General features: G+C 49.0%; 106 protein-coding genes, 1 tRNA gene and 1 pseudogene. 60 read left to right on the forward strand and 48 right to left on the reverse strand.

Going from position 1 to position 105,990, the window contains the following annotated elements; genetic code table 11:
- Nucleotides 1-623 precede the first annotated feature (623 nt).
- Together RIF25_RS10320 and RIF25_RS10325 are read left to right on the forward strand one after the other, a co-directional pair.
- On the forward strand, nucleotides 624-1,916 hold the full coding sequence (locus RIF25_RS10320) for a branched-chain amino acid ABC transporter permease (protein WP_322878459.1): 1,293 nt from the start codon (nucleotides 624-626) through the stop codon (nucleotides 1,914-1,916).
- A gap of 37 nt (nucleotides 1,917-1,953) precedes the next feature.
- Nucleotides 1,954-2,721, forward strand: a complete 768-nt coding sequence (locus RIF25_RS10325) for an ABC transporter ATP-binding protein (protein WP_407682393.1) — start codon at nucleotides 1,954-1,956, stop codon at nucleotides 2,719-2,721.
- Nucleotides 2,722-2,799: 78 nt separating this feature from the next.
- Here the strand turns inward: RIF25_RS10325 and RIF25_RS10330 are convergent, their stop codons facing one another.
- The 3 genes from RIF25_RS10330 to proB all read right to left on the reverse strand — a co-directional run bounded on the left by RIF25_RS10330 (nucleotide 2,800) and on the right by proB (nucleotide 5,878).
- On the reverse strand, nucleotides 2,800-3,021 hold the full coding sequence (locus tag RIF25_RS10330) for a hypothetical protein (RefSeq protein WP_322878461.1): 222 nt from the start codon (nucleotides 3,019-3,021) through the stop codon (nucleotides 2,800-2,802).
- 371 nt (nucleotides 3,022-3,392) lie between these two features.
- A complete protein-coding gene (gene acsF / locus RIF25_RS10335) occupies nucleotides 3,393-4,547 on the reverse strand; it encodes a magnesium-protoporphyrin IX monomethyl ester (oxidative) cyclase (protein ID WP_322878462.1) in 1,155 nt (384 codons plus the stop codon).
- 212 nt (nucleotides 4,548-4,759) lie between these two features.
- Nucleotides 4,760-5,878: a glutamate 5-kinase gene (proB, locus tag RIF25_RS10340; RefSeq protein WP_322878463.1), complete on the reverse strand. Its 1,119-nt coding sequence runs from the start codon at nucleotides 5,876-5,878 to the stop codon at nucleotides 4,760-4,762.
- Nucleotides 5,879-6,216: 338 nt separating this feature from the next.
- On the opposite strand from proB, the gene RIF25_RS10345 reads away from it, so the two are divergent.
- Together RIF25_RS10345 and RIF25_RS10350 are read left to right on the forward strand one after the other, a co-directional pair.
- On the forward strand, nucleotides 6,217-6,627 hold the full coding sequence (locus RIF25_RS10345) for an acyl-CoA thioesterase (RefSeq protein ID WP_322878464.1): 411 nt from the start codon (nucleotides 6,217-6,219) through the stop codon (nucleotides 6,625-6,627).
- Nucleotides 6,628-6,761: 134 nt separating this feature from the next.
- Entirely contained in the window at nucleotides 6,762-6,971 is a 210-nt protein-coding gene (locus RIF25_RS10350; RefSeq protein ID WP_322878557.1) for a primosomal protein N' family DNA-binding protein, read from the forward strand.
- Between the two features lie 70 nt (nucleotides 6,972-7,041).
- Here the strand turns inward: RIF25_RS10350 and RIF25_RS10355 are convergent, their stop codons facing one another.
- Nucleotides 7,042-7,347 (reverse strand): hypothetical protein, encoded by a 306-nt coding sequence (locus tag RIF25_RS10355; protein WP_322878465.1) that lies wholly within the window; start codon nucleotides 7,345-7,347, stop codon nucleotides 7,042-7,044.
- Here RIF25_RS10355 and RIF25_RS10360 point away from each other — a divergent pair.
- The 13 genes from RIF25_RS10360 (at nucleotide 7,328) to RIF25_RS10420 (ending at nucleotide 24,404) form a co-directional block, all read left to right on the forward strand.
- Nucleotides 7,328-7,513: a hypothetical protein gene (locus tag RIF25_RS10360; protein WP_322878466.1), complete on the forward strand. Its 186-nt coding sequence runs from the start codon at nucleotides 7,328-7,330 to the stop codon at nucleotides 7,511-7,513. The two genes, RIF25_RS10355 and RIF25_RS10360, sit on opposite strands and share 20 nt — an antisense overlap.
- A gap of 113 nt (nucleotides 7,514-7,626) precedes the next feature.
- Nucleotides 7,627-9,972 (forward strand): primosomal protein N', encoded by a 2,346-nt coding sequence (gene priA / locus RIF25_RS10365; RefSeq protein WP_322878558.1) that lies wholly within the window; start codon nucleotides 7,627-7,629, stop codon nucleotides 9,970-9,972.
- A 224-nt stretch (nucleotides 9,973-10,196) separates the two neighbouring features.
- Nucleotides 10,197-10,466: a transcriptional coactivator PipX gene (pipX, locus tag RIF25_RS10370; RefSeq protein WP_015125130.1), complete on the forward strand. Its 270-nt coding sequence runs from the start codon at nucleotides 10,197-10,199 to the stop codon at nucleotides 10,464-10,466.
- Between the two features lie 131 nt (nucleotides 10,467-10,597).
- Nucleotides 10,598-11,287, forward strand: coding sequence for a YggS family pyridoxal phosphate-dependent enzyme (locus RIF25_RS10375; RefSeq protein WP_322878467.1), 690 nt, complete (start codon nucleotides 10,598-10,600; stop codon nucleotides 11,285-11,287).
- 477 nt (nucleotides 11,288-11,764) lie between these two features.
- Nucleotides 11,765-12,373, forward strand: a complete 609-nt coding sequence (locus RIF25_RS10380) for a cell division protein SepF (protein WP_322878468.1) — start codon at nucleotides 11,765-11,767, stop codon at nucleotides 12,371-12,373.
- 35 nt (nucleotides 12,374-12,408) lie between these two features.
- Nucleotides 12,409-13,239, forward strand: a complete 831-nt coding sequence (gene proC / locus RIF25_RS10385) for a pyrroline-5-carboxylate reductase (RefSeq protein ID WP_322878469.1) — start codon at nucleotides 12,409-12,411, stop codon at nucleotides 13,237-13,239.
- Nucleotides 13,240-13,347: 108 nt separating this feature from the next.
- On the forward strand, nucleotides 13,348-13,803 hold the full coding sequence (locus tag RIF25_RS10390; RefSeq protein WP_322878470.1) for a hypothetical protein: 456 nt from the start codon (nucleotides 13,348-13,350) through the stop codon (nucleotides 13,801-13,803).
- Nucleotides 13,796-14,017 carry a hypothetical protein gene (locus RIF25_RS10395; RefSeq protein ID WP_322878471.1) on the forward strand — a complete coding sequence of 74 codons (222 nt, stop codon included), beginning with the start codon at nucleotides 13,796-13,798 and terminating at the stop codon, nucleotides 14,015-14,017. Before RIF25_RS10390 ends, RIF25_RS10395 begins: the two co-directional genes overlap by 8 nt.
- A gap of 64 nt (nucleotides 14,018-14,081) precedes the next feature.
- Nucleotides 14,082-15,839, forward strand: coding sequence for an arginine--tRNA ligase (gene argS / locus RIF25_RS10400; RefSeq protein WP_322878472.1), 1,758 nt, complete (start codon nucleotides 14,082-14,084; stop codon nucleotides 15,837-15,839).
- Between the two features lie 190 nt (nucleotides 15,840-16,029).
- Entirely contained in the window at nucleotides 16,030-17,784 is a 1,755-nt protein-coding gene (locus RIF25_RS10405; protein ID WP_322878473.1) for a DUF3370 domain-containing protein, read from the forward strand.
- Nucleotides 17,785-17,794: 10 nt separating this feature from the next.
- Nucleotides 17,795-18,526, forward strand: a complete 732-nt coding sequence (locus tag RIF25_RS10410) for a metallophosphoesterase family protein (RefSeq protein ID WP_322878474.1) — start codon at nucleotides 17,795-17,797, stop codon at nucleotides 18,524-18,526.
- A gap of 342 nt (nucleotides 18,527-18,868) precedes the next feature.
- A complete protein-coding gene (locus RIF25_RS10415; protein WP_322878475.1) occupies nucleotides 18,869-23,080 on the forward strand; it encodes a sensor domain-containing protein in 4,212 nt (1,403 codons plus the stop codon).
- 67 nt (nucleotides 23,081-23,147) lie between these two features.
- Nucleotides 23,148-24,404 (forward strand): ABC transporter substrate-binding protein, encoded by a 1,257-nt coding sequence (locus RIF25_RS10420; RefSeq protein ID WP_322878476.1) that lies wholly within the window; start codon nucleotides 23,148-23,150, stop codon nucleotides 24,402-24,404.
- Here the strand turns inward: RIF25_RS10420 and RIF25_RS10425 are convergent.
- The 7 genes from RIF25_RS10425 to ndhL form a co-directional block, all read right to left on the reverse strand.
- The gene (locus RIF25_RS10425; RefSeq protein ID WP_322878477.1) at nucleotides 24,390-24,710 is read right to left on the reverse strand and encodes a helix-turn-helix domain-containing protein; all 321 of its coding nucleotides are present in this window, start codon (nucleotides 24,708-24,710) and stop codon (nucleotides 24,390-24,392) included. The two genes, RIF25_RS10420 and RIF25_RS10425, sit on opposite strands and share 15 nt — an antisense overlap.
- Before the next feature lie 218 nt (nucleotides 24,711-24,928).
- Nucleotides 24,929-25,150: a DUF4327 family protein gene (locus RIF25_RS10430; RefSeq protein WP_322878478.1), complete on the reverse strand. Its 222-nt coding sequence runs from the start codon at nucleotides 25,148-25,150 to the stop codon at nucleotides 24,929-24,931.
- Nucleotides 25,151-25,406: 256 nt separating this feature from the next.
- On the reverse strand, nucleotides 25,407-26,228 hold the full coding sequence (locus tag RIF25_RS10435; RefSeq protein WP_322878479.1) for a LolA-like protein: 822 nt from the start codon (nucleotides 26,226-26,228) through the stop codon (nucleotides 25,407-25,409).
- A 1-nt stretch (nucleotide 26,229) separates the two neighbouring features.
- Nucleotides 26,230-29,430 carry an efflux RND transporter permease subunit gene (locus RIF25_RS10440; RefSeq protein ID WP_322878480.1) on the reverse strand — a complete coding sequence of 1,067 codons (3,201 nt, stop codon included), beginning with the start codon at nucleotides 29,428-29,430 and terminating at the stop codon, nucleotides 26,230-26,232.
- 11 nt (nucleotides 29,431-29,441) lie between these two features.
- The gene (locus RIF25_RS10445; RefSeq protein ID WP_322878481.1) at nucleotides 29,442-30,650 is read right to left on the reverse strand and encodes an efflux RND transporter periplasmic adaptor subunit; all 1,209 of its coding nucleotides are present in this window, start codon (nucleotides 30,648-30,650) and stop codon (nucleotides 29,442-29,444) included.
- 192 nt (nucleotides 30,651-30,842) lie between these two features.
- Entirely contained in the window at nucleotides 30,843-31,151 is a 309-nt protein-coding gene (locus RIF25_RS10450; RefSeq protein ID WP_322878482.1) for a DUF3007 family protein, read from the reverse strand.
- Between the two features lies 1 nt (nucleotide 31,152).
- Nucleotides 31,153-31,380: an NAD(P)H-quinone oxidoreductase subunit L gene (gene ndhL / locus RIF25_RS10455; RefSeq protein ID WP_015125140.1), complete on the reverse strand. Its 228-nt coding sequence runs from the start codon at nucleotides 31,378-31,380 to the stop codon at nucleotides 31,153-31,155.
- Nucleotides 31,381-32,056: 676 nt separating this feature from the next.
- Between ndhL and RIF25_RS10460 the strand changes: the two genes are divergently transcribed.
- The 7 genes from RIF25_RS10460 to RIF25_RS10490 all read left to right on the forward strand — a co-directional run bounded on the left by RIF25_RS10460 (nucleotide 32,057) and on the right by RIF25_RS10490 (nucleotide 38,513).
- A complete protein-coding gene (locus tag RIF25_RS10460) occupies nucleotides 32,057-32,992 on the forward strand; it encodes a tyrosine-type recombinase/integrase (RefSeq protein WP_322878483.1) in 936 nt (311 codons plus the stop codon).
- The gene (locus tag RIF25_RS10465) at nucleotides 32,985-33,248 is read left to right on the forward strand and encodes a tyrosine-type recombinase/integrase (RefSeq protein ID WP_322878484.1); all 264 of its coding nucleotides are present in this window, start codon (nucleotides 32,985-32,987) and stop codon (nucleotides 33,246-33,248) included. The genes RIF25_RS10460 and RIF25_RS10465 overlap by 8 nt, the downstream gene beginning before the upstream one ends.
- Nucleotides 33,248-33,787 carry a hypothetical protein gene (locus tag RIF25_RS10470; protein ID WP_322878485.1) on the forward strand — a complete coding sequence of 180 codons (540 nt, stop codon included), beginning with the start codon at nucleotides 33,248-33,250 and terminating at the stop codon, nucleotides 33,785-33,787. Before RIF25_RS10465 ends, RIF25_RS10470 begins: the two co-directional genes overlap by 1 nt.
- 130 nt (nucleotides 33,788-33,917) lie before the next feature.
- Nucleotides 33,918-34,130, forward strand: a complete 213-nt coding sequence (locus RIF25_RS10475; RefSeq protein ID WP_322878486.1) for a helix-turn-helix transcriptional regulator — start codon at nucleotides 33,918-33,920, stop codon at nucleotides 34,128-34,130.
- Nucleotides 34,131-34,325: 195 nt separating this feature from the next.
- Nucleotides 34,326-36,776 carry a hypothetical protein gene (locus RIF25_RS10480; protein WP_322878487.1) on the forward strand — a complete coding sequence of 817 codons (2,451 nt, stop codon included), beginning with the start codon at nucleotides 34,326-34,328 and terminating at the stop codon, nucleotides 36,774-36,776.
- A gap of 260 nt (nucleotides 36,777-37,036) precedes the next feature.
- Nucleotides 37,037-37,783, forward strand: coding sequence for a DEAD/DEAH box helicase (locus tag RIF25_RS10485; RefSeq protein ID WP_322878488.1), 747 nt, complete (start codon nucleotides 37,037-37,039; stop codon nucleotides 37,781-37,783).
- Nucleotides 37,728-38,513, forward strand: coding sequence for a DEAD/DEAH box helicase (locus tag RIF25_RS10490; RefSeq protein WP_322878489.1), 786 nt, complete (start codon nucleotides 37,728-37,730; stop codon nucleotides 38,511-38,513). Before RIF25_RS10485 ends, RIF25_RS10490 begins: the two co-directional genes overlap by 56 nt.
- Nucleotides 38,514-38,801: 288 nt before the next feature.
- On the opposite strand, the gene RIF25_RS10495 is transcribed toward RIF25_RS10490, so the two are convergent.
- On the reverse strand, nucleotides 38,802-39,017 hold the full coding sequence (locus tag RIF25_RS10495; RefSeq protein WP_322878490.1) for a hypothetical protein: 216 nt from the start codon (nucleotides 39,015-39,017) through the stop codon (nucleotides 38,802-38,804).
- A gap of 216 nt (nucleotides 39,018-39,233) precedes the next feature.
- Here RIF25_RS10495 and RIF25_RS10500 point away from each other — a divergent pair, with 216 nt between their 5' ends.
- The 3 genes from RIF25_RS10500 (at nucleotide 39,234) to RIF25_RS10510 (ending at nucleotide 40,306) form a co-directional block, all read left to right on the forward strand.
- The gene (locus RIF25_RS10500) at nucleotides 39,234-39,695 is read left to right on the forward strand and encodes a hypothetical protein (protein ID WP_322878491.1); all 462 of its coding nucleotides are present in this window, start codon (nucleotides 39,234-39,236) and stop codon (nucleotides 39,693-39,695) included.
- 76 nt (nucleotides 39,696-39,771) lie between these two features.
- Nucleotides 39,772-39,948 carry a hypothetical protein gene (locus RIF25_RS10505; protein ID WP_322878492.1) on the forward strand — a complete coding sequence of 59 codons (177 nt, stop codon included), beginning with the start codon at nucleotides 39,772-39,774 and terminating at the stop codon, nucleotides 39,946-39,948.
- Nucleotides 39,949-40,039: 91 nt separating this feature from the next.
- Nucleotides 40,040-40,306, forward strand: coding sequence for a hypothetical protein (locus RIF25_RS10510; RefSeq protein ID WP_322878493.1), 267 nt, complete (start codon nucleotides 40,040-40,042; stop codon nucleotides 40,304-40,306).
- Nucleotides 40,307-40,435: 129 nt separating this feature from the next.
- On the opposite strand, the gene RIF25_RS10515 is transcribed toward RIF25_RS10510, so the two are convergent.
- The 3 genes from RIF25_RS10515 to RIF25_RS10525 all read right to left on the reverse strand — a co-directional run bounded on the left by RIF25_RS10515 (nucleotide 40,436) and on the right by RIF25_RS10525 (nucleotide 43,277).
- Nucleotides 40,436-41,107, reverse strand: a complete 672-nt coding sequence (locus tag RIF25_RS10515) for a hypothetical protein (protein ID WP_322878494.1) — start codon at nucleotides 41,105-41,107, stop codon at nucleotides 40,436-40,438.
- 471 nt (nucleotides 41,108-41,578) lie between these two features.
- Nucleotides 41,579-42,904 (reverse strand): phage holin family protein, encoded by a 1,326-nt coding sequence (locus RIF25_RS10520; RefSeq protein WP_322878495.1) that lies wholly within the window; start codon nucleotides 42,902-42,904, stop codon nucleotides 41,579-41,581.
- Nucleotides 42,905-42,938: 34 nt separating this feature from the next.
- Nucleotides 42,939-43,277, reverse strand: coding sequence for a hypothetical protein (locus RIF25_RS10525; protein ID WP_322878496.1), 339 nt, complete (start codon nucleotides 43,275-43,277; stop codon nucleotides 42,939-42,941).
- A gap of 376 nt (nucleotides 43,278-43,653) precedes the next feature.
- Here RIF25_RS10525 and RIF25_RS10530 point away from each other — a divergent pair, with 376 nt between their 5' ends.
- Complete coding sequence (locus RIF25_RS10530) at nucleotides 43,654-44,388, forward strand: lecithin retinol acyltransferase family protein (RefSeq protein ID WP_322878497.1); 735 nt, start codon at nucleotides 43,654-43,656, stop codon at nucleotides 44,386-44,388.
- A 31-nt stretch (nucleotides 44,389-44,419) separates the two neighbouring features.
- On the opposite strand, the gene RIF25_RS10535 is transcribed toward RIF25_RS10530, so the two are convergent.
- From RIF25_RS10535 to RIF25_RS10545, 3 genes are all read right to left on the reverse strand, one after another.
- A complete protein-coding gene (locus tag RIF25_RS10535) occupies nucleotides 44,420-44,713 on the reverse strand; it encodes a HigA family addiction module antitoxin (RefSeq protein WP_322878498.1) in 294 nt (97 codons plus the stop codon).
- Nucleotides 44,713-44,991, reverse strand: a complete 279-nt coding sequence (locus RIF25_RS10540) for a type II toxin-antitoxin system RelE/ParE family toxin (RefSeq protein ID WP_322878499.1) — start codon at nucleotides 44,989-44,991, stop codon at nucleotides 44,713-44,715. Before RIF25_RS10540 ends, RIF25_RS10535 begins: the two co-directional genes overlap by 1 nt.
- Before the next feature lie 450 nt (nucleotides 44,992-45,441).
- Nucleotides 45,442-46,401, reverse strand: a complete 960-nt coding sequence (locus tag RIF25_RS10545; protein ID WP_322878500.1) for a DUF362 domain-containing protein — start codon at nucleotides 46,399-46,401, stop codon at nucleotides 45,442-45,444.
- 179 nt (nucleotides 46,402-46,580) lie between these two features.
- On the opposite strand from RIF25_RS10545, the gene RIF25_RS10550 reads away from it, so the two are divergent.
- Both RIF25_RS10550 and RIF25_RS10555 read left to right on the forward strand, forming a co-directional pair.
- Complete coding sequence (locus RIF25_RS10550; protein WP_322878501.1) at nucleotides 46,581-47,924, forward strand: four-carbon acid sugar kinase family protein; 1,344 nt, start codon at nucleotides 46,581-46,583, stop codon at nucleotides 47,922-47,924.
- 168 nt (nucleotides 47,925-48,092) lie between these two features.
- Nucleotides 48,093-48,188: a hypothetical protein gene (locus RIF25_RS10555; protein WP_322878502.1), complete on the forward strand. Its 96-nt coding sequence runs from the start codon at nucleotides 48,093-48,095 to the stop codon at nucleotides 48,186-48,188.
- A gap of 148 nt (nucleotides 48,189-48,336) precedes the next feature.
- Here RIF25_RS10555 and RIF25_RS10560 read toward each other — a convergent pair whose 3' ends face one another.
- The 11 genes from RIF25_RS10560 to RIF25_RS10610 form a co-directional block, all read right to left on the reverse strand.
- Nucleotides 48,337-49,092 carry a phycobilisome rod-core linker polypeptide gene (locus RIF25_RS10560; protein WP_322878503.1) on the reverse strand — a complete coding sequence of 252 codons (756 nt, stop codon included), beginning with the start codon at nucleotides 49,090-49,092 and terminating at the stop codon, nucleotides 48,337-48,339.
- 42 nt (nucleotides 49,093-49,134) lie between these two features.
- Nucleotides 49,135-49,875 carry a phycobilisome rod-core linker polypeptide gene (locus RIF25_RS10565; protein ID WP_322878504.1) on the reverse strand — a complete coding sequence of 247 codons (741 nt, stop codon included), beginning with the start codon at nucleotides 49,873-49,875 and terminating at the stop codon, nucleotides 49,135-49,137.
- Nucleotides 49,876-49,877: 2 nt separating this feature from the next.
- On the reverse strand, nucleotides 49,878-50,711 hold the full coding sequence (locus RIF25_RS10570; RefSeq protein WP_322878505.1) for a phycobilisome rod-core linker polypeptide: 834 nt from the start codon (nucleotides 50,709-50,711) through the stop codon (nucleotides 49,878-49,880).
- Between the two features lie 57 nt (nucleotides 50,712-50,768).
- Nucleotides 50,769-51,446, reverse strand: a complete 678-nt coding sequence (locus RIF25_RS10575; RefSeq protein WP_322878506.1) for a HEAT repeat domain-containing protein — start codon at nucleotides 51,444-51,446, stop codon at nucleotides 50,769-50,771.
- A gap of 2 nt (nucleotides 51,447-51,448) precedes the next feature.
- Nucleotides 51,449-52,336: a HEAT repeat domain-containing protein gene (locus RIF25_RS10580; RefSeq protein ID WP_322878507.1), complete on the reverse strand. Its 888-nt coding sequence runs from the start codon at nucleotides 52,334-52,336 to the stop codon at nucleotides 51,449-51,451.
- Between the two features lie 12 nt (nucleotides 52,337-52,348).
- Entirely contained in the window at nucleotides 52,349-52,588 is a 240-nt protein-coding gene (locus RIF25_RS10585) for a phycobilisome linker polypeptide (RefSeq protein ID WP_015125149.1), read from the reverse strand.
- A 47-nt stretch (nucleotides 52,589-52,635) separates the two neighbouring features.
- Nucleotides 52,636-53,499, reverse strand: coding sequence for a phycobilisome linker polypeptide (locus RIF25_RS10590; protein WP_322878508.1), 864 nt, complete (start codon nucleotides 53,497-53,499; stop codon nucleotides 52,636-52,638).
- A gap of 140 nt (nucleotides 53,500-53,639) precedes the next feature.
- On the reverse strand, nucleotides 53,640-54,128 hold the full coding sequence (gene cpcA, locus RIF25_RS10595; protein ID WP_015125151.1) for a phycocyanin subunit alpha: 489 nt from the start codon (nucleotides 54,126-54,128) through the stop codon (nucleotides 53,640-53,642).
- 79 nt (nucleotides 54,129-54,207) lie between these two features.
- Nucleotides 54,208-54,726: a phycocyanin subunit beta gene (locus RIF25_RS10600; RefSeq protein ID WP_322878559.1), complete on the reverse strand. Its 519-nt coding sequence runs from the start codon at nucleotides 54,724-54,726 to the stop codon at nucleotides 54,208-54,210.
- A gap of 677 nt (nucleotides 54,727-55,403) precedes the next feature.
- Nucleotides 55,404-56,405, reverse strand: coding sequence for a GntR family transcriptional regulator (locus tag RIF25_RS10605; RefSeq protein WP_322878509.1), 1,002 nt, complete (start codon nucleotides 56,403-56,405; stop codon nucleotides 55,404-55,406).
- Nucleotides 56,406-56,536: 131 nt separating this feature from the next.
- Complete coding sequence (locus RIF25_RS10610) at nucleotides 56,537-57,661, reverse strand: CobW family GTP-binding protein (protein WP_322878510.1); 1,125 nt, start codon at nucleotides 57,659-57,661, stop codon at nucleotides 56,537-56,539.
- A gap of 463 nt (nucleotides 57,662-58,124) precedes the next feature.
- Here RIF25_RS10610 and RIF25_RS10615 point away from each other — a divergent pair.
- Nucleotides 58,125-58,198: transfer RNA gene (locus tag RIF25_RS10615), tRNA-Met, on the forward strand.
- Between the two features lie 11 nt (nucleotides 58,199-58,209).
- Here the strand turns inward: RIF25_RS10615 and RIF25_RS10620 are convergent.
- The 4 genes from RIF25_RS10620 to RIF25_RS10635 form a co-directional block, all read right to left on the reverse strand.
- The gene (locus RIF25_RS10620; RefSeq protein WP_322878511.1) at nucleotides 58,210-58,908 is read right to left on the reverse strand and encodes a DUF1995 family protein; all 699 of its coding nucleotides are present in this window, start codon (nucleotides 58,906-58,908) and stop codon (nucleotides 58,210-58,212) included.
- Between the two features lie 11 nt (nucleotides 58,909-58,919).
- On the reverse strand, nucleotides 58,920-59,255 hold the full coding sequence (locus tag RIF25_RS10625; protein WP_322878512.1) for an Hpt domain-containing protein: 336 nt from the start codon (nucleotides 59,253-59,255) through the stop codon (nucleotides 58,920-58,922).
- Between the two features lie 36 nt (nucleotides 59,256-59,291).
- The gene (gene murA, locus RIF25_RS10630; protein ID WP_322878513.1) at nucleotides 59,292-60,605 is read right to left on the reverse strand and encodes a UDP-N-acetylglucosamine 1-carboxyvinyltransferase; all 1,314 of its coding nucleotides are present in this window, start codon (nucleotides 60,603-60,605) and stop codon (nucleotides 59,292-59,294) included.
- Between the two features lie 88 nt (nucleotides 60,606-60,693).
- Complete coding sequence (locus RIF25_RS10635) at nucleotides 60,694-61,104, reverse strand: hypothetical protein (protein WP_322878514.1); 411 nt, start codon at nucleotides 61,102-61,104, stop codon at nucleotides 60,694-60,696.
- 200 nt (nucleotides 61,105-61,304) lie between these two features.
- Between RIF25_RS10635 and RIF25_RS10640 the strand changes: the two genes are divergently transcribed.
- Together RIF25_RS10640 and RIF25_RS10645 are read left to right on the forward strand one after the other, a co-directional pair.
- Nucleotides 61,305-62,336, forward strand: a complete 1,032-nt coding sequence (locus RIF25_RS10640; RefSeq protein WP_322878515.1) for a hypothetical protein — start codon at nucleotides 61,305-61,307, stop codon at nucleotides 62,334-62,336.
- A 2-nt stretch (nucleotides 62,337-62,338) separates the two neighbouring features.
- Complete coding sequence (locus tag RIF25_RS10645; RefSeq protein ID WP_322878516.1) at nucleotides 62,339-63,682, forward strand: aminopeptidase P family protein; 1,344 nt, start codon at nucleotides 62,339-62,341, stop codon at nucleotides 63,680-63,682.
- Between the two features lie 12 nt (nucleotides 63,683-63,694).
- Here the strand turns inward: RIF25_RS10645 and RIF25_RS10650 are convergent, their stop codons facing one another.
- Nucleotides 63,695-63,943: a DUF4351 domain-containing protein gene (locus RIF25_RS10650; protein WP_322878517.1), complete on the reverse strand. Its 249-nt coding sequence runs from the start codon at nucleotides 63,941-63,943 to the stop codon at nucleotides 63,695-63,697.
- Nucleotides 63,944-64,244: 301 nt separating this feature from the next.
- On the opposite strand from RIF25_RS10650, the gene RIF25_RS10655 reads away from it, so the two are divergent.
- Entirely contained in the window at nucleotides 64,245-65,138 is an 894-nt protein-coding gene (locus tag RIF25_RS10655) for an alpha/beta fold hydrolase (RefSeq protein ID WP_322878518.1), read from the forward strand.
- Between the two features lie 11 nt (nucleotides 65,139-65,149).
- Here the strand turns inward: RIF25_RS10655 and RIF25_RS10660 are convergent, their stop codons facing one another.
- Both RIF25_RS10660 and purD read right to left on the reverse strand, forming a co-directional pair.
- Nucleotides 65,150-66,286 (reverse strand): citrate synthase, encoded by a 1,137-nt coding sequence (locus RIF25_RS10660; protein ID WP_322878519.1) that lies wholly within the window; start codon nucleotides 66,284-66,286, stop codon nucleotides 65,150-65,152.
- An 80-nt stretch (nucleotides 66,287-66,366) separates the two neighbouring features.
- Nucleotides 66,367-67,656: a phosphoribosylamine--glycine ligase gene (purD, locus tag RIF25_RS10665; RefSeq protein ID WP_322878520.1), complete on the reverse strand. Its 1,290-nt coding sequence runs from the start codon at nucleotides 67,654-67,656 to the stop codon at nucleotides 66,367-66,369.
- Between the two features lie 209 nt (nucleotides 67,657-67,865).
- Between purD and RIF25_RS10670 the strand changes: the two genes are divergently transcribed.
- The gene (locus tag RIF25_RS10670; RefSeq protein ID WP_322878521.1) at nucleotides 67,866-69,245 is read left to right on the forward strand and encodes an AAA family ATPase; all 1,380 of its coding nucleotides are present in this window, start codon (nucleotides 67,866-67,868) and stop codon (nucleotides 69,243-69,245) included.
- Nucleotides 69,246-69,361: 116 nt separating this feature from the next.
- The gene (locus tag RIF25_RS10675) at nucleotides 69,362-69,682 is read left to right on the forward strand and encodes a hypothetical protein (protein ID WP_322878522.1); all 321 of its coding nucleotides are present in this window, start codon (nucleotides 69,362-69,364) and stop codon (nucleotides 69,680-69,682) included.
- Between the two features lie 4 nt (nucleotides 69,683-69,686).
- Here RIF25_RS10675 and RIF25_RS10680 read toward each other — a convergent pair whose 3' ends face one another.
- Nucleotides 69,687-72,209, reverse strand: coding sequence for a mannose-1-phosphate guanyltransferase (locus tag RIF25_RS10680; RefSeq protein WP_322878523.1), 2,523 nt, complete (start codon nucleotides 72,207-72,209; stop codon nucleotides 69,687-69,689).
- Between the two features lie 203 nt (nucleotides 72,210-72,412).
- On the opposite strand from RIF25_RS10680, the gene RIF25_RS10685 reads away from it, so the two are divergent.
- Nucleotides 72,413-73,252: a prohibitin family protein gene (locus tag RIF25_RS10685; RefSeq protein WP_322878524.1), complete on the forward strand. Its 840-nt coding sequence runs from the start codon at nucleotides 72,413-72,415 to the stop codon at nucleotides 73,250-73,252.
- A gap of 22 nt (nucleotides 73,253-73,274) precedes the next feature.
- Here RIF25_RS10685 and RIF25_RS10690 read toward each other — a convergent pair whose 3' ends face one another.
- A complete protein-coding gene (locus tag RIF25_RS10690; protein WP_322878525.1) occupies nucleotides 73,275-75,335 on the reverse strand; it encodes a recombinase family protein in 2,061 nt (686 codons plus the stop codon).
- 204 nt (nucleotides 75,336-75,539) lie between these two features.
- Here RIF25_RS10690 and RIF25_RS10695 point away from each other — a divergent pair, with 204 nt between their 5' ends.
- The 5 genes from RIF25_RS10695 (at nucleotide 75,540) to glmS (ending at nucleotide 80,891) form a co-directional block, all read left to right on the forward strand.
- Nucleotides 75,540-76,499 carry a J domain-containing protein gene (locus RIF25_RS10695; protein WP_322878526.1) on the forward strand — a complete coding sequence of 320 codons (960 nt, stop codon included), beginning with the start codon at nucleotides 75,540-75,542 and terminating at the stop codon, nucleotides 76,497-76,499.
- Nucleotides 76,500-76,514: 15 nt separating this feature from the next.
- Nucleotides 76,515-77,738, forward strand: coding sequence for an ATP phosphoribosyltransferase regulatory subunit (locus RIF25_RS10700; RefSeq protein ID WP_322878527.1), 1,224 nt, complete (start codon nucleotides 76,515-76,517; stop codon nucleotides 77,736-77,738).
- The gene (gene hisG / locus RIF25_RS10705; RefSeq protein ID WP_322878528.1) at nucleotides 77,732-78,391 is read left to right on the forward strand and encodes an ATP phosphoribosyltransferase; all 660 of its coding nucleotides are present in this window, start codon (nucleotides 77,732-77,734) and stop codon (nucleotides 78,389-78,391) included. Before RIF25_RS10700 ends, hisG begins: the two co-directional genes overlap by 7 nt.
- Before the next feature lie 151 nt (nucleotides 78,392-78,542).
- The gene (locus tag RIF25_RS10710; RefSeq protein ID WP_322878529.1) at nucleotides 78,543-78,971 is read left to right on the forward strand and encodes a hypothetical protein; all 429 of its coding nucleotides are present in this window, start codon (nucleotides 78,543-78,545) and stop codon (nucleotides 78,969-78,971) included.
- A gap of 24 nt (nucleotides 78,972-78,995) precedes the next feature.
- Nucleotides 78,996-80,891: a glutamine--fructose-6-phosphate transaminase (isomerizing) gene (gene glmS, locus RIF25_RS10715; RefSeq protein ID WP_322878530.1), complete on the forward strand. Its 1,896-nt coding sequence runs from the start codon at nucleotides 78,996-78,998 to the stop codon at nucleotides 80,889-80,891.
- A gap of 9 nt (nucleotides 80,892-80,900) precedes the next feature.
- Here the strand turns inward: glmS and RIF25_RS10720 are convergent, their stop codons facing one another.
- From RIF25_RS10720 to RIF25_RS10735, 4 genes are all read right to left on the reverse strand, one after another.
- Nucleotides 80,901-81,761, reverse strand: coding sequence for a hypothetical protein (locus RIF25_RS10720; RefSeq protein ID WP_322878531.1), 861 nt, complete (start codon nucleotides 81,759-81,761; stop codon nucleotides 80,901-80,903).
- Nucleotides 81,762-82,273: 512 nt separating this feature from the next.
- Entirely contained in the window at nucleotides 82,274-82,813 is a 540-nt protein-coding gene (locus RIF25_RS10725; protein WP_322878532.1) for a hypothetical protein, read from the reverse strand.
- 53 nt (nucleotides 82,814-82,866) lie between these two features.
- Nucleotides 82,867-83,619, reverse strand: coding sequence for a type 1 glutamine amidotransferase (locus RIF25_RS10730; protein ID WP_322878533.1), 753 nt, complete (start codon nucleotides 83,617-83,619; stop codon nucleotides 82,867-82,869).
- Nucleotides 83,616-83,966, reverse strand: coding sequence for a TMEM165/GDT1 family protein (locus RIF25_RS10735; RefSeq protein WP_322878534.1), 351 nt, complete (start codon nucleotides 83,964-83,966; stop codon nucleotides 83,616-83,618). The genes RIF25_RS10730 and RIF25_RS10735 overlap by 4 nt, the downstream gene beginning before the upstream one ends.
- Before the next feature lie 155 nt (nucleotides 83,967-84,121).
- On the opposite strand from RIF25_RS10735, the gene RIF25_RS10740 reads away from it, so the two are divergent.
- The 5 genes from RIF25_RS10740 to nuoK all read left to right on the forward strand — a co-directional run bounded on the left by RIF25_RS10740 (nucleotide 84,122) and on the right by nuoK (nucleotide 87,787).
- Nucleotides 84,122-84,844, forward strand: coding sequence for a Uma2 family endonuclease (locus tag RIF25_RS10740; protein ID WP_407682394.1), 723 nt, complete (start codon nucleotides 84,122-84,124; stop codon nucleotides 84,842-84,844).
- Nucleotides 84,845-85,058: 214 nt separating this feature from the next.
- A complete protein-coding gene (gene nuoH / locus RIF25_RS10745) occupies nucleotides 85,059-86,177 on the forward strand; it encodes an NADH-quinone oxidoreductase subunit NuoH (RefSeq protein ID WP_322878536.1) in 1,119 nt (372 codons plus the stop codon).
- A gap of 54 nt (nucleotides 86,178-86,231) precedes the next feature.
- Complete coding sequence (ndhI, locus tag RIF25_RS10750; protein WP_322878537.1) at nucleotides 86,232-86,831, forward strand: NAD(P)H-quinone oxidoreductase subunit I; 600 nt, start codon at nucleotides 86,232-86,234, stop codon at nucleotides 86,829-86,831.
- An 11-nt stretch (nucleotides 86,832-86,842) separates the two neighbouring features.
- Nucleotides 86,843-87,448, forward strand: a complete 606-nt coding sequence (locus RIF25_RS10755) for an NADH-quinone oxidoreductase subunit J (RefSeq protein ID WP_322878538.1) — start codon at nucleotides 86,843-86,845, stop codon at nucleotides 87,446-87,448.
- 33 nt (nucleotides 87,449-87,481) lie between these two features.
- Nucleotides 87,482-87,787 carry an NADH-quinone oxidoreductase subunit NuoK gene (nuoK, locus tag RIF25_RS10760; RefSeq protein WP_015125180.1) on the forward strand — a complete coding sequence of 102 codons (306 nt, stop codon included), beginning with the start codon at nucleotides 87,482-87,484 and terminating at the stop codon, nucleotides 87,785-87,787.
- Between the two features lie 140 nt (nucleotides 87,788-87,927).
- Here nuoK and RIF25_RS10765 read toward each other — a convergent pair whose 3' ends face one another.
- Entirely contained in the window at nucleotides 87,928-91,632 is a 3,705-nt protein-coding gene (locus tag RIF25_RS10765; protein WP_322878539.1) for a beta strand repeat-containing protein, read from the reverse strand.
- A 209-nt stretch (nucleotides 91,633-91,841) separates the two neighbouring features.
- Between RIF25_RS10765 and RIF25_RS10770 the strand changes: the two genes are divergently transcribed.
- The 8 genes from RIF25_RS10770 (at nucleotide 91,842) to RIF25_RS10805 (ending at nucleotide 98,089) form a co-directional block, all read left to right on the forward strand.
- Nucleotides 91,842-92,216 (forward strand): DUF1823 family protein, encoded by a 375-nt coding sequence (locus RIF25_RS10770; protein ID WP_407682392.1) that lies wholly within the window; start codon nucleotides 91,842-91,844, stop codon nucleotides 92,214-92,216.
- Nucleotides 92,217-93,389: an 8-amino-7-oxononanoate synthase gene (gene bioF / locus RIF25_RS10775; protein WP_322878541.1), complete on the forward strand. Its 1,173-nt coding sequence runs from the start codon at nucleotides 92,217-92,219 to the stop codon at nucleotides 93,387-93,389. It abuts the gene before it with no gap.
- A gap of 580 nt (nucleotides 93,390-93,969) precedes the next feature.
- On the forward strand, nucleotides 93,970-94,701 hold the full coding sequence (locus RIF25_RS10780; protein ID WP_322878542.1) for a V4R domain-containing protein: 732 nt from the start codon (nucleotides 93,970-93,972) through the stop codon (nucleotides 94,699-94,701).
- The gene (locus tag RIF25_RS10785; RefSeq protein ID WP_322878543.1) at nucleotides 94,685-95,269 is read left to right on the forward strand and encodes a hypothetical protein; all 585 of its coding nucleotides are present in this window, start codon (nucleotides 94,685-94,687) and stop codon (nucleotides 95,267-95,269) included. Before RIF25_RS10780 ends, RIF25_RS10785 begins: the two co-directional genes overlap by 17 nt.
- 76 nt (nucleotides 95,270-95,345) lie before the next feature.
- A complete protein-coding gene (locus RIF25_RS10790) occupies nucleotides 95,346-95,828 on the forward strand; it encodes a globin family protein (RefSeq protein WP_322878544.1) in 483 nt (160 codons plus the stop codon).
- A 51-nt stretch (nucleotides 95,829-95,879) separates the two neighbouring features.
- Entirely contained in the window at nucleotides 95,880-96,557 is a 678-nt protein-coding gene (locus RIF25_RS10795) for a V4R domain-containing protein (RefSeq protein ID WP_322878545.1), read from the forward strand.
- 96 nt (nucleotides 96,558-96,653) lie between these two features.
- Nucleotides 96,654-97,136 carry a 2Fe-2S iron-sulfur cluster-binding protein gene (locus tag RIF25_RS10800; RefSeq protein ID WP_322878546.1) on the forward strand — a complete coding sequence of 161 codons (483 nt, stop codon included), beginning with the start codon at nucleotides 96,654-96,656 and terminating at the stop codon, nucleotides 97,134-97,136.
- Between the two features lie 74 nt (nucleotides 97,137-97,210).
- Complete coding sequence (locus RIF25_RS10805; RefSeq protein WP_322878547.1) at nucleotides 97,211-98,089, forward strand: tetratricopeptide repeat protein; 879 nt, start codon at nucleotides 97,211-97,213, stop codon at nucleotides 98,087-98,089.
- Nucleotides 98,090-98,123: 34 nt separating this feature from the next.
- Here RIF25_RS10805 and purE read toward each other — a convergent pair whose 3' ends face one another.
- Nucleotides 98,124-98,663 (reverse strand): 5-(carboxyamino)imidazole ribonucleotide mutase, encoded by a 540-nt coding sequence (gene purE / locus RIF25_RS10810; RefSeq protein WP_322878548.1) that lies wholly within the window; start codon nucleotides 98,661-98,663, stop codon nucleotides 98,124-98,126.
- Between the two features lie 304 nt (nucleotides 98,664-98,967).
- Here purE and RIF25_RS10815 point away from each other — a divergent pair, with 304 nt between their 5' ends.
- Both RIF25_RS10815 and nagA read left to right on the forward strand, forming a co-directional pair.
- Complete coding sequence (locus tag RIF25_RS10815; RefSeq protein WP_322878549.1) at nucleotides 98,968-99,276, forward strand: hypothetical protein; 309 nt, start codon at nucleotides 98,968-98,970, stop codon at nucleotides 99,274-99,276.
- 13 nt (nucleotides 99,277-99,289) lie between these two features.
- The gene (gene nagA, locus RIF25_RS10820) at nucleotides 99,290-100,576 is read left to right on the forward strand and encodes an N-acetylglucosamine-6-phosphate deacetylase (RefSeq protein WP_322878550.1); all 1,287 of its coding nucleotides are present in this window, start codon (nucleotides 99,290-99,292) and stop codon (nucleotides 100,574-100,576) included.
- A 21-nt stretch (nucleotides 100,577-100,597) separates the two neighbouring features.
- Here nagA and RIF25_RS10825 read toward each other — a convergent pair whose 3' ends face one another.
- The 4 genes from RIF25_RS10825 to RIF25_RS10840 form a co-directional block, all read right to left on the reverse strand.
- On the reverse strand, nucleotides 100,598-101,251 hold the full coding sequence (locus tag RIF25_RS10825; protein WP_322878551.1) for a DUF1361 domain-containing protein: 654 nt from the start codon (nucleotides 101,249-101,251) through the stop codon (nucleotides 100,598-100,600).
- 42 nt (nucleotides 101,252-101,293) lie between these two features.
- Complete coding sequence (locus RIF25_RS10830; protein WP_322878552.1) at nucleotides 101,294-101,908, reverse strand: anthranilate synthase component II; 615 nt, start codon at nucleotides 101,906-101,908, stop codon at nucleotides 101,294-101,296.
- Between the two features lie 115 nt (nucleotides 101,909-102,023).
- The gene (locus RIF25_RS10835) at nucleotides 102,024-102,479 is read right to left on the reverse strand and encodes a diacylglycerol kinase family protein (protein WP_322878553.1); all 456 of its coding nucleotides are present in this window, start codon (nucleotides 102,477-102,479) and stop codon (nucleotides 102,024-102,026) included.
- A 353-nt stretch (nucleotides 102,480-102,832) separates the two neighbouring features.
- Nucleotides 102,833-103,549 carry a pyridoxine 5'-phosphate synthase gene (locus RIF25_RS10840; RefSeq protein ID WP_322878554.1) on the reverse strand — a complete coding sequence of 239 codons (717 nt, stop codon included), beginning with the start codon at nucleotides 103,547-103,549 and terminating at the stop codon, nucleotides 102,833-102,835.
- Between the two features lie 487 nt (nucleotides 103,550-104,036).
- On the opposite strand from RIF25_RS10840, the pseudogene RIF25_RS10845 reads away from it, so the two are divergent.
- The 3 genes and pseudogenes from RIF25_RS10845 to RIF25_RS10850 all read left to right on the forward strand — a co-directional run.
- A pseudogene (locus tag RIF25_RS10845) lies at nucleotides 104,037-104,972 on the forward strand (ribonuclease Z); the annotation flags it as partial.
- A gap of 123 nt (nucleotides 104,973-105,095) precedes the next feature.
- On the forward strand, nucleotides 105,096-105,404 hold the full coding sequence (locus RIF25_RS17285; protein ID WP_407682395.1) for a helix-turn-helix domain-containing protein: 309 nt from the start codon (nucleotides 105,096-105,098) through the stop codon (nucleotides 105,402-105,404).
- Nucleotides 105,405-105,428: 24 nt separating this feature from the next.
- Nucleotides 105,429-105,977 carry a DUF3122 domain-containing protein gene (locus tag RIF25_RS10850; RefSeq protein ID WP_322878556.1) on the forward strand — a complete coding sequence of 183 codons (549 nt, stop codon included), beginning with the start codon at nucleotides 105,429-105,431 and terminating at the stop codon, nucleotides 105,975-105,977.
- The last annotated feature ends 13 nt before the right edge of the window (nucleotides 105,978-105,990 follow it).

Genomic DNA, 105,990 nt, shown 5'->3' on the forward strand with positions numbered 1-105,990 from the left:
GCTTAAGCCAGTCGTCGAGGATGTCGAACCACCCCCGCTCTGCTGGTGCGCGCCCTATTGCTATGGTCATGGAATTAAACCCTCTTGCAGATATTAAGTTTCCCTAGCAAGGATGCTCAAAGTGCTGTTACCTATCTTCACCCAGTTTGGTGGGCCAAGACGGACACAAATTTACACTTCAAGACGAGATTTATATCAAGATAAAAAGACCTGTGAAGAATTTCAACCACCGCAGTAGTCCGTTGATCCGGCAATCAGCGAGCTTGGCCACAGGCTAATGCAACCCAAATCCCTAGGGCAGGGTGGACGTGCATATTAACGTGATAGCGGAATTCTTACGAAATATCAAGTTTGATGGCGATGCTCTCATAAAACATAAACCCTAGGTAGGGTAAGCATTTTTACTTAGTTTACTCTCCTAAAATCTGCCAACCCTTAAGAAAGCCCCCAGTCTTGCCTGGAAATTTATCCTGATCCTAGGCCCGAAAACCAGCACCAGGGATGACTCAGAAATGAACCCCTGAATTCGGCCACCAAAATGGCGTAGTATCCTTAGGTCAATCCTGAATAAATTTGGAAACTTTTTTAACGGTTTACCTTTCCTTCACGGACATTTTGCCCCTATGGTTGGATATTTAGTTTCCTTAGGAATTTTTACTGCCACCTTTGCCCTCTTTAGTTTGGGATTAAGTTTGCATTGGGGCTTTACGGGACTGATTAATTTTGGCCATGTGGGCTTTTTGGCAGTGGGAGCCTATACAACAGTGCTCCTAAGCTTGGCGAACGTTCCCCTCGTTTTGGCTGTGTTGGCTGGAATGTTGCTCTCAGCCCTTTTGGGGGTAATTATGGGCTTTTCTACCTTGCGTCTGCGGGAAGACTATTTAGCCATTGTCACCATTGGGACTGCTGAAATCATTCGCCTGATTGCTCTGAATGAGGAATGGCTAACCCGTGGAGCGCGGGGGGTCTATGGCTATCCCTTACCTTTAGAGGGCTGGGAACCACAGCGATTTTGGGTAGTTGGGATGATCCTTGTTTTAACTGGGATTACAAGCTTGGGGGGCTGGCGCTGGTGGCAATGGTTAGGGGGCATGATTGATCTGCCTTTGCGGGTTAATCAACCTAGACGAGGGGCGGGCATTTTAGGGGCCTATTTGCTGACCTTAGTTGGCCTGGAGTGGAGCGTTTGGAGTTTAATTGATCAACTATTGGCCGGCCGGGGAGTTCAGGTTTTGTGGCTGCTGATTGCTCTGCTCTGCTGGGCTGTCGGGGTTGGGCTTTTATCCCTACGCTATGTTAATCCTAGACACTGGCGTAGTCTTCGGCGAGAATGGCTCTGGCTTTGGGGTGTCAATACCTTGGTGGCTGGCCTGGTGGGGATGTTGTACCGAGCCTTTGTCACCGGCCTATGGGAGTTTACCTATAAAGCGGTTTTGCTGTGGCTGTTGTTGGTTGTCTTAGGGATTGTCTTTTGGCAGTTGGAAACCTGGGTGCGTTCTCCTTGGGGGCGGGTACTTAAGGCGATTCGGGAAGATGAAGAAGTGGCTAAAGCTTTGGGCAAAAATGTCTTTTCCTATAAGTTGCAGTCTTTAATGTTAGGGGGAGCGATTGCCGGTCTAGCGGGGTCATTTTATGCCTGGCAGTTGACCTTTATTAACCCTGATGGGTTTATCTCATTGCTCACGTTCCAGGCCTGGACAATTGTAGTTCTGGGGGGGGCGGGGAGCAATGTTGGTGTTTTGATTGGTGCAACCCTATTTTGGGCTTACAGTACCCTGACCCGATTTTTACCCTTAGACGGCGGCCAATTAGATGCCTTGCGGGTGATGATTATCGGACTGTTACTGATCATCTTGATGATGTGGCGGCCCCAAGGTATTTTGGGCAAAAAAGAGGAACTGACCCTTGGACGCTAGTGATTTAACCCGACCGGCTCAATCTGGTACGGCAACCTTGGCTCCCCAGGCCCCGTTGTTAACCGCGACGGATATTTGCAAAAGCTTTGGCGGGATTAAGGCCGTAGAGCGGGCGAGTATTTCTGTCCAGGCCGGGAGCATTACTGGGTTAATTGGGCCGAATGGTGCGGGTAAAACAACCCTCTTTAATTTGCTCTGTAATTTTTTACCCCTCGATAGCGGTCGCGTGATTTTTGATGGTGAACCGATTAATCAACTCCAGCCCCACCAGGTTGCCCTCCAAGGTCTGTTACGCACCTTTCAAGTCGCCCGCGTCCTCTCCCGTTTATCGGTGATGGAAAATATGCTCCTCGCTGCTCCTCATCAGTCTGGTGAAAAACTCTGGAATGGTTGGTTACAGCCCCAGCGAATTCGCCAAGAAGAACAGGACTTACAACAACGGGCCTGGGAAATTTTGGCCTGTGTCGGATTAGCCACCAAAGCCCATGATTATGCCGGTTGCTTATCAGGGGGACAACGAAAACTCCTGGAATTAGCCCGCGTCATGATGCACCGCCCCCGACTTGTTTTACTTGACGAACCTGCTGCTGGGGTCAATCCGACCTTAATCCAACAAATTTGTGAGCATATTCAATGTTGGAATCAAGAGGGTGTAACTTTTTTGATTATTGAACATAATATGGATGTGATTATGTCCCTGTGTGACAACGTCTGGGTCTTGGCAGAAGGAAAAAATCTCGCCGCAGGCCCTCCCCAGGAGATCCAACAGCATCCTGATGTGTTAGCAGCTTATTTAGGTCAATAGTGGGGCTAAGTTTTTAATAAATTCTTAAAATCAAAACAGCAGCGGTAAGGCAGGATTTAAGGTCATTGCGATTTGGGGCTATTTGGGTTCGGGGAGAGTCGAAATCCTGGCCTGAGGCAGAATGGAGACCGGGAATGGCTTGGGGCCATCGGCTGTAAATGCGGCCATTGCTAGAGGACAGGCGCGCCAATATCCCTTGACTGGAACCCCCAATTGCCGACATTCACCCCCACGCCGACCCTGGGGATCATAGTGAGAGCAAAATCGACAAGTTGAGACATTTATCGAAGCGTGTTCCATTGGGGATCAACTCCGTAGTAAAAAGATACCTCTATCTCCATCCTAGGGAAGGGTTCAGGAGGGATTTTCAGTTGATCACAGCTTCAAGGGGTTATCAAGAGGGCAGTTGAGGATTTACAGGCCTGGAAAACAACTTTTAGAATCTTTTCAGAATGTCGTTACATTTTGCAATCAAAAATTTATTATTCTTATGCTCATAATTTTCTTAAACTGAGGATTAGAGTCGTCAGATCAGCAATGTTCTTCGATTGACTGAGGATTTGATTGATCCCAAATTACTTATCATAGTTTCAGCCCAATAAAAAATAGCCAAAAAAACGCCCATGACCAAATCACGAGCGTTACATAAAGCGATTTATCGCTACAGTTCGTTACTTTACAGAGCCTACGGCAACCTCTTGCGGGGGTAACAGGAAGAGTTTGAGTAGTTGCCCCATGTTGGCTGCATAGAGGGGGAGCTTGCGGAAGAACTTGACCAGGCCGGGTTGTTGGCTATTGGCAATCTCGCTCAGCTTGACATTGTTTTCCACACAGGCCTCGAGACGGGGATAAAACTCAGGATGATCCACATCTAAGACAATTGGAAAGACCCGCCCGGCGGTGGCATTGGTTTCTTTAATCACTTCCTTGTCAAATTCCCGCGCATCCAGGCCAATGGCAGCATAGAATTTCGACCGCTGGAGGTCATTCAGGTACATGGTGGCAAAAACAGACAAGAGGAAGAACCGACACCAGAGTTTGGGGGGAACCCAGGAGACCATCAAATAGCGACTCCAGGCCTTGCCAGAAAAGGAGCGAGGAATTTCTTTCAGCTTTTGCCACAGCGACCGAGGCCGATCCAGCATTTTCGGTTGGGCCCGCATCACCGCATCGAAGAAGTCCCCATGACGGTTTTCATCTTGGCACCAGTTTTCAAAGAACTTAAAGATGGGGTAAATCCGATCCTCTGGGTGCGCTTCTAAATGTCGGTAGATTTTGATGTACCGCCAATAGCCAATTTTCTCTGATAGATAGGTTGCGTAGAAAATAAACTCTGGTTCAAAGTAGGTGTAGCTGCGCACCTGAGTTAAAAAGCCTAAATCCAGGGACAAATTAAAGTCGGACATGGCCTTATTTAAGAAGCCAGCATGACGGGCCTCATCCCGAGACATGAGGGAAAAGCCCTCGGCCAAAATCGGATTTTTTCCCTTCAGTTTGCGACTCAGTTCCTTATAGAGAAGAAATCCAGAAAATTCAGCCGTGCAGGAGCGTTCTAAAAACTCCACAAACATCTGCCGGGTTTCCCCATCAATATGCTCCCAGGACTGCTCAAAGTCTTCATCCCGGACAAAGTGGTGGCGATTATAGTCCGTGCGAAACTCAGCTAAAATCGCTTCTAGCTCGGCCTGATTTTCCGTGACATCAAGCTGGGCCATTGCCTCAAAATCGGTGGTATAGAACCGGGGAGTGAGAATCGTTTCTTGGGCCGGTGCTTTCACCCCAGGCCGGACTTCATCAAACTCAGGCTTAGTTAAAGTATTAACCATGGTTGTATCGCTGTCGTTCCAGATATGCGGACACTCATTTAAGCATCGTAGCGAACCTCCCCTCTGAGTTGGCAATTGTTTACAGAAGCGTTACATTTCTCCATCTTGACCCAGAATCTGATTAACCCGTGCTACAGGGGAAAGTGCCCAAGCCTGGGGGACAATGGATTTCCATATTAATGTCAAGGGAACCCCTAACCCGACTGCGGCCCTTAAAAAATGACTAAATTATCTCGATGAATGACGGTGTCGGGGCCGGCGTAACCCAAAATTTTGGGAATGTCTTCGGAATGTTGGCCACAGATCAGGGCTAATTCGCTGCTGTTGTAATTAACTAATCCCCGAGCTATCTCAGTGCCGCTTAAGTCGCATACTTGCACCGCGTCCTCGGCCTGGAAGACTCCGGCAATCCCTTTGATACCCGCAGCTAATAAAGATCGCCCCTCCCCTTGAATCGCCCGAATTGCCCCCCCATCTAAATGGAGTTGTCCTTGGGGAATCAGGGCCCTAGCAATCCAACGTTTACGGGCATTTACTGGTTTGGCCTGGGGCATAAATTGGGTTCCCAAAGCTTCCCCACCGAGGATTTTTAAGATGTTTTCCGGTTGCTGCCCATCGGTAATCACTGTCCGCACCCCAGCCTCGGTGGCAATTTCTGCGGCTGATATTTTAGTGGCCATGCCGCCGGTTCCCCAGGCCGAGCCTCGCCCCCCAATCTCTACGGATAAAGCGGCCAATTCATCGAGATGATGGACAATGGAAATGGGTTGGGCCGCTGGAGTCCGCCGGGGATCAGCCGAATAGAGGCGATCGACATCTGTGAGCAAAAATAACCAATCTGCCTCAATTAAACTAGCCACCAGGGCCGAGAGGGTATCGTTATCCCCAAACTTAAGCTCTTCTACGGCCACCGTGTCGTTTTCATTGACAATCGGGATGATCCCCAATTCGAGTAATGCTTGGAAGGTATTGTAAGCGTTGATATACCCTTGACGATGAATTAAATCTTGACGGGTTAAGAGTAGCTGGGCAATGGGTTGCTCCAAAACGGAGAAAAAATCATCATAGAAGTGAATCAGTCGCCCCTGTCCCACCGCCGCAACGGCCTGTTTGAGTGCTAAATTCTGGGGGCGGGCCTTTAATCCCAACCGGGCTGCCCCAACTCCCACGGCCCCAGAAGAGACTAAGACCACCTGGTTGCCCCCCTGGCGCAATTGACAGAGGACTTCCACTAAACGGGCAACCGTGGCCAGGGCCAGATGTCCCGATGCTGGCTGTGTCAGACTTGAAGTCCCAATTTTGATGACAATCTTGTTACCCTGGGACTCCATAGCCACCTCTCTGTGCCCACAATTCAATCAACAGTTTTGGCAGAGGCTATTATCCCACTTCCCAGATGCGCCCGGCTCAATCCTTACCTTTGGGGCTGTGACCAGGCCTGGCCTGTAAATTAGAGGAAAAATTAGGGATCAAGGCTTTCCATAAACAAAATGCTGATCCCCAGGTAGGAAACCAGCATTTCGTCAAAGTATTTAGAGTTGATTTATGGTTAAGGTCTTTATGGGCTGACCTCATTTCAATTAACTTAATAATTGCAAAAGTTAAGGGGGGAGTCACTGAAATTTACAATTTCTTTAGATTTCCATGATTATTTGGATACTTGATCACTATGACCTATGGGCGAATTGTCCGCTTTGCTGATACGGATGCAGCAGGGGTTGTTTATTTTGCCAATGTCTTAAATTTTTGCCATGAGGCCTATGAGGATTCCCTTTTGCATCAGGGAATTGTCTTGCCCCAGATGGCCAATTTTCCCCGCTTAGCCTTACCGATTACCCATGCTGAGGTCAATTTCAAGTTACCCCTAGTCTGCGGGGATCATCTAAATATTGGCATCAAACCAGAGCAAATTGATTCTTTCAGCTATGAAATTAATTTCCAGGTCATCCGACTTCGAGATGAAAAACTTGCGGCCCAGGCCCGGACTCGCCATGTTTGCCTCGACATTCAAACTCGCCACCGCTGTGAACTGCCCTCCATCCTCCAGGCCTGGTTAAGCGCCTATGCTGGACATGACTAGCTCCCCAGAAATCTTGATTAACTCACTTCTCTTCCCTCTTTCCTTCTTTTATGTCTTCCCCACCTTGGCTGAATGTATTACTCGACTGTCCAGGGAATACCGGAGTTTTTACCTATGCTTAACCCCCAGATCTGATTGTGCAGCCGGGTGATTTAGTGACCGTTCCCTTTGGGCCTGGGCAAGTAGGGGGCATTGTGATAGGACTACTGGATCAACCTCCCCCAGACCTATCCCCTGAGCAGATTCGCCCCATTACGGAAGTTATCCAGCCCCGCTTTTTTAGTCCCTCCTATTGGCAACTGCTGGAACGCACCGCTGCTTACTGCTACACCGCCCTCATCTAAGTCCTAAGAACGGCTCTACCCCCAGGCCAGTGGGACAGAACAAAGATAGACCCCAACAAATGCAGCAACCCTAAAACGAGATCGTTACCCCGGAACGACTTTGGGGATAAATATACTGCACGGGTGGCCGGGCATAACGGGCCCGGTTGTGTTTAGACCGAGCTGAGGAATGGTGAAAATAGGGCTGGGGAGGCACATATTGAATTTGTGGCTGGGGCGGAATCAGATAAATTGGCTGAGGTTGGGCACCGGGGAGATTCACATTCACATTTAACTGGGCATTGGCGGGAACAACACGAGTGGTTAAGGTTAAGCCCAGCGAAGTTGTTAGTAGGGCTAGGGTTTTCATCGTGTTCATGGCGTGTTTTTTAAACATCATCGTCTCCTCCGACCCTGAGATAAATGCTTTGGTTCCCCAGGCCCGGACTCGCCATATTTACCCCGACATTCAAACTCGCCACCACTGTGAACTACCCCCAATCCTCCAGGCCTGGTTAAGTGCCTATGCTGGACATGACTGGCTCCCCAGAAATCTTGATTAACTCACTTCTCTTCCCTCTTTCCTTCTTTTATGTCTTCCCCACCTTGGCTGAATGTATTACTCGACTGTCCAGGGAATACCGGAGTTTTTACCTATGCTTAACCCCCAGATCTGATTGTGCAGCCGGGTGATTTAGTGACCGTTCCCTTTGGGCCTGGGCAAGTAGGGGGCATTGTGATAGGACTACTGGATCAACCTCCCCCAGACCTATCCCCTGAGCAGATTCGCCCCATTACGGAAGTTATCCAGCCCCGCTTTTTTAGTCCCTCCTATTGGCAACTGCTGGAGCGCACTGCGGCCTACTATTACACCCCCCTCGTCCAAGTCCTGAGAACGGCCCTACCCCCAGGCCTGTTGCAACGTTCCCAACGCCGGATTTGCCTCAGACTACCGCTGCCCAGCCAGACTATCGCTCTGTCCCCCAAGGCCCAACAACTCTTAACTCTTTTACAGGCCAGCCCCACGGGTGACTACAGTTGGCGGTATATTCAGCAGAAAATTCCCCGCGCCCAGGCCCCATTGGCAGAACTTTTGAAACAGGGTCTTGTCAACAGTTATTTGCGCCCCCCCAGTCCACCCCAGGCCAAGGAACAACAAGCGGTGATTCTCATTCAAGCCTCAGGGGAGCAGCTTACGTCCCGGCAGCAGGAGATTCTCAGCTATCTGCAACAATCTGGGGGGGAACTCTGGCTCCAAGACTTCCTCCAGGCCTGTCAAACCTCGAAAGCCACCTTAAATACCCTGCAACAAAAGGGCTATGTCACCATCACGCTGCGGCAAAAACTACGTCTGGAACAGGGCCTGGCGACAGCAGCAATGATCCCTAAAACCCTCACGTCTGACCAGTCCCAAGCCCTAGGGCAAATCAACGCAACCACAGAATCCCAAACCTTTTTGCTACATGGAGTTACCGGATCTGGCAAAACCGAAGTTTATATCCAAGCTATTCGGCCTCGCCTTGCCGAGGGTCAATCTGCCCTAGTTTTAGTCCCCGAAATTGGTTTAACACCGCAAATGCTGGATCGGTTTCAGGCCATCTTTGGCGAACAGGTTTTGGTTTATCACAGTGCATTAAGCGAGGGAGAACGCTATGACACTTGGCGGCAACTATTACTGGAAGAACCCCGCCTCGTCATTGGCACCCGTTCAGCAATTTTTCTCCCCCTGCACAACCTCGGCATCTTGGTCTTAGATGAAGAACATGACAGTGGTTACAAACAAGAGCAGCCTCCCCCCTGCTACCATGCCCGCACCCTGGCCCAATGGCGCTCGGAGTTAGAAAATTGTCCGTTGATTTTAGGCAGTGCCACCCCCAGCCTGGCCACCTGGCAGCAAAGACTAGAGGATAAACTAACCTATCTCCCCCTCCCCCAGCGCATCCAAGCCCGCCCATTACCCCCGATTGAAATTGTTGATCTTCGGGATGAACTCCACCAGGGCAATCGCTCCATGTTTAGCCGAACCTTATTTTCTGCCCTAGAAAACTTACCCACCTCTAGCCAGGCCCTATTATTTATCCATCGACGCGGTCACAGCACCTTTGTCTCCTGCCGCAGTTGTGGAACTGCCTTGGAATGTCCCCATTGCAGTGTCTCCCTGACCTACCATTGGCCCGATCCCCAACAAGCCCCCGTGCTTCGCTGCCATTACTGTAACTTCAGCCGTCCCCAGCCTCAACAATGTCCCAGTTGTCAATCCCCTTACCTCAAACCCTTTGGGGGTGGCACCCAACGAGCCGTCCAAGAGCTTAACGAACGACTGCCCGACCTGAAGGTGATTCGTTTTGACAGCGACACAACCCAACGCAAAGGATCCCACCGCCAGTTACTGGAGGCCTTCACTCGTCAAGAAGCCCAAGTCATGATTGGGACGCAAATGTTAACCAAGGGCATGGATATCGCGAATGTCAATTTAGTCGGGATTCTCACCGCCGATGGGTTACTCCATTTTGCCGATTTTCAGGCCGGGGAGCGCACCTTTCAAACCTTGACCCAAGTGGCGGGGCGGGCTGGTCGCGGGGATAAACCCGGCCGGGTCATCCTCCAAACCTACACCCCTGAACATCCAGTGATTCAGGCTGTGCAAGCCTATGCCTATGGGGATTTTGCTGCGGACGAACTCCAACAGCGCCAGGCCCTCAACTATCCCCCCTATGGCCAACTCCTCTTAATTCGCCTCAGTAGCCCTGATCCCCAAGCCGTGGCCCTGGCCGCCCAAACCGTCAGTACCCATTGCCAGCAACTCAATGGTTTAGATAGTTCTGAGGTGGACATTCTCGGCCCTGCCCCCGCCCCCATCCTCAAAGTAGCTCAACGTTACCGCTGGCAGATTCTTCTCAAGTTTAATCACCGCCAATCCGGGCAATGCCCACCCTTTCCTTTAGATGTCAACGCACTCCGGCAACTCTGTCCAGGACATGTACGATTGGGTTTGGATGTTGATCCCCAAAACTTTTTCTAAAGGTTTTTGAAAAAGGCTGGAATCGTTCCGAGTTGAGTGCAGGACTTCTGTATAATCTGAACAGTTTCAGCAAATTTTAATTTAATTGCTTGGGTTTACCTTCCATCGACTAATCATTCCAGAAAATCCATATTGCCCCATCCTCTCCTCTCGCTTGACGGCCCAATTTCGTTTTTGTTTCCATTCTTGAATAACTTTGCGGGAGTATTTTGGCTCAATCGTCAATGTCCAACGAAACCTACCTTAGTCACCCCAATTTTGGCCTGTTATATAGTGTCTGTCCGGTGGAGAGTGGACGTGAACTTTACACCACACTTTATGCTCAACGCCTCTTTTTTGTTGTGAGTCACAGCCCGGATGGCCTGGAGTTTGAGCCTGTGGGCCGCAGCGATGCCCGGATGATGGTGGAAGCCCGCTTACGTTTATTGCGTCGATTAGGGCGAGGGGCTGAGTATGATCAACTCCAAAAAGTCCATAAACAAACCTTTCTTTAGTTCTCGTTACTTTTTCTAAATCCTAGTGTCGAAGTTACCCCAAACGATGCTTAAATCTCGGACTCTTCCAGCAATACGTTCTAGCTTTCCCCTAACTGGAGCCTGCTTGACTCTATATCGGTAATGCTATCGTGGTTGATTGTAATTCTGGGGCCAGTATCGCCCAGCGCATTGCTACCCTCCGCCAAAGGGTTCCGGCCTCTGTCCGCCTGATTGCCGTCAGTAAATATATCTCTCCAGAGATGATGCGCCAGGCCTATGCAGCGGGAATCCGTGATTTTGGGGAAAATCGGATTCAAGAGGCCCAAGCCAAGCGGGGAGAACTGGCGGATCTGACAGATATCACGTGGCATTTTATCGGACACCTCCAGGCCAATAAAGTTCGTGCAGCCCTCGAAACCTTTGACTGGATTCATACCGTGGATAGTTTGAAATTGGCCCAGCGCCTCCAGGCCTTGATCCCCGCAGTCCAAAACTCCCCCAAACTCCTCCTCCAAGTCAAACTCCGGCCTGATCCCCAAAAGTATGGGTGGACGATTTCTGAATTAACTGCGGCCCTGCCCGAGCTAGATCAGTTAACTGAGCTAAACATTCAGGGTCTGATGACAATCCTGCCCCTGGGGTTAACACCTGCTGAACAATTACTGGTATTTCAGGAACTCCATAACCTAGCAGAAACATGGCAACACCAGGCCTGGCAGCACCTTAGTTTTCAGGAGCTTTCTATGGGGATGTCCAGTGATTATCCCTTCGCCCTCCAAGCCCAGACAACCATGATTCGCTTGGGTCAGGTGATTTTTGGCCCACGCAGTATCCCTTAAAAACGCCAGAGCATGACCTGACCTGTTGAGGACTGTCAAGCAGCAAATTTAGAAAATCTTCATTAGGCAATATCTGGGTAATTATTTATTTGGATAAATATTAGCAATCTTCATTTCTCCTCTGAAAACCGCAAATGCTTCCTATGGAGCCATCTGCAAAGCAGAGACTTGGGCTATAACTTAACAAAATATTAAAGATTAATGAAAAGACACCTGACATTTAGGTAAACATGATGTAATATCGCCAACAGCCGAAGTAAAATTTTTCTATGAACCCGCTGAGCCACAAATTTGCGGTTCTATGAGATGAATGAACGAGTCGGAAACTCCGAACCTACTGAAAGATTGGATTCTTGATCAGTTTCCCTGACTTCAGATACTGGACTTGAGGATTTCCCTGCTACCATATTCCTCATAGATTTTTGAAGCCAAGGGTTATCAACCGTCTCATCGCCAGGGAGTATGCAATAAGTCGCTATGTTTAACAAGCTTAAGGAATTGATTGGCTTAGATTCATCCACATATTACGAGGACGATGTCCAAGAGACCTCACCCGTCTCTAGTCAAACTGGTGGCGCGAGTGTTGGTACTAGTCCCTACAGTTCCCTCGGAGAAACCCTTAACTCCGGTCAAGCTTATTCTCACCCTGAGGTTGATCCAACTTCGACTTATCAAGCTCCCACCACTGCCTCAACCGCAGCTAACTCCATAAATAATCCGGCCAACAATGTTGTGGGGATGCCAGGAAATCGCTGGTGGGGTGCTGTGGCAGAAGTTGTCGTCATGGAGCCGCGCAACTTTGACGAAATGCCCCAGGTGATCCAATCCCTCAAAGATCGTAAATCTGTAGTCCTGAACCTAACGATGATGGATGCTGAACAGGCCCAGCGGGCGGTGGACTTTGTTGCTGGTGCTACCTTTACCATTGATGGCCATCAAGAGCGCATTGGTGAGAGCATTTTTCTATTTACGCCCAGTTGTGTCCAAGTGAGTACCCAGGCCGGTCTTGTCCGGGAAGTCCCCCACCCCCAAAGCCAGCCCCTCTCATCTCCGGCTCCAGCTTGGAATACTGCGGTGGCCATGTAACCGCAATCTATCTTGTTAGATTTGATGAACGTCCTATGACAACCCTGCCCCAACTGGGGATTCTTGGCTGTGGTGTGATGGCCGAAGCTATTCTCAGTCGCCTCTTGGCTCAGGGATATTATCAGCCGGATCAGGTCATAGTCACCGCATTATCGGGGCAACGCCAGGCCTGGTTAGGGGAAACCTATGGGGTGAAAATTGCTCCTACCAATCGCGATTTACTCCAGGCCCCGACTCTCCTCCTCAGTATTAAGCCGCAAGTTTTCCCAGATATTCTCCAAGAACTGGATCCCCCCATCGTGAGTTCCGGTTTATTACTATCTATCGTGACGGGGATCAATCTTGGCAGTCTCGAACAAGCCTTTCCAGGCCGGGGGATCATTCGGGCCGTTCCCAATACCCCTGTCTTAGTTGGAGCCGGAATCACAGCCATCGCCGGATTGCCAACCTTAACCGCCCAAGAACTCCAACAGGCCGAAACTTTTTTCAAAGTCATTGGGGAAGTGATCACCGTTCCCGAAAAACTGCTGAATAGTGTTACTGCTCTTGCCGGATCGGGGCCTGCCTTTGCTGCCTTGATTTTGGAAGCCCTAACCGATGGCGGGGTTTTGGTAGGATTACCGCGAGCGACTGCCCAGAAATTAGTCCTAGCGACAATGTCCGGCACAATCAAATTATTGCAAGAAAAAAATCTTCACCCAGGCCAGTTGAAGGATCAAGTCACCAGTCCGGGAGGAACCACAATCACAGGTTTAAGTGTGCTTGAATCTGCCGGAGTCCGAGGAGCCTTAATCAAAACTATCCAAGCTGCCCAGGCCAGAGCCATTGAACTTGGAAACGCTCTTGAGTCAAATAAGCAAACCTAGTCATTTCTGATTGAAGCTATTAGCGGGTAGCCAAGGAGTTGGTAAAGTCTTTCCCCAAAACTTGAGTCAGGGATCATGACAAAAATCAGACTAATAGCTGTCTAAAAAATGATCATGACCGAGGCAGAAGCAGAATGTTATACAAGTGGTAGCTACTACTTTGGCCAACGTTTCTATCACGGCACGGATTGGCTAGATGCTGAAAAAATTCTCACAGAGGGTGTTGAGATTGAACGAAATGAATCTGCAAACTACGGCAAAGGCTTTTATTTATCCAAGGATCGTTTAATTGCGCAGGAAGTGGCTCGATATCGTTCACGCCCAGTAATTCTTGAAGCCCGGCTCAAAATGAACAAGCCCAAGGCCTTTGCTACCAACCAAGAAGCCTTACTGTTTATGGATGATAATGGGATTGACCCCTATGGAGACAACAGTGGCAGCCTCTTGACAACGTTATTGCAGAACCAAGGGTTTGATGGCGTGGAAATTGTTGATTTAAAGTATGTTGTCGCCTTTCACCCCGAGCAGGTTGCCCCATATCGCATTGGAGGGTTAGATGAGTAATTACTTTGGTTGTCGGGTCTGTCGGCATTTTAATCTTGATGGCTCATGTCCAGCATTTGCACCTAGGCCCATTCCTTTATCTATTATCTCCGGGGAAATAAAGCATCTCACACCCTTACCCGGTCAAGCTAACGATATTGTCTATGAGCACATCTCAGAACTGGAAGCAAAGGAACGACTGGAGCAACTAAGAGCTTTGCGAGTGACGGTATGATCCAAAATGCTGACTCAGGATTTCCTTGGGATCAGACTTCAAGCTCTATTGAACGGGTTAGACCATGACAACTCCGCTGCAACAACTTCAGTCACGGTTTCACCTTGCCCTTGAGAATGTTCTGGGGGATCAGGTTGAGTTACCGGAAATTCTGGTCGCCCCCGCCAGCCAACCACAATTTGGAGATTATCAGTCGAATATCTGTCTGGTTCTCGCCAAAGCCGTCAAGCAAAACCCGCGTCAACTGGCCCAGGCCTTGGTATCAAAGTTAGAGATTCAGGATATTTGTCAGGAACCAGAAATTGCCGGGCCGGGGTTTATCAATTTGCGATTATTACCCAGTTATCTCGCAGCGGCCTTGACAGCAAAACTTGGGGATCAACGTTTAGGGATTGCACCGACTCCGGCTCCATTGCGGGTGGTTGTGGATTTTTCCAGTCCTAACATTGCCAAAGAAATGCACGTGGGTCATCTGCGCTCCACGATTATTGGGGATGCCATTGCCCGGATTTTAGAATTTCAAGGCCATGATGTTTTGCGGCTGAACCATGTCGGGGATTGGGGCACACAGTTTGGGATGTTGATTACCCATTTACGCACCGCCTATCCTTATGCCTTAACCACTCCTGATGCATTGGACTTGGGAGATTTAGTCTCTTTTTATAAACAGGCCAAGCAGCGTTTTGACTTGGAACCAGACTTTCAAACTGCATCCCGTGCCGAAGTGGTGAAATTGCAACAGGGAGATCCGGAAAGTCGCCAGGCCTGGGAATTACTCTGCCAACAATCGCGGCGGGAGTTTCAGAAAATCTATGATCTGTTGGATATTCACCTGACGGAACGGGGCGAGTCTTTCTATAATCCAATGTTGTCCGCGGTTGTCTCTGATCTGCTGACTATGGGCCTGCTTGTGGAAGATCAAGGAGCAAAGTGTGTTTTCCTAGAGGGCTTCACCAATAAAGACGGCGATCCGCAACCCTTAATTATTCAAAAATCCGATGGCGGGTTTAACTATGCCACAACCGATCTCGCGGCGATTCGTTACCGTGTCACTCAAGACCAGGCCCAGTGGTTGATTTATGTCACCGATGCTGGCCAGTCCAGCCATTTTGCCCAAGTCTTTCAAGTGGCTCGCCGGGCTGGGTGGTTACCCGAACACATAAAAGTGGAGCACGTTCCCTTTGGCCTGGTCTTAGGGGCCGAGGGTAAACGCCTGAAAACCCGCTCTGGAGATACGATCCGCCTCCAGGAACTCTTAGATGAAGCGATTGATCGGGCCAGGGCTGATTTACAAACCCGCTTAGAGCAAGAAGGCCGTCATGAATCCCCAGACTTTATTGAAACGGTGGCCAAAACGATCGGCATTGGGGCCGTAAAATATGCGGATCTCAGCCAAAATCGACACAGCAACTATGTCTTCAGCTTTGACAAAATGCTCTCGCTCCAGGGCAACACGGCTCCCTACTTGATCTATGCCTATGTCCGTATCCAAGGAATCACGCGCAAAGGAGAGATTGACGTTACTGGCTTGGCGACCGCTTCCCACCTTTGCCTAGGGGATGAAACCGAGTTAGCCTTGGCTAAGCACTTATTACAGTTTGCTGATTTTTTAGCCCTTGTCACCCAGGAACTCCTCCCCAGTCGCCTGTGCCAATATCTATTTGAGTTAAGCCAGAAATTTAACCAGTTCTATGATCGGTGTCCTGTCCTAAATTCCCCTGAACCAGAACGCACCTCTCGTCTTGCCCTCTGTCAACTGACGGCCCAAACCTTAGAACTGGGACTAGGTTTACTGGGACTAAAAATTCTTGACCGGATGTAAATCAGGTATGGTCATCGGGAGTCGCAGGGCTGGGTAACAGAATCTTGATTTACGGTGGTCGCGGTGATTTGATGCAAAATAAAAATTTAGAATGGGAAGTCCTAGGCTATACTTTTGGAAGCTAAATTCTCCCTCATGATTGGGGGTGAAGATTTGGTGATTTTGCTGCCGTAGATTGAATGGTTAGGTTATGTTTCTTCCTGTTGTTTTGGCCCAGGCCACGCCCAACTTACCTCCTCAGCAAATTCCTGGACTGGAGCGCCAGCAGTTCCCGGCCCCACGCCTTTCTGTTACCCCTACCCGCTCAACAGCCACTAGCTCTACCCCTGTTGCTCAGTTTGTTCAGCCGAATCCCGCCCCACTGCCGACAACCCTGACCTCTAACTCCATCAATCGCGCTGACTCTCCAGTTGCCGCCCCCTTACCTGTCCCTTCTGTCCCAGTCCCGGCCGTTCCCTCCATTCCCAATGGGATTGCCTTTATTCCCCAACAGGTACGGCCGCTACCCGGACAACTTGATGATGTGCCGGTGTTTAACAGTAACAGCCCAGAAATGGTTCGTAGTGAAGGAATACTGCTGTCAACATTCCCGAATCAAGGCAAAGCAGACCCCCGGGCCCACTTAAACTATCCCTTGCAAGGGCGATTCGATGTCTTTGCCCACCATGTCACCCAATCCAATTCAGCGGCCTATGTCCCGTCCCTATACCTGGGCCTGCTAGCCACTAATCCCACCAGTCAAACCATTACGGTGCGCTATCTCCAGGCCGCCAGTTTCCTCAGCACCCCCGATGCTCCGTTCCGTTCATTACCTGCCATTGCCGATAATCCCATTGGTTATGTCTTTTCGGGGCCTGGCAGTCGAGCCACAAATCAAATTCTCCGGGGAGTGCGCCAAACCTTCTGGCCAACCCAAGTGATCATCCCGCCGGGGGAAAGCCGAATGCTCACCAATTTGATTTTGCCCTTGCCTAAAAGTAACCCTCGGGCAGCCGCGTTGCGGGCCCAACAGGAGTTTAGAGTCAATGAGCAGGGCTATGTGGATCCCAAAGCTCCCCTGATTGCCGATGTCAGTCCCTTTGGCGCTGTTTCATCTTCCAATGGCCGCACCACCTTGATGTATCTCGACAGTGACGGCCCCCTTTACTTAGCCCATATGGCCATGTATGCCCGCACCAACCCCGATGGGAGTGAACGTGCGCCCACCCTAGACGAGTGGCAAGGGATGCTCTACCATGGTCGGCTCGTGAGTCCGCGGGATATTACCCCCACTCCTCCGACTCAAACCTATGGAGCTCGCTTTTTCTACGGCCGAGTTGCGGGGGTCAGTCGAGGTTCTCAATGGTTGGCAAAACTGACGGACGATGGGCGCAACTATCTACAAATTCCCAACCCCGGCCAGGCCATCTCCTACGGAATTAGTACCCTCCAGCGGGGCACCTTGGGAACTGGACAAATCCAAAGCGCGCCGATGTTAGTCCGGTATCCCGATACAGCCTACTACTCCCACGGTAACTATGGGGTGCATTACAGTGTGACTATTCCCCTCCATAACCCGACTCAGCAAACTCGTTCCGTCAACTTAACTCTGCAAACCCCTCTCAAGGATGACTTTAATCCCAATGGCCTCCAGTTTATGAATCCGCCAGCCCCACAGGTGTTTTTCCGGGGGACGGTACGGGTCGTTTACCTTGATGATCTCGGCCAAGAACAGGTGCGGTTTGTCCATTTAGTCCAACGGCGGGGACAGTTAGGTGATTCCTTGGCAATCTTAAATTTACGCCCGGGGGAAACTCGTATGGCCCAGATTGATTTTCTTTATCCGCCCGATGCCACTCCCCCCCAAGTCCTGACGGTGAATACCCTCCCTAATGTGAATTATGAGAACACCGTTAAAGTTCCCTCCCGAGAGCCGCTCACATCCTTAGCCCCATCTCCCCAATAGTTGTTTGGCAATGGAACCGCGCAGAATTTTTATTGGTGATGTCCATGGACACTATTTGGGTCTCACCAACCTTTTGGCGTTCATTGCCCCTGAACCATCAGATCAAATCTTTTTTCTGGGGGACTTAGTGGATCGCGGCCCCAATAGTTCGGCGGTGGTGGAGTTGGTGAAAAGTCGGGGCTATGTCTGCCTTTTGGGGAACCATGAAGACATGATGTTGGCGGCCCTGGCTAGTGATAGTGATCCGAGTAGCCTGCTGGCCTGGTCATCCTGTGGTGGGGAAGAAACTCTGAATAGTTACCGCAGTAATGCCCAATTGGAAGAACATCTGGCCTGGATGGCAGAACTCCCCCTCTACCTAGATCTGGGGGATGTTTGGCTCGTGCATGCTGGCGTGGATCCCCATCTTCCTCTGGATGTGCAAGGTCATTACCAGTTTTGCTGGGTACGGCGGGAGTTTCATGCCAGTCAAACGCCTTATTTTCCAGAAAAAGTAATTGTCGTGGGCCATACGATTACCTTTACGCTCCCAGGTATTGCCCCAGGCCAGGTGGCTGCTGGTGCTGGTTGGATTGATATTGATACCGGAGCCTATCATCGCCGCAGTGGTTGGTTAACGGCCTTGGATTGGACAGAACAGCAAATCTATCAATGCCATGTGTTTAGTGGAGAAACTCGGTCGTTGCCATTGCGGGACATTATTGCTCCGATTGATATGGATGCCATTAGTGTTAGGCGGTAGAAAGACTTAAGCGGTCACAACTGACGGGAGAAAGCTTGAAGCCAAGTGGTTGCCTAGAGTCCGCGATCAATAACACCCTATTCAACGTTAAGACTTTTATCAGTTAAGCCCTGGCCTGTAGTTTTTTGCGTATGGTTTCGTATATGAGTAGTATAGCTCACACTATTAAAAAAATCAATATATACGATAAAAAATTTCAATATGTGTTCTCTAAGTTGTTTCTATCCTAACTTTTCCGGTGTTGGCCCCTCCAGTTCCATAGGCCTACCATAGACATATATAAATAGTTCTATCACTTTAATATCTTAAATATTTTTGGAATATTAGATGGTATCAACTTGAATGTTTACAGACCTAATTGGAGATTTCGCCCAACTTTTAGCCTTGCATACCGATGACTTAATCTGTGTGCATGAGCCGGATGGCAGCTATTTATATTTAACGCCGTCCTGTAAAGATTTATTGGGCTATGACCCGGAAGAGTTAGTGGGTAGTACCCCCTATTTTCTGTTTCATCCCGATGATGTTGAAGCCATTCGTGCCGGCCCCCATGCCTTAGCCTTAGAGGGTGTGACTAATGTTTGCATTACTTACCGGATGCGGAAAAAATCTGGGGGCTACATTTGGCTAGAAACCTTAAGTCGGCCGATTCTCGATGAAGCGGGGAATGTCCTGCTCATTATTACCACCTCCCGCGATGTTACCCAACGCCGTTTAGTTGAAAAGCAACTCAATGCCAATGAACAACTCTTAGAAACGTTTTTTAGTCAATCCTTAGATGCTTGTTTCTTCAAACTATTACCCAGACCCCTGAATTGGCAACATGAACCCAATCGGGAAGCCGCGATTGAATATGCCCTGTTTAATCTGCGAATTACGAAAGTTAATGATGCCACTTGTACGATGTATCGGGCTGGACGCGAGCAACTCTTAGGTCTGTGTTTTGGTGACTTCTTCCGAGACAATTTGGATACGGGGCGGCGGGTCTTAAAGGCTCTGTTTAATCTGGGACGATTTCAAACTGAACTGCATTTACAACGCCTAGATGGTTCTTGGATGTGGCTGGATTGTAATTTTGTTTGTCTTTACGATGAACGGGGGTGGATTCGGGGTTGCTTTGATGTCAAGAAGGATATTACCGAACAAAAAGAGGCGCGCCTGAAACTCGAAGAAGCCTATGCCACCGTGACTCAGGTTTTGGAAAGTACGACTGATGGCTTTTTTAGCGTGGATCAAGACTGGAGTATCACCTACGTCAACCAGAACTTTGAAGAAATACTTGGCATCAAGCGCGCTGAAATTTTAGGGAAAAACCTATGGGAGCAATTTACGGATGTTCAGGGGACACTGTTTGAGACTGAGTATCGGCGGGCCATGACGGAAAAGGTTCCCGTAGAATTTGAAGAATTTTATCCAGGGACGAATCATTGGTATGCGGTACGGGCCTATCCAACAGCATCAGGCCTCTCGACTTATTTTCAGAATATTACTGAGCGGAAGTTGGCCGAGATGCAGCTTTCCAAAATCAATAATCAATTAACAACAGTTCTAGAAAGTACAACCGATGGCTTCTTTAACCTCAGTTCTGATGAGAAAATTACCTACTGCAACTCAAAGTTTGTAGAAACTGTTAACATCAGCAAGGAGCAACTCATTGGTCGTAATATCTGGGAATTATTTAGCGATGCCCTGGGAACGCCCTTTGAAATTAAATTTAAACAGGCCCTCTCTGAACAGATTCCCGTAGAGTTAGAAGAGTTTTATCCAGGCCTGGGGCGGTGGTTTTATGTCAAAGCCTATCCGGTTGATTTTGGGTTAGCCGTTTATTTCCAAGATGTTACGAATCGCCGGATTGCCGAAGCCAAATTAGCTGAAGTCAACCAGGAATTAAGCTCAGTTTTGGAAAGTACAACTGATGCTTTTATTTCCGTGGATCACCAAGGCCTGCTCACCTATGTCAATCGTAACTTCGAGCACAGAACAGGCCTAACGCGGGCACAATTGCTGGGTCATACCCCTTGGGATGTCTTTCCAGACCTGCAGCATACGGCTTTTTTCCAGGCCATCGAGCAAGCCCAGGGTAACCATCAGCCCCAAAAAGTGGAATACTTTTGTCCCTATACCCAAACCTGGTTTTTGGCCAATATTTACCCAACTCCAGGGGGCTTCTCGATTTACTTACAGGATGTCACGGCCCAGAAAAAACAGGAAGCCGAACGTCAACGCCAAAGTGACCTAACTGAATTACTGTTACGTTTAAGTATTCAGGTACGCGAGTCCTTAGAAGTGCCCAAAATTCTCCAAACAACCGTGGATGAGGTGCGCCAATTCCTGGATGTGAATCGGGTCATTGTCTATCAATTCCTCCCCGATTGGTCTGGGAAAATTGTCGCTGAGGCGGTCGATAATCCTGATTATGCCTTGCTCAACCAAATCATTTACGATCCCTGTTTTGGGGCATCCCAGGTCGGGCCTTATCGCTTGGGACGGATTTCCCAGGTCATGAACATCCACGACTCGGCTATGAATCCCTGTTATGTGGAGTTTTTAGCCCAATTTCAAGTCCAGGCCAACCTTGTTGTACCCATCATTTATCAAGATCAGTTATTAGGTCTCTTGATTGCTCAGGACTGTCAACAGCCGCGGGCCTGGCAGGAGGATGAAGTCAACCTATTAAAGCAATTGGCTACCCAAGTGGGGATTGCTGTCAGTCGCGCCAAATTAGTAACGGCCTTAAAAGAACAGGAAGCGCGCTATCGGGCCATTGTTGAGGATCAAACCGAACTCATTTATCGCTGTAGCCCCGATGGGGTTTTAACCTTTGCTAATGCTGCGTTTTGTCGCTATCTCCACCTGATCGAACCTGGGGACGTGAAAGCTGATCATTGTTATTTTGACCAGGCCGTGCGCCATCCTTTTAATGAAGTGGAAACAGCCCGGTTTGCCCAACAACTGGCGGCTCTAACTCCAGCCCATCCCGTGAGTTCGATTGAATGTTATGTGGATTTACCCAATGGCGACCAGGCCTGGTATGAGTGGACAATGCGCGCCCTCTATGACAGCACCAATCAATTACGTGAATATCAGTGCCTTGGCCGTGAAATTACCCGCCGCAAAAAAGTTGAGTTTCAGCTCATTCATGATGCTCTCTATGATTCTCTGACTGGCCTGCCCAATCGGGTGTTGTTGTTAGAGCGTCTGAACCAGGCCTGGAACCGTTACCGCCGCCATCCCGATTGCCCCTTTGTTTTGCTGTTTATTGACGTGGATCGGTTTAAGCGGATTAACGATAGTTTGGGACACCAGGCCGGTGATCAAATCCTCATGACCTTGGCCGAACGTTTGCAAATGGTCTTAAGAGCCACCGATACCCTAGCCCGCCTCAGTGGGGATGAATTTGTGCTCTTGGCTGAAGATATTAATCCTGGAACAGACTTAGACCATTTGATTGGGCGACTCCAACAAACAGCGGAACAACCAATCACGATCTATGACAATCTGATCAAACTCACCTTGAGTATTGGCGTGGCCTGGAGTTCAGCAGCCTATAGTCAACCTGATGAGTTACTCCGGGATGCTGATATTGCCATGTACCAGGCCAAGCTGCGGGGGCGGCATCAGTGTTTGACCTTTACTCCAGAAATGCACCTGGAAGCCCAATTTACCCTGAGTTTAGAAAGTGAACTCCGCAGTGCCATCCTGACAGCCCAGGCCAGTGATCCCCTCCTCAGCTTTGCCTATGATTCGGCCCCAGCCCAACCCGCCCTGCAAGTGTTCTATCAACCCATCGTCAATCTGGCAACCCGGAAAGTCATTGGACTGGAAGCTCTTTGCCGCTGGTTTCATCCAATTCGTGGAGTCATTTCCCCGGCTGAGTTTATTCCCCTAGCTGAAGAAACCGGCCTGATTTTACCCCTGGGCCAATGGGTCTTAAAAACCGCCGCCGCCCAGTTTAGTCAGTGGTATCAAGCCTTAGGGCCTGGGAATGTCCCAAAACTCAGCGTTAATTTAGCTCCCCAGCAATTTCTCCAGAGTAATCTTGTCAATGATGTGGCCGATATTCTTGAAACCTATAATGTACCGCCCCAATACCTCCATCTGGAAATTACTGAAACTGCGATGATGACGAGCCTCGATGTGGTGGTACGGGTGGCCCAACAACTGCAAAATTTAGGGGTCTTTTTGAACATTGATGATTTTGGTACAGGTTACTCGTCTCTCAGTCGGCTGCATCAATTACCCATCCAGGCCTTGAAAATAGATCGTTCGTTTGTGCAGCGTTTAGACCCAAATGTGTTTCCACTTTGGGATTTTGAAGAACCAATCCCCTCCCAAGCCAGTTGTGACATTATCCAAGCCATGTTGAGTTTAGGCCAGAGCTTAGAAATGGATGTGATTGCCGAAGGAGTCGAAACCGAAACCCAGGCCCAGGCCTTACGGGAACTTGGTTGTCACTATGCCCAAGGCTTTCTTTTCTACGCCCCGTTAAGTGTCCACCAAACTGCAACCCTCCTCCACGACCAGGCCAGGACAAACAGCAACATCACGGCCTAAGCGGGCCAACACCGAAAGTTATATTATTGGGAAGCTTTAACTTAGTCACGCGATCCCTCCAGTTCCTATGGTCAAAATCGGCTTAATTCCCAACCTCACCCGTACTGTCCAGCACCTATCCTGTTTGGTTTTATTGGGAACCACCCTCTGGGGATGTAGCCAAAGCCAAGGAACAAGCAGCGCTGGCAATAGTGCCTCAGAGTTACCCATTGGAGTAGCCTTAGCCTTAACGGGCAATGCCTCCCTCTATGGGCAAGAGTCTCTCAATGGCATCAAGGTGGCAGAAACCCGATTTAATGCCCAAAAACTGACAACTCCCCCAATTCGGATGGTCATTCAAGATACGGGCAGCGATGAGGCTGGGGCGGTCAATGCCTTTCAAACCTTGATTAACCAGGCCAATGTTTTGGGAATTATCGGCCCAACTCTGTCCCAGCAGGCCTTTAGTGCGGATCCGATTGCGGAGCGGGCGGGTGTACCGGTGGTGGCTCCTTCCAATACGGCAGTGGGTATTCCTGAAATCGGCCTGTTTATCAGTCGGGTTTCTGCGCCTGTCTCGGTGGTGGCCCCTGCAGCGATCAAAGCAGCCTTAAAGCTGAATCCGCAACTTAAACGGGTGGCTGTTTTTTATGCTCAAGATGATGCCTTTAGCCGTTCCGAAACCGAAATTTTCCAGAAAACCTTAAAAGCGCAAGGCCTGGAGATTGTCACGGTACAAAAGGGGCAAACCACCGATACGGATTTTCAGTCCCAAGTTAGTAATGCCCTGCGCCTAAACCCTGATTTGGTCGTGATCTCCGGCCTGGCTGCCGATGGTGGCAATTTAATTCGCCAATTACGAGAACTAAACTACAAAGGCTTAATTATTGGTGGGAATGGGGTGAATACCGTTAACTTATTTCCAGTTTGTCGGGCTGCTTGTGATGGTGTTCTGGTGGCCCAGGCCTACAGCCCCGAAAATCCAAGCCCCACCAATCAAACCTTTCGGCAAGCCTTTGAAGCTCAGTTGCAACAAGTCCCATCCCAATTCAGTGCCCAGGCCTACACCGCCGCCCAAGTCTTAGTTGAATCTCTCAATGCTCTGGGTAAAACCAATGATCTAGCCACCATGCCCCGCGGCGAATTGCGCCAAAAGCTCAATCAGCAACTCCTCCAAGGCACCTATGACACACCTCTGGGGGAAATTAAGTTCACCCCCAATGGGGATGTCATTCAGCGGCAGTTCTATGTCGGGCAAATCCAAATGAATCCTGATGGTAACAGTGGTAAATTTGCCCTACTCCAAGTCACGGAAACAGAACCGAGCCACTCAGTCAATCCCTAAGTCAACTGTTACGGCAATATCCATCCCGGTTCGCTCTAGCCACTCCTGGCAATATTCTGACAAGGTGTAGTCTGGATGTTCCACCACCATCGCCATTCCTTCTGCTTCTTTCCCGACTAGGGGACTAGGTTTGCCACCATTCGGGCGTTTGGGTGCAAGTTGTCCCGTCTCCCGTTTCAAAATAATTAGCTTGTGGACAGTGGTTTTACTTACTTGGAACCGCTCAGCTAGTTTGCGGATGGAGGTTGTTCCTTCTTCATAGGACTTCACGATTCGCTCCCGCAAATCCAGGGATAAGGCTGGCATTAGAGACTCCCCGACTCACATTAATCTCGGGAATCGTACCATAAAGTTCTAGAATACGCTGTATCGGAATTGTTCTGACTCATGAAAATCTTACCAGTTGGATGCTTTTAACTGCCCCCGATTCAGTTCTCAATGGGTGACATCATGACTCAAAAATTTCCCCCACCACTTCTCCCCTCAGCACCGAATTAGGACAGGCTGGCGGAGTGCATGATTAATTAATCATTTTCCCAACATTCACCCCCCAACAGATCACCAATGCGATCTCGGAGCATAAAGTCACATCGCTCAAGCTCAACTTCAATCAAGGGCCATTCCCGCACGGGGACGTACTGACAGAGCGTATAGATAGGTTGTTGCCGACTCACGACCCCTTTTTCAACTAAGCAACGGGCTTCTTCCTGAACAAGCTGGAGGGAGTATTGTAATGTTTGAACCATGACATCCTCTTTGGGCATTAAACCGCCACAGGTGGATTGAGGGTTAATTTCTAGAGATTTGTAGTCTCTAATACTGAAATTATTTCAATTTTCCAATGTGAACGCACGCCCTAATCATAACAAATGTTTCGGAAGTCAGGGGGTCTTGACATGGCTGACATTTTTGGCATTGGCGGGAGATGCCAGAGTCCTCACACGTTCATGCAGTCCTAACCCCAATATTTTAATTTATTCTCAGGATTTATTTTGTCTACACCTAAAACGGACTAATCTCAACCTTCTTGACCTGCTGACTGCCCGGTGGGGATAGAAACTTAAACTGACTGTTGGGAATGGATGCCTGACAATCCCGTTGCTGGATTATCTCCTGGATTTGAATTTTAATTCCCTGGCTTTCGGTTTCAAAATCAATCGCTTTTAGCCGGCCCTGGGGCGGCAGCAGATAAATACTGGCGACTAAATTATCAGTTTTGTTATTTAAGCTAAATTTAACGGTTTCCTGACCCGCAAGTTTGGCCTTACTTTCGCTCAGGTCAAGGGCTTGAAGTTCCTGCAAAATCGTCTGAAACAGAGTTTCACTGGAGGCAGTCCCGGCCTGGAACAGTGCTGGAGTCTCTGGGGGCATGGACAAGAACAGAAGCGTGGAAAATCCCACCCAAAAATTATTATCAGAGCCTTGGAAATCCTTTGCGGGGGACTGCATGTATTGGTTTAAGTCGGGGCGAAAGGCGGTAAAGGTTTCCCCATCGGACACCAAGACGACCCGCTGACTTTGGCCGGTATCTTGGGGGGCAAATTCCACCTCTACCCGAAATTGATTCGGAAGTTGACTCAGGGCCTGGAGATTTGCTTTACCAGTAAATGAAACCCCTGTGCTGGAACCATTGATGGTCAAAGTGGATTGGGTCACACAGGCCGGTGTTTGCCAAAAGGTTTTAATCCCCGCTTTTAATAGGCTCAGATCAACCGGACTACGACTGAGGTAAACCGGAGTGGCCTTTGCGACAGGGGCAAGGAGGGGAATGGCGATCCCACAACAAAATAGGCATAGGGCGGTGGAGAAACGGTGCGAGAACAACCTAGCTTTCCTCCAGGGGCTTTTTAGCAGGCTTGCTGAGACGCTCTTCAAGGGATTTAATCACGATATAAATCACCGGCACAATGAAGAAACTCAAGAGGGTGGAAGCAATCATGCCCCCTAAAACTGCTGTTCCCAAGGAATGCCGGGCATTGGAACCGGAACCTGAGGCAAAGACCAGGGGCAAAATCCCCAAAATGAAGGAAATGGCTGTCATTAAAATCGGCCGTAACCGCTCTTCCGCTGCTTTGATCACGGCTTTAGTGGCGGAAACCCCCTCCGATTCCTTGATTTGATTGGCAAATTCAACAATTAGAATGGCGTTTTTACTTGCTAAACCAATCAGCATCACCAAGCCAATCTGACAGAACAAGTCATTGGCGAGACCCCGCATTTCCTGAGCTAGTAAGGCTCCCAAAACCGCTAAGGGTACAGACAGAAGAATAATCAGGGGGTCAATATAGCTTTCATATTGGGCTGAGAGAATCAGGAAGACAAAGATTAAGCCAAGGGCAAAAATAAATGGGGCCTGGCCGCCGGAACGGGTGGATTCCAGAGATAGACCTGTCCAGGCAAAGTTAATGCCCCTAGGCAAGATTTTCTCAGCGAGGGTGCTAATGATATTCATGGCCTGGCCATCACTGAGACCATTCACCCCTGACCCCGTAACTTCCGCTGACCGAAATAGGTTGTGATGATAGACAATCGGCGGGGCCGTAATCTGCTTCACCGTGACTAGGTTGCTCAAGGGAATCATGTTGCCATCTACGGAACGGACATAGAGCTTGTTAATGTCATCGGGGTTAGAGCGAAACTGTTGATCGGCCTGGATAATGACTTGATAACTGCGGGCAAACAGGTTGAACTGGTTAACATAGGCCGAACCGAGATAAACCTGCATCGTATTAAAGACATCGTTTAGATTCACATTTAAGGCTAAGGCCCTTGTCCGATCCACATCCACCGACAACAAGGGCGCATTATCAGCAAAGGGCGTGTTCACCCCTAACAGGCCTGGTCGCCCACCCGCTGGCCGATGTTCCGAAGCCGCTGTGCGAACTAGCTCAGAAACCGCAGCATTCAAGGCCGAAAAGCCCAAATTTTGTTGATCCATTACTTGGACATCAAAGCCACCCAGGCCACTACCACCCAAATTAACGGCAGGAACATTGGTAACAAAGATGATTGCGCCCGTAAGCCCCCCTAACTTTTGTTGGACTTCCGGAAGAATTTGATCTAAAGATCGCCGCTTTGACCAAGGTTGCATCGAGGTATAAATCACCCCTTTATCCGGCCCATTGCCAAAGAAGTTATTCCCTGTGATGGCAAAGGTGTGACCCCGTTGGTCTGGGGGTAAGTCTGGGCCAATGATTTCGTCAAAACCAGAGATAATTTTTGCCGCTTCTCTGACAATATTGTTCGTGTATTCGATGGAAACCCCTTGAGGCGATTGAATTAGGGTGACAAAATAGCCTTGATCTTCTTCTGGAATAAAGCCCGGCGGGACAACATTGAATAGCCAGTAGGTTAGGCCCAAAAGTACGACAAAGCCAATCAGAACAACGCCCTTAAACTTGGTGACAACAACTGTTAAGTTATGCTCATAGCCGCTCCGGAGCCAGTCGAGAAAGACATTAATTGGCCGATAGATAAAATTAGTCAGCAGGCGATCAACCGGATTGTTTACTGGGGGTTTTTCCCGCCGCAGTAATAACGCGCTCATGGGGGGACTTAGGGTAAGGGCGTTAAAGGTGGAAAAGGCAATGGAGAAGACAATGGTTAAGGCAAACTGTTGATAGAGTTGCCCTGTTACGCCTGGGAAAAAAGCCACCGGAATAAACACAGCCATTAAGACCAAGGAAGTGGCAATAATCGCCCCAGACACTTCCCGCATAGACTCAATCGCCGCTTCCATTGGGGTCATGTTCCGCTCTTGCATCAACCGCGTGACATTCTCCACCACGATAATCGCATCGTCCACCACCAACCCAGTCGCCAACACCAGGCCAAACATGGTCAAACTATTTAAGGAAAACTGAAACACCACCATGAAGGCAAACGTGCCAATCAAGGAAACCGGGATCGTAATTAAGGGGATCAGGGTAGAACGCCAGTCTTGGAGAAAGAGGAAAATCACCAGAACGACGAGGATGATCGCAACGTAAAGGGTCTCGACCACTTCTTTTTGGGATTCTTCCACAGCATTGGTGGTACTAAACCCAAAGGCCCATTCCAATCCGGGGGGAAAAGATTTGGCCAGTTCCGTCATTTCCTTATCAACCAGAGCATAGATATCGAGAGCATTGGCCTGGTTTAACTGATAAATCCCGACCCCAACCGCGTCTTTGCCATCAAAGTTAAAGTCGGTGGTGTAACTTTGGGCCCCAAGCTCGGTTCGTCCCACATCCCGGACTCGAATTAAGGAGCCATCCTCACCCCGTTGAATGACAATATCGCCAAATTCCTCCTCGCTGGCTAGACGACTCTGGGCCTGGATTGAAATTTGAAATTCTTGCCCGGAAGGAGCCGGTGGTGCGCCAATAATCCCTGCCCCCACTTGGATGTTTTGATCCGCTAGGGCATTGGTCACATCCGTTGCTGTTAAGCCGCGGGCTGCGAGTCGGGCTGGATCCAACCACAGACGCATCGCATAGGTTCGTTGGCCAAAAATCTGCACCTGACCCACCCCCGATAATCGCTGCAACGGCTGGGTAATGTAGAGGGAGGCGTAGTTACTGATGAACAGCGAGTCATAGCGATCATCGGGGGAGTATAGCCCAATCGCAGTGACAATTTGGGGCGAGGCTTTGGTGACGGTTACTCCCGTGGCCTGGACGGATTGAGGTAATTGGGCCAGCACCGATGCAACATCGTTGTTCACATCCACCGCGGCAATATCCTGACTGTATCCCGAGGTAAAGGTAATGGTCAGATTACTGTTGCCAAAGTTATCGCTGGTGGAGTCAATATAATCCATCCCTTCTACGCCGTTAATGGCTGTTTCCAAGATGGTGGTGACATTGGTTTCTACGGTTTCGGCACTGGCACCGGCAAAGTTAGAGGCCACCTGAATCGTGGGCGGGGTGACGTTGGGATAGTACTCAATGGGCAATGTCGGTAAGGCAACGGTTCCCACCAGAATAATCAGTAGGGAGCAAACGGTGGCAAAAACAGGTCGTTTAATAAAGAATTCTGACAGCATGGGAGACCGGCCTAGGATTCAGGAGTAATGGGTTCACCGTCACGGACACGCTGGATACCCGAAGTGATGATCCTGGCGTTGGTTTGTAATCCTTTCAGGACTTGGTAATTATTACCTTGGATCCGCCCCAGTTGGATTGCCGTTTGTCGGGCCACAGTTTTCCCATCTTGACTAGGTTCGGCCACAAAGACAAAGTTTTGTCCCGCCAAATTGGAAACGGCTGTTGTTGGCACCAGAACTCCGGGCTTTTGATCCCAAGTCACTCGGGCCTGGACTTGTTGGTTAGCGCGGAGTCGGTTATCCCGATTTTCGTAGAGGGCTTTAACCAAAATTGTCTGGGTATTGTTGTTAGTGGTGGTGTCAATAAAGAAGACCTGACTGGTGGCAATGTTTTTTCCGCTCGTGTCAATCAGTTCCACGGGGAGGCCAATCCGTAAATCTGCGGCCCGTTCAATGGGGATGTTGATATAAATTTCTAGGGGTTGATTTTCGGTCAAGGTCAGGAGGTTGGTTTGGGGTGTAACGTAATCTCCCACTCTCGGGCCAATGTTGCCAATGTTGCCCGCGAAAGGGGCATTGACGGTGTACCAGTTCAGGAGGACGGCCTGTTGTTGAGTATTGGCCCGAGCCTGTTGTAAAACCTTTTCATTTTCAATAATGGTGGCCTGCTGGGCCCGAATATCGGCATCGGTGGATTGGAGCGTGGCCTGGGCGGTGCGATAGGCCAAAATAAAGGACTGAGCTTGTTCCTTGGAAACAGCCCCCTGCTCGAATAGGGCCGTATATCGTTCGGCCTGAAGACGATTAAATTCCAGGGTAGCCAAGTCAGATCGACGTTGGGCTTCTAAGGCGCGCAATTCAGAACGGGAGGTTTCAACAGTGGCCTGGGCTGCCTGGAGGGCCGCAAATTGACTGGCAACGGCGGCGGACTGTTCTGAAGGATCAATTTGAATCAGCGGCGCGCCTTGGGGAACATTCACCCCTGAGCGAACTAAAATTTGGGCAATTCGTCCAGAGACCTGTGGGCTGAGGTTGATGGCCCGGCGAGATTGGAGTTGGGTGTTGTAGGTTCCCGTGTCAACTAACATCCCCGCTTGGACGGTAGCGACTTTGACTGTAGGAGGAGGGGGAGCCCCAGCTTGTTCACTCGCGCAACTTCCCAGGCCTGTTAGTAAAGTACCCCCCACCACTAGCGAGGCGAACCAATGACGTTGTAACATCCGCAACCCCTAATCCATCTCCTACACCATCATTCCCAGGCCTGGATGAGGACAAATACCGGAAAATTTGCCTGCCTAGACAAACTGATTCCTAGTCAACCCCAGATGGGATGCCCTGATTTTAGCTTGCAGTTAGGATGTTGTAACCTATTTTTTCTAATGAAGTCCGAAAAACTAGTCTGAGAGTTGGGGTCAAGCATCGGATGAGTCGGCTTCTATCTCGGCTTGTAGTTGGGCTAGCTCTTCGGGTGTGAGGGACTCCAGCCGTTTTTCCAGGACAGCATCTTCGTAGTCTTTAAGCTGTTGGTTATAGGTCATTTGCTTGGTAAAAACCCGAAAAAAATAGGTTGATAACCAGGCCAGTAAGCCGATGACAAAGATGGCCTGACTCCAAACTCCGGCGGTCTGGGCATCCAAACCAAACAGTTGCAAAACTCCATAGATGACTGCCCCCATAATTACAGCAGCCAGACCTAGGGCAATGGCATCAATTCGCCGCACTCTAAGACTCCAACGTCCGCGGTTGGGGGCGAATGTTCAAAAAGGGCGCTAAAACAATCATGCCGGGAAAAAAGAACATCACCAAAAAGTACATGAACCCCCGCTCAAAAGAGCTAGCCACATACCAGCGTTTTTGGAGATAGAGATAGGTCAAAAAAGGCAGGACTAAGAGATAAGCCCCGGCCAGCCCCCCGTAGGTTGCGACCACTGCCAAATCTATTGTGCTCATTGATATGTTCCCCAGTCAGTGTATATGTTGCATTAGAAATACAGACATCTTAAGAGATTGCCGGCCTGGGTTCAATCTTAGTCGTGGTGATGGAGCCGATGAGGATTTTTAATCAGGTTGTGCCAAAATTTAATCATCCTATCCCCATAGCTCCCTAGCCTGCGGTATGATAAGGCTTACTTAAGGGGGCGTGGCGGAATGGTAGACGCTGCGGACTTAAGTAATTTGAGCCTTAGTGGGGAAACTTGCTAAGTGACTGCTCTCAAATTCAGGGAAACCTAAGTCTGATGTCTGTTTTCAGCATTTGAGATAGGGCAATCCTGAGCCAAGCCGTTTTTTATCACGGGAACGGAAGGTGCAGAGACTCGACGGGAGCTACCCAACCATGATTCGTCAAAGGGGGTAAAGAGAGAGTCCAATTCTCAACACTTGCGGGTGGCTGTGAAAGCAGCAGGAGAATGAAAATCCGTTGACCTTATAAGTCGTGAGGGTTCAAGTCCCTCCGCCCCCACTAATCAATAATCTGAGACTGTCCAAGAAAGTCTTTGCAGCAAGCGTTTTAGAGCATTTTAGGCTATTCTTCAGTCTCAGTTAGTCTCACAAAATCCACTGCAATCCAGGGGTAAGTAGGGGTAAACTCAGGGGTAATCGCTCTTGAGACTCACAGCTTACCCCTATGGCACTTACAGTCCTGACCATTAGCAATGCCAAGCCTAAAGACAAAGTACAGAAACTTTTTGACAGTTGTGGTTTATTCCTGGAAATTACTCCGAAAGGCAGTAAACGTTGGCGGCATAAATATTATTACCAAGGCAAAGAAAAGCTACTCAGTTTAGGGCTTTACCAAGATGTCAGTTTAGCTGAAGCACGAGAAATCCTCAGTGAGCAGAAAAAACAACTGGCAAAAGGGATTGATCCTTCAGCCGCACGACAAGCGATTGAGTCGGCACGAGTCGCTACTGCGCTGAACCAGTTCGAGGTCGTAGCAAGAGAGTGGTTTGCCAACAAGCAACCAAGCTGGGCAGCAAGTCATGCCAAGGTTAATCTGCAAAGACTTGAGCGGGACGTATTTCCGTTAATAGGAGATAGAGGAATTGCCGATATTACAGCCCCAGAGATATTGTCTCTACTCCAAGGCATTATCAAGCGTGGTTCCATTGAAACCGCCCATCGAGTCAAAAGTATAATCTCTCAGGTGATGCGTTATGGCATTGCAACTAATCGAGTAGATCATGATGTCACCCCAGGATTAACTGGAGCGTTACCGCCATCTCCAGAGAATCATCTAGCTGCAATTACAGACCCAAAACGATTAGGGCAAGTCTTAAAGATGTTTGATGCTTATCCTGGTGGGCTGGTAGTGCGCTGTGCTTTGCAGCTAACTCCTTTATTGTTTGTGCGTCCGGGTGAGTTACGTGCAATGAAATGGGCAGAAGTTGACCTTAACACTAAAGAATGGCTATCCACTCTCAGCAAGACCAATCAACCGCATATCGTACCGTTGGCTACTCAGTCAGCCGCAATTCTGCGTGAAATACAACCTTTTACACGGACAGGTGAGTTTGTGTTTCCGAGTCCCCGAACATCAAACCGGCCAATGGCCAATGAGTAATGCAGCGATTACGGCGGCTCTCAGGGCAATGGGGATTGATGGCAGTGAGCAAACGGCGCATGGTTTCCGAGCGACTGCCAGAACGCTGCTGGATGAAGTCTTAGGCATTCGACCAGATTACATCGAGCATCAGCTAGGACATACCGTAAAAGACCCGCTCGGACGAGCCTACAACCGAACTACGCACCTAAAGGAGCGGCGGGAGATGATGCAAGTCTGGGCAGATTATTTGGACACATTAAAGGAGCAAGTCTAATGTCAGCATCCTACAAAGACATGGAGCATTTCGACTTTTTGGTAGCGGCTTGCCTTCTATTCAACTTAGACCCTATCGAGAAGAACCAGAAACTACCGGAGGTCAGAGCAAGAGTAACGGACTTAAGGAAATGGGTTGAGGCAAGAGCAAACCGCATAAATGATAAGACAATTCCACCCTTTATGAGAGGTTCCAAATCTGCCGAGCAGTATGAGCAAGACCCTCCTCCAGAAAACATTAGTCGAGAATTGTTGATCGAATATGCAGGGACAAGAGGACTTAAGCCTAGCTTTCTATTTCCTGATGAAGCCGAGGAATCTGACGACGAGTTAGACCACAATAGACGGTTATCTTACTTAAAGCTGATCTTGGCTTTATTTAAACAGCAAAAGATCGGGATAAGTGACAAGGATATTGTCAGTAAAGTTGAACTGATAACCACGACAACCCTTGAGAAGAGCATGGATAGAAAGACAATCAATAAGATCATCAATGAGATACGAACTCACTCTAGCCTTAAAGCTAGTCGCCAAAAATGAGAAACGCTATAACCTATATTTGGCAAAGCTTTCCGATGGGAAAATGCCATTATCCCATTTTGTTTTTCATTATCCGTCCCATGCAATGAAATCTTTGCTAGACTCAAAGAGTCCCTGTAGAGCTAACATAATGCAGCAACATTTAGAATTACCCACCACTGGTTTCTTACGTCTAAATCAAATTTTGCAGATTATCCCAATTGGAAAATCTACGTGGTGGGCTGGCGTGAAAAGCGGACGTTTTCCCAAGGGAGTCAAACTCTCTGTTCGCACGACTGTTTGGAAGGTAGAGGATATTCGCAGTTTAATTAAAACAGCAGGAGGTGAAGCGATTAGCTACTAAAAAATTTCCCCCTTTAGCTTGGAACTAAAGAGGGCAGAACTTCTTTCAGAGAGAAAGAAAGAATAGAAAAGGTTTTCTTATTTATACGGCTATTTTATCACAAATGCAAGCCCTGCAAGGGTTTTAGGGGATTATACTATCCCGCTTTCTTTCTCTCCAACGGTTTAAACCCTAAAAAAAGTTGGAGAAATATACATGATTGATACAAAAATTAGAACCTTTTTGAAAGGTCGTGGCATTCCAGAAATGGATGCTGCAAGGCTTGGTATTCGCTACGTCACCTACAAAGAGGCTACTACTCAGCTTGGTTTCGGCACTTGTTCTACGAGTCCTGATGGTGTCATTTTCTTTCCCTTTGCGCCAGGCAGTAAATTTGGGGCTGCCCGAAATTGGTATAACTCCAAAGAGGCTGAAGCGCATCACCTCGCTCAACTTAATGAGTGGCAGACCTCTCAAGGAAAAAAGCAATTTAAGCACGTTCCCAAATACCTGCTTCCATCAGGTACGAAGGCAGGGGTTCTTTATGATCCCTACACTATTCTGCGCCCTGAAACTCAGCAACCCATAATTCTTGGGACTGAGGATGTAATCGGGGCAGAGAAGGCAGCTATTCGAGGGATACGGGTTATATCCACATTTGGAGTTTGGCTGGGACTTAAGGCAGATGTGGAAGCAAGTAAAGACCCTGATTGGCGGCACAGCCTGGAGGGTAAGTTCCCCGCCTATCTCGCAGACAGTGACGCTATTCATAAGCCTTCTGTTGCAGCGGCGTTAATTCGTACTGGCATTTTGATTAAGTGCCGAATTGGTTGTTTTCCGGCGCAGGGTAAAGACAAAGTTGGCTTTGATGAATGGTTGGACGCTAACCCTACGGCTACGGCGGAAACCTTGCAGGCACTTGTCTCAGAAAATGCGATGGGCGTGTTTGAATGGCTCGCAACCTTGCTTCCTTCTCATGTCAACTGGTTACAGGAGCGGGGCTATGTTGACACCGAAGCAACCTTAATTGCTGGCAAGGTCAAAGCTGCTATTCTCTCTGAGTTATTCAAACACTATGAAATTGCTGATCTCCGGGCTAATGGGTTTTATGACAAAGTGCTTAAACCGATTGGCACAAACTTAGAGATACTCAAAAACTATCAACTACAGTCCCAACTGGAAGCTGAAGAGCCTAAATCCCAACCTCTTGCGGAATTGGTTGTTAACCTGTGTACGCAAGAATGTGAGCTTTATCACGATGCAGAAAAAGAGGTTTACGCCGATGTGATTGTTGATGGTTGCCGTCACACATATCGGTTACGTTCAGTCGAGTTTAAGCGGTGGGTTGCTCGGCGGCTGCATGAAAATTTTGGGCGTTGCCTTAACTCCGATGCCTTTACCGCAGCCCGAACCACGCTAGAAGCTGTGGCGACTTACGAAGGCAAAGAGACTAAAGTATGGCTCCGAGTTGGAGACTATAACGGCAAAATCTATCTGGATTTGTGTAACGAAAAATGGCAAGCAGTCGAAATTGATACGCAAGGATGGCGGATTGTTGACTGTCCTCCAGTACGATTTTGGCGGCCTAATTCAATGCTTCCGTTGCCAACTCCTGTTGAAGGTGGAAACTTAGAGGACTTCAAAAAACTAATGGGGCTGGACGCTGACACTCCAGAAGCCAAACGGACTTGGTTTATCCTCGTTACCTTCTGGATTTATTGTCTAACACCCTTTGGTGATTATCCTATTTTGCTGCTGGCAGCGTGTCGGGGCAGTGGTAAAACAACCATTACGGAAGCTATGAAAGGTACGATTGACCCCGGCAAAGCTCCCTTGATTCATATTTCCGGTGATGCCCATAAAGTCGGTGTCGCTGGCTCCCGGCGATGGCTTATGGCTTACGATAACGTGAGCTATATTTCTGAAGCTGAGAGCGATATTCTTTGTCGAGTTGCCACTGGATTCGGACACAGTACCCGCACGTTATTTGAGACCGAAGGGGAAACTAACTTCGACTTTTCCAGGCCCCAAGTGATCACTGCAATTGACCATGTTGTAACTCGTGATGACTTGGCAGATCGGCTCTTGATGGCGCAGTTACCAGAAATTGATAAGTCTAAGCGACTCTCTAAGCAGCATCTCAAAGCCAAGTTAGAGGCAATGAAACCGGGCATATTAGGGGCTTTATTGACCCTACTCTCTCAGGCTCTAGCGATTCGGGAAACCTTAGAGGACAAGGATTTACCTCGGCTGGCAGACTACGGCAAATTGGCGATTGCGGCAGAGCGGGCTTTAGGGATTGACGCTGATACCGAAGAAGGCTTTGTCAAGATTTTCGAGGCAAACCGTGAAATGTCCCGACAGGTGGTTCTGGAATCTTCGCCAGTTGCAGGAGCAATTATGGGACTAGTTTCAGACCTTCAATCTCATGGGGGCTATGAAGGGACGGCTACTGACCTTTTGAGCGTACTGGAAACCCGTGTTCAGCATGGCGCAACTAGCCTAAAGTCTTGGACCAAGGCTCCAAACTCCCTAGTTCGGCAACTGAACCGCCTTAAACCCGACCTCAAGGCTTGCGGTATCGAAATCCAGTTCGGGCGCAACATGAAGACCAACGAGAAGACTATCCATCTTCAAAAATTACTTCCAGAAAGCCGGGAGCAGTAAGACAGGTAAAAATATCGGAAATATCGTTAATACCGTTAGTAAATCCCTGAAAGCCTTGCACCATAAGGGTTTCATTCCTAACGGTATTATCGTCAGTCTTAACGATATTGGTTTAAGTATCGTAAGTTCTGAAAGCTTTGCGGCATATAGTTTCTACGCTTAGTGCATAGCGTTCTAACGATATTAACGATATTTTCACCTGCTTTACTGCTTGGCAGATTGGCGAACTAACTCGCCTACTTATGCGGATTTGAACAGACGTGGTTTTTCTTATTCATTCAATTCAAGGAAAACCAAGAATAAAACTACGTTCTTATCAAGAGAAAATCATCAATGAAGTCCACGCTTCGCAATCACGCCGCATTGTGATTTATGCGCCGACAGGTGCGGGGAAAACGGTTATTGCTTGCCGCCTCATCCGAGACCTGTTATCTCAAGGTTTACGCATATTGGTCTTGGTGGATCAAGTGACACTAATTGACCAAACTAGCGAAAAGTTGAAGGCATGGAATATTCTGCACGGGTTCATCAAATCTGGAAAACCGGAAAATTCTGCGCCTCAAATACAGGTGGCAAGTACGCAAACCCTGTCCAGGCGGCACAAGTGGAAAGTACAACCCTTTGATGTGGTGATTTTAGATGAGTGCCACACGACTGCATTTAGTCGGGCAGCTAAAACTCTCCGTTCACTGATGCCCAATGCACGTCACATTGGACTGACTGCAACTCCTTGGCGATCTGCAAAGCACGAAGGCTTAGGGGATGTTTTTGATGAGTTAATTAAAGCCCCCCTCCCTTCTGACCTGATAAATATGGGCTTTCTAGTGCAGCCTGTATACTACCAGTTAGCTGAGGTCAATTTGAAGGGGGTCAAGGTTAAGTGTGGTGACTATGACCTAAACAGACTTGCGGTTGTATGCAATACCCCAGAGCAGGTGAAACTGGCTATCAGTGAGTATCAGAGACTCGCCTTTAACCGACCTGCAATATTTCGCTGTCAATATTGAACACGCTGAAGCACTTGCAGAGGAAGCTAGACGGCAAGGGATAAAAGCACAGGCAATTACAAGCCTAACTGCGCCTAAAGATAGGGAGAAATTTCTAGGTGACTATGCTTCTGGTCATCTCACATTTCTAGCTAGTTGTGGCTGTCTCAGTGTTGGTTTTGATGCACCTCATGCCTCTGTAGTGTTGATGTGCCGCCCAACAAAATCCCTGATTGTGTACTTACAGCAGCTAGGACGAGTTCTGCGTCCATCGCTAGGGAAAAAAGATGCTCTGGTGTTGGATTTTGCTGGGAATGTGTTTGCACACGGTCGTGTGGAAGATATTAAAGATATTGCGCTAGATCATGGGGGAGTTGCCCCTAAAGGTACTGGAAAACCACCAATTAAGCTTTGCCCGACTAGCCAAAAAGATCGGGACGGTAAAGTTGGTTGCAGTGCTCTCGTTCCTCTGTTTAGTTCTCAGTGCCGACATTGTGGTTATCTTTTTGGGAAACAAAAGGCAACTCCAACGGGACAGCTTCAGCAAGCTACCAACAATAAGGCAGCTATTAGGCAGTTTTTTGCGGTCGCCAAACAGCAGGGAAAAGATAAGCGATGGCTTTATGCCAAGTTGCACAGCCTCTCAAACCTTACTCAATCTGATTTTGAGTTGTACGGAACCTTGAGGGGTTACAAGAAGCCAAAGGGATGGGCATACTACCAGATGCAGGAGTTAAAACAGAGAGCTTAGGAGTGTTTTTATAACTGAGTAGGTACTGGTTTTGTGCCTACTTGGTATGAACACCCTTAATGTATTTAGTCCATGCAAAAAAGTAAATCAGCGTGGACTTTCGTTTTACAGCACTTTCGGCATCTATTTGGTACATTCAAGCCTTGAATCTAATTCAAAACAGGGGTGTAGCACCTTAAGCTGTACCAGTCCAATATCGAATCCGCTGTATCTCTGCGCTGTAAGACACGAAATTGAATGTGACGCACATACTCCCTAAACTTGAAGTTGAGTGATAAGTATAAATACTTACTCTTTGTTTTGTGCAGCTAGTTCCCGATCAACTGCTTCTTTTAGAACTTTCCGCAACCAAGTCAGTCTTTCGGCGGTTGGTAGCGAATAGACATAATTGCCTACAGATTGACCGACACGCACACTAATCGGTTTGGGATACCAAGACTCATCAGGTTTTGCGCCTGGCGTATAACGTGGCTTGAGATTGCGGTTTTGTGGTCTATCTGACATGACATTCATTAGTTCAACAACTTCACTCTACACTAGAACTCAATGTTACATAGAGATAAGCTGTGGTTATCCATTCTCGTATGTTACATAGAAAATGCTAATATTCAAATCATTAATTCTCTATGTCACATAGTAGATAATAAGGATATAAACAAAGAGAGCGCAAGTCGCCAAACTAGAACGCTCTCTCTACCCCAAGTAAGAGGTCTTTATATTATGTCTGCTAATTTCTCTGGTATTCAAGTCGCTAAATCTGCACAGGATTTGATCTACTCCGTATCTAATGCCATTCGTATCTTGGGACGCAAATATAACGCTCTCAAGGTTCAAGTCTGGTTCAACTGCGTTTATGTCTGGGCTAAGGGTCAAGTTTCCCGCCTTGTCAGCAAGTCTAAATTTCGGCATCAGTTTGTAGATTTCCGCAAAGCTGGCAGCAAGGTTTTGGAAGTTACTAAGGACTTATTTGAACCGAACACTTACCACGTTTACAACCCTGTTAAAGATTCTCGTCACCACGTCACTATTGAGCGTTCCCATAAGTCACCGCTGCAATGTACCTGTGAGGACTATAACAGCCAACTTCAGGTCTTGGGTAAGGGTGTCTGTAAGCATGGCTACGCTATTTTATCTGAGCTTGGGTACTCATCCCTTGCGGACTATTTAGGCGTAACAAGCTAAAGCAATTCAGACAGTCAGGGGATGCTGCTAAATCCCCATCGCTACACCCACCTAGTTTTTTAAGGATTAAACGATCATGACTTATTCGCAATATCTGGATCGGCTTCGTGAACAGCAAGATGAGGATCGGGCTAAGGCTGAGATGGATCAAGATTTTGATTGGCTTTGTGAAAATAAACCGATTGATGACCCTGACCCGATTCTGCACCCTGATTTATTCGATGAGAACGGCAATTTGATTGATGAGTGGTAACTAACTGTAGAGCTTTGCTCGTGCATAGCTGCCTCTGGGGATGGGCTTAAATCCCCGCCTAAATTGCCCTACAACTACTGGAGAATCACCAATGAACGCAACATTACCTAATGTCAATCCTGAAGCCTTAGAACCGCCTATAATGCCTGGAGAATGGTCACTGAAACAAATTGAATCTGCGCTGAGTCGTCCACTGCCTCAATGTCTGTTAGCGCAGCGCAAACAAGGTGGCACGACGTTAACCTATATCCCCTGGCATACTGCCAATAAAATCCTGTCGAAATACTGCCCAGGTTGGACGTGGCAGATTACACAGATTCAGTTATCTGACAGTCGCTTGTTTATGGTCGAGCAGTGATGGGTTAATTGTCCGGTCTGCTACGGGGACTGAGAGCTTAGATTGTAGTTCCTATGGTGATCCATCTAGCAACGCTGAATCTATGGCATTTAGGAGGGCTTGCGCTCGGTTTGGCTTAGGGCTGTATCTTTACGACAAGTAATCACTTCGGGCCTGGGTAAGCCTAAAAACTGCCGATGTTGTTTGTTGAGGGTTGAATCTAAAATTAGAAGACGAAGTAGGTTTATTTCTAAATGCAAACCACCATACTCCAAAGATACTAACAACTATAATAAGTGAGAGAATAGTTATTAATTTAATATTATTAAAATTTTCTAATCCTTCTTCAAAATAATTACTCAACTCCTCTGATAATCTAGCAATACAACTTTCCATTACATCTACCACATGATCTTTTGCTTGCATAAATCTCTTGCGGTATAACTCAAGTTGCTTGTCGTTCCTTGTGTAATTGGTAAATTCAACTCCAGTATTTTGAAATTTAACACAACTATTCCAGAGTTTTTCACGTTCTTCCTTCAATAATTTCCTAAGCCATCCAATCTTTAATTTTTTTCGAAAAAGAACTGATATAAAGAATTTAAAAGCACCATCTCCATAAAAATCATTTATAATTTTCTCGCAATCTATAATCGCTTTGTCAAATACAAAGACTACAGAATATGGACTAAATTGATCAATAACACATTTCAATTCGCTTTCACCATAATCTCCTTGCACTTTTTCGTACAAGAAAAACTTAGAAAAATCGTCACCTAATTTCGTAACAACATCCGCAATGTCGTCTGCTAATTTGTTCATTAGTACTTACTTCTCAATGAAAGTCTCTCTACTTAAACATATATCTATTTTTTTCGAAATCTAGCATGGTTCTCTAGCTGATCTTTTTATTATTTGGTTTTACTTAATTATTCATTTGTACTTCTTAACTATCTAATGCACACCTTTCAGACTAGAGTTACAGATGCCTTTTTCTAAAAATGTGAGTGTCTGTGCAATTTATAGTATGCAGCCTCTACTAGCGGTAATGAGTCGGTGTCATAGTTTAGTGCTGCGGCATAGTTTGGACACTCTCGTTTATAAAGCCTGTTTGATTGTATGGCACAAATAAGATAATTGCTATGCACAATAGGGTAATAGAATTGGCATTGATTAGGCTCAAATATCTTTTATAACTTGCCAATTAAATGAATTCCCCTAGTTCTACCTATGGATAAACCAAAAGCAAAATTACATGAAGCTCTCCAAAATTCTCATTACCGCTGAAAATGCTTAGAGTTTAGTAAATTGAATACCATGATCACCTGGGTAATGACTTTGGTGCAAGTTACGTCCAAACCAAATTTCGTCTGGTATGCGTTCGGGAAAAGCAGTACAAGCTCTATAGGGGTTATTAGAGTCTGATTCGGATAGATGTAAACAATTTGAACAAACTGGACTAAATCTGTACTGTTCTACATCTAAGTTCTTTCCAGCAGGTAATTGAGGAGGTGCAGAATAAATTTGTCTATAAGTGCCTGTGTATTCTAGAAGTATTGATGCGCCAAAACTGGAGCTTCCATACAAGTTAGAATTTTCAGCTAAAAAGTCTTGAATAACTTTTATCGTTTTTCTTAGGTATTCGATGGATTTTTCTAAATTCTCCTTTTCTTTTCTCCTTGCGTCATTTAAATCACCTGAAAGATACTCACTTTCGATTTTCTCTTCTAGTTGATGAATTGACTTTCTCAGGCCAGAATTAATTGCTTTTCCTAACTCATAGGCAAGCTTACGATTATGCACATGAACTTCACGCACCGTTGCAACGAGCTTGGCTCCCTGTAAGACAACCAAATCAGGAGCATCTTTGAGTAATGTGCCTAAAACTCCTCCGGTGACTCCTCCTATAAGAGCACCCCCTCCAATAATGACTGCTACCCCACCAGCCATTCCAAAGCCACCTACTGCAATAGCACCCCCACCTAATGCAGCTAAAACAGAACTTGTAGCGGCAGCCCCATAGAGTCCAGCAGGAGCCAACAAGCCCACTACAGCAGGTATTGCAAAAGGAGCTAAAAGCGCAAAAAGTGCCGCACCAACAAGCAACCACCAAAAAAGATTTCCACCTCCTTTTATTCCTTTAATTGCTTCTTCAAAGAAGTCTTTTAGGCGCAGACATGAAACAGGATCAAGGCAAAGATATTCAGAAATGTATTTGATTTCTTCTATCCAGCAATCATCTGTAAAGAAGTTTCCACGATCAGCCTTGAGATTTTCATACTCTTTATTGTTGCAATCATCCTTTTCAAAAATAAAATAAGGGTTAAATACGATCAATTCAATAAGAATTGTGATTCTATCAATGAGCCTTGATTGATGCTTTAGTAATTCATTTGAATAATCGAATAAATGTTCTTCATCTAATGAATTTACTTTCTTGTTGGCAAGGCTAGCTAGAAATTCTTCAATATAATTCTTCCAATTTTTTGCCCAAGTTTTTTTAAGCCTTCTTATGTTTATGTTTTCTTCTCTTTCTACATCCTGTAGAGTTAGATAATACTGATAACTAGACATTACTAGGTATTCTTGCCAATCCAACTTAAATAGGTTACTGTCCATGTTTTAATTTCCTCGCCAATTATCTGCTTACTTTCTAAATCCTTGGAGTTACGAGTACCCCAAATGCTCTAATCATTGCTGACTCACCACCCCAAGCCCTTCTCACGTTTTCAGGGTCAAGTATTCGATAATTTCCAAATACATTGTTGCGTTGTAGTCTCCAGCCATGAATATTCCCTAAATCAGTCCAAAATACATAGCCTCCCATTGTAGGCATTGGAATATTGGGTAGTTCTCCTAAGCTCTCAAGTAGTCTTCCTATGGCTTGCGGGTCTTCCGCTAATCGAGTCAAAGCCTGTAAAGCTATAAGCTGTGTCATTTTATACATTTTTTGCTGCAATGATTTAAGTGAGGTTCTCAAAACTACAATCATCCTAGATAAGTTATTTGGGTAGCATGGTAGTTCATTAAACAAAATCAACTTAAATATTTTTAAGAATTTAGTAGTTTTATTAAGGATTTTGGTGTTTCTTTGCGCTTAAAAGATGTCTATAGGATGTACATCTTTGTCAAGCAGTGGAATTTCGGTAGTTATACGGTATGTGGTCTCTTGCCGCTTAGTTCATACTTCACAGCAAACCTCTAGTAACGGTTATAAGAATTATGTCCTCCTATACTCCTAAGCTTGGCGATCATCTTTTTTATGGCTGTGGAGCCCTACGCTCATCATGGAATTTACTGCGGTGATGTCCTGCGGAATGGTCGAAAATACGTTGATGTGGTGATTCACTACGAAGGTAAGGTCAAAGGTGGACAAATCCGGGGGATTAGTTATTCCAAAATTTGCCCAAGACAATAATGTTCAATGTGTCAGATATGCTGACAATGCTTCTTCTGCGCCAAATATAGTTGTTGAGAGGGCAGTCAGTCGGCTCGGTGAGTCAGGGTATAGCTTACTGTCCAATAACTGCGAACATTTTGCGGCGTGGTGTAAGACAGGTAAACATCAAAGTGAGCAAGTTAAGAATGGAGTTGCAGTTGGTGCAGGTGCGCCATTAGCTGGAGCCGCTGTTGCTGGTAGTTTAGGCGTAGTTAGTGGAGTAGGCGCAGCAGCCGGATTAAGTGGGGCGGGAATTATGTCCGGTCTAGCAACAGTTGGCGGTGCTATCGGAGGTGGTGCTGTTGCTGGAGTTGGCGCATTGGGTGCGGCCCCTGCTTTTGTTACTACTCTCGCAATGAACCAAGTCCTCAAAGATGATGAAACTTTACCCCAAGAAGAACGAGATGCAAGAGGAGCAGGACGACTAGCAACAAAAGTCGGTGCAGTGGGGGGTAGTGCCATAGCTTTGGGAGCGATTGCTGGTGCTGGAACTACTGGAGTTAGCGCAGTGGGAATAACTACTGGTTTAGCAACTATTGGCGGCACAGTTGGGGGAGGCATGGCGGCTGGGGTAGCTCTCACTGTTGCGGCTCCGGCTGTTGCGGCGGCGGCATTAGGCTTTGGCATTTACAAGGCAGTGCAGTGGTTCAGTAGCGAGAGTTAAACCCTTAAATGACTTCCCCTAGGTTTACTGTTCATGCAGCATCAAACTCTACTTTTTGAACAGCATCGAGGTTAACTGACTGCCTGGCCTGCCAAAGATCGTAGTTATCCTGCATAGAAAGCCAACTTTCCGGGGAACGTCCTAGAGCTATAGATAAGCGCAATGCCATTTCTGAGCTAATCCCACTTTTGCCGCTAAGGATGCGATTCAGCGTAGAGGGAGAGACACCTAGCTTTTCGGACAACTTGCGCCCAGAAATGTTGAAGGGTTCCAGGTAAACATCTCGAATAAATTCTCCAGGGTGAGGTGGATTGTGCATTGTCATTAGTGGTAATCCTCATAGTCCAGTACATACACATGACCGCCATGAAACTCAAAGGTGATCCGCCAATTGCCATTAACCCAAATTGACCAGCGTTCTTTCGCTGCACCCTTGAGCCGATGTAACTTAAATCCTGGGATATTCATGTCCTCGATAGTAGTAGCAGTGTCCAAGGCTGTAAGTTGCATTCTTAGGCGTTTGGCGTGAGTAGGCTGTATTCCTGACGTACTACCTGTTTCATAAAACTTTTTTAGCCCCTTATGCCGAAATGACTGGATCATGGGCTGATCATAGCGTGGTGCGCTTCGTGCAACAACTATTTTGAGTTTGTACTTGTCACAGGGGATGCGAACAGTGCTTTACAAAAGTTATTCAAGCTAAATAAGTTCTGTGCGAAGGCTGGGTGCGCTGTGTATAGTTTCTAATCATTGTCGGTGCTTCAAGGTTCAAGCACTATATGGATAGGGGTAATTTTAGGGGTAATTGCTTTTTTGAGACAAGTGAGAACGCTTTTCTGGAAAGTCTTTTAGAGGTTATTTCGATGGACTCCGCCCCCATCAAACATCTATCTGAGACAGTCTGATGTACATTAACAAATTATGTACATTAACAAATTATTTGAAGTCGTTAACAAATTAGTGTCGTCATAACAACAGTCTGTCATTCTCACCCTGGCACCAGGAGAACCCATCAACTGGGCATACTGACCAAAGCAAAGCCTCCATCTGGCCTTAAACCCGGCCGTAAGTTGAGAGGGGTTCTTTGATCCAGCGCACGTATAAGTGCTTAAAGGTAGATTTCAAAACCCGAGGCGCGCCAAAATCAATCGGAACTAGTTGGGACGGAAATTGCCAATCATCAATTTGCAAGTCTTGGGGCTTGAGGAGAGGAAATTCCGCTTGCGCTAAATCCACGGACAGACCCAGTTCTGCGGTGGCCTTGAGGGTCGGGACTTGGTCAAAGTCGGCCTGGAGAATCGTGGCAATGGCTTGGTCAAGAGCAAAAACATTGGTAGAAGCTCCTAAAAGATTGAGGGGACGGGGTTCGCCACCACTGGGGCCGTTCCCTTCATGTCCAATAATCCCATCCATAATCGTTAAATCCGGCTGAATCGCCCTGGCAGTTTCCACTAGCATCCGTCCAAACCGATCTCGGTCTTTGCCCGCTTCCATGTGCCACCAGGCCTTCATTTTTCCCGGTACACAACCAAACAGGTTTTTCACCCCCATTGTCAGGGTCAGTTGGACATGGGATTTAACTTTGGGCAGGTTAATGATCACATCGGCGGACATCGCTTCTTTGGAAAGACGGAGATGATTAAATTCCTGGCTAACGGTTTCGTATCGCTCTCCATGAAATTCAATCACAGGCAGTTGCAAATCTTGAATCACCGGTAAATAGCCATTAGCGCGAGCTACACCCAAGGCAGTTCCAAAGGCCGGGCCATCCCCCAAAAACGGCTGACCACCCACTGCTCGGATCATCTGCGTCAGGCAATAGACAATTTCGGGACGGGTGACACATTCTTTCGTGGGTCTGGCTCCGGTTAGCAAGTTGGGTTTTAAGAGAACCCGATCCCCTGGTTTGACAATTGCGGCCAGGCCACCCAAGGGGGCTAATAATTCTGTTAACTTGGCTGCTAACTCCTGATAGTCATAATTTGTGTGTTGCACTAGACTAATCACGGTCATTGCCACATCCCCAATTCTTTCTGACTTTACTGTACCGACTCCCGCCAATTTTTCCCAGGCCTGGATTCCCTATGAATTGAATTGATTGGCTAGGTGGAAAGCAATAAATTTTGACACGATTCAGAGCCAGAAAAATTAGAGAATAGGGTATTGCTTCTCCCACGTAAGGAGTTGATACCGTGACCCTGGCCCCCGCCCAACCCAAAATTATTGTTCTCGATGACGACCCCACTGGCTCCCAAACCGTTCACAGTTGTCTGTTATTAACTCGCTGGGATACTGAGACCTTGCGCCTGGGTCTGGAAGATGCTGCGCCAATTTTCTTTATTTTGACCAATACCCGCGCCCTGCCCCCTGACCAGGCCCAAACCATTACCACCGAAGTCTGCCAAACTCTGAAAATAGCCTTAGTCGAAACTGGAATTAGCGATTTTCTCGTGGTTAGTCGGTCGGACTCTACTCTGCGGGGCCACTACCCAATCGAAACCGATGCCATTGCGGCAATCCTTGGCCCCTTTGATGCTCATTTTCTAGTGCCAGCCTTTTTTGAAGGGGGCCGCTTCACACAAGACAGTATCCATTACCTGATCATTAATGGCGTTCCCACCCCAGTTCACGAAACGGAATTTGCCCAAGACTCAGTGTTTGCCTATCACCATAGCTATCTGCCCGATTATGTAGCCGAAAAAACCCAGGGTAGAATCCCGGCGGATCAGGTGGTGCGGTTTTTAGAAGCTGATATTCAACAGGGTGTCCAGGCCCAACTCCAAGCCCTCCATGACAATCAATGTGTGGTGGTAGATGCGGTCAACCAGGCCCAGATGAATCAATTTGCTGAGGATAGTCTTGCGGTTGCGGCCAGCGGTAAACGTTTTCTCTTTCGCAGTGCGGCTAGTTTACTCACCGGACTGGCCCAACTCCCTCCCCAACCGATTCCCGCCACTGAGATGGGACAATTGCGCCGTAACTCCCGGCCGGGGGCGATTATTGTCGGTTCCCATGTCCGCAAAACCACAGAACAGTTAATGGCCTTACTTAAGGAACCCGGCCTGGTTGGCATCGAACTGGATCTTGAACCCCTTGCCAGCAATCAAGCCGCCGCCTCAACTCTCTTAGAAACAACCTTGGCTGAGATTTATGAGGCTTTTCAGGCTAACCTAACTCCAGTAATTTACACTAGCCGCCAAGAATTAAGCTTTCCCGATACTGCCACCCGTCTAGCCTTTGGCCTGGTTGTGTCCCAACTGTTGATGGATATTGTCCAGGCCTTACCAACAGACATGAGCTTCCTGATTAGCAAAGGGGGAATTACCTCCAATGATGTCTTAAGCACGGGTCTAAACCTGCCCACGGCTCGCCTCCTCGGACAAATTTTGCCAGGTTGTTCTGTGATTCAAACCCCCGCTGACCATCCCAAATTTCCCAAGCTCCCCGTGGTCTTATTCCCTGGCAATGTCGGCGATCAACAAGCGCTAGCAACTATTTATCAGCGATTTTCTACAGCAACCCCTTCTCTTGCTTAACTATAGCATTACTCATTTAGGGTGAGATGGGGACAAGTCAGAAAATGCTTTATGAGCAGTCTTTTTGACATTTCTACTCTCTCAGAACAGTCTGCGTAACGCTATAGATCCAGAAGTCCTCAAACTGTAGGCAACTCACCAACCGCCATTGAGGAGTAAGTTAGGTCTTTGACTGCTCAAAAGTTAGAATCATTGGGTAAGACGTTGCTCGAGTTGGAAGATATTTCAGAGTTCCAGGCCTGGTTAAAAACCTTCAATAACTAACAACTCTGGTGGCAAAGTTAATGTTTCTTCAATAACGATGGTCAAAGGATACTGAACAGGGCCTGGGGGATAGCCAGTCAATAAAAAAGAGAGAGCTATATTATTAACCCTCTCTTCTTGGAAATTATTAGTGCTCGATCAGCCCAAATTATTTCCGTTTCGGCACTTTGTTCATGTAATCAATTTCAAAGGAAGACAGCCGTTGGGCATAGCGGGGTGTAGGCGCAATTGCGTTCGCCATACTCCGGAATTTACGGGGATCTCCTTCCCGAAGTTGGCGCATTTCGTACTTGCGGCTGTAGAACTGCTCAAGGGCAAACCGCCAATCGGTCGTTGTTGTGCCCACTTTATCCCGATACTCATAACCGTAACGAGGCATAACCAAATTAAACGGCCGACCTTCCATCCGTTTCCGTTGATAAGGAACGGTATAGTCCCCAAAAGCCGCCGTATATTCCTCAGAATCAATCAACACATCTAGAAAGCCATGAAACCCCAGAGTCCCAATCTTGATAGACCAAGCAATCTTCTCGGCTTCGTTGTAGGCTGCCCGGCCCAAAAAGCGCTTCAGGCAAATATCTACCAGCCGATAGTTATCATTGACGGCCACGACGGTGTTGTAGAACCGCTCAGATTTAGCCAGGCCCCGGATAAAGTCCCGCACTGAAATCGCCCGATTGCTCACCTGAGACTCCAGGGTGACTTGGCGATTAAACTTGAGAGTTGCATGCTCACTAAACACTTGCCGGTAGGCAGCCCAAATGACCTGTTGCATTTCCCCAGGCGAGCCAGCGTCCTCAATCCGATAAATGTAAGGGGTATCCTCATCTAAATCAGCAGGGCCAAAACTGGCAACCCGATGATTTTGAGTAGTCGGTTTATAAGCCAATAGCGGTAAACTCATGCAGATCTCCCAAATAAAAGCAGAAATTTATAGCGGTCAAGGTCAACGTAACGGAAAGGATGCGGTCGAGTTAATCGAGGCTAGGGCAGTCCCAGAACCATCCCGACTCATATCTGGAATCTTAATATTGTCCGTCTTGACAGAATTATAGCGGAGGGGTGTAACCTGGACGGTGCGGGCCATCGCCAAAAAGTTCTTAATGTCACCCCATTTATACCGCCCATCTTCCAATTTATTGCGCCAATAGTCAGCATAGCGAGGCGTGACTAAATTGAATGGCCGATCTTGATAGCGGCGACGTTGGTACGGAACCGTGTTGTCACCGAAGTTTTGGCTATATTCGTCACTGTCCACCAGCGCATCGACAAAACCATCCCAGCCTTCGGTGGCAATCCGAATTGACCAGGCCAGTTCTTCATCTTTGTTATAGGGGGAACGTCCCAAAATCCGTTTTAGGCCCACTTCAACCAAGCGGTAATTAGAATTAGTTTCCACCAAAAGACGACGCAGCACTTCAGACTTAGCCAGGCCCCGGATAAAGTCTCGGACAGAGATGGCCCGGTTACGCAATTGTGACTCTAGGTTTCCCTGGCGATAGCTTTGCAACAAAACGTGCTCACTAAACACCTGTCGGTAGGCCGCCCAAATCAATTCATCGAGATCACTAGCCTCGGGAGCATCCACCAAGGAATAAAGCCGGGGCGTATCTTCATTAGCTACTTCAAAACCAGTTACCCGCTGATTCTGAGAACTGGGGCTATAGGCAAGTAAAGGAATAGACATGGTTACACCTGGGGATTACGAGGAAGATAACGGTAGGGCAAAGCAGTTGGGGCTGGTTTAATCGCCACTCGATCCGTCCGGCCAGAGACAGTGGAATTGGGAACTTTCACTAAGCTAGAGGTTGCCCGAGCCACATGGCGTTGAGTATCTTGGGTGGGGGTGAGAACACCGCGAGCCATGGAGAGAAAGTTACCAGGAATGGCCTGGCGAATCACCCGCCTGTCCAGGGGGCCAACGCTATAGTCCCGCACGCGATAGTAGGACAGACCACTGACTTTGAGTTCTTGATTGCGCCAATAGTCGCCATAACGGGGATTTACCAGGTTAAAGGGACGGGTCATCCGCCGCCGCCGTTGATAGGGGACAATATCGTTGCCAAAGTTTTCTTGATATTCGTCACTGTCCACAATCGCATCAATTAAGCCATTGAGACCTTTGGTGGCGGCAATAATAGACCAAGCAATTTGCTCCCCTTGATCATAGGTGGGACGACCCAGAAAGCGTTTGAAGCTAATATCCACCAGCCGATAGTTGGAATTGGTATCCGCCACCAATTGTCGATAAACTTCGGATTTCCCCAGGCCGCGGATAAACTCTTGCACAGAAATGGCCCGGTTCCGCAGTTGGGACTCCAAGAAAGGTTGCCGATAGCTTTCCAGGATTAAATGCTCACTAAAAATCTGCCGATAGGCCGCCCAGATTAAGGCATCCACATCGGTATTGGAGGTGGCATCTGTAAGCCGATAGAGGACTGGATCATCATCCGCAGCCACTTCATAACTGGCAACCCGTTGGTCTTGGGTACGGGGATGGATGGGGAGGAGGGGCAAAGCCATAGGTTTGTTCCTTTGCGGGATAACGATAAATTGAGAGAATTAAAGCAACACGGAAAGTTAAGGGGCAGCACTGAAAGCAGGCAACATTGGGTCACAATCTCTGAGGGCAGAAGAACGGGCAAATAGCTGTATCCGGGCCCGCACTGCTACATCCGAATCACACTGGGCTAAGGTTTGCAGCAAAGTTAAAAGCCGCTCTCCCAAAGACTCATCCCTAACTTGGGGTAACAGATGAGTCGCCGCGACAACAGCCGCATAGCGCAATGCCCAATCACTCTCTAGAACTAGTTGTTCCAAAGCCACAATTACTCGGGCCTGGGCAGACAGAACTTGGACATCAGCAACTAAGTGCCAATCTAAGCCTCCTAACCCCTTCGTTGCAGCTCGCCGAACACTCGGTGCAAAATCACTGAGGGCGGCTTGCAGCAGAATCTCCAAGGCATCGGGATGGGCAATCATCGCTAAGGCCCGAATCGCATAGGCCCGCGCCCCATAGTTGTAGCTGTCCAGGCCAGTGAGTAGGGGTTGAACTGCGGCATGACCCAACCGCACTAAGCCATTCATCGCCACGAGGGCTGCCCCAGGATTGTTATAGCCTAGGACTGCCATTAGTGGAGGAATCGCTTCCAGAGAGCCGGTTGCAGCCAAAGCTTCCACAGACTGGATTAAGCCTGCTGGGGTTTCCGCTTGTTCAACCGCTTGGATGAGGGACATGAGGGATGTTGCAGTAGCCATAATTAAAGCAACCCATCCATCAACATCAGTAATTCAGTTAACTCAGGAGGAAAATCGGACTGGGACAAATCAACAACACGCATCGCCCCCTGCACTAGGCCCCGAAGCGCGATCAGCTTAAAGCTGTTTTCTACCGCTGCTCCGGCAATGGCACTGGCGGCTGGTAAATATCCGGTTGCCCCCAAATCCAATAGGGCCGAACGTCTTAATTGCACATCCGGTGAATTGAGGGCTTGGATCAACAGTTCTGCCGCCGCGGCATCTCCAGTAAGCTGGCAGAGGGCCCGCGCTGCTGCAAACTTGACCCGATCCATCGAGTGATTCAGGAAGGGACGAATTTCAGGAACAGCATCCTTGGCCTGGAGTTGACCCAAACTTTCCAATACCGCTTCATAGGGCTGGATCAGGTGGGGGCGACCGGGGACAAATTGGGCTGCAGCAACACCACCAGCTAAAAGTTCCAATAACGGAGGAATCGCCACCAAATCACCTAACTGACCCAAGGCCTGGGCTGCTGCCTCTCGAACATAGAAATCCTCACAGGCCAGGCAAGCAATCAAAGGACTCACAGCCCGTAAATCCCCAAGCTTGCCCAAGGCCCGAGCAGCATTGCGCCGGAGCGGATAGCCGCCCAATTCTGTCCGATCTGCTTGATCCGCCAAGGCCTCAATCAAGGCCGAAACCGCTTGGGCGCGCAACTCTGGGGTAACTTGAGCTTGGCGACCAAACTTCCCCAACCACCAGGCCGCATAGTAGCGCAGACTTGTATCCGCATGACTCAATTGAGCCACCATCTGTAAAAAGATAGTCGCAGAATCAGCCTCACCACTGGGCACCCGGGGAGGATTGAGAGCAGGACTAGAAAAGGCGGACAAGAGGGAAGTCGTCATCACCCAGCCGTCCTAACCCTCAGCAACTAAAGGAGTAATGCTGACGATTTTGCCGCCCAATCGGGAAATCCGCTGCATTTCTTCATTCATCCGGCCATAGGGAACCGTGACAAAGGTGCTGCCACTGCGGCGAATCGGGAAGCCTTGTTTATCAGCCTCTTCGTTCTGCCGTAACCCAACGACTTCATAACGAAACACCCGTCCAGAGGAAGGACTACTCGCGGTGCTGCTGGTAGCAGTTTGACCAAACATGTAAAAACTCCCAACAATGGTGAACTGAGATTGAAGAGACCCTGACCCTAAGCAGGATTAACGCTGACAATACGCCCGCCGGTGCGATGAATCTGCTGCATTTTCGGCAACAGTTGCTCAAAGGGGACAAGATAAGCGGTGCTGCTGCGGCGAACCCCAGGATAGCCAGCCCCCCGAATACCAGCAACCTCTAACCGATAAATCCGACCGCTTTCACCATAGGAACCCCCTAAGCAGTTTTTCGGCGGGACATCATCGGTAGCAGCATAGAAGGCAAAGCTCCCATCGCTACTGGAAGGAGGCATGATTGTGGAGGCATTATTGCTGGCCAAATCCCGAGCTAAACGAGAGTGGGTACCGCCAGACTGGGAATTATCACTACTGGCATAGCCCCGATAAAGCTGGAACATCCGGGTAAAGCCAACCGTGCGGCCGCCAGTTTGGACATCAAAACCCCGATAGTAGGGCACCACAGCATCCCCAAAGTTATCGGTATATTCTTGGGAATCAATGTAGGAATCAATATCGGCATCAAATCCCTGCTCTTGATACAAATCCAAGTGATAGATCACCTCTGATTCGTCATAGGGAGGCCGCCCCAACAAATGCTTGTAGTTGAGTTCAATAACTCGGGTTTGGAAACTGTTATAGAGAAACTTGTTTTTATATAGGTCTGACTTGGCCACAGCCCGGACAAATTCCCGGACTGTGATCTTGCCATTGCGCAAAAGAGATTCAGCAGAAGCCAAACGCTCCGACTGCATCAAATAATCATTGCCTAAAACTTGACGATACACGGCCTGGATAACCGCCTCGACATCATCATCACTCCAGCTAGACCGTAACTCAACCGGGGCCGCATTGCTATAGGCGGACGTTCCCAGACGAGAAGCTGCTGCGGTAATCGCCACGACGCATTCTCCTGCTAAAGATCAAAGTGGACAGGTGGACTAAAAACAGGCCCGGCGCAGTCAACAAAGGATTAGAGTTACCCCCAAAATCATCTGCTAACCACCCCGGGCACAACCAAACTAGAACTTAGGAACTAGCTCTAGCTGAGGGCGTTAATGGCATAGTCAAGGTAAGCATTGGCTTCGACAGCAGCTTGTCCGCTCAAACCATGGCTGGCTTTGATGCTTTTGAGGGCTTCTACATACCAGCTAGGAGATAGATCAAAGGTGCTGTTGATTTCAGCCAAACCAGCCACCAAGTACTCATCCAAAGGACCAGTTCCACCAGCCACTAAGGAGTAGGTAACAATCCGCAGGTAGTAGCCGATATCTCGGGCACATTTGGCCTTGCCTTCAGGAGTTGAAGCGTATTGAGATCCTTGCAAAGAGGTGGTGTAAGGAAACTTTTGATACACGGCAGAAGCAGCACCATCAATCAAGCTTTGAGCATTGCTGGTCAAGGCGCGAGCGGCTTCTAAGCTGGCAGCAGCCCGTTTGAACCGACCATCAGCGGCTTGGAGTTCGGTATTGCTGAGGAAACGACCTTGGGTATCAGCGGCGGCAATCGCTTCAGTAATCGGGGTCTTCATAGTCTTGAGATTTCTCCCTTAATAAGTTTCGTGTCTTAGAAAGCGGTCAGGAAAATTTTGGTGTATTCATCCAAGGGGACTAGGCTACAGCAGCAGCAGCCCGATCAAAGTAGCCAGCGACTTCAGAGATCAAAGAGCTGCAATCGCCAGGGACAATACCGTTGGGATCGTTAGCTACAGCAATTGCTGCATCCTTCATTTTAGAGACACCGGTGGCAACAGAAGAACCAGGAACGCCCAAAGCTTGGTAGGTTTCCCGCAGGCCGTTTAAGCAACGATCATCCAACACACTGGAGTCGCCAGCCAAGGTAGCGTAGGTGACATAGCGCAAGATGATTTCCATGTCGCGTAAGCAGGCAGCCATACGACGGTTGGTATAGGCGTTTCCACCGGGCTGAATTAATTGAGGTTGTTCGGCAAAGAGGCTCCGAGCAGCATTGGCAACAATCGTGGAAGCGTTGCTGGTGATACGGTTAACAACATCCAAGCGCTTATTCCCTTCCTTCACCAAGTTGGACAGGGCATCGAATTGGGCACTGGTGAGGAATTCACCCCGGGCATCGGCCTGAGCTACAACTTTGGCAAATGCGTCTAGCATGGATAAAATCTCCTTAAAAAGAAGTCTGGACTTCGTGAGCAATTTATAGAGAGTTAAGGCAACTGCCGAAGCAGCACAAAAGGTTTGTTTCTTAAAGAACTGTTTGATCCACAGGAATCGCCACAATTTAGAAAGGAACCAGGCCTGGGCAATAAACTCTTCTCGCCAAGATAGATTAAGCTGAAATGCTTCAAACTCCAATCTATGTTGCGGTCAGATAATTGCGTACCCTATGTTCGCCATCTGGCCAATTCGGGATTCAAGACAGCCTGTTCAACAGACCCTTCAGGTATTTCTTATACAATGCTGCGGGAATCAGTTTTATCAGAAGTTATCAATTCGTAAAACTTACACAGAAATTTAAATTATTTTCCAACTCTAGCCACGGGTAATCAGCAAAAATGGCTACTTAATGTAAAGTTATGTTTCCTTTCTTAAACTTAGTTCAACTTCCTCTGAGGATTTATGGGTCTAAACTGTAACGAGCAGTCCCTTGGGCGTTTAAGGATAGGCCTGAATTGATGAGACAAATATACTGATGAGAGCATAAAAATCTGGCTCTGGGCCGGGGTAATGAATCTCTCCCCTCAGCAAATTAAGCCGCAGAGACTATGGGGGAGAAAAAAGACCAGAACTCTCAACCTTAAGATCGTGATGTGACCCTTACCAGGCCTGGGCTACGAAGCCTTAATTTCCTCCAAAAAATCCGTTAACCCCAATTCCCGCTTGAGGATATCCACGGAATTAATATCAATGTAGCTCTCACAGCAAATTAAGCGAGGTGGGCGAATTAAGTTTTCCCGGACAGAGGCAATGGTCGCTTTGACATGATCGGAACTGGCACGGTCGCTAATAATTGTGTGGGCCCGGTGAACTAAAGCATTGAGTTTATAGGCATCATTTACCTGGGCAGTCACCAAGAGCAGATCGTCCCCCCGCAAACTGTGGATCATCACCTCCGCCACCCCTAAGGTTCCGGAACTCAGGCTGACCAGGCCCAAGCAACAGCCCGGGGGCAATTTTTGAATGACCTCCAATTCCCGTTGATAGTTATAAATATCAATAAAAAATAACCTGACCCCCTTGGCTCGAGCAATCGCTTCTGTCATGCTGGCAAAGTAACGCACAGTCACCAAGGTCGCCGCACTATCCGGTTGTAGAAGTGTTTCGATCTCTTCGAGATAGATTAACTCCACAGGGACAGGTAGGAGTTGCTGGAGTTCCTGGGTAATTAACTCACCTGCCCCCTGATCATGTTGGGGTACCGTCACAATCACCCGGACTCCTGCTTTTTGCCGAGCTTCAATTTCCGCTAAGAATAATTCCCGGATTTGCCCTAAGGAGTAGCCCATCCCCAGCAAGGTATCTAAACTATCTTGGACAAGGCGATGAACGGGGACTACCGTGGGGCGGGCCCGTCGCGGCATACTATCCTCTTGACCAAGGGCCCGGACATAAATACCTGACCCCACCTGTGCCTTGACCAGGCCTGCCGCCTCTAGGCGTTCATAGACTTTGCTAATGGTATTGCGGTGCAGGCCCGTTTGCATGGCCAATTGGCGGGTACTGGGCAGTCGGTATCCAGGCGGAAACTGGCGCGCCGCAATCGCAAAACTAATTTGGTTAAAGAGTTGGGTGGAGGCCGGAATCTCACTCTCTGGCTGAATGTGAAACTGCACCGCTTGCCCCTCATGCTATCTAAACTGTTCAGTGAATCCTTACGGCTAGAGATTTCTGCCTATGCCAAAGCGATAAAATTACCATCTTAGCCGATGAATTGCCGCCCAAGACTGCATAATTGGCCCAAAATTTACGCAAAGCCCTTGCCCTTAGTCATTGACGGAGTTGGGGCAACACAGGCCTGGAGTTGAGCCTTAATTTTAGCCTCGTCTAACCCCTGACCAATTAAGACCAGTTGGTTCTTCGGTGCGCCTGTCCAATCTTGATCGTCTAAGGTGAACCGCTTGCCACTCAGATGAAAGACATGACGGCGGGGGCTTTCCTCAAACCAGAGAATCCCTTTAGCCCGAAACACAGCATCTGGCATCTGGTTATCGAGAAAATTCTGGAATTTCCGAATCGCAAAGGGCCGCTCGCTCTGGAAGGACACTGAGATAAAGCCATCCATTTCCAAGTGATCCGAGTGGTGATGGTGATGCCCGTGATCGTGATGGTCGTGGCCGCAGGTGTCATCGCAAACATGATCATGGTGATCGGCGTGATCGTGGTGGTCATGGTGATCGTGATGTTCTGCTTTTTGTGATTCAGGTTCGGGACTAAAGTAGCGATCACTTTCAAACAGGCCCACGCTCAAAATTAGGGGCAGCGGCACTTGGGATTTGACTGTCCGAATAATTCTGGCCCCGGCCCGGGATTCCTGGAGACGTTTTTCTAATTCTTGGACGCGGGTTTCTGGGACGAGATCCGTTTTATTGAGGAGAATCACATCCCCGTAGGCAATTTGGCTTTGGGCGGCGGTGCTGTTAAACAAGTCCAGGCTAAAGTTCTCGGCATCAACAACCGTCACAATGGAGTCTAAGCGAGTTAAGTCCCGTAGATCAGTCCCCAAAAAGGTCAAGGCAACGGGGAGAGGATCCGCCAGGCCAGTGGTTTCTACCACCAAATAGTCCACCTTGTCCGGTCGCTCCAGGACACGATAAACAGCATTGACCAAATCATTATTAATTGTGCAACAGATGCAACCATTGTTTAACTCCACCATGTCGTCGTCGGTTTTAACCAGTAACTCCTGATCAATCCCAATCTCCCCAAATTCATTGACGAGGACGGCCGTTTTCAGACCGTCTTGGTTCGTCAGAATATGGTTCAGGAGGGTAGTTTTGCCGCTGCCCAAAAAGCCAGTAATGATCGTCACAGGCAATCCATGCTTAGGCACATTCATGACGGGAGGAACAGCAGTAGAGGAGATAGGCATATAACGTTAGCTCGGACAGTAACAATGATTAACCCCAACTAACAGGATCAGTATGTCCCAGGCCCCGGCGGTCTGTTTGACCCCGATCTACTATTGGGTAGGTTAATTCTAGCTTAGGGACGCAACTGGGTTGAGTGAAGACTCTACATTCCAACCAAGAGAGACAGTATTTCTTGGGCATTGGCTATAGCGTTACTCATTTAAGACTCTTATTTAGACAAGTCAGAAAATGCTTCATGGGCAGTCTTTTTAAGATTTATACTCTCTCAGGACAGTCTGCGTAACGCTATAGGTCTGTATCTTAATTCCCCCTGGGAGCTTGGATAGGGGCGAGTTGAAAATGATCTTGCTGATGGGGGTTCTGAGTTATTTTCGAGCCAGAACAGCCCGCCTAACTCACCCTACTTTTAAAGCACTGTTGTTGAAGTCCCTTGCTGCGTTATGATTAAAAATGCGAATTTTCGGCTCTGTAGCTCAGTTGGTTAGAGCAGGGGACTCATAAGCCCAAGGTCATGTGTTCAAGTCACATCAGAGCCATATATTCAAACCTATTGCTGTAATGCCTTGAGAAATCGCTGCATACTGGCGAAAACCCCCCCCCCCCCAGGAGTTTCTGCCTGCTCCCCATAGAGGATTTTATCAATCTGCTCACCACTCGGCTTGGCTGGAGTTGCTCCGAGACGTTGATATTCACCGTTCACATCGCGCCAAATTTCCCAATCCCCCGGATAGGCCCGTAACAAGGCTGTGGTGTCATCTAGGGGGCGGATGTAATAAGCGGTGTCCAGGGTGTTTAGGAATCGCTCCCGCAACTGTCGTCCTGCATAGCCAATCCCAACAATGGCCACGTCTTGGAGTTTGGGATTCAGCAAAATAAAGGGGCGATTTCCGGCAGCATTACACATTTGTTCGATGTAGGACACCTCAACAGGGGAGGGAGTAATGCAGACAAAGGCCTGATCTTGCTCTTGGACAGGCTCAAGCAATTCATTCACGCCTCGAACCGAGAAAATCGGATTTTGCCAATCCCGTCGGGCTAGGGCCGCTGCCCCTGCATCCGCAAAAAAGACCTTTAGGTGCACTCCTAAATCTTGAAATAGTTCCAGATAGCTCCAGGCCAGGGGCATCATTTGTAAATCTGGCAAAAGTATTTCAATCTGAATCCGGTTAATCCCAGCATCTAGGGCGGCCTGGGTAGCAGCTTTGGCCTGGTTAATGACTTCATCAAGGCTAGTGGGTACGGTCATGGGCTTAGACTTTAACTCCCAATTTGTTGCCCAAGGGCTGTACAGATGGCCTGCATTTCACTAATTAGTTTTGGGGCATTGTCTAGGCTACCTTGTTTAGCTTCGGATTCGAGTTGCGCCGCTAAGGTTTGGATGCCATGGGCCCCAACATTACCACTAGAACCTTTTAAATGATGGGCCTCGCGCATCATTGCGTCTAAGTCCTGGCGAGTGACCGCTGCTTGGGCGGCCCCTAGATGACTTTTAGCATCTTCCACAAAGGTCAGGAGTAACTCTTGCTCAAACTCCCGATCCCCCCCCGATAATTCCGCTAGATAGTCCCAATCAATGAATGGAGACAACTCCATATCCAAAACCTCGACTTCAAGGACAATAGTTCTACCTTAAAGTACGGCCGTGGCCTGGGGTACCCCATTCACCCGCTCAAGTTTGGCTCCCAGTTGCTGGAGCTTAGCCTCAATGGCCTCATAGCCTCGATCTAAGTGGGTTAAACCATAAACTTGGGTTTCTCCTTGGGCAGCCAGTCCGGCTACCACCAAAGCGGCTGTGGCTCGCAGATCTGTCCCCATCACCGGCGCACCGGATAAAAAGGGAACGCCGCGAATCACCGCATGGTTGCCTTTGATCCGAATATCTGCCCCCATCCGATTCAATTCCGGGACATGGCCAAAACGATTTTCAAATACCGTTTCGCTAAAAATACTATTTCCCTCGGCAATGGTCATGAGGGCCATAAAGAGGGATTGCATATCGGTGGGAAATCCTGGATAGGGTAGGGTCTCGATATCGGTGCTAGTATAAGTCTCCGCCGGGATAAAGCGCAGGGTTTTGGGGGTTTCCTGGACAATTTGCGCCCCCATTTCTTCCAATTTGGCAATGATTGGGGTGAGGTGATCTGGGAAAACAGGAGCCAGGGTAATCTCAGAACGAGTAATAGCCGCGGCGGTCAGAAACGTCCCCGTTTCGATCCGGTCGGGAATGATCTCGTAATCTGTCCCGTGGAGTTTCTGTACCCCAACAATCGTAATGGTGTTTGTCCCGGCCCCGCGAATTTTTGCCCCCATCGAGCGACAGAAATTGGCCAAATCCACCACTTCCGGTTCCTGGGCGGCATTTTCAATAATGGTTTCCCCATCCGCCAAGGTTGCGGCCATCATCAACGTTTCCGTGGCCCCCACACTGGGATAGTCAAGATAGATTTTTGCCCCTTTCAGTTTGCGGGCGTAGGCCTGGACAATGCCATGTTCAATATGGACTTCTGCTCCCATGGCTTGTAACCCCCGCACATGGAGTTCAACGGGGCGGGCCCCAATGGCACAGCCACCCGGTAAGGGCACACGGGCCGTTCCCAGGCGAGCTAAGAGGGGGCCAATGGCAAAGAAACTAGCCCGTAACTGACTGACCAGTTCATAGGGAGCATGGGCTGAGGTTAGGTGGCGAGAGTCGAGGGAGAGGCCGCCTTTAGAGGGGAAAAGCTTTACGCCCAGGGCCTGGAGAATTTCCCCCATCCGGTTAATGTCAGCCAAGGCAGGAACGTTGTGAAAATGACAGGTATCTTCCGCTAACAAGGCTCCAGTCATCAACACCAAGGCCGAATTTTTGGCTCCACTGATCTTGACGTGACCACTCAGTTGTCGTCCGCCGTAAATCCGCAGATAGGGCTGATCCTGAGAAATGGTGTTAATCAGTGGGGGCATATAGTTTTCGTAAAAAGTAATGTAAAGTTCCCCCAAATTGTAGCGGAAAGACTGCCTAATTATGCATTTTTTATGATGTGAAGCCTGTCTAAATCGGGGGTGATTCTTGATGTTGGGCGGTAAAGATGGCTCGACGCAGGCCTTGGTTATTGAGTTTGTAGCTATACAGCCCCAGTTGTTTGGCCAAGGCAATTAGTTGTGATCGTTCCAGGCCCTCTAGTTCCAGCCAAGATAGATTGCCAAGGAGGGGCACTTCCGGGTTGAGGGCGGTTTCGAGTTCTTTTTTCAGATCATTCAGTTCAGTTTCTAAAGCATTCAGGCGTTGCAAGACAGTTGGACAAGTTGGGGTAGTGGGCTGGAAATACTCTTGAAGAATTTGTCGGAGGGCCTGGGCGGTGGAGGGAAGATGGTGCTGACGTTGCCATTGTTGAAGTTGGGCATAGAGGGCTGGATCAAGAGTAACCGTTACTTTTTGGGAAAAAGAGGATGCCGCAGCCATAGGTACGAGGATGTGAATGAGGACTCAAAAAAAACCGACAAACTAGATTAAGTCTGCCGGCTCGTTGTGTGTTCCCTGTTGATGACTCGGATAGTACTGAGTCAATTCTGATTATGCCTGATTCCTTGGGGGTATTATTGTGATCCAAATCACTGATGCTTGGGAACTCCCCTGATCTGTGACTAAAATTAATTTTGACTATGGAAGATGTTGATGGCTACCTGCTTAAATGTACCCAGGCCCCGGCAATCGGGCGCAGGCGTTTGCTGTTGCATATCAACGGCGTAACCAGTGATCAAGATAGACAATATCGAGACCTAAAGCAACTGGCCCAATTAACTCAGGCCAACCCCCTCGATATGTACGGCATTCATAATCAGACCCATGGGTTTGAAGCCGATTTACTAGAAAGCTTATTGGGAAAAGCGGAACTCTATCGCTACTGGCCTGGGGAAATGACTCCCGAAGCAGCGCAGCGACTCCAGGCCTATGGGCAATTACTCAATGCGCTTTGTGTGCAGGACTTAGCTCCAGATGCTGATATGGTAGGCATCGCGAAAACCCTATTACCAGGAAAACTAACCTTGCCCCTGAGTGAACAAAACCTATCGAGTTTGCAGGCTGTGTTGCAGTTGCCGTTTATTCAGAAAATGGGTTGGTTGGAGTTTGCCAATTATATTTACGGGACATTACCACCGGGTGCACCGCGACCGACATTACGGTTAGCCTATGAGATTTTGCGGGGTATCCAGGCCGGTGCGGAAATTTTTATTGTCGCCCACAGTCAAGGGTTAATTATTACGGCATTGGCTTGTCGGATGGTGGAGATAGTGCTGAAGGGTTCCCCCAAGTGGGCGGAAATGCTGCGGATTGTTGGCTATGGGCCGGTGATTTTATGGGCGGATTTACCAGCAGTTTTACATCAACAAACGGTTTTGATTCAGCATCGCCAAGATCTGGTGGCCGAGTCCTTAAGTAATATGCGGCAAATGGGGGTGTGGAATAATGTCCAGGCCCAGCTACAAAATTTGTTGAATAATTCTGATGGCCTGTTTAAGGCGATGGAACGAGATAGCCATCATGCCGCTAGTAACTATTTAGGGTTACAGGATAATTTGACTAGTCAACGGAGCAGCAAGTTAATTCAACTTTTACTCACGGAAAACTGGCAAACCAGTCCTTGGATTTCTGGTCTGGCGGGGAACCGGATTATTTTAGAAGCAGAGGTTTAAGGGTGAATGATTTCCTAGCACGGCGACGGGGTCTGGCGAAAAACTGTTCACATCCGGTATTACTCTGGGCGGGGAGTCGGGTTAGTCGTAATTTTGCTGCCAATACTTATCCATTTCGAGCCAGTAGTCATTTTCTCTATTTCACTGGGTTGAACTTAGCCGAGACCGTAATTTATCTCGAAGCTGGTAATTTAATTCTCTTTTGGGACGAACTACCGGAATCTGCTGCTCTTTGGCATGGCGATAGTCCAACCCGCGACCAATTAGCCGATCAACTCCAGGCCCAGGCCAGTTATCCCCTTGCTAAACTTGCTCAATTCACTGCCAACGCCGCCACCATTCCCCTAGTTAACCCCCATGACCGTCAACACCAGGCCCAGATTTTGAACCGCCCCGTTGAATTTCCCCTAGTTGCTGAGGATTTGGCACTGGCCCAGGCTTTGATTGATCTACGCCTTACCCAGGATGCCGCCGCCCGATCCGAAATTTCCCAGGCCATTGCAGTCACGATCCGGGCCCAGCAAGCGGGGATGAAAATTACTCAAAATGCCAAAACCGAAGCTAAAGTCCGGGCCTGGATGGAACAAGTCGTTGCCGCCCATCAGTTTAATCTCGCCTACACCAGTATCGTCACCACCCAAGGCCAGGTTTTACATCAAGAACATTCACCTCATACCCTCAAACCCGGCGATCTGCTGCTGGTAGATTTAGGAGCCGAAACTCCCGGCGGTTGGGCTGCGGACATCACTCGAACTTGGCCCGTTTCTGGGAAATTCAGTGCTACACAAAGAGAAATTTATGAAGTGGTCTTAGCCGCCCAAACCCAGGCCATTGCTGCCATTAAACCCGGCGTTGAATTTTGGGAGATTCATAGGATTGCCTTGCAAGTAATTACAGAAGGGCTATTCGGGTTAGGAATTCTTCAAGGTTCACTCAGGGATTTATTGGCATTGGAGATTGGGACAACATTCTTTCCTCACGGAATTGGGCATTTACTTGGTCTGGATGTCCATGACATGGAGGATTTAGGGGATTTAGCGGGTTATGGGCCTGGTCGCAATCGTAGTCCCAAACCTGGATGGCGGTATTTACGGTTACATCGGCCGCTCCAAGAACATATGGTGGTGACAATTGAACCGGGCTTTTACCAAATTCCCCAACTCTTGAACCAGGCCCGGCTTGATCCCAACCTCGGCCAATGGATTAACTGGGTAGTCCTGACCAAATTTGCCGATGTCAAAGGAATTCGGATTGAGGATGATGTTTTAGTCACAGCGAATGGGGCTGAGGTGTTGAGTCAGGGCCTGGTCAAAAAAACCGATGATCTGGAATCTTTGTGGCTGTAAACCTGTTTGCAATTAATCGGGGTTGCTTAACCAGGCCTGGAACTCAGAAATATCTTTCAACCCAAGCAAAGCCTCACTCAAGGCCTCTAATCTCTCAGTCGTTAATGACCGAACCTGAGCCGCAATTGCTGGATCAATTTGAATCCCTAACATCTTGCCAACTCCCTCCAGGCCAGCCTTAGGAAACCTACTCACTAATATAGTTTCGATCCCATCCAACCATTGGTTGTAATCCGGGGCGGTGGTAATTGAACTCAACAATCTTGGGGTAGCAGGATCTGACTTTCTCTCTCTTTCCCCACGGGGGCCGCAAATTCATACTCACAGGCTGGATCCAGGCCGAGGATCAGTTCACTCAAAAGACGACTGCGAAAGAGAAAAATAGCCTAGAATCACGGATCAGTTTTCATCTAAACACCCAATCGCTCGATTAATTCTCTCCTCAATACAATAACCCTACTGATATTGAAGCTATCTTAGCCATGAACAGCCCTTAACAATTCGTTATCCTAAAAAGGGTTTAGACAAGACATCACCATTTGGACATTTTGGATATTCAGCCATGACATCCCTTGTTGAATCCCTTAAAGCACCAGAAAACACCCAGGCCTGGCAGTGGCGGGATTATCACATTAACTACACGGCCCAGGGAGAAGGACAACCCCTCGTCTTGGTGCATGGGTTTGGGGCAGCGATTGGCCATTGGCGGCAAAACATCCCGGCCTGGGTGACGGCTGGTTATCAGGTTTTTGCTTTGGATTTATTGGGGTTTGGGGATTCCGATAAGCCAGATGTAGATTACTCCATCGAACTTTGGGCCGAGATGTTACAGGAGTTTTGGCAAGCTCAGATTCAAACCCCGGCGGTGTGGGTGGGAAACTCCATTGGTGGTTTAATTTCTCTGACCGTAGCAGCCCAGGCCCCAGAAATGACCCAAGGCGTGATTTTACTCAACTGTGCCGGGGGGCTGAGCCATCGTCCAGAAGAACTCCACTGGCCGCTGAATTGGGTCATGGCTGGGTTTACAAAATTGGTGACAACCCCCGGCCTGGGAACCTTTATTTTTAACCAAGTCCGCCAACCCCAACGGATTCGGAATACCCTCAAACAGGTCTATGGCAATCAAGCGGCCATTACCGATGAGTTAATCGAGATTCTTTACCGTCCTTCCTGTGATCCCAATGCCCAAAATGTCTTTGCCCGCATTTTAGCCGCACCGCCAGGGCCTCGGATTGCGGAACTGCTGCCCCAAATTAAGGCTCCCATGCTTGTCTTGTGGGGGGAAACAGATCCCTGGACTCCAGTGAAAGGGGGCGATATTTTCCAGGCCTGGGGCCAAGATCATCCTGTGGAATTTATTACCCTCCCGGAAACCGGCCATTGTCCCCACGATGAGCGACCCGAACAGGTCAATGCCTTGGTGATTAACTGGCTAGGACAACTTCCCACCGTTTAAAGATTTAGATACTAGCGGGCTTCAATGGGAACATAGGCCTGGTCATGGTAACCCGCATAGACTTGGGTGGGCCGATAAATTCGATTCGCTTCCAACTGTTCTTTCCAGTGGGCTAACCACCCGGCGACCCGAGCAATGGCAAACACCGGGGTAAATAAATCATTGGGAATGCCCAAGCGCCGATAAACTAGCCCTGAGTAGAAGTCCACATTGGGATAAATACCCTTGGGCCCCAGTTCCTGACTAACAATTTGCTCCAGTTCTAGGGCAATGTCGTAGTACATATCACTGCCAAAGCGGGCAAACAGATCCTCCGCTAACTTTTGCAGGATCGTGGCGCGGGGATCCTTGACCTTATAAACCCGATGCCCAAATCCAGGGATCTTCGCTTTGCGCGCTAGACAAGCATCCACAAAAGGGCGGACTTTTTCAACACTGCCAATTTCCTCCAACATTTCAATCACTTCTTCATTTGCGCCGCCATGCAAGGGGCCAGCCAAAGTTCCCACCGCTGAAGCCACAATCGCATAGGGATCCGTCAATGTAGAAGCCGTTACTCGCGCCGAAAAAGTCGAGGCATTCATAGTGTGTTCAGCATGAAGAGTCAAGCAGGTATCAAAGATATGAGCGGCAACGGGATCCGGCTCGCGTTCACTCAACATATAAAGAAAATTAGCGGCGTAGTCGAGATCATCCTTGGGGGTGACGGGATCATTCCCTTTGCGAATCAGTTGAAAGGCTGCTACCATCGTCGGAATTTTGGCCAACAAGCGCACCACCGCCGCCCGGATATAGGCCGGATCATCTAAGGCCCGCCGAGAATAGAACAGCCCCAATGCCGCCGCCGAGGCCTGGAGGGCATCCATGGGATGGCCACTTTCCGGGAAGCATTTCATCATGTCGCGGATGCGGTACTTAACCCGGCGATGATATTGAATTTCATAACAAAAATCCCGTAGCTCCTCGGCCGTGGGTAATTTGCCCCAAATGAGGAGGTAGGAGGTTTCCAGAAAGGTGCTTTTTTCCGCCAATTCTTGAATCGGGATGCCGCGATATTCCAACCGCCCAACCTGACCATCCACAAAACTGACACTGGACTGTGCTGCCGGAATTCCTTCCAGGCCGGGGCGATATTCACAAGCAACCATTGAATTGTCCTTTCGGGATAACAACAAATTAACCATGCAAATCATCCTCGGTAGATTTTCCCCAAGGATTTAGCCATATTTTAGGGCAGATTTTCGGAAGTAGCGGTTAAGCGATGTCCAATATCCCGCCGAAAGTAGGCATTATGAAACTGAACTTGGGCCACGCCGGCATAGGTTTGCGCCAAGGCAGCTTCAACAGTCTCACCCCTCCCGACCACTGTTAAGACCCGCCCGCCATCGGTAAACAGTTGCCCATTCGCTGCCCTTGTCCCGGCCTGGAACACGAAGGCCTGGGAATTTGCGGCCTCAATCCCGGTAATTTCATCCCCCTTTGTAAAATGCCCCGGATACCCTCCCGCTGCCATCACCACACCTGTGGCCATTTGATCAGCCCAGGCCAACTCTCCTAATTCTGCCAAGGTGCCATTGACACAGGCCAAGAGTAAATCTAAGAGGGGAGTTTTCAACAGCGGCAGGACCACTTGGGTTTCGGGATCACCAAAGCGGCAATTAAATTCAATCACATAGGGGTCGCCTGCTGGAGTTATCATCAGCCCCGCATAAAGGACACCGCGATAATCAATCCCCCTGGCCTGGAGGGTTTTAAGGGCAGGTTCGAGAATTTGGGTTTGAATCTTGGCCATTAACTCCCCACTTACCCAAGGCACCGGGGCATAGGCTCCCATTCCCCCTGTATTTGGCCCCGTATCGCCTTCCCCAATCCGTTTATGATCTTGGGCCGGTAAGAGGGAGCGGATCACGTGGCGATCGGTAAGGGCGAGGACGGAAATCTCTTGGCCCTGCAAACACTCTTCAATCACAACCCGTTGCCCCGCTGTGCCAAATTCCCCCCCAAAGGCTGCTTCAATGGCTTCAATGGCTTCGGTGATTGAGTTGGCTACTGTCACCCCTTTGCCTGCGGCCAGGCCATCTGCTTTGACGACTATTGGGGCTTTTTGCTCGCGCACATAATGGATCGCCTCAGTTTCAGTGGTAAAAATAGCTGCTTGGGCCGTGGGAATGTTGGCTTCAGACATTAAGGCTTTTGCCCAGGCCTTACTGGCTTCAATCTCGGCTCCAGCTTGAGTCGGGCCAAAGGCAGGAATCCCCGCAGCTTGCAACCGATCCACCAATCCCAAGGCCAGGGGAACTTCGGGGCCAACCACCACTAAGCCCACCTGCTCATCCACCGCCAACTGGGTAATATCAATCAGATCCGTGGCCTGGATCGGGATATTTTGACAGCGTTCGAGCCTGGCCGTCCCCCCATTCCCCGGACAACAGTAGATTTGGGTGACTGTGGCTGATTTTAATAAGGCCCAGGCCAAGGCGTGTTCTCGCCCCCCACTACCCACAACAATAATTTTCACCAGATGCGCCCTACCCTGAGGTGACTCCTAGGAAATTGTGCCATAGGCTTATCCGGTTATGATGTGTCTGTAGCTCCCCTTGTTTAGAGATGAAGATTAAGCTGGCTCCGTGTACCTGGCTTGAGAGATGATTAAGGTTAAATATTTACAAATTTGTTTGCGTTGCTGTTGTCAATATCAGATGCATCAGGATTTTTAACTTTGCTGCCATGGAAATCCAACGGGTTATCTTAAACAATATTGGGCTATTCGAAAACCTGGAAATTGCCTTAGCCCCTACTGAACAGAACCCCAGCAACATCACCGTCTTTGTCGGTAATAACGGCGCAGGTAAAACCTCTATCTTGAAAGCCTTAGCAACGTCTCTTAGCTGGTTTACGGCTCGCTTACGCACAGAAAAAGGTAGTGGTACTCCTATTCTTGAAGATGCCATCCTCAACAAGGCTAATGGAGCTAGTATTGAAATAGAAGTCTGCCATAGCTCGATAACACCAAACAATCCTGATCATATTGACTATCGAAGTAAAGTTGAATACCTTAAGTGGACTTTGGCTAAAAATAGAAAAGGACGTAAATCGCAATACACAAGCAACCTCGGTGATTGTACTCGTTTAGCTAGTCTATACCGTGATGCCCTGACTCATGATGATCAAATTAGTCTCCCCCTTATTGCATTTTATCCTGTTGAACGGGTTGTACTCGATATTCCTCTAAAAATCAGGACTAGACATACCTTTGGGCAACTAGATGGCTACGATAATTCTTTAAGTCAGGGGGTTGATTTTCGCCGCTTTTTTGAGTGGTTTCGAGAGCGAGAGGATACTGAGAATGAATCAGGAATATCTCCAGATCTTCTGAATAAACTCAGGCCATTATATAAAGAAATTCCAGATGTATGGCAATATTTGAATGAACTCCAGGCCTCGGCTAGAGATCGACAATTAACCGCGGCCCGCACTGCAATTAGCCAATTTATGCCCTACCTGGAAAACCTGAGAATCCGCCGTAAACCTCGCCTCCACATGGCAGTTGACAAAAATGGTGAAACCTTGAATGTAGCCCAACTTTCCCAAGGTGAGAAATCCCTGATGGCTCTTGTGGGTGATATTGCTCGGCGTTTGGCCATGTTGAATCCTGCCTTAGAAAACCCTTTAGCAGGTGATGGTATCGTTTTGATTGATGAAGTTGATTTGCATCTCCATCCTTCCTGGCAACGTAGCCTCTGTCATCGCTTAATTCAGACATTCCCAAATTGTCAGTTTGTTCTGACCACTCATTCACCGCTAGTTATCAGTGATTGTAAGAATGTTTTGGTTTATACCTTAACTAACAGTGAATTACGACAAATACCCTCTCAGTATGGCCAAGATGCCAATATGGTTTTATTGGATGTCATGGATACCAGCATCCGTAATGAGAAAATTGATACTAAACTGAAAGATTTACTTGAGGCAATACAGGATGACAACCTAGCCCAGGCTCAGGAGTTACTGACGCAATTAACTGAAGAGTTACCCCCTAATCATCTCGAACTAGTCAAAGCTAAACTACTGCTTTGTAAACAAGAATTACGCCATGCGAGCCATTAGTAAAGGGTCTGAACCCTCAGCACACCCTTGACTTCTCAAACATTGTTGCCAGTTGTAATATCCCCAATCAATGCGGTCATGCCCATAAAGATCAGGACTTACCCTTAACGCCCTTGATGCCAGAATGTGAAACAGAACTTCGATTCAAAATTAATGGTCGGGTGAAAGGATTAAGTCCGCGAGCAACTAAGACGATTCAAGTCTTGAACCTGGGAGATCATGAAAAGAATAACCGTGCTTTGATCGAAAAACGCAAACAATTATCTGAGGTATTGCTATGGAGGTATTATGGAGACCCAAGCCAAGGCCTGGAGGATGATCAAGAAGTTCTGGCGTTGTTGATTAACGAACTGATACAACCTCAACAGGGCCAACTCGAACCTTTTGCTCCAATAGTCATTAATATCCTCCAAAATTGGCTTCGGGTTTGCCAATAATTTTCTACACTCCGACTTCATTGGGTTCCAAATGGGCAAACTCATGGATACGTTGACTGTAGTCGTGATTCATCTGCTCAGTCCAGGCCTGTTCTCGCCCATTGACAAACAAATGCACCAATGGCTCACTCGCATCGGGTAAGACCAAGACCCAATCGCTCCCATCTCGGTGGAGAATTTTTACTCCATCCACCAAATTCAAGGTAGTGGGACTATGGGTTTCGACTAAATGCCGCATCAAAGATCCTTTCGCAATCCAGGGACAGCGCAGGGCCTGATGAGTATGAAAGACTTGGGGTAAATTCTGACGAATCTCACTCAGGGGTTGTTGGCGCAGGGCCAGCATTTCCATCAACTTAGCAATACTGAACATGGCATCATAGCCGGGATGGAGTTGGGGAAAAATAAATCCGGTCTCGGCACTGCCCCCCAACACGGCCCCCGCTTGTTTCTGACAGGCTTCCATAAGGTCGGTGGGGTTGGCCCGCGTCCGCATCACATTGCCCCCATGTTTCCGAGCAATCACCTCAATGGCACTGGAGATATGCACCGGGATAATCACCGTTCCCCCTGGATAGGCCGACAAGACTAAATCCGCCATCAATGCGGTCAATTCTTCCCCGGCAATGGTCTGGCCGCGATCGTCAACGAGGGTTAATCGCTCCCCATTGGCCGAAACCTGAACCCCCAAATTGGCCTGAATCGCCTGCACCACCTGTCCAAGTTCCCGGAGCAACCCTTGGCGTTCCTCGGTATTGGGGGGAGTTTGATGGACAGTCGCATTCAGGACAACCACATCAGAGCCAAATTTATTCAGCAGTTCTGGTAAGACGGCCCCAGAAACCGCATAGGCATAGTCCAGAACAATTTTGCATTCATGTTGTTGCAGGGCCTGGGTGTTCAACCATTTCCCAAAGCCTTGGGCATAGGTCTCGACAATTTGACTGGGGTAAGTAATGCGGCCCACATCTGTAAAACTAACCCGGCGCATATCTTCCCGAAAATAGGCCGTTTCAATTTGCCGCTGCTTGGCCTGGTTGAGGTTAATGCCCTTGTGATCAAAAAACTCAACCAATAATTGCTCATCCCGATCCGGATGCAGCCGCACATGGATTCCGCCACAAACCGAAAGGCTCTGAACCGCAAACCGGGAAATGGGCAGGGCAATGGCTTCCAGGCATAAAACATTGATCCCCACGGACATCAACCCAGCGATTAGGGCATTGGCAATCATCCGGGAAACACTGCGCTGATCTCGAGAAATTAAGACGCTGGTGCCGGGTTCCAATGTAGAGGCATACGCTGCGGCTAACCGGACGGCAAACTCAGGCGTAATATCCACATTGGCCAGGCCCGCTACCCCTTGATAGCCAAATAGATTCCGTTGACCCGTACTCCCCCAAATCAGACTTTGATTAACCCTTGCCCCCGCTTCAATCTGTTTACCCGGCCAAATCCGCACCCCCCGCCCAATGGCACTTTCTTCCCCGATCCGAGTCCGCGACCCAATCACCGCCCCTTCCTGGACAATGGCATGACGATCCACCCGCACCCGCCGCCCAATGATGCAACTATCCAAAACACTCTCTTCACCAATGACACTTCCCCCCCAGACAATGGCCTGGTTGAGATGGGAACGACTGCCAATGATGACGTTATCCCCCAGCACCGTGCCACTTTCCAAACAAACATCACCCTGAACCCGGCAGTTATGGCCAATCAGTAGGGGGGGCCGCAAAATAGCCCGCGGATGAATAATCGAGTTATGCCCCACCCAAATTTGCGGATAGAGTTCGCGGCCCACTGGCTCGAGTTGCACCCGTTCTTGCAGGGCATCGTATTGGACCTGTTGATAGGTTTCTAGACTACCCACATCACACCAATAGCCCTGGGCCACATAGCCGTAGAGGGGAATTTGGGACTGGAGGAGAAGAGGAAATAGGTCTTTAGAAAAATCCCGTTCAATCCCGCTGGGCAGATAGTCCAAGACTTCGGGTTCAAGAATATAAATGCCGGTGTTGACCGTATCCGAGAAAATTTCCCCCGGAGATGGTTTTTCTAAAAAGCGACTAATGCGCCCCTGCTCATCCGTAATCACGACCCCAAATTCCTTCGGGTTGGGCACAGCGGTTAAAACAAGGGTTGCCAGGGCCTGGTGTTGACGGTGAAAGGCCAGAGCAGCCGTTAAGTCAAAATCGGTGACACTATCGCCACTGACGACAAAAAAGGTTTCTGTGAGCAAGCTGGCGATATTTTTCACACAACCGGCCGTGCCTAGAGGATAATCTTCTTCCACCGCATAGGTAATATCAACGCCAAATTCATGGCCATCTCCAAAATATTCCCGGACAACATCGGGCAAGTAGTGGAGGGTGAAAATAACTTCTGTGAGTTGATGTCGCCGAAGCAGGTTGAGAATATGTTCAGCGATGGGCCGATTCAGTAAGGGCACCATTGGTTTGGGAAGTTCACAGGTCAATGGACGTAATCGCGTTCCACTGCCTCCGGCCATTAAGACTGCCCGCATAACTACCTCCAGGCCCTCTGTCCCGATTCCCCATAGATCCTAGAATTTTGCTTGGGTGATGTTACCAAACTGTCCTAATTCTTAATGAATTGTTGGCTGGGCTGTCTGGCCGGAAATCTCGGGTCATAATCAAAGGGTCCAAGACTGGCTGTATGGCTGCTCTTAATCTCTAGTGATCCCTTTGGGACGCGAGGCTGTGGTCTATGACTGATGTGAAAAACTGGCTAACATCCTTTGCGGGCATTGCCATTTTGGTCGGAGCGATATTTTTATTTAACTCCTTTGTGGTGATTAACCCAGGCCAGGCCGGTGTCCTCAGCATTGCCGGGAAAGCCCAAGATGTGCCGCTTTTAGAGGGGGTGCATTGGAAAGTGCCTTTTGTCTCTCGAGTGGATATTTATGATGTGACGGTGCAAAAATTTGAAGTCCCGGCCGAAAGCGCGACCCGTGACTTACAGGATTTAACCGCCAGTTTTGCGATCAATTTCCGCCTAGATCCGATTGATGTGGTCAAAGTTCGCCGCACCCAAGGGACTTTAGAAAATATTGTCGCCAAAATTATCGCCCCCCAAACCCAAGAATCCTTCAAAGTAGCAGCGGCCCGGCGGACAGCGGAGGAGGCGATTACCAAACGGGAAGAACTGAAGATGGATTTTGATCTGGCCCTCAGTCAACGCCTGGCCAAGTACAGCATTATTGTTTTGGACACCAGTGTTGTCAACCTGAGTTTTTCCAAGGAGTTTTCCCGGGCCGTTGAAGACAAACAAATTGCCGAGCAGCGGGCCCAACGCGCCGTCTATGTGGCCCAAGAAGCCGAGCAAGAGGCCCAGGCCGAGATTAACCGGGCCCAAGGGAAAGCCGAAGCTCAACGGTTATTGGCGGAAACCCTCAAAAGTGCCGGGGGGCAACTAGTCCTGCAAAAAGAAGCCATCGAGGCCTGGCGGGAAGGGGGCGCAAAAGTTCCCGATGTGTTGGTGTTTGGTGGGTCTGGAAATGATCTCCCATTTTTGTTAAACCTGACCAGTCCCAATGCCACTAAATAACTTCCTAAAGCAGCGCAACAGCCTAGGCCACCGGATTGACCAACTCCACCAGGCCCAGGAGTGGCCCCATCTGTTCTTGACCATTCACCGCCAGTTCACTGTGACACAAATAAATTCTTTCCGTGGTGCGACTGCCTATATCCACCAGTAACCGTTGGAGGCGGGCAATTTCATCATTCCAAATCTCGGCATGATCCCCAGTGGGAGAGCGCAGGAGTAAGGGACTTTGCCAACGAGTCACAAGACCGCCATTTTGCCACAGGGGCCCACCGACATCTAACCAAAACTGCCAGCGATGTTTGAGGCGGGAATTGCGATATTGAAAGGTGGTGGCAAGGGTGACAGCCGGAATCGGGCGGGGGAGGCGGGGATTGGTGGTGATGGGGGCGGTGCGAATAAAGCGAAAAAAGGTGGCCACGGCGGGATAATCCGCATAAGCGGGGCTACTGGCGGTACTGTGTTGAGCAAGACGGCGTTGGACATCCCAGTAGTGCTGGCTAATTTCCAGAAGTTTACGCAGATCTAAGATTTGGTTGTAGTTGAGGTTGCGGCTCCACAAAAACCGCTGAATGGCCCGGTCCATCATAAATACAGGACTGCGGGGAACATCGGCCAGTTGATTTTGTTGATCCTGAATCCAAGTCCGTAACCCCTCATAGGCCTGGCAGGTTTGATAGCCTAAGCGATCCCAACGGGAAAACTCGGTAGCCGCAATTAAGCTGGGGTTATCGGGATCCGGAATAAAACAATGATCCGCCAGTAAACCCGCTCGCACCGGATCAATTTCGCCTTTTTCTTGAAAGAGGACAACCAACATTTCCGCGATCGCTTCCCGCTCCAGGCCCCGCCCACATTCTGGATAAATCAAGGGCAACAGGGTCAAAATTGCCCGCACCAGGGGAGAACTAATCAGGGGGCGTTGGTCATTGAGGGCATAGAGGGGAATCCCGGCCTGGTTGAGGTTTTGACTCAGGATGTAACGGGCAATGGCATCTAAGCCGGGGCCAATAATGGCAATCTCAGCCGGGGTGATGGTTTGGGACTGGACAGCCTGGGTAATTGTACCGGCAACGGTGGTTAGTAACTCCATCCGAGAGGCGGTTTGGAGAGATTGCAGGGTTTCCGGAAGTTGGGGCCGGGCATCCGTTAACCAATAGGAGACTAGGGCCTGAGGATCGCCACCCAGGACAGATTGATCCCGATCGGGCAACTGTTCGACCCGACAAAACGCGGCTAACCCCGCCAAATAATCAGGATCTGCCCCCAGGCCCAGCCGACACCCACCGGACGGATTAAAGGTAAACACTCCCCTCACCCTTTGGGCTAATAAAACCTGGAACAAATCTCGGGCAAGGGCCGGGTAATTATCCAGATCATCTGCTAAGACCGCATCATAGCGTTGGCGCAGTTGGGCCTGGTAATGGGCTTGGGGGAGGAGAACTTGGCCATACAACTCCAATAAAATCCCGTAGGTCAACAGGCCCCGCGCCAAGCACCAACTCCGCCACTGCAAAATGGCCTGGGTGATTGCCGCCCCCAAATCTGGATCATAGTCTGCCCGTGTCACCAGCAACTCCCCCAATCCAGCCAGGGGTAAACCCGCAAAAGCCGCCAGTTCCATCAAGTTAATCAGATTTTGAACAACAAGGGGGGCTGATTCCGAAATGGCGCGAAATACCCCTGCATCTAACTCGGGTGACCATAATTTCAGGGCTAAATACTGCTCTGTTTCCGCTTGCAACCGCACAGGCATTAGGCCAGGAATATTTAGATGTTGAACAATTAAAGGCCAAAACAGAATCACCTCTTCCGGGAAAAAGCCCAGGGGGGTAGTGACGCTTAGGGGAAGGCCCTGGCCAATGGTTTGACTGATGCGCTCCCGTAACCGCTGCCCGTTTTCGGCATTGGCCGCCATAATCAAAACCTTGCGGGCCAGTTCTCCCCGACGTGGATAGGCAGTCCCGCCTGGGAGTTGGGTCTGGTTGATCCAGGTTTTTAATTCCCTCACCAAGCGAGTGGTTTTACCGGACTGAACTCCCCCACAAATCCAAAGCGCAGGGGCGGGGGCAGAGGTGCTGGACATAGCTGTTAGTTTGAGGTAGCTGGGCCTGGCTGAAAATTACCTTAACCTAAGCTGACAGGGAGTAGGTCATAGACGGGGGAGGAATGTCATTGAACCCTCTGCTGATCTGGGACTATGGTATCTAGTTGGGGGCCGGTATGATTTGATAGATTGGGGTGCAGAGACTTCAGTTGCGATATCCCATCACAGAGCTTGAGTGTAGCAATGTCCTTTGAGATTAATCGGGGCCTGGGAAAATTCAATTCAGCCAAAGACTATCATGCCGCCCTGGGACTCCCCCTAGGAGCCGATGCTGCTCAGATTCGCAAGCAATACTTAAAAATTGCCCGAAACCTACATCCAGATAGTCGCAGTAATGATGAATCTCAGCAGTTGGCTAGCCAAATTCTATCAAAACTCGTTAACCCAGCTTATCAACTGCTCACCCAAGAAAAACAGCGGGAGGAGTATGAAGTCATTCTCCGGCTCTTAGGACAACAGTTGGTGAATGGGCAAATTCCCTTAAACCAATCGAATCCAGCCGTAACAGCAATCATGACCGCCCCCGATTATGAAGCTATTTATTTGTCGTCCCTAGAAGCATTGGCTAATCAGCAGTACGAAAACCTAGCGGCTAGCGTGGCTATTACAGGACAGATTAGTGAGCTAAATCTAGCCCTTTTGTGGCGACAACATGGGGGTTCAACTGGAGCAACCGCAGTCCCTCAACCGACTGTCACCAGTGCCACACCACCGACTCCATCGACTCCGACCATGCCAGGGAGTTCTCCGCCCCCAATAGCAGTTTCCTCCAGTAAGGCAACCCAAAGCGGGACTGACCAATATACGGAGCAATACTATCGGCGAGCCGAAGAGTTTTTTCGGAAAAATAGTTTTCAACAGGCCATTAAGGAACTGCGGGATGCCCTCAAACTCAATCCCAACAGTAGTCGCTGCCATGCCTTAATGGGGCAAACCTATCTCAAGCAGGGACAAATTACAATGGCCAAGGTTCACTTTAACCAGGCCCTGAAAATTAACCCCCAAGAAGCCCAGGCCGTCACAGGAATAGAGACGATTACTAAGGCCGAACGGCGGGCCCAACAAAAGTCCAAGCAAACGATTCCGCCCAAATCCTCCGGTGGGGGTCTGTTTGGTAGTTTATTTAAGAAAAAAGATAAGTAGGATAGCCAGAAGACTATGGTTTATCAACCTCCCACGGGTGGGCGCGACTTACTGCCCTTAGACGTGGCCCAACAACGCTGGATTGAACACCACCTGGAGCAAACCTTTCAACGTTGGGGCTATCACGAAATTGTTACACCAACCATAGAACGCTTGGATACACTCATGGCAGGTGGGGCGGTGCGGCCGGAAACGGTGATGCATGTGCAAGATCCAGATTCCGATTGGTTAGGGTTGCGCCCAGAATTAACGGCTTCGATTGCCAGAGCAGCGGTGACTCGATTAGCCGGTACTCCCTTACCCCAACGCCTCTACTACAAGGCCAATGTCTTTCGCCGGGCCAGTACGAAGGGCTTGAACCGCCGCCAAGAGTTTTTCCAGGCCGGGGTTGAACTAATTGGTGGGTTGGGCTTGCGGGCTGATGCAGAAATTTTATTTTTACTCCAAGACTGTTTGCAAACCTTAAATCTCCAGGCCTGGTCAGTCCTCCTGGGAGATGCGGGTCTTACCCAATGCTTATTAAATACCTTTCCCCCGGCCTGGCAGTCCCAAATTCGTCATCACTTGGCCCAATTGGATCGAGTCGCCCTCTTAGAATTGCCTCTGCCCAATGATATCCGCACAAAAGTCTTAGAACTCCTCAATCTGCGCGGCCCCGCCGATCTGGTGATGGCCAAACTCCAGGCCTGGCCCTTAGATCAAGCCGGAAATCAACGGCTCCAGGCCCTGGCGCAGTTATTGGCCATCATCGGCGATCAACTCAACATCATCCTTGACTTGAGCCTGATACAAACCTTTGATTACTACACGGGCATTGTTTGGGATGTGGTGGCCTATGCCGAGGGTGATTTAAGGGTGATTGCCCAAGGGGGCCGCTATGACCAACTCTTGGGAACCTACAGCCCGGAAGCCCAGTCTCAACCCGGTATTGGTTTTGTTTTTAACTTGGAGAACCTCCAACAGAGTCTTGGGAATCAAGGGCAATTACCCCAGCAGCCCCCCCGCAGTCATTGGTTAGTTGTGCCGACATCAGAGCCAGCCCTCAAAGCCAGCTTTACCCATGCCCAGACCCTGCGCCTTGAGGGAGAAGTACGCGCCGAAATTGCCCTAGATCCCCTCAGCCCGGCTGAAATTCGCGCCTATGCCCAACGCCAGCAGATTCCCTACATTGCCTGGGTGAATGAAGCCGGTCAGCCAAGGGTGGAAATTGTCAGTGAGGGGGAGGTCGTACCATGTTAACCATTGCTATGCCCAAGGGTGCGCTCCTCAAAGACAGTATTAAAACCCTGAGCTTGATTGGCCTGGACTTTTCAGCCCTCTTAGATAATTCCCATCGCCAACTGCAAATCCTCGATCCCAGTGGCCAGGCCCGCGCCTTATTAGTCCGCGCCCAAGATGTCCCCGTCTATGTGGAATATGGCCAGGCCCAGTTGGGCATTGTTGGGTATGACGTGCTGAAGGAAAAACAGCCCCAGGTGGCCCAAATTGCGGATCTCAAGTTTGGGGGTTGTCGGTTATCGGTGGCCGTCAAGCAAACCAGTCCCTACAAATCAGCCCGAGATCTGCCCCCCCAGGCCCGGGTTGCCTCTAAATTTGTCAAATGTGCCGCTGATTACTTTCAAGCCCTCGATTTACCTGTGGAAGTGGTTCCCCTGTCTGGTTCGGTGGAATTGGGGCCCTTAACAGGGATGGCCGAAGCTATTGTGGATTTAGTCTCCACTGGCCGCACCCTCAAAGAGAATGGCTTAATTGAACTAGAACAGTTGTTTTACAGCACCGCCCGCCTCATTGCCCACCCCCTCAGTTACCGTTTGGACAGTGAACAATGCCGGGCCTGGGCTGAGGAGATTTTAGGGATCAATGAATGCATGGAGTCAGCCCTTAAGCCGTAGTCAAGGCAGCCAACTCTGAGAGAAAGCTGTAATGTTCTGTTACAAATCAGTGTCCCTGTGACAATTCTTAAAAAAAGGACTATAGTTTAGGGCAGTGTTGGGCGGTCAATCTGTTTCTTCCTAATGTCTTTAGTATTTGTGGTGTGTGGTAATGAGCTTTAATCCAAAACGTAAATTTCACGTTACCGAGCCGGAATGGGCTGGCCTGGTCAATTCCCGGCAACAGCTGGAGCAATCCTTCGCCTCAGAACTACCGGAGCCTACTGCATCTTGGGACAGCCAAACCCAGTTAGAACAAGAACAGTCCATGGTTCAACAACAAGCAGCCGAAATTAGGCGTTTACGGGTCCAAGTCCGTTATCTCCAGGCCCAGTTAGTCAATCCTGCTGCCCCAGCCCATCTTAAACCGGCAACTGTGAAGGCACAAACTCCCCCCGCCATCCTCCCCCATGCCACCAACTGGGCAGAACTGACCCCGGCCTGGCAAAATGGGGATTTAGGCATTCGTCCTTGGCAAGCTGAACCCATCCGTTCACAGCGGCGGGCCCAAGTTGAATTACCCCACTTTGCCCGGCGTTAACCCCCCTCTCCAAAGGAGTTATTCATGTGCGGCATTGTTGGCTACATTGGCCCGCGTCCGGCGGCGGAAGTGCTGTTAGAAGGTCTCCGCAAACTGGAATATCGGGGCTACGATTCAGCGGGGATTGCAGCGGTCTGGGAAGGAGAACTTCACTGTATTCGGGCCAAGGGTAAACTCCATAATCTCCAAGAAAAATTAGACAAGCTCCACCTCCCGGCCCGGATTGGCATTGGTCACACCCGCTGGGCCACCCACGGTAAACCGGAAGAATATAATGCCCATCCCCACCGAGATGCCAGTGGCCGTTTGGCCGTTGTCCAAAATGGGATTATTGAAAACTATCGCGAACTGCGGGAAAACCTCAAAGCCAAGGGCTATCTCTTCACCTCGGACACGGACACGGAAGTCATTCCCCATTTGATTGCGGATTTTCTCAAAATATCTGCTCCCAACACAAACAGTCATCATCACGGCCTGTTAGACGCAGTGCGGCAAGCGGTGCAACATCTCCAGGGAGCCTTTGCCATTGCTGTGGTTTCCGCGGATTTCCCCGATGAGTTAATTGTGGCCCGTCAGCAAGCGCCCCTCGTTTTGGGCTTTGGGGAAGGGGAATTTTTCTGTGCCTCTGATACTCCCGCCCTAGTGCCCTATACCCGCGCCGTCTTGCCCCTCGAAAATGGGGAAATTGCCTGTTTAAGCCCCACCGGAGCCGAGATTTACGACTTTTCTGGGCAACGCCTCCGTAAAACCCCCCGCACCTTGAATTGGAATCCGGTTTTAGTCGAAAAGCAGGGCTTCAAACACTATATGCTCAAAGAAATTTATGAGCAGCCGGGGGTCGTTCGCACCTGTTTGGAATATTACTTGCGGGATGATTGGCGACCGGATGCCGACTTTAGCCCCATCAAATTAAACTTATCTCCGGCCCTCCTCGCTGATTTAGAGCAGGTGCAGATTTTGGCCTGTGGCACGAGTTGGCACGCCGGATTGGTGGGTAAATATCTGTTGGAAGACTTAGCCCAAATTCCCACCAGCGTTCAATATGCCTCCGAGTTTCGCTATGCCCCCCCGCCCGTGACCCGCCAGACCCTGACCATTGGGGTGACTCAATCTGGGGAAACCGCCGATACCTTAGCGGCCTTGGAGTTGGAGCTACATCGCCGGGCTAATTTGAGGTCAGAACTACAACCGCGTCTATTGGGAATTACAAATCGCCCCGAAAGTAGCTTAGGTCATCTTGTCTCCGAGATTATTGATACCCATGCCGGGATTGAAATTGGGGTGGCCGCAACTAAAACCTTTGTCGCCCAGTTGTTAGCGTTTTATTTGTTGGCTCTGGATCTGGCCTGGCAACGGCAAACCCTTGATCATTCCCGTTTAGGCGCAATCATTGATCAACTGCGGCAACTGCCGGCCCAAGTCGAGCAAATTCTCGAAAGTCAGGAACGCTATATTGAAACCCTGTCCCATGACTTTGCTGATACCCAAGACTTTATTTTCCTCGGACGTGGGATTAACTTCCCCATTGCCCTTGAGGGAGCCTTAAAACTGAAGGAAATTAGCTATATCCATGCGGAAGGCTATCCGGCCGGGGAAATGAAACATGGGCCGATTGCCTTGCTGGATGCGAAAGTGCCGGTGGTGACGATTGCGATGCCGGGGATTGTGTTTGAGAAAGTTCTCTCCAATGCCCAGGAGGCTCGGGCCCGCGATGCACGCTTAATTGGGGTGACACCGATGGAGGAACAGGAGGCTCGCGATACCTTTGATGCCCTCTTGCCGGTGCCGGAAGTAGATGAGTTATTGTCCCCAATTTTGACGGTGATTCCCCTCCAACTGCTGGCCTATCACATTGCGGCAAGGCGGGGTCTGGATGTGGATCAACCCCGGAATTTGGCCAAGTCAGTCACGGTTGAGTAAGCCAATTGATTATTTTGCAGGTGATAGCAGCGTTGGAGATTGGGCTTGACTGTTGGGAGTCAGGGTTTGGCCATAGACTCGGGGGCGGTCACTGGGCCTGGCTAACATTTCCTGCTGGCGGTTGACGGCCCAAACTTGGGTTTTCGGATCTCCCATTGTGGTGGTTTGAAATAAGATTTGATCCGGTTGCTCCTGACTCCAACCCAAAAGAGTCGCATGATCATAATCTACAGACTGGGGCCAGACAGCGGTTAGGGTTTGTTGGGGACGAGACCAAATCACGGCCACATCGGAGGCGAAATCCGTGGAAAACAGGCCTTGAAAGTGACGAATCAGGAGTTGCTCACCGGATGCTGACCAGCCGACCGGCCAGAGAACGGCAATTAAGCCCGCTCCATCAGGGGGTAAGTCTTGGCGTAATTCTGGATCAATGAGGCTGGTACTTTGCCATTGTTGTACCGCTTGGGTTTGGGTGTTGGTAATTGTCAGAGTGCTGGTGAGTTGATTCTGGGCAAAGTTAGGGTGGGCCTGGAAAATCAACTCGGCCTGGGCCTGGTAAAGACCATCGGGAGAAATGAAAGTGGCTGTTTTTTGAGAATAGGTTTGGGCCTGGTGACTAAGGGCCGCTAACTTTTGTTGTGCAACGATCCAGGCCCAGGGTAATGGAAACGGGCTTTTGAGGGGATCCGCTGCGGGTAGAGATTGGCTTGGGGAGACTAGCGTAGATTCAATGGGAGTGGGTGACTGATGCTGAGCTAACACAGGCCCAGAGAGATGCCAAACCAGGCCCCCCGTCCAGAGGAGAGACATGGCCACTAAGCTGGGGAGAGGAACCCGGATTCCAGAGGCGAACAATTGCGCTGTAGTCATGATCAGCCACCTCACCTGAAAATTGCTTTGAATATTAAAGTTAAAAACTAACGAGGCAAATAAAATTAATGTGAGGCAAAAAACCAGTAGATTTTAGGAGTTCAGGCCTAAACCCCAAGATTCTCAAGCTCATCAGACCCAGTGGGGCAACCCGATCCAGGCCTGGGAAGATTGGAGAAAACCAATAAGTCCATCGCTATTTTTTAAGATAACAATTGAGATCAAGGCAAAAGGCTGCCTTTACCAAAAGTTACCTGGACTATGGGCCTATGGTTCAGAGGTTTTGCTCAGTCACACTCACTTCAACATAGGCTTGATGTTTGGTGCTGAAAATGATCCACATCATCCAGGCCTGTGATCTGGATCAAGCCACGTGCTTACAACCTGAATCTGCCAACCTATAGCGTTACTCATTGAGGGTGAGAGGGGAACCAGTCAGAAAATGCTGGATGGACAGTCTTTTTGACATTTCTATTCCCTCAGAACAGTCTGCGTAACGCTATAGGGCCTGATTAACCATCCCGATGAGTCAAAAGAGTCCGGCGGCGGCGGGGCATTTCCAATAACAGCCAGAGGGAGTAGAGACTGGCTAAACAACTCAGTCCAAAAATTAAGAGGCGGATGTAGATAGATACCGAGGTGGGGGAGGGAAAGAGAATCCCGCGAATGAAGGCATTACCCAGGCCACTGACATTAAACAGGACATGGATCACCAGGGCGGCAAAATCCTCCGAGCGGCGGGAACGTTCTAATTCAATCGCGTTAAACTTGTGCCAAATCGGGAAATCTGAGTCCTGGTGGCTAATTAAGATTTGCTGGTAGAGGAGAATTTGGGTCATAACCTGTTGGTGGTGAATCAGCAGCAAGTTAATCACTAGAGAGATAAAGGAAATCCCGACACTGGCAAAGGCAAAATTGGCATCCGCAAGGGAAACCCCAAAAATAGTTGTTGCCACAGTGATAAAGGTCAGAAAGGCCCGATTCCGCACCTGTAGGCGTGTGTTGTATTCATCACTGGTGGATTTGAACAGGTCGGAAGCGGACAGGCCCATTGGTTAAGATCCAAAAATAAATGAACCAGCAGTGATCACAGTTCTGGCGGCGACTATCCCTCGGCGGCCAAGGCAGACAGCAGAATCCGATCTACGAAGGCCCCAATGAGTTGGTTGGCAATGGGGGTTTCTTGGGTAGAGTTGGCCAGTTCTCGCCATGCATCGGGATTCTCAAAGTAGCGATCACAATAGCGGCTAATCCGGGCAATCAAATCCGTCCGATCCACCTCAGGGTGAAACTGAAAGGCATAAAACGGTTGTCCGGGTAAAGTAAAACCATGATAGGGACAAAGCTGGGAATAGGCGAGGTGAATGGCTTGGGGTGGGAGGGACAGGGCTCGTTCTTGGTGGCCAGAAATGGCTAAAAATTCTGAAGGTAAGGTTTGACAGAGGGGATCTGCGGCGGCGTTGGGTGTGAGATAAATCGGATAAGTGCCCATTTCCATATGATCACGGTCTAAAATCACCCGCCCACCGAGAGCTTCCACCGCTAATTGAAAGCCGAAACAGGAGGCAAAGACGGGGATTCGCTGTTCAAGGCAATCAAGAATGAGGGCCTGGGAAGGGAGCACAAAGGGATATAAATCCGGCTTCAGGACACTGGCATCACTGGAGCCACCAATAAACAAAGCATGATGGCCCTGAATCACCGTTGGGGAAAACTCGGCCTGATCAAACCCATTGAGAATGGTAAATTGCTCCGGGCGTAAACCACTATAGCGGCTAAATTCGGCTAGTTCCTCTTGTTGTGTTGGGGGATCATTCCGGGCCTGGAGAAGCAAGATCCGCAGCGAGTGCCGATTCATGGTGCTGAGATTTCGGAGGAAGCCCGATCATCTGGGCTATGCTCGGATTCTGAAGACAAGTCAATGACCAGAGGAGAACTCGGCTGCCAGAGCAAATATAAGCCAAGGAGAGCAAAGCCAATCGCCGCAATGGATTTGAGCAATGGGGCCGGGAGGATCTGCGACACTTGGCCGCCCAGGAGTACCCCTAAAAAGCTAGTGAATACGAGGCCACTGGCCACACCTAAAAAGGCTAATCGGGGCGAGCGGGCATTTCCCCCTAAGGTAATTGCGGCCAATTGACTTTTATCCCCCAACTCGGAAAGGAAAACCATTACAAAGCTGACCCCCAATAGCTGCCAATTCATCACTGCATCCTCTGTAGTGTCAACGTTAACTCCCAAAAATAAAATCTCGATTCGGTAGCTATTTTAGCCCACTCTCCCAGGCCTGCCCCAACCACCTGCCAAATCTCTGAAATATAGTGAAGTTAACGAGAGCCAATCCCCCAGAATTAGATGCCATGGTTGCCAGCCCCGAAACCCAAACCAATTTTGAGCTTGAACCAGACATAACTTTTCCCCCAACTGATTTATGGAGTGATGAGCCACCCTTGGAATCTGACTTTCACCGCGATCAAATTGAAATCCTCATTCACCTGCTCAAACGCTATTGGCACGACCGCACGGATTTTTATGTGACGGGCAACCTGACAATTTATTACAACGAACAACAACTCAGGAAGCGAGAGTTCCGGGGCCCTGACTTCTTTGTAGTGCTGGATACTGAGCTAAAAGAGCGGCGCAGTTGGGTTGTCTGGGGGGAAGGGGGCAAATATCCAAACTTAATCATTGAAATTCTCTCCAAGAGTACAGCCACGGTAGATAAAACCACCAAAAAAGACCTGTATCAGAATACGTTTCGGACTCCTGAGTATTTCTGGCTAGACCCCAATGGCCTGGAGTTGACGGGGTTTCGCTTAGGCAATGGGGTATATCAACCGCTTGTAGCCAATGAGCAGGGGTGGCTGTGGAGTGAGGAATTGCAGCTCTACTTAGGGATTACCCAGGCCCGACTGCGATTTTTGACTCCAGAAGGCGAGTTAATTCCCACGGCCGCTGAAGCAGAGCAGACTGAACGCCAACGGGCTGACCTAGAGCAAGAACGGGCCGACCAAGAATATCAACGGGGAGAGCGGTTGGCGGCTAAATTGCGAGAATTGGGGGTTGATCCCAGTGAAATTTGAATCCGATCAAGTCGGAGTCTCAAGCTACCAGGCCGGGTCAAGGTCTTTACTCATTTTCCATAGATTCACCTCAATTCCCAAAAGCAGAAGTATTAGTGGAAACTATATCAGGAGTTAAGAAGTTTCAATAGCTCCCTATTCCAGGCCTGGTGGGAAAACACTATATACTGAGAGGCGTTCATCCACAGGGCTGTCGTGTCCGGCAAGTGTTCTTATGGAAAATGGCATTGATCTCCAGGGGCAGTTACGAGCGGCCTTAGAGGCATTAGGGCTAACCCCAGGCCTGGCCAAGTTAATTTGGCTACCTTTACCCATGTTGTTAATGTTAGTCGTGGCCACCGTGGGGGTATTAATTTCGGTTTGGTTAGAGCGAAAAATCTCAGCGGCTGTCCAACAACGGATTGGCCCAGAATACATTGGCCCCTTGGGCATCTTGGCCCCCCTAGCCGATGGCTTGAAGCTGGTCTTCAAAGAAGATGTGATTCCAACCCAGACCGATGGACTGCTTTTTACCCTGGGGCCAATCTTGGTAGTCGTTCCCGTTTTTTTGTCCTATGTCATTGTGCCCTTTGGGCAAAACTTGCTGCTGTCTAATATTGGGATGGGGGTATTTTTATGGATCGCCCTCTCCAGCATTGCCCCAATTGGGTTATTGATGTCTGGTTATTCCTCCAATAATAAATACTCCTTGCTCGGGGGGTTACGAGCCGCAGCCCAATCCATTAGTTATGAAATTCCCCTGGCCTTGGCGGTCTTGGCGGTGGCGATGATGTCCAATGGCCTAGGGACGGTGGAAATTGTTGAGCAGCAATCCGGCTATGGCATTCTCGGTTGGAATGTTTGGCGACAGCCCATCGGATTTTTAATTTTTTGGATTGCGGCCCTCGCTGAATGTGAACGTCTCCCCTTTGACTTGCCGGAAGCGGAAGAGGAACTGGTGGCTGGGTATCAAACCGAATATTCGGGGATGAAATTTGCCCTGTTCTACCTGGGCTCCTATGTGAACTTAGTCCTTTCTGCCCTCCTGGTTGCCGTCCTCTATTTTGGGGGCTGGGATTTCCCAATTCCGCTGGATCAACTGGCAAGCTGGTTGGGCATTAGTGACACCAATCCCTTTTTCCAAATTGGCATGGCGGTGTTGGGGATTACGATGACCCTCCTAAAAGCCTATTTCTTTATCTTCTTGGCTATTCTCCTGCGGTGGACAGTTCCTCGGGTACGGATTGACCAGTTACTCGATTTAGGTTGGAAGTTTTTATTGCCTGTCGGCCTGGTCAATTTATTGCTGACAGCGGGGTTGAAACTCACCTTTCCCTTTGCCTTTGGGGGTTAGTTGCTCTCTGTTCCTTAGAGTCTAATTTGATATTCCTCGGAGTGAGTTTAGATCATGAAATTTCTCAATAAAATTGGCTCCTATGCCAAAGAAACTTTGCAATCGGCCAAGTATATTGGCCAAGGTCTGGCTGTCACCTTTGACCACATGCAGCGGCGACCGATTACGGTGCAGTATCCTTACGAAAAACTGATTCCCTCGGAGCGGTTTCGGGGCCGGATTCACTTTGAGTTTGACAAATGTATTTCCTGTGAAGTCTGTGTCCGGGTCTGCCCCATTAATTTGCCAGTGGTGGACTGGGAATTCAACAAGGAAATGAAGAAGAAGGAACTCAAACATTACAGTATTGATTTTGGAGTCTGCATTTTTTGTGCCAACTGTGTGGAATATTGCCCCACAAACTGTCTTTCCGTCACAGAGGAGTATGAACTGGCCACCTACGACCGCCATGAATTGAATTTTGATAATGTGGCAATGGGTCGGCTTCCTTATAAGGTGACTGAGGATCCAATGGTCACGCCAATTCGGGAATTTGCCTATTTACCGGTGGGTGTTACCGATGGCCATGAGGCAAAACTCACAGATCAGCGGGCAGGGTCTCGGCCAGAGGAGATCGCGGCCCAACTGCACACAACGGCCAGCAAACCAGAATAAGGAGTTAACTTGTGGATTTAGCAACTGGCGTACAAACCATCGCTTACTTTCTCTTGGCGGTCTTGGTGATTGGAGCAGCCTTGGGGGTTGTCCTTCTCGATAGCATTGTTTACTCAGCTTTTTTACTGGGGGGGGTGTTTATCAGTATTTCTGGAATTTATATTCTCCTCAATGCGGATTTTGTCTCGGCCGCCCAAATTTTGATCTATGTTGGGGCGGTGAATGTCCTGATTTTGTTTGCCATCATGTTGGTCAATAAGCGAGAAGATTTTGCGCCGATCCCGCGGCGGTGGATTCGCAAAGGGGCGGCTGGCCTGGTGGCTTCAGGGTTGTTTTGCCTCTTAAGTGTGATGGTCTTGCAAACCGCTTGGGCCGTACCAACCAACACGATGCCCACTCCAGAGACAATTATCACCATTGGCAAGCACTTTTTTACGGATTTTCTCTTACCTTTTGAATTGGCTTCGGTCTTGTTATTAATGGCTCTAGTTGGGGCAGTGGTATTGGCACGGCGAGACTATTTAATTGATGAAGAACCTTCCATTGGCGAAGTTCCCCAACCCCCTTTGGAATTACCAGAACGCCCCAGGGAACCGGCTGTTTTGTCTGGTAAATAATCCTAATTCCCCTGACTGCTTGAGGAGAAAACCATGAATTTAGATTTAATCTTATTGCTTGCTGCTGCCCTATTTTGCATTGGGATTTATGGACTGGTGACCAGTCGTAATGCAGTGCGGGTTCTCATGTCTATTGAGCTACTTTTGAACGCTGTTAATCTCAATTTAATTGGGTTTTCCAATTACCTAGATGGCCTGGAAATAAAGGGCCAAGTCTTTGCGGTATTTGTGATTGCAATTGCGGCGGCCGAAGCTGCTGTTGGCCTGGCGATTATTCTGGCAATTTATCGGAATAAAGATACGGTGGATATGGAACGCTTTAACTTACTGAAGTGGTAATTAAATCATCCTGTCAATCTCAAGAGCAGGAAACTCTAAGTCTGTTTCTATCCATTTAAGACTGGGTAGTAGCAATTTAGACAACGCTTGGTTTATTCTTGCTAGCTATAACTTTGGAGGAGAAAATCTTGGCCCTTATTTTAGATAACTTTTATATCTGCATTAGAGACACTGGCTAAGTTACCAAATATCGCAATTTGTATTTGAGACACACCGCCTAAACCATCCGAATCAAAGAATAAAGCACCAGTCACCTGATTGTAGATAAAACGCTGATCAACTGTTGTAGCTGAAGTTCCTAAAGTGAATCGGTTGGCGGCGAGAATTCCAGTGCTTAATCCACCGCCAAAACTACTCGCTAAGACTTGAATCTGATCTGTGTTTCCAGAAACTTTATTAAAGTCTGTAATTGTATCCACACCCTCATTTGGAGCATTAAACCGGAAGAAATCATTCCCATCTCCCCCAGTTAAATTATCGGTGCCAGCCCCACCTAGGAGAACATCATTCCCATTCCCACCGATAAGCCAGTCAGTCCCCGCTACCCCATCAAGCGTGTTATTTCCAGAGTTGCCCGTAATGGTATTTGATAGAGTATTCCCTATCCCACTTATCCCCGTTGTTCCGGTTAAAATCAACTTTTCAACATTAGCCGTTAAACTGTAGGTAATGGATGCGAAAACGGAGTCAATCCCTTGGCTAGCTGCTTCGACAACCACATCACTCACGTTATCCACAACATAAATATCATCTCCCAGGCCACCCCCTAAGCGGTCAGCCCCTGCACCACCATTCAAAGAGTTATTACCACTATTCCCAGTAATTGTATTGTCTAAGGCATTGCCTGCGCCGTTGAGATTATCAGTTCCCGTTAAGGTCAAGGTCTCAACATTGCTAGTCAGGCTATAGGTAATGGAGGAGAAGACTTTGTCTATCCCTTCACCCACCGCTTCGACAATCACATCCCCGACATTATCAACCACATAAATGTCATTTCCCAGGCCACCCATCAATCGGTCTGCACCCGTTCCACCATTGAGGGAGTTATTCCCGCTATTTCCCGTAATCGTATTTGCGAGGTCATTGCCCGTCCCGTTGATATTGCCTGTCCCAGTTAAGGTCAAGTTTTCAACATTAGCCGTCAGACTATAGGTAATGAACGAGAAGACTTTGTCTATCCCTTCACCCGCTGCCTCGACAACTACATCCCCGACATTATCGACAACGTAAGTGTCATTCCCCAGGCCACCGACTAAGCGATCAGCCCCTTTTCCACCATCAAGGTAATCGTTACCATCCAGGCCACTCAGGGTATTGTTACCAGAATTCCCCGTAATCGTATTGGCGAGAGCATTCCCCGTTCCATTAATCGCCGCTGTGCCGGTTAAAGTCAGGTTCTCAACGTTGCTGGTCAGGCTATAGGTAATGGAAGAGAAAACTGAATCAATCCCTTGGTTGCCCGCTTCGACCACCACATCACCCACGTTATCCACAACATAGATGTCATTTCCCAAGCCACCGACTAATCGGTCAGCCCCTGCGCCACCATTCAAAGAGTTATTGCCACTATTCCCCTTAATCGAATTCTCTAAAGCATTACCTGTGCCATTGATGTTGTCAGTTCCCGTTAAGGTCAGGTTCTCAACATTACTTGTCAAGCTATAGGTAATGGAGGAGGAGACCGAATCTAGCCCTTGGTTGGCTGCTTCAACAACCACATCGCCAATATTGTCCACATAGTAAGTGTCGTCGCCGTTCCCACCCACCATGTAATCAGCCCCCAGGCCACCATCGAGCACATCATTGCCGTCATTCCCTAGCAAGCTATTATTGCCACTATCTCCAGTTAACGTATCGGCAAAGCGTGACCCCCAGAGGTTTTCAATACTAACTAATTGATCATTGCCCGATCCACCGGTAGCTATACCTGTAACCAAATTGGCGTTGACAGAGGCTGGGGCTGTCGAGTAGTCAACGGTATCAATGCCGTCACCACCATCCAAGAAATCATTACCTAAAATTATTTTTGCACTTGAGATAATGGGGCCACCAAAATATTCCCCAGCGAGAATATCGTTGCCCAGGCCCCCAAACAAAGAATCATTACCGGCTGTGATCGTGCCGCCGCTAATCGTGCCATAGTACTCGCCATAGAGTTTATCATTGCCACCAGTCACAACCCCACCCGTGATCGTTCCGGCGTAGAATTCACCATAGAGTTTGTCATTACCCGCACTGACGACACCACCGGTGATGACTCGGTAATATTGGCCATAGATAGTGTCATTGCCCCCAATTACTGTGCCGCCCGTAATCGCGTTTAGACTATCGTAATATTCTCCATAAAGGTTATTGCCACTCGTCGTGACTGCCCCTCCGCTGATCGTGCCATAGTATTTGCCGTAGAGAGTATCGTTGCCCCCTTTAACCGTCCCGCCCGTGATTGCGGTTGGGCCAGGATTCTGATTGCCATAGTATTCTCCAAAAAGAGCATCATCTCTGGAGGCAACTAGGCCAGCGGCAATGAGGTTGTAATACATCCCATAAAGGACATCATTCCCGCCTGTGACAACACCGCCAGTAATCGAGCCACCATAAGCCTCTCCATAAACTGGGCTGCCTTTAGTGCTAATTATCCCGCCGCTAATTGTCCCGCCGTAGTATGTACCATAGAGTTTGTCATTCCCACCGAGGACACTAGTGCCGTTGCCAATTGAGTTGATGTCACCGTAAATTTCGCCGTAAACGTTGTTAAAGCCACTTTGGATGCTGCCACCCGTCAGATTCCCCTTGTAATATTCCCCATAGAGATTGTCATTGCCACCAATGATTGTGCCGCCGATGATATTGCCGTAAAGCTCTCCGTAGAGGTAGTCATCTCCCGCAATAACTGTGCCGTTGCTAATGTCACCGTTGTAGTACTCCCCATAAAGATTGTCAGAACCACCCTTGACCAGGCCACCGGTGATGCTCCCGTAGCGTTCGCCGACCATGCGATCCGTAAATCCGACAATGCTGCCTCCAGTAATTTCTTTGTTGTAAAATTCCCCGTAGAGTAGATCATTCCCACCCTGAACTAATCCACCAGCAATAGTGCCGTTATAGTAGTCTCCAACGAGAAAGTCTTCTTGGCCAACAACGGTGCCACCCGTGATTGTGGTGTTGTAGTATTCACCGAAGAGGCTATCATTACCACCCGTGACAGTGCCGCCATTAATACTGGTGCCAAAGGCATAATAATCGCCATAGAGTTGATCCTGGCCGCCAACGACTGAACCACCAATGATGCTGCCACTGTAATATTCGCCGTACAGCTTATCATTGCCCCCAGTAACCCGACCACCCGTCAGATTATTGTTATAAAAAGACCCATAGAGGTTATCATTTCCGCCAGTGACAAGGCCCCCTGTGATGCTACTGGCATAGAATTCCCCATAGAGAACATTATTGCCCCCGGTGACGGTTCCACCCGTAATACTATTGCCATAAAATTCGCCAAATAAGTTGTCACTGCCTCCTGTCACTGTCCCACCGAGAATGGCACTGGCATAATAGTCTCCGTAGAGGGTGTCATTACCACCTGTGACAATTCCCCCGACAATGCTACCGGTGTAAAGTTCGCCAAATAAGGTATCAGAAAAGGCTGTGCCACTGACAGATCCGGTCAAGGAGTCGCCATATAAGACATCACTCCCTGCGATGCCATTAATACTGCCTGTAAAGGATTCGCCGAAGAGTTGGTCGTTGCCGTCTAAGCCATTAATTGTGTCATTCGCATTGTTGCCAACAATCGTGTCAGGGCCGGCGGTAGGAGCAGAAGTGGGGTCGGTGAAGATGATCGCCATAGACTATACCAATAAAGTTTAGGAAATCAATATAAAAAGATCAGGAAAGAAGTCCGGAAACAATGTTTTAGTTTGATAAGATTGCTTAAAAGTAGTCTTAACTTTAGCTATGACATTAGTGGTCTCAACACTAATTAGTTATTTTTGCTAAATCTTAATGGAAAGATACAAACTAATTTTTCAACTTTAAATCACTTGATCTGAAATGAATGATGCAGTTACAACCTATCACACTTGAAATAATTTGGAGCATTTTGCGGGATGAAGTCACCGATGAGCAGGTCAACGAATTAGTTTGGCAGACTTTGGGGTATCAGTGGGATGAAAATAACCAGGCCTGGGATTTAAGTCATGTTTCTCCAGAATGGCAAGAGAATTATCCCGAACCACCAAATTTCATTGAAAGTCGCCCAGCTACGGTGAAACTGACGCGCTCCATTCCTGTAGAAAATAAGCAACTTTTGAAGGAACAACTGGGATTTGAAGGCTATACCATTAGTGAGCTAAAACCTCGCTTAACTCGGCGGGCCACGGCGGCAAATTGGCTGTTAAGTTATCTCAAGGATCAGGGCAAACTTGACTAAATGAGCCAGGCCTATGATTGGATTGCACCAGAATTAAACCGATTAGAGCGGGTTGGCTGGTATCGAACACCCCAAATTAGTCAAAGCCCCCCAGGCCCCGTGATTCAATTCAACGGTCAATCTCTGGTTAATTTTGGCAGTAATGATTACCTTGGGTTAGCTGGACATCCAAAGCTGATTGAGGCGGCCGTCAATGCAACCCAGGCCTGGGGCGTAGGGAGTACAGGGTCACGCCTCTTGAGTGGACATAGACAACTCCATCAGGATTTAGAAATTGCCCTGGCCCAGTTCAAACAAACTGAAGCCGCCCTTGTTTTTAGTTCCGGGTATTTGGCTAATCTGGGGGTTGTGGCGGCGTTGGTGAGCAGCCAGGACTTAGTGATTGCCGATGCCTATAATCACGCCAGCCTCAAAAGTGGAGCCAAGCTCAGTGGAGCTAAAGTTTATGAATTTGCCCACGGGAACTTAGAACAAGCCCAGGAATTATTATCCCAACATCGTCCCCATTACCGCCGCTGCTTAATTCTTTCGGATAGCGTTTTCAGTATGGACGGTGATCTGTGTGATTTACCAAAATTACTGGGCCTGGCGGCGGGCTTTGGGGCCATGGTATTGATTGATGAGGCCCATGCCACAGGTGTTTTGGGGCCAACGGGGCGGGGTTCAGTTGAACATTTTGCCTGTCAAGAACAGCCATTGATTCAGGTGGGCACTCTCAGCAAAGCCTTGGGAAGTTTAGGGGGCTATATTGTGGGTTCTCAGCGATTGGTTGATTATTTACGCAATCGGGCCCGGAGTTGGATTTACACCACTGGCCTATCCCCCGCCGATACCGCTGCCGCCTTGGCCGCCCTCCACCTGATCCAGGCCGAGCCGGAACATCACCACAAACTCTGGCAAAACCGCAACTTACTGGCCCAATTACTGGCAGAACTCCCTCCGTCCTTTCCCCTCAAGCTCCTACCCTCTGAGTCCGCGATTTTATGCCTCCAAGGTGAGACGATTCCCGCAGTCCAGGCCATGAGTCAAATCCTCCACCAGGCCGGGTATTGGGTGCCTGCGATTCGTCCGCCAACAGTTCCCCGCAGTCGCTTACGCCTCAGCCTCATGGCCAGTCATCGTCCCGCCCAGATTATCGGTTTAGTGGAGGCTCTCCAGGCCTGGACTGTGTAACAAAGCTTAATTATTTTTGGATATATGAAATTCTTTTTCCGTGCAACTACGGACGCTGGGGGACAATTCAGCTTTTTATGATTAAAGAACATCCACTTGAGCAGAGGTTAAGTAAAGTTTAATGTGCAATTGCGTTAGTCCAGAAAATAGTTAAGTAATAATTAAGATTGCTGAGGAACTGGGAACCTAAAGCTCATTGCCCAGGCTAGTTTATCACCAAATTTTCATGGGTGATTCTCTCCTGGAATCTCGGGCTAAGTGTCATGAACTTGATATAAACCCTGTTGATCTTTGCTGATTTTACCTCGGTCTTCAGTCATTATTCAGTGATGCTTTAGGATCATTGAGATAAAGTTCTTGACTAATTTCCCAGGGGTTTAAGGGGAGGAGAATTAGCTAGAAGTGAGGAGAAGTTCATTAGCATCGAATTAATGGCTCTACCTTCACTAGCTTTAACGTTTTGCCGCCCTTAAAATACCCTGAATGAGTCAGTAACTCGACTTCAATTCAGCACTCTGACTAGCAATTGCTTTTTTAATTTTTATGATTATAAATTTTTATTTGTTTAGGAGGAAGCCCTGTGACTGCCACGCTGATTCACAACAACTCTGAAACCAAGCATTGGCAAACGGCTGAGAACGTTTTACGCCAGAAGTATCCTCAACGGCATCATCACTTTGCGCTCCGGGAATTCTTCAATTTCGATTCTGCCAATGGGGTCTATGCCGATTGGAACGAGAGCCGCAATATCCTAGTCACGGAAGATTTTATTATCGGGCTGATGTCTGGTCTGGAGCATGAAGTGGGGCCAGCGGCTTCCGTGGTGATGTATAAAATCGGCGAAGAATGGGGCCGCAAGGATGCTGAGTTTTTTCAAAATTGGTTTGTGAAAGAATATCAATATGAAAGCATCAAGCAAATGCAACTCCCCTATGTTCTCGAGGCCTGGTGGTGGCCTTGTACGGCCCAAGGCTGGGGAAACTGGGAGGTGGATCTGAGTGAGCAAAAGCATGGCTTCATGTTTATCAATATTTTTGATTCAGTCGTGGCTCGGACATTAGGCGATGTGGGGCGGCCCGTCTGTCATCTCTACGCTGGCTTGTTTGCTGGCTTTTTTTCTGGCCTGGTGCAGAAGCCCCTAGATTGTATCGAGATTCAATGCTATGCCATGGGGGAAACCTTCTGTAAGTTCCTCTTAGGGAAAAAAGACCGGATTGATGCCGCTTCCTTCTGGCAGAACGAGGGAGCCACCGCCCAAGACATTGAAAAACGCTTACGTAGTGGGGACTTGTTCAATGGCCAACGTCGTTAATTGGCAGCAGCAGTCCGTTGATCAGTTCTTGGAGCAGGTCAATTGGCTGGGGTTATCCGTGGCAATTCCGACCCCGGTGGACAGTCAGGCTTGGCTGGGCCTCTCGGTACAGGACTTTTGGCAAGGGTGTAACTGGGAGGGCCAGCGTCAAGTTCGGCAAGTAGCTTGGGGTATCCCGGCTGTTTCAGAAAGGAGGGGAGAGCGGCTCTGGTTGAACTGTTCAGTGACGGAATTTATCCAAGCAGCCAATTGGACAGGACAACCCCTCAGCATTTCCAAGTCTCTGGCTGAGGTTATCCCACCCCCCGTTCGGCAGCCTGTCCCCAGCACTTGGCTACAACTGAGCGTGATGGAATTTTTTGAGCGGGTCAACTGGCTGGGTAAACCGGAGCAAGCGCAACTCTTACCAGGAATGCAATCGCCCCTGCAACTGTCGGTAGCCCAATTTTGTCAAGCTGTGGCCTGGGATTTAAAACCCGTGATTGGGGCTGTCCCCCCGCTGACACTCCCTCCGGAACCGGAACCGGACCCAACCATGACCCTCACGGATCTGTCCAGCTTGTTCTAACCCCTCAGATTCACGGTCTGAAATCTACATTTGCCCAGATATTGCGACATTCGACATTCAAGGAGACAAAACCCCTATGCAACCCGACTTGGCCTTACTGTTCTACAAAGCCGAAGATCACTACCTCAGCGATGTGGAGTTGAAGGTTTTTAAGCACCACACCGATTCCCTGAAACAACGCTTGACATTTTATGAGTTATTGCGGGAGAAAGAACTCGAGATTTGGCAACCTGTCGCGGATCGCCTGCAACAGGCCTTTTCCCAGGAGGCTGATGCGACCCTCGAGCAAATTCTCCGCCAAGGGATTGCTCTGTTTCGCTATGGGGCGATGGCAATGCTGCTTAACAATCCTGAGTTTTTACAGCGGCGACTCCTGGAATGGTTAACGGATATTGTTGCTTCTCGGCAGTCCCAAGGCCTAGTGACAACACTTCACCAATTACTCCAGGCCCGGTTACGGGAGATGCTCACAGACAAAGAAGTAGATTTGATTCTGCCCTTCTTAGATCAAGCCCAGGCCACCCTAGTGGGAACTGTGCCCCTCGTCACTGTTGCATAATGCCCCTGCTGCCAAATCCGAAGACCTCTTAGAGATATTGGAGATATTAAAATGATTTCCGTTGCTGAACTGCTGAAGGACAACCGTTCCCCAGGAAACTACTACGCCGTTGATGCCTATGTGCATGGTGATTTTGAAACCGGCCTAATCGAAAATCGGCGGGGGGCGCGACTGGTAGCCCTACCTGATACCCTATTGCAAGCCATTTACACCGGCCTGGATCACGAAACAGGGCAAGCGGCGGGGATTGTCCTCGAGAACTGTGGGCGTTGGTGGGGGAAAAACTTCTATTCCCGTTTTGTCCAAGAAGTGAGCGAATACTACAGCCGTCCTTTAGCGGAAATGGAAATGGTGGAATTTCTCCAATGCTTGAAGGAATGTTGGAAAACTCACGGTTGGGGCACCATTGACTTGGATATTAGCTACTACCAACAGGGTTTCTTAGTCCTTAAAACCTGGCTGTCTGCGTTTGCGGCGGCGGCTCCGGTCAATACCAGCCAACCCCAATGTTTTGCCGAAGTCGGGATATTATCCGCGTTTTTTAGTCAACTCACCGGCCGGGAACTCCACTGTGTCCAAACTACCTGTGAATCTATGGGGGCTGACTGTAATCACTTTGTCTTAGGCATTGCAGACCGGGTTAATCCAGCCCAGGCCTGGCAACAGGAAGGCCATGATCACAAAACAATTATGGAACGGCTCTGTTCTGCTCCACCCACCAGCAACTAGGAATCATGTCATTGGGGAGAGTGTTGACAGATTATTTCTAAACTAATAAAGCTGGCACACCCCACCCAACCTAATTTATCCTGGAGGATGCTTTCTGTGGCCAAAGTTGTCAAACTCGAACCGATTGCCCGAGAAACAAGCATTAACACCAATGACAATATTCTCTCGGCTCTTTTAGACAGTGAGTTGCATGTGCTCAAGGAATGTGGGGGGCGGGGGATGTGTGCAACCTGTCACGTTTTCATCAAAGACGGGATGGACAGCCTTTCCCCGTTAACTCGGCGAGAGCAGCGAACCTTAGAGGTCATTACCACCTGCAAGCCTAATTCCCGCTTGGCCTGCCAGGCCCGAGTTGTTGGTCCAGGGGTGGTGGTCGAGTTACCCTCTGGGATGTATGTCAATGCCGTGGCTGATATTGAGGCCTTGATTGGCCGGCGGGCTGAGCAGGATATTTTGCACCCCTTGGATGGACGAATCTTGGTGGAAGCCGGGAAACTAATCACCCGTACCATGATCAGCCAACTCCAAAATGCCCAAGTCCAGGCCGGGGCGTACCTCGCCAAAACTACCGATGCCTAATTTCAACCTAGAACCTGCGCCTTTAAGATGATGCACATTTGACCAATCACCAATACTTTGCAAAGGGGAAAATTATGGAGAGTCAAGCCCAGGAGACAGCACCAGAAATCATCAATAACCCCCTCTCGTCCTTGCCGGAAAACAGCCCCGCTCGGGATATTGATTGCCTAACCCAGGCCCCGGCAGCCGTTGATGGTGGCTTCAATTATCTAGAAATGGGTTCGGCCTTAATTGCTGTTGCTACCTCCATCGCTGGGGCGGCCTTCCAAAACCTCTTGCTCACCTCCATTGCGACATTACCCCTTTCGGCTTCCCTGGTGATGAATTTGGCGGAGCGCAAAAAACTAGCCCAAAAACTCCAGGCCGAAATAGCCCAACACCACATGACCCAGTCCACCCTGATCCAAACCCAGACTAACCATGCAAATCAACTGGGTAATTTAATGGCTGGCCTGGCTCAAGTCAGTGATCAAGTCCAAGGTGTCCAAGGACAAGTCAGTGATTTGGGCCGGGGAACCCGAGACCTTCATGACTACACCCGGATTTTAGGCACTGAGCAAAAGCAAATTGAGGAAGTGGTGGACTGCCTACGGCAAATTGAAAACTATACCCAAGCGATTCAGTCAGATCCCTCCCACGCCAAGGCCTACTACAATCGCGGCTTAACCCATCAACGCTTAGGGGATGCAGAAGCGGCGGTTCTCGACTATACAGAAGCCATCCAAGTTAATGATACCTATGCCAAGGCCTATCACAATCGGGGGGTCGCGCGGGCGGCCATTGGTGATCGCAAAGGGGCAGTGACAGACCTACGGACAGCCGCAAAACATTTCTTTGAACAGGGAGACATTACCAGTTATCAACGGGCCCGAGATCTAGCCAAGCGGGTGCATGAAGTGGGTGATCCGGCTAAAGACAGCAAAGAAGTCCCCTTAGAATTGTTGTTTTCCTAGTCCGTTACCCTGGCCAACCAAGCATCCCCACCCCTTACTGGGGCATTCCCTCAAGATAGGCTTCGTACCCCAATTCATCCAAACGGGCCTGCTTGGTCTGGACTTGCTGGGCTAAAGATTGGCGATAGATAATGACTTGGGTTAAGAGTTCCCGATTATGGCTGGCTAAGATTTGAATGGCTAGCAGCGCAGCATTCTGGGCATTACCTATGGCCACGGTGGCAACAGGGATTCCGGCAGGCATTTGCACAATAGAGTAAAGAGAATCTAGGCCCTGAAGATGACGACTGGGGACGGGGACACCAATGACGGGTAAGGGGGTTAAGGCGGCAATCATCCCTGGTAAATGGGCGGCTCCTCCAGCTCCAGCAATAATCACTTTCAAGTTGCTTTGATGGGCCTGGCTGGCAAACTCCACCATCCGTTCAGGAGTCCGATGGGCCGAGATAATTTCCAGATGATAGGCGACCCCAAACTCCTCACAGACTGTCACCGCTTTGGCCATTGTCGGTAAATCAGAGTCACTCCCCATGACAATGGCGACGGGGGCAGAAATGGTTTGAGTAGGGGTCATGGCAAGGGTAAATGGGGCCGAAATGTGGGGTTTTATGAATTTTATCATTGAGAAATCTGAGGGACTGCCCTAAAGTTAGGGAAATTCCTGAAAATATTGCAACATTCCGTAATGTCATTATCCCGAGAAGCTTGATCTGCCGTCCATGAAGATGTTTGTATTTGTATTTTTATTACAAACGCTATCATCTCCAAATCAATTTATCTAGACTTTACTCACAATAGTTACCAATCCATGCCCTTGTCTGCCCTTTCCCAATGACACTGCTATTGCCCATCAAATGACAAACCCTTGAGGCCCAACCATGCTAGAGAATTTACAAAAATACCGCTTTGCCTGCACCCTCACCTTTGGGGACATTTACGGCCAAGTGATTGTCTGGCTAATTGTAATTTTTGTGGGGATGGCGGCTTCAGTAGCACTCTATAGTAACCCAATTACAGCATTTTTGGTGGGTGGATTGATCTTGGTTTTGAGTCTGCCCTTTTTGCTATTTGCCTTTGTGACAACGTTGTTAAATCATATTGAACTACGACCGATTTCTGCCCAGGCCAAGAAAGCAAAATCGACACCAGCCCGGGCTGTCACATCGGAAGTTGCCCCTGCTAATTAAGTTTAAAAAACGCATGGCTGCCAAGCGCAAAGGGTTCAAGCAATCTCTTCCCCAGACAACACCAACACTGACAACACCAACACCGGAACTATCCCCACCGACTCCAGCCACTGCTCAGCAGTCATGGCCGACTTTCTGGATTGAACAGGTGAACTTAGTTGGATTTAGGGGGCCACAGCAATTATTATCGGATTCCCAAGGTTGTGTGGCGGCCATTGCTCCCCAGGCCGAGACGGTGGATTGGCCAGCAGATTATCGGGTTAAGTTTTCGGGGGATTACCTCTCCCTGCCTGGCCTGGACTTACAAATCAATGGGGTTTTGGGGCTGCCATTTCCCGAGGTCAGAGGAGATGAGGTTGGGCGATTCCGGCTTGAGCAGGCCGGTCGGTTTTTAGCTGAAGCTGGGGTTGATAGTTTCCTGCCGACTATCGTGACCTGCCCAGTTCAGCAAATTCGGGTGGCTTTGGGGGTTTTTGCTCAATTTCTGGACAAACCCGATGCCGGGGCCAAAATTCTTGGCATCCACCTAGAGGGGCCGTTTCTGAATCCGGAAAGGCGCGGCGCACACCCCCAACAGCATTTGTTACCCCTCACCATCGAAAATGTTAAGCGGGTTTTAGGGGACTATAGTTCTGTGGTTAAGTTAATTACCTTGGCACCCGAGCTAGATGAAACGGGTCAAGTGATTCCCTATCTCCGGGATTTGGGCATTACGGTCAGCTTAGGACATTCCCAGGCCACGGCCAGCCAAGCCCAAACCGCCTTTGATCAGGGTGTAACGATGCTGACCCATGCCTTTAATGCCATGCCCGGCCTGCATCATCGTCAACCCGGCCCCTTGGGCGCAGCGATTGCAGATCCGAGAGTGAGTTACGGGTTAATTGCCGATGGTCAGCACGTTGATCCCCTAATGTTGGAGATGTTAATTCACACCGACCGGCCTGAGAAAAGGGGCACATTTTTAGTCAGTGATGCCTTGGCTCCTCTGGGCTTAGGGGATGGGGTGTACCCTTGGGATCAGCGCGAGATTACCGTCACCAACGGAACAGCCCGCCTGGGAGATGGAACCCTAGCCGGAACTACCTTGCCCTTATTCAGAGGGGTACAGAATTTAGTCAAATGGGGTATTTGCTCACCAGATGAGGCGATTCGGTTAGCGACCAATGCCCCCCGAGACGCGATGAGTTTACCAGGCCTGGAGGTGGGTTATCCATTGAATCGTCTTGTGGCCTGGGATTATGAACCGGAATCTCGACACCTAAATTGGGAGTATTTTGGTTTGCCAGACTTAATAATGTAATGTTAGAACAAGCCTGACCCCTTACTCGTCTGCTTTGCGATAGCGCCAACGGAGAATCAATCCTAAGGTGACTTGCTTCATCAGCCAATAGAGAATCGTCAAAATAAAGAAACCAAACAGGATCACGACTAGGGGTTCGCGGCGTGTCAGGAGGTTCAGGGTGGTGACAAAAATATTTCTTGGGCTGGTGATTAAATCCCAACTGTTAAAGCGGATAAACCGTCCCAAATAAACCCCAATTGCGGCCAGGCCATGGATCCCCAACTCCACATAGGGCAACCAACGCCGATACCCTAATTTTCCTAAGCAATAGCCCAGATTGATCAAGGAAATCACATAGGCCTGGAAACCAATCAAAATCGCCAGGATATTCACGGGCATAAAGACTAGGACTAAAAACCAGCCAGAAATGCCTTCCCGAATCCCCGCGAGCAGGTGAATAATATCCGTTAAAACATAGGGCGCGTTGGGCAAGAAAGCTAGAAAAATCAGGAAACCCAGGCCCCAGAGCCAATTAATTTTCGGGGGATTGTGCCAGCGAAATAAAGCCACACTGAGGACAAGGGGAATATAGGCTAAAAATAAATTCCAACCAATCCAGCGGGTATAGAGATGAAAACTCCCCCAATCCGCAGCGGCAAGGTAATCAAGGATTTGAGTCAGGGCCTGGGACACAGTCGGACGATCACAATAAAATCAACGGGTAAAACAAGACATTTAAGCCTGCCTATCTAGTTCAGGTTCAGACAAGCTCCTGAGGAAGTTTCGCAGCAAGTCTTTACCCGCCATCGTTAAAATGCTTTCAGGATGAAATTGGACTCCCTGTAAATGGGGATAGGCGCAATGTCGGACTCCCATAATAATCCCATCCTCTGTCCAGGCCGTGACCTCCAATACTTCAGGGCAATCGGCTGAATCAATCACAAGGCTATGGTAACGGGTGGCTGTAAAGGGGACATCCAGGCCCGCAAAGACCCCCTGGTGTTGATGAAAAATATCGGAAACTTTGCCATGCATCAGACTAGGGGCCGCTACAACAGAGCCACCATACACTTGACCAATGGCTTGATGCCCTAAACACACGCCCAAAATTGGGATCTTGGGGGCAAATTCCTCAATCAAGGCCTGGGAAATCCCCGCATCTTCAGGACGACCGGGGCCTGGGGAAATGAGAATACCAGCGGGAGCCAGGTGCTGAATATCTGCCAAGGTAATTTTGTCATTCCGATAAACTTGGATGTCTGCTGCCACCGGGAATTCCTGGCCTAGCTCACCGAGATATTGGACTAAGTTGTAGGTAAAACTATCGTAGTTATCAATGACCAAAAGCAAGGGTCACATTCCCCCTATCCATACAGAGCCATCATCATCTTAGCCAATCAGGGTCTTTAGCTCTCAGGATGGGGGCAGGGGGAGCCACAAGGCTATGGCGGGAGATCAGGGAGAACTAAGGCATCAGCGCCAAAAATAACTTCAAAACTGGGGGAACCAGCAGCAGAGCCGCCACAACCAAGGCAACCATGGCACAAATGAACACTGCCCCTGCGGCGCAATCTTTGGCCACTTTAGCGAGTTCGTGGTAGTGGGTATCAATGGTCAGATCCACCACCGATTCTAAGGCCGTATTCATTAACTCCATCGCCATCACGAGGGCAGTGGTCACAACAATAATGGCCAATTCTGCCAAGGTTAACTGGAGGGTACTGCCTAAGGTAATGGCTATCGCTCCGACAAGGGTGTGAATCCGGAAATTTCGTTGAGTTGTGAAGGCATATTGCACCCCTGCCCAGGCATACCGAAAACTAGCCCAAAGACTGGCTGCGACCTGATAGGATGACCGCCTTGAAACTCCAGGCCGGGGAATCACCTTAGACGGATAAGAAACTAAAACCTTGGGCGACATCTCACACTCCCCGCAACCACATGCACTTAACTACTGTGCCAACACATCTACGATACACAACCGTTCTAGCAGATAGCTGTCGGACGAAACTGCTATGCAGCATACATCAAATCTCTACTAATCGTTAAGATTTACCACAGAGACACTGATTTGACGCGACGTTGCTCTATGGATTTACCTCAATTGAGGGGGCAGATTAGGGGGCATGAAGAAATTTTGGGTATGGGACTATCGAAACGGTGAAGAATTAGGTGCTTCAAAGAATTAGATTAAAATCAATGATATTCAAGAGTGTGATTGATTGAGGGTAATGATTGTTCCTGTTAGCTGTTGGCATCACCTCGTTTAGGGACTTAATCCTGAATTAAACGCTTCATATCCTGCACTGCCCGCTCTAAACCAAGCAAGACGGCCCGACTAATAATGCTATGACCAATATTGAGTTCTTCCATGCCCGGAATTTGGGCCACCGGAACCACATTTTCGTAAGTTAAGCCATGGCCTGCATTGACGCGCAACCCTAGCTCTTTAGCCCAGGCCGCTCCGGCGATTAAATGTTGCAGTTCTTGATCGCGACTCGATTCATCCTTGGCTTCGGCATAGGCTCCGGTGTGTAATTCAATAAATAAGGCTCCAGTATCAACACTGGCCTGGATTTGCTCGGTATTGGCATCAATAAATAAACTGACCGGAATCTTGGCACTTTGCAGCGTTGTCACGACTTCTTTGAGAGGATCGAATTGTCCAGCCACATCCAAGCCCCCTTCCGTTGTAATTTCCTGGCGACGTTCTGGGACGAGGGTGACATAATCTGGTTTGACATCCAAGGCAATTTTGACCATTTCGGGGGTGGCGGCCATTTCTAAATTCAAGTGGGTTCGGACAATTTGCCGGAGAATTCGCACATCTCGCTCTTGGATATGCCGCCGATCCTCTCTCAAATGCACCGTAATCCCATCGGCTCCAGCAAGTTCTGCAATCACGGCCGCTGCAATCGGATCGGGTTCTGTGGTAGCCCTGGCCTGGCGAATGGTGGCAACATGGTCAATATTGACTCCGAGTGTGGGCAATTTCCTTAAGCTCCTGGGTAAAACAACTTTCTTAATTGTGGCAATTTGGCTCTTCTCTTGGCAAACAGAAGGATGCTCCAGGTTTAGACCTATCTGAATAACCGGAACATAGGGCAATCTAAAAATATTAGGTCTTGCCAGTGCAGGATGTTTCCGTTGCGAATCACCTATCAAGCTCCAATGATTGATTCTCAGCAACGAGCGGATACCCTAATTCTTGCTCCGGCTCAGGAATCGGATATACCCCACAATTGGCAGTGTGCACCGAAGCAGTTCCCAAAACAATAGGACTTATTAATCCTGTCGGCTATTGGCTGATTTGGTACGCTATCCAGGTAGCCCAGTTTGCGGACTGTAGTGGGGAACTCGATGGACAACTCATTTGAAACGCCCCGTGAAACGCGATATGGGTTTTATCGGCAACACCTAAGCTAATCCCTTTCCCTATCCCTATGATCAAGAAGTGGGTGATTTGATAGGTTGATGTGTGGAAATTACCTTTTTAGGCACCAGTTCGGGGGTTCCAACCCGCTCGCGCAATGTTTCGAGTGTGGCCTTGCGACTAACCCAACGGGGAGAAATTTGGTTATTGGACTGTGGGGAAGGGACACAACACCAACTCATCCGCAGTAATTTACGCAGCAGCCAGATTCGCCGGATTTTTATTACCCACATGCACGGGGATCATATTTTTGGCCTGATGGGATTGTTAGCCAGTTGCGGGATGGCAGGAACGGTGAGCGAAATTGACCTCTATGGGCCGCCGGGGTTGGATCGCTATATTGAAAATTGCCAAAAATGGTCACAAATGCATCTGCACTATACCTTACGAGTCCATACGGTCGCCCCAGGCCTGGTCTATGAAGATGCAGATTATTCTGTCACTTGCGGCCCCCTACATCATCGGGTCACAGCCTATGGCTATCGGATTCAGGAAACAGATCGCCCCGGCCGGTTTGATGTGGAAAAAGCCAAAGCTTTGGGGATTCCCTTTGGGCCGGTTTACGGGCAACTCAAACAGGGAAAAACGGTCAGGCTTGAGGATGGGCGCACCTTTAATGGTCAAGATTTTTGTGATCCTCCTGAATTGGGCCGCTCCCTTGCCTATTGCACCGACACGATCTATTGCGATGCTGCCGTTCAGTTAGCCTACCAGGCCGATGTCTTAATCCATGAATCCACCTTTGCCCACCAGGATCAGGACATGGCCGAACAGCGACTCCACTCCACTTCGACAATGGCGGCCCAAGTTGCGGCCCTAGCCCAAGTGAATCTCCTATTTTTAACCCACTTTAGCCCCCGCTATGCCCCTGGGAATGCCCTCCGAGTTGAGGATCTCCTCGCTGAAGCCCAGGCCATTTTCCCCCATAGCCAACTGGCCCGTGATTTTCTCACCTATGAATTACCCCGTCACCGAACTATTACTCAATCTGCCCAGAGCACCATTGCCCCAGCCCCCGTCCTAGATACCGTCCCTGTTAGCCCGCCGCCACCCCACCGTTATGAATCCCTCAAACATCTTGCGCCGAGTGAATTTCAGGACTTAGTGGGCATCACGCCAGCAACCTTGAGGGCCTTGGTAAAGCTGATTCCCCCGAAAATCGGCCCCCGCTCATCCCCACCTAAAACCACAGTAGAGCCGGAAAATCAAGTCTTGATGGCCTTGGACTATTGGCGAAATCATTTGACCTATCGGGATGTGGCGAATTTATGGAATCTGGGCGAGGCAACGGTTGCAAAATTGATCCGGGAGGTGAAAACCCATATTGCCAATTCCAGCCAGTTCCGAGTCGCGACCCCGACTGAGATGAAAGCAAACCCCGGCCAACCCATCATTACCCTTTTATCTGAATAACCCTTGTCAACTGAGGATTTCCTGATGCTAATTAGTGTCTGTCAAAACCTGTGGAATTTTACCCAACGATTTCTAGTTCTGAGTTTGTGTTTGGGAATCATCCTGTGTGCGTTGACCAGTCCTGCCCAGGCCCGTGTCCAACAGATTGAAGAAGCTCCCGGACAAATCGTTTATCAGGCCCGGCAAACGATCCGGGATCAACAGAATCAAACCTGGCAAGTCATCGCGTTTCAACGGGCTAAAGATAGCCAAATGGGGCATCCCTATTTACGGGTGGTGGGATTTCCAGGCCTGACCAGCATTGATCCCCAGTTGCCGTTGATCATGACCAATGCCCTTGGAGATCGCCTCATCGCCCCACCGGCCTCGGAAAACTTATTTACAGATGCTGCCAACCCCGAACCCCACATTGCCCAATATGGTTTGATGGAAATTATACCCAAGCTGAATATTGCTGTGCCCTTGCGTTTAGAGATTCCCAGCCTTGAAAAAGCCGTCACCTTAAATATCAGTCCCAGCGCGTTGTTTGAATGGCAAAACCTGACCAAAAGTTCCAGGACACCCCCAGAATGAGGATGTTCAAGAC

The organism is Pseudocalidococcus azoricus BACA0444, assembly GCF_031729055.1.
Lineage (GTDB): Bacteria > Cyanobacteriota > Cyanobacteriia > Thermosynechococcales > Thermosynechococcaceae > Pseudocalidococcus > Pseudocalidococcus azoricus.

What these genes read in the sequence shown, in the direction of transcription:
- RIF25_RS10440 (WP_322878480.1), bottom strand. Translation starts at nt 29,430, where the DNA reads ATGCTGTCAGAATTCTTTATTAAACGACCTGTTTTTGCCACCGTTTGC.
- RIF25_RS10360 (WP_322878466.1), top strand. Translation starts at nt 7,328, where the DNA reads ATGGCGTGTTTTTTAAACATCATCGTCTCCTCCGACCCTGAGATAAAT.
- RIF25_RS10330 (WP_322878461.1), bottom strand. Translation starts at nt 3,021, where the DNA reads ATGGAACACGCTTCGATAAATGTCTCAACTTGTCGATTTTGCTCTCAC.
- RIF25_RS10425 (WP_322878477.1), bottom strand. Translation starts at nt 24,710, where the DNA reads ATGCCAGCCTTATCCCTGGATTTGCGGGAGCGAATCGTGAAGTCCTAT.
- RIF25_RS10620 (WP_322878511.1), bottom strand. Translation starts at nt 58,908, where the DNA reads ATGACCGTACCCACTAGCCTTGATGAAGTCATTAACCAGGCCAAAGCT.
- RIF25_RS10795 (WP_322878545.1), top strand. Translation starts at nt 95,880, where the DNA reads ATGATTTCCGTTGCTGAACTGCTGAAGGACAACCGTTCCCCAGGAAAC.
- proC (WP_322878469.1), top strand. Translation starts at nt 12,409, where the DNA reads ATGACAACCCTGCCCCAACTGGGGATTCTTGGCTGTGGTGTGATGGCC.
- ndhI (WP_322878537.1), top strand. Translation starts at nt 86,232, where the DNA reads ATGAAATTTCTCAATAAAATTGGCTCCTATGCCAAAGAAACTTTGCAA.
- RIF25_RS10575 (WP_322878506.1), bottom strand. Translation starts at nt 51,446, where the DNA reads ATGGCTACTGCAACATCCCTCATGTCCCTCATCCAAGCGGTTGAACAA.
- RIF25_RS10785 (WP_322878543.1), top strand. Translation starts at nt 94,685, where the DNA reads ATGGCCAACGTCGTTAATTGGCAGCAGCAGTCCGTTGATCAGTTCTTG.
- RIF25_RS10835 (WP_322878553.1), bottom strand. Translation starts at nt 102,479, where the DNA reads ATGTCGCCCAAGGTTTTAGTTTCTTATCCGTCTAAGGTGATTCCCCGG.
- RIF25_RS10545 (WP_322878500.1), bottom strand. Translation starts at nt 46,401, where the DNA reads ATGACCGTGATTAGTCTAGTGCAACACACAAATTATGACTATCAGGAG.
- nuoH (WP_322878536.1), top strand. Translation starts at nt 85,059, where the DNA reads ATGGAAAATGGCATTGATCTCCAGGGGCAGTTACGAGCGGCCTTAGAG.
- RIF25_RS10390 (WP_322878470.1), top strand. Translation starts at nt 13,348, where the DNA reads ATGATCATGACCGAGGCAGAAGCAGAATGTTATACAAGTGGTAGCTAC.
- RIF25_RS10640 (WP_322878515.1), top strand. Translation starts at nt 61,305, where the DNA reads ATGGAAGATGTTGATGGCTACCTGCTTAAATGTACCCAGGCCCCGGCA.
- RIF25_RS10380 (WP_322878468.1), top strand. Translation starts at nt 11,765, where the DNA reads ATGTTTAACAAGCTTAAGGAATTGATTGGCTTAGATTCATCCACATAT.
- RIF25_RS10470 (WP_322878485.1), top strand. Translation starts at nt 33,248, where the DNA reads ATGTCAGCATCCTACAAAGACATGGAGCATTTCGACTTTTTGGTAGCG.
- RIF25_RS10560 (WP_322878503.1), bottom strand. Translation starts at nt 49,092, where the DNA reads ATGAGTTTACCGCTATTGGCTTATAAACCGACTACTCAAAATCATCGG.
- RIF25_RS10410 (WP_322878474.1), top strand. Translation starts at nt 17,795, where the DNA reads ATGGAACCGCGCAGAATTTTTATTGGTGATGTCCATGGACACTATTTG.
- RIF25_RS10815 (WP_322878549.1), top strand. Translation starts at nt 98,968, where the DNA reads ATGCTAGAGAATTTACAAAAATACCGCTTTGCCTGCACCCTCACCTTT.
- RIF25_RS10520 (WP_322878495.1), bottom strand. Translation starts at nt 42,904, where the DNA reads ATGGACAGTAACCTATTTAAGTTGGATTGGCAAGAATACCTAGTAATG.
- RIF25_RS10430 (WP_322878478.1), bottom strand. Translation starts at nt 25,150, where the DNA reads ATGGTTCAAACATTACAATACTCCCTCCAGCTTGTTCAGGAAGAAGCC.
- RIF25_RS10405 (WP_322878473.1), top strand. Translation starts at nt 16,030, where the DNA reads ATGTTTCTTCCTGTTGTTTTGGCCCAGGCCACGCCCAACTTACCTCCT.
- RIF25_RS10725 (WP_322878532.1), bottom strand. Translation starts at nt 82,813, where the DNA reads ATGGGCCTGTCCGCTTCCGACCTGTTCAAATCCACCAGTGATGAATAC.
- nagA (WP_322878550.1), top strand. Translation starts at nt 99,290, where the DNA reads ATGGCTGCCAAGCGCAAAGGGTTCAAGCAATCTCTTCCCCAGACAACA.
- RIF25_RS10355 (WP_322878465.1), bottom strand. Translation starts at nt 7,347, where the DNA reads ATGTTTAAAAAACACGCCATGAACACGATGAAAACCCTAGCCCTACTA.
- glmS (WP_322878530.1), top strand. Translation starts at nt 78,996, where the DNA reads ATGTGCGGCATTGTTGGCTACATTGGCCCGCGTCCGGCGGCGGAAGTG.
- RIF25_RS10510 (WP_322878493.1), top strand. Translation starts at nt 40,040, where the DNA reads ATGAACGCAACATTACCTAATGTCAATCCTGAAGCCTTAGAACCGCCT.
- bioF (WP_322878541.1), top strand. Translation starts at nt 92,217, where the DNA reads ATGAGCCAGGCCTATGATTGGATTGCACCAGAATTAAACCGATTAGAG.
- RIF25_RS10500 (WP_322878491.1), top strand. Translation starts at nt 39,234, where the DNA reads ATGTCTGCTAATTTCTCTGGTATTCAAGTCGCTAAATCTGCACAGGAT.
- RIF25_RS10700 (WP_322878527.1), top strand. Translation starts at nt 76,515, where the DNA reads ATGGTTTATCAACCTCCCACGGGTGGGCGCGACTTACTGCCCTTAGAC.
- purE (WP_322878548.1), bottom strand. Translation starts at nt 98,663, where the DNA reads ATGACCCCTACTCAAACCATTTCTGCCCCCGTCGCCATTGTCATGGGG.
- pipX (WP_015125130.1), top strand. Translation starts at nt 10,197, where the DNA reads ATGTCCAACGAAACCTACCTTAGTCACCCCAATTTTGGCCTGTTATAT.
- RIF25_RS10475 (WP_322878486.1), top strand. Translation starts at nt 33,918, where the DNA reads ATGCAGCAACATTTAGAATTACCCACCACTGGTTTCTTACGTCTAAAT.
- RIF25_RS10495 (WP_322878490.1), bottom strand. Translation starts at nt 39,017, where the DNA reads ATGTCAGATAGACCACAAAACCGCAATCTCAAGCCACGTTATACGCCA.
- RIF25_RS10480 (WP_322878487.1), top strand. Translation starts at nt 34,326, where the DNA reads ATGATTGATACAAAAATTAGAACCTTTTTGAAAGGTCGTGGCATTCCA.
- RIF25_RS10420 (WP_322878476.1), top strand. Translation starts at nt 23,148, where the DNA reads ATGGTCAAAATCGGCTTAATTCCCAACCTCACCCGTACTGTCCAGCAC.
- RIF25_RS10460 (WP_322878483.1), top strand. Translation starts at nt 32,057, where the DNA reads ATGGCACTTACAGTCCTGACCATTAGCAATGCCAAGCCTAAAGACAAA.
- RIF25_RS10515 (WP_322878494.1), bottom strand. Translation starts at nt 41,107, where the DNA reads ATGAACAAATTAGCAGACGACATTGCGGATGTTGTTACGAAATTAGGT.
- RIF25_RS10535 (WP_322878498.1), bottom strand. Translation starts at nt 44,713, where the DNA reads ATGACAATGCACAATCCACCTCACCCTGGAGAATTTATTCGAGATGTT.
- RIF25_RS10625 (WP_322878512.1), bottom strand. Translation starts at nt 59,255, where the DNA reads ATGGAGTTGTCTCCATTCATTGATTGGGACTATCTAGCGGAATTATCG.
- RIF25_RS10680 (WP_322878523.1), bottom strand. Translation starts at nt 72,209, where the DNA reads ATGCGGGCAGTCTTAATGGCCGGAGGCAGTGGAACGCGATTACGTCCA.
- RIF25_RS10670 (WP_322878521.1), top strand. Translation starts at nt 67,866, where the DNA reads ATGGAAATCCAACGGGTTATCTTAAACAATATTGGGCTATTCGAAAAC.
- RIF25_RS10685 (WP_322878524.1), top strand. Translation starts at nt 72,413, where the DNA reads ATGACTGATGTGAAAAACTGGCTAACATCCTTTGCGGGCATTGCCATT.
- murA (WP_322878513.1), bottom strand. Translation starts at nt 60,605, where the DNA reads ATGCCCCCACTGATTAACACCATTTCTCAGGATCAGCCCTATCTGCGG.
- RIF25_RS10505 (WP_322878492.1), top strand. Translation starts at nt 39,772, where the DNA reads ATGACTTATTCGCAATATCTGGATCGGCTTCGTGAACAGCAAGATGAG.
- RIF25_RS10675 (WP_322878522.1), top strand. Translation starts at nt 69,362, where the DNA reads ATGCCAGAATGTGAAACAGAACTTCGATTCAAAATTAATGGTCGGGTG.
- RIF25_RS10730 (WP_322878533.1), bottom strand. Translation starts at nt 83,619, where the DNA reads ATGAATCGGCACTCGCTGCGGATCTTGCTTCTCCAGGCCCGGAATGAT.
- RIF25_RS10660 (WP_322878519.1), bottom strand. Translation starts at nt 66,286, where the DNA reads ATGGTTGCTTGTGAATATCGCCCCGGCCTGGAAGGAATTCCGGCAGCA.
- argS (WP_322878472.1), top strand. Translation starts at nt 14,082, where the DNA reads ATGACAACTCCGCTGCAACAACTTCAGTCACGGTTTCACCTTGCCCTT.
- RIF25_RS10580 (WP_322878507.1), bottom strand. Translation starts at nt 52,336, where the DNA reads ATGACGACTTCCCTCTTGTCCGCCTTTTCTAGTCCTGCTCTCAATCCT.
- RIF25_RS10805 (WP_322878547.1), top strand. Translation starts at nt 97,211, where the DNA reads ATGGAGAGTCAAGCCCAGGAGACAGCACCAGAAATCATCAATAACCCC.
- RIF25_RS10610 (WP_322878510.1), bottom strand. Translation starts at nt 57,661, where the DNA reads ATGCCTATCTCCTCTACTGCTGTTCCTCCCGTCATGAATGTGCCTAAG.
- RIF25_RS10635 (WP_322878514.1), bottom strand. Translation starts at nt 61,104, where the DNA reads ATGGCTGCGGCATCCTCTTTTTCCCAAAAAGTAACGGTTACTCTTGAT.
- RIF25_RS10525 (WP_322878496.1), bottom strand. Translation starts at nt 43,277, where the DNA reads ATGATTGTAGTTTTGAGAACCTCACTTAAATCATTGCAGCAAAAAATG.
- proB (WP_322878463.1), bottom strand. Translation starts at nt 5,878, where the DNA reads ATGGAGTCCCAGGGTAACAAGATTGTCATCAAAATTGGGACTTCAAGT.
- RIF25_RS10320 (WP_322878459.1), top strand. Translation starts at nt 624, where the DNA reads ATGGTTGGATATTTAGTTTCCTTAGGAATTTTTACTGCCACCTTTGCC.
- RIF25_RS10570 (WP_322878505.1), bottom strand. Translation starts at nt 50,711, where the DNA reads ATGGCTTTGCCCCTCCTCCCCATCCATCCCCGTACCCAAGACCAACGG.
- RIF25_RS10345 (WP_322878464.1), top strand. Translation starts at nt 6,217, where the DNA reads ATGACCTATGGGCGAATTGTCCGCTTTGCTGATACGGATGCAGCAGGG.
- ndhL (WP_015125140.1), bottom strand. Translation starts at nt 31,380, where the DNA reads ATGAGCACAATAGATTTGGCAGTGGTCGCAACCTACGGGGGGCTGGCC.
- RIF25_RS10850 (WP_322878556.1), top strand. Translation starts at nt 105,429, where the DNA reads ATGCTAATTAGTGTCTGTCAAAACCTGTGGAATTTTACCCAACGATTT.
- RIF25_RS10600 (WP_322878559.1), bottom strand. Translation starts at nt 54,726, where the DNA reads ATGCTAGACGCATTTGCCAAAGTTGTAGCTCAGGCCGATGCCCGGGGT.
- RIF25_RS10695 (WP_322878526.1), top strand. Translation starts at nt 75,540, where the DNA reads ATGTCCTTTGAGATTAATCGGGGCCTGGGAAAATTCAATTCAGCCAAA.
- RIF25_RS10710 (WP_322878529.1), top strand. Translation starts at nt 78,543, where the DNA reads ATGAGCTTTAATCCAAAACGTAAATTTCACGTTACCGAGCCGGAATGG.
- RIF25_RS10585 (WP_015125149.1), bottom strand. Translation starts at nt 52,588, where the DNA reads ATGTTTGGTCAAACTGCTACCAGCAGCACCGCGAGTAGTCCTTCCTCT.
- acsF (WP_322878462.1), bottom strand. Translation starts at nt 4,547, where the DNA reads ATGGTTAATACTTTAACTAAGCCTGAGTTTGATGAAGTCCGGCCTGGG.
- RIF25_RS10770 (WP_407682392.1), top strand. Translation starts at nt 91,842, where the DNA reads ATGATGCAGTTACAACCTATCACACTTGAAATAATTTGGAGCATTTTG.
- RIF25_RS10655 (WP_322878518.1), top strand. Translation starts at nt 64,245, where the DNA reads ATGACATCCCTTGTTGAATCCCTTAAAGCACCAGAAAACACCCAGGCC.
- RIF25_RS10720 (WP_322878531.1), bottom strand. Translation starts at nt 81,761, where the DNA reads ATGACTACAGCGCAATTGTTCGCCTCTGGAATCCGGGTTCCTCTCCCC.
- hisG (WP_322878528.1), top strand. Translation starts at nt 77,732, where the DNA reads ATGTTAACCATTGCTATGCCCAAGGGTGCGCTCCTCAAAGACAGTATT.
- RIF25_RS10540 (WP_322878499.1), bottom strand. Translation starts at nt 44,991, where the DNA reads ATGATCCAGTCATTTCGGCATAAGGGGCTAAAAAAGTTTTATGAAACA.
- RIF25_RS10445 (WP_322878481.1), bottom strand. Translation starts at nt 30,650, where the DNA reads ATGTTACAACGTCATTGGTTCGCCTCGCTAGTGGTGGGGGGTACTTTA.
- RIF25_RS10465 (WP_322878484.1), top strand. Translation starts at nt 32,985, where the DNA reads ATGAGTAATGCAGCGATTACGGCGGCTCTCAGGGCAATGGGGATTGAT.
- RIF25_RS10765 (WP_322878539.1), bottom strand. Translation starts at nt 91,632, where the DNA reads ATGGCGATCATCTTCACCGACCCCACTTCTGCTCCTACCGCCGGCCCT.
- RIF25_RS10735 (WP_322878534.1), bottom strand. Translation starts at nt 83,966, where the DNA reads ATGAATTGGCAGCTATTGGGGGTCAGCTTTGTAATGGTTTTCCTTTCC.
- cpcA (WP_015125151.1), bottom strand. Translation starts at nt 54,128, where the DNA reads ATGAAGACCCCGATTACTGAAGCGATTGCCGCCGCTGATACCCAAGGT.
- RIF25_RS10790 (WP_322878544.1), top strand. Translation starts at nt 95,346, where the DNA reads ATGCAACCCGACTTGGCCTTACTGTTCTACAAAGCCGAAGATCACTAC.
- RIF25_RS10740 (WP_407682394.1), top strand. Translation starts at nt 84,122, where the DNA reads ATGGTTGCCAGCCCCGAAACCCAAACCAATTTTGAGCTTGAACCAGAC.
- nuoK (WP_015125180.1), top strand. Translation starts at nt 87,482, where the DNA reads ATGAATTTAGATTTAATCTTATTGCTTGCTGCTGCCCTATTTTGCATT.
- RIF25_RS10565 (WP_322878504.1), bottom strand. Translation starts at nt 49,875, where the DNA reads ATGTCTATTCCTTTACTTGCCTATAGCCCCAGTTCTCAGAATCAGCGG.
- RIF25_RS10415 (WP_322878475.1), top strand. Translation starts at nt 18,869, where the DNA reads ATGTTTACAGACCTAATTGGAGATTTCGCCCAACTTTTAGCCTTGCAT.
- RIF25_RS10690 (WP_322878525.1), bottom strand. Translation starts at nt 75,335, where the DNA reads ATGTCCAGCACCTCTGCCCCCGCCCCTGCGCTTTGGATTTGTGGGGGA.
- RIF25_RS10395 (WP_322878471.1), top strand. Translation starts at nt 13,796, where the DNA reads ATGAGTAATTACTTTGGTTGTCGGGTCTGTCGGCATTTTAATCTTGAT.